Here is a 115,343-nt window from a genome sequence, read left to right on the forward strand (position 1 = left end):
TAAACCTGTCTACCGTTAATATCAGTTATTGTAATAGCAACATTACCAAAGTTCTTATTGGTTTTGATAAACACATTACCATTTGTTGGATTTGGATAGATTAAGTAGTCATTTTGATTGAACTCATCCACACTTAAACTTGTACAGTTAGATAAACTTGGATCGGTATCAGGCAATAAAGTAAAATCTTCTACCTGATCAGAATCATTAAAAGTCCCTCCTTCTGAAGCTCCTGCTCCTAATCCTCTATTGGCGAAAACTTCCCATATCATACATTGGTCTTCTCCACCAGTTATGGCCATATCCGCTGCTAATATAGCATCACGTCCGCTTACAAATCCTGGATTACATGGCTGTAATTTTAAAGCATCGGTAACAATTTGCATTACCTTATTGTTACCACCCGTACCATTATAAACGTCTTCATCAAAACCATATTTTTCTACATAAGCCCAAGTTAAATCCCATAACATGGTGCACCAAACAAAACCATTACTGTGCTGCTGGCCTCCAGTCTGATTGGTATAACCAAATGTAAAGTTATTTACTGCAAAAGACGTACTATAGGGTGCTTCTCTAATACCAGCTCCAGTAGTTTCTTGACCTACAGCATAAGTAGCCATCCCTCTTGGGTCTTCAGGAGAATCTCCAGCTTTCATGGTCATCACTAATGGATACCAATCAGACCATCCCTCTCCCATTTGAGTGGCACTATTTAAACAGTTAGTCGTATTAGCACCACCTGTTAATCTATTAGAAATTCCATGAGTATACTCATGGGCTACAATTAAATTATCTAAAGAACCATCTCTTTGATATGGCCCAGCTGTTACTAAAGTAGCATTGATATTATCACCACTTTCCAATCTATTGATTATAGCAGTTCCATCAAAGGAATTAATCATAATGGAAGGAATGGTAACATTATCACCAACTGCACCTGCAGCCATTGTTATTGGAGCTCCGCCTACATTATTGACCATAATAACCGCTACTGCACCTTCATTTTCTGCCGCTAATATCTTAAACCCAAACTCACAATCCCCTCTTCTAATAACAGCTATTTTCCCAGACAATTGAGCGCCATTTGTAATAGGCTGACAAGCATCGTGAATATCAGGATTCGCATTGCTATCATTAACCAATGCTAAATTTGCTGTTAGAGGCGTCGTTGGAAGTGGCGCACCAAAATTAGCTGAAATTCCCTGATAATCTCCAGCCAATATGCCGTTGTTAATAGTCAAGGGTGTTCCCGGAGGTCCTACCGCAGTCCATAAAAACATCGTCATTCCAGGGTTTCCTCCATCGGGAGGGGTTCCAAATGTAGCATTATTAAGAGCTGCCCCATCTTGTCCATCAGCAAAAACAAAATCATTACCCGCACCGCCATTACCATAGTTGTTTTGCTGGAAGTTTCCACTGGCCTCATCAAAACCATATTGATACCATACATCATGCATAATGTTGTTCATATAAAACAAATTGGTTAATGAAGCATCTTGATATCCTAAAGGTGGTTGATTTAAATTAAGAGGGAAATCAAAATTCAAACTCGCAGTTCCGTCTACTGAATACCCAATATCATCATTACCATCTGTATCTTCCATAACCCAAACGTTATTACCTCTAGTTATGGTAAATTCAGCACCGGATACGCCATTAGTATCGTGCCATCCGAATGGTGATGCCGTTACATTAGCAGGTTCAACTTCTAAACTTCTTACGCCATCATTCGGAGCTCCTGCTGGTAATGCAAAAACATTGTATTGGGATCCATCAACTAGAAGTGAATTCCTTTTAAACAAGCTGAATTCTTGAGCGTTGTTTACTTTAGCATGGCCATGGGAAGTATGGTTTGAATCTCCAAAATTACAGGTTAATATCCAATCTTTTTGATCAAGAATATTTCCAGAAAGCGCATCAACTCTGATACTCCACCAATTTTTACCGTCTATGGTATGGATACTTAAATCCCAAGCCAACATCAAATCGCCTTCTATGGTTTGAAAGTATACAAGTTCAACAGGAATCTGTGTTTTAGAAACACCGCCTGCTGTAAATACATATTTATGACCATTTTCTTCCAATAATTCTAAACTAGCAACCGAGCCTAAATTCAGCGCAGAAGCCACACGTTGAATGGCCGTTTGAGCATCTATTTGAGCATTTGTTGTATTGATTCTTTGATCAACACCTGAAATAAAACTATTAGCATAATAAAAAACAGCATTGTCTTTCACAGCAACACTGGAAATAGCATTAAAAATATTGATGCCTTGATAACGCTGATTTACATAAACATGAGTAATTTTAGTCTTTTTAGAATAAAATTCTTTGCTAATTACCAAGTCGGAAATATCACTGCTCGATAAATTGTAAGTGTCCTTTTCTTGGTTCAAATACGTCTGTATTCTAGTACCATATTCCGAATCCATTAAGCTGTTTTGAGAAAATCCAATATTGGCTAACAAAACAATACCTAAAAATGAAAGGAACTTTAAGTAGTTGTGTTTCATTTTGTAAAAAAAATTTGGTTATTATTTTTTTGATAATTTCACAAATATACACAAGAGATGTTGATTTTTATATCATTAACTTAAAATAATTAGCCAATTGATAATTATATCTAGTATTTTAATAATTTTACGCAATAATGACCGATAATATTTTAGACTCTATTACTACTCCATCTGACTTAAAAAAGTTGACAAAAACCCAACTAAAAAGTCTTGCCAAAGAACTGCGTAAATTTATTATAGATATAGTGGCAGTCAAAGAAGGTCATTTAGGGGCTAGTTTAGGTGTTGTTGAGCTAACCATAGCACTTCATTATGTTTTTGATACGCCTAATGATTTACTCGTTTGGGATGTTGGTCATCAAGCTTATGGCCATAAAATTCTCACCGGTAGAAAAGAGCAATTTCACTCCAATAGACAACTTCAAGGTTTAAGTGGCTTCCCAAAAATAACGGAAAGCGTCTATGATGCTTTTGGTACAGGACATTCGTCGACCTCTATATCAGCTGTATTAGGAATGGCTATAGCATCGCAATTAAAAGGTGATCTCAAAAAAAACCATATTGCCGTTATTGGAGATGCTTCCATAGCCAGCGGAATGGCCTTCGAAGGACTTAATCATGCCGGAGTAACAGACTCCAACCTATTGGTGGTTCTAAATGATAATGCTATAGGTATCGACCCAAGTGTTGGCGCATTAAAACAATATTTAACCAATGTTAAAACTGGAAACCAAAAGCAGGATAATATTTTTGAAGCCTTAAATTTTAATTATTCCGGTCCAATCGATGGTCATGATATTTCTGACTTAATTCAAGAATTAGAACGTTTAAAATCCATTAAAGGTCCGAAATTTTTGCATGTTATTACAACCAAGGGTAAAGGATTAAAGCAAGCTGAAGACAATCAAGTTACCTATCACGCTCCAGGGAAATTTGATGCCAATACTGGTGATTTGATTCCAAAAACTCCCCAAATTCAGCCTCCTAAATATCAGGATGTTTTTGGTCATACATTGGTTGAACTGGCTAAAACAAATAACATGATAGTTGGCATAACCCCAGCCATGCCTACTGGAAGCTCCATGAAATTCATGATGGAAGCCTTTCCCGATAGAGCGTTTGATGTAGGCATAGCAGAGCAACATGCGGTAACGCTTGCCGCTGGAATGGCGACGCAAGGTTTAATTCCATTCTGTAATATCTATTCCACATTTTTACAACGTGCCTATGATCAATTGATTCATGATGTTGCCTTACAAAACCTACCTGTGATTTTTTGTTTGGATCGTGCAGGATTAGTAGGTGAAGATGGTCCAACCCATCATGGTGTTTTTGATCTAGCCTATTTGAGATGTATCCCTAATCTCATAATTTTCGCTCCGAGGAACGAAATAGAATTGAGAAACATCATGTACACTGCTCAATCAAAAGAAATTAGTGGTCCTATAGCCTTAAGATATCCGAGAGGGCAAGGGATTACTTTAAATTGGAAATTGCCTTTTGAAAATATTGACATAGGGACAGGCATACAATTACAAGTAGGGAAATCATTGGCTATATTGAGTATAGGAACTATTGGAAACCTCGTTACCGAAGCCATTGCTGATTTAAATATATCCCATTACGATATGCGGTTTGTTAAACCTTTGGACAAAACTCTATTGCATAGAATTTTTAATAACTACACTCAAATTGTGACTATAGAGGACGGCTGTATGATTGGTGGCTTTGGAAGTGCCATTTCAGAGTTTGCCTCACAAAACAATTATAAAAACGACATCAAAATTTTAGGAATACCTGATACATTCATTGAGCATGGCAGTATTCCAGAACTTCGAAATGAGATTGGGTTAAATCCCAACCACATAAGAAACGTTATAAAAAATTTGATGAAAAGTTAATCTTCAACGTAAGATTGAACCTCAAAACCTGAAGCCTTATCAGTCGTTATTTCATTCAATGCCAATAAACAGGCGAATGTTACAAAAAAAATCACGATGGCTCCTAATATGTTCTTTTTCATGATATTACATTTAGCAGGTTACTGTTGCTAAAATTAATTATAACGCCGTTAAAAATCAAATTAATTCGACATAATGCACATTTTAGAAAGAATATTCTTACTAAATGTTTAAGCCTTCTATCTTTTTGTAATTTAAGATTGCTTGGCTATCTGACAAGGAAGCTACATAACTACACACGTTCAATAAGCGTTTATAGAGGCTTTCTTCTTCGACATCAACTTTACCTGCAATAGATTTTAAGATAAGCTTATCGTAATTTGAAGCTGTTCCAGAAAATGCGTTGTTAATGGCACCCACATACGTTTGAAGCAATATATTAATCACCCGGTAACCCATTATTTCCTTATCCACAACTTCTTTTGATAGGTAAATATTATTAACACTGATTGCTATAATATCATTAATTTGAGCTTCGTATTTACTTTTATCCAATAAAGCCATTCCAAATGAATCTTTAAGAATCTTGGCTTCATTTTCCATAAAAACATCCACCGCTTCATTTATAAGGGTATTAATGGCTAACGCCCTTAAATAGCTGACTCTATCTTGAGTTGTTTTAAGTTGGTGGTATTTTTTAGTTTGAATAGAATCCCTTACCAAGTTTATTAAATATTCCAATGCAAATTCTTCTGGAATAAGTCCGAGGTTAATACCATCTTCAAAATCGATGATCGTATAGCAAATATCATCGGCTGCTTCTACCAAAAAGGCCAAAGGATGTCTCGAGTAACTTAAATCATTATTCTGACCTCTTTTAATAAGACCCAGTTCTTCAATTAAATCCTCAAAAGCCTTCTTTTCACTTTGAAAAAATCCATATTTCTTATCGGCAATATGTTTTGAAGGCTTTTTGGGCAATGACTCTTTTGGATATTTCATGAAGGCCCCAAGAGTTGCATAGCTCAATCGTAAACCACCTTCTCTTCCAACTCGGCTTTCAGTTAAAATTTTCAATCCATTGGCATTACCTTCAAAATCACATAAATCCTGATATTCCTTTTCGGTCAACTCGGATTTGTACATGAGACCATCACCTGTTTTAAAAAACTCACCAATAGCCTTCTCTCCAGAATGACCAAATGGTGGATTTCCGATGTCATGAGCCAAGGCTGCTGCAGCCACAATAGCTCCAAAATCGTTTGGCTGATATCCATGCACTGTTTGCAAATGAGGATATTTTTCAATTAAGCGTTGACCGGCTTTTCGTCCTAGTGTTCTTCCAACCACACTAACTTCCAAACTATGGGTTAATCTGGTATGCACAAAATCTGTTTGAGACAAGGGAATAACTTGAGTCTTATCCTGAAGGCTTCTGAATTCTGAAGAAAATATCACCCGATCATAATCGACTTCAAACCCCAAGCGGGTTTCATCCTGTTCTTTTCTTAAGCGTTTATTGGTATCTCCGTATCGTTTTAAAGAAAGTAATTGTTCCCAGTTCATCATCAAAATTTAAAGCTTACAAGATACGTGTTTTCAATGTTAAGAAATCTTTTCCAAATAAAAATTTTTCGACGCTCCCTTAACATTCAGATAACGGTTATATGATTTAGGTTTAACCCGAAGTTAACTTTGACTTTACATATATAGGGTTTCTTTGCGGCAAGAAAATTTATAAAAAACTAATGAGACAAATACTTCTTATTCTACTATTATTTTCAGCTGTATTTTCATACTCACAAAGTACAGGGTCAATTGTAGGTAAACTAACTGACAAAGAATATAACGACGAACCATTACCGTTCGCAAACATATTAATTAAAGGCACAACAAAAGGTGCAACTTCTGATATGGATGGCCTTTATAGTCTAGACAATATCGAACCAGGAACTTACACGGTTGTGTTTAGTTTTGTTGGCTACCAAACTCAAGAGGTTGAAGCTACAGTAGTTGCTGGAAAAGTAACTGAAATTAACTTACCAATGTCTGCCAGTGCAGCTTCATTGGATGAGGTTGTGATTACTACCACCACTAAACGTGAAAGTGAAGTGGCACTATTATTAGATCAGAAAAAAGCGGTTGAAATCAAACAAAGTATCGGTGCTGAAGAATTATCCAGAAAAGGGGTAAGTGACGCGGCTGGTGCTGTTGCCAAAATTTCCGGTGTTTCAAAGCAAGAGGGTTCGAGTAATGTTTATGTAAGAGGTTTAGGAGATCGCTATCTTAACACAACTATGAACGGTTTGTCTTTACCTTCCAATGATGTTAATAAAAAGAATATTGACTTAAACTTATTCTCTTCAGATATCATTGAGAACGTATCAATCAGTAAAGCATATTCTACAAACTTCTATGGCGATTTTTCTGCTGGTAATGTCAATATTACCTCTAAAAATTATAAAGGTAACGGCTTTTTTGAAGCTTTTATTGGAAGTGGCTTTAACACCAATACTATAGACAAAGATTTTGTTAAGAGTGAAGGCACAGGTTATTTTGGTGATTACGCCAGATATGACCACAATCCGTTTGCAGTTGTACTATCTCATGGTATCGACCCAGAATCAGTGGAGACTCCTATTAATGCATCATTTGGTGCTGCAGGTGGCAAGTCATTTGATTTCAAAAATGGTTCTCGCTTAAGTTTGTTCGCAACAGCTTCATTTGAAAATGGCTATGAATACAGAAAAGGAACGAACCAAGACTTTACATTAGTAGAGAAAAAAGCTTATATCGACAGTGCTGAAGAATATGAATATTCAACAACAACGACTGCTTTGGCAAATGCTAACTATCGAATTGACGACAACAACAGTTTAAAGTACAATTCACTTTACATCAACAGTTCTTCTGATGTTGTTGGTTATTTTGGTATTGACGGAAAAGGTAGAAACAGAGATGGTATAGCGAGTACTGATGAAGGTTTTTATCAAATGAATGTGCAATTTGATCAAACTCAAATGTTTGTGAACCAATTATTGGGAGAGCATACTTCAGGAAAGTTAAAAGTTGATTGGGGTTTTGGTTATAACAAAGTGTATTCTAAACAACCTGACAGAAAACGTGTGAGTTTGGAAAATTATCAATTTGCTCTTGATAATGATCCAACAACAAATCCAACTTTTTACAACAACGTTGATTATGACAACCAACGTTACTTCCAGAATATTGAAGATGACGAATATAATGGAATCGCTAATCTAGCTTATGAAGTTTCTGATAAACTAAAGTTTAACTTAGGTTATAATGGCAGAAGTAAAACTCGTAATTTTAATAATATCCGTTACGGCTATCGCATTGTTGATACAGACTATCAAGTAACCGATGTCAATAACTTCAACAGCATCTTCAATGTTGGAAATCTAAACATTAATGAGAATTCCAATGGTATTTATGAACTTACTGTTATCAATAACATACCTGGACAATCTAATACCAACAGACCTGGTTTACCTGAAAACACCTATAATGGTAAGCTTGATATTTATGCAGGCTATCTAAATGCCGAAATTAAGGCTGGTAACAAGTGGTTGTTTGTGCCTGGTGTTCGTTTGGAATCTGTTGATCAACAGATTGCCTATGATGTTATCAACCTTGGAAACAGTGGAAAGAATGAAATTAGTTATTATGGCAATTTCTTTTTGCCAAGCTTAAACATTAAATATGCTGTGAATGATGATATGAATATCAGACTTTCTGGTAGTCAAACCATTTCCATTCCTGAATTTAAAGAAGTTGCACCTTTTGTGTATGAAAATATTTCAACGCGTATTGGTGGTAACCCAGATTTATTGGAGAAAGGTGTTTCTAAAATCTTGAATTTTGATTTAAAATATGAATGGTTCTTTAGCAAAAGTGAAATATTCTCTCTTGGAGTATTCACCAAAGAGATCAATGATCCTGTAAACTTGGTTGTTGTTGGTGATGCTACTGGTACACAACGTTATGTTAGAACTGGTGACAAAGCAACCGTTTATGGTGTTGAGCTTGAGGTTAGAAAAGACCTGTTAAGAGACGAAAATGAAAACAGTGTCTTATCGGCTGGTTTAAATGCTACTTATATGCATACTGACCAGGACTTGTATAGTCAAATTGACGGAACATTTGACTTAAGTTTTGATAAGGATTCAGATGAGTTACAAGGTGCATCTCCACTTTTATTCAATGCTGACATCAGTTATTCTCCTACGTTTAACAATTACAAACCTGTTGCCAATGTCGTGTTCTCTTATTTCTCTGATAGAATTGACGCACTTGGTTCTGGCCAGCTAGGGAATATCGTAGAAAAAAGTGTTCCAACATTAGATTTTATCTGGAAAAATACCATCAAAGATAACTTTGAGATAAACTTAAGCTTCAAAAACCTTTTAAATCCAAGCATTAAATATGTCAGGGAAGCACGACTTGGAGATGTTATTGTAAACTCTGCCAACGGTAAAGGTGTATCAGACTACAAGCGTGGAATGGATTTAGGATTACAACTAAAGTATAAATTTTAACACAACTATATTAATAATTAAAAAGAATAATTAAACTCAAAAACAATGAAAAATAATTTAATTTTAGGATTAGCGGTAATATCAATGCTTTTCTCATGTACTTCAGATGATACTTCTGATATCATCATCAATGACAACAGCGTTACCAACAACAACAATGGTGGTGGCGGTACAACAGATCCAGAAACTATTTTCTTATCTGGAACGTACACTCAAGATTTAACATTAGACCCAAATAACACGTATGTTTTAAATGGTTCTTTAATTATGGCTGCTGGAACAACATTGGAAATTCCTGCATGTATGACTATTGAAGCTTTAGCTTCTGGTGCTGATGTTTATGTTGCAATCTCTCAAGGCGCTAAGATTATTGCTAACGGAACTGCTGATTGTCCAATTGTATTTACTTCTAATGCATCTAATCCTGCTGCTGGTGATTGGGGTGGATTAATTTTATTAGGAAGAGCTCCTATTAATTCGGTAACTGGTTCTGCAACCTCTACTTCTGAAATTGCTGGTTTACCATTCGGTGGAACTAATGAAGCAGATGATTCAGGTATTTTAAATTATGTACGTGTTGAATATTCTGGTGGAGCTGCTGATGGTCAATCAGAAAACAATGGTTTCTCTTTCTACGGTGTAGGTAACGGAACCGTTGTAAACTACATTCAAGCTTACGAAGGAAAAGATGACGGTATTGAGTTCTTTGGTGGAACTGTAAATGCTAGCTATGTGTCTGTTGTTAACGCTCAAGATGATTCTATTGACTGGACTGAAGGTTACACAGGTACCATTACCAATGCTTATGTAAAGCATGGTGCAAGTCATGATAAAGGTATTGAAGCTGATGGTTACAATACAGACTTTAGTAATGCTGCTGGTTATTTCTCTAAACCAACTGTTAACAACTTAACGATTATTGGAAATGGATCAGCTACTGGAAATGAAGCTATTCGTTTAAGAGCAGGTACTCAAGGTATCTTTAATAATGTTTTGATTGAAGGTTTTGAAGAAGGTTTCGATTTAGATGGTGATGCTGGAGATAACCCAACAGGTGCCGGTGTATTAAGTGGTGATTTAAATGTAACAGATGTTACTTTTGTAGATGTTATCTTAAAAATGAAAAATGATACAGGTGAAACATTTACTGAGGCTGATTTTATTTCAGGTGACGGAAATGGTACTGGAACAGATTACGCTACATGGGGCGCAAACTGGACAGTTGAGTAAACCATAAGCAACAATATAAATAAAAAAAGCATCCAAAATATGGATGCTTTTTTTATTTATTGTAATTCGTTTTTAGTCACGCTGCGCCAAAGATGCTTTACTAGTCCATTCGTTAACACTAGCAATTGCGTTGTTACTATAATCTACTTCTTTTAAGGTTTCATCTTTCCAATAAAACCACTTGCCGACTTTCTTCCCATTATCATAATTCGCCGAAACCGTTTTTTTACCTTCTGCATCGAAACTTAACCACTCACCTTGTAGCTTACCATCTAAAGTATATGAACCTGTTTGGCTTACAACTCCATTGTCATGATAATAAGTAACATCAATTAAATTAGTGTCTTTGTTAAGTTTTAACTCTCTCTCTTGTTGTGCAAAAGAGACCACAGTAACTAATAAGGCAAAAAACAAAACTGTTTTCTTCATAATTATGGGGTTTTAGATATTATGTATCAAATATAGTTATTTATTAATATTAAAACAACGTTTACGTAACATTAATTTAACATTAAATCTTTATATGATTGATTTTCAATTATTTAAATATTAAAGATTATAACTTACAGCCTTAATAAAAACTTAATATTAGCATTACAATAAGGACATAATAGTTTATGTTATTTGTTATGTCTTAAGACATAAATAGTAATTTCATATAATCTATTAGTTTTTGTCGACTATATTATCATGAATTCTAGTGGCTGCCTTTGGCCAAGGCAGCCTTTTTAAATGTTTTTTAATAACTTTTAGGTAACATTAAGTTAACATTAGAGTTGGTTATTTGCAGTGACAAAAACTAACTTTTAAAATGAAATTAAAAACTATAGCAATTGTGCTATTCATGTCCATGTATTTTATTGGACATTCTCAAGAAAACCAATCCTACAATTCTTCAAAATTTGGTAAAGGTCTATTTAATTTAGTTGGTAAGGATAGCTCTTGGACTATGAAAATTGGTACTAGATTTCAATTTTTAGCCAGTAATTTAATGCAGGATGGATCTAGTCCTGAAACGAATTTCTTAATCAGACGCGCGCGACTAAAATTTGATGGTTATGCCGTAACTCCCAAACTAAAATATAAAATTGAATTAGGGCTTTCAAATCGTGATATGTCTGGAGTCTCTCAATTTACGGGTAATACGCCAAGGTATGTTATGGACGCCGTTATTAAGTATAACTTCTATCAGAATTTTGTTTTATGGGTTGGACAAACTAAACTTCCTGGCAACAGAGAACGGGTCATTTCTTCGGCGAACATGCAACAAGTAGATCGCTCAATTTTGAATGCTCGGTTTAATATAGACCGGGACATTGGTTTTCAATTAAGACATCATTTTACCCTATTTGATAATTTTATTGTTAGAGAAATTTTCGCATTTTCTCAAGGAGAAGGTCGTAATGTTGTAACTGGTAATTTGGGAGGTCACCAATATACTGGAAGAGTAGAATTATTACCATTTGGCAAATTTGAAGGTAAGGGTGATTATTTTGGTTCGGACTTGAAAAGAGAACAAAGACCAAAGCTTTCAATTGGCGTAACATACGATCACAATAATGATGCGGTAAAAACACGCAGTAATTTAGGTTCCTATATGGAAACCGATATCGGTTTTCATGAAACAAACATCAATACACTTTTCATTGATACCATGTTTAAATACAAAGGTTTCAGTTTAATGACAGAATATGCCAACAGAGATGCCAAGGATCCCATTGCTAAAAACTCTGATGGTACAGAAACTGGTGATGTTGTTCAAGTTGGAGAAGGACTCAATATTCAGACTGGCTACCTCTTTAAAAACAATTGGGAAGTATCAGGTAGATATTCTACAGCAACTTTAGATGAAAATATAACTGGAAAAAGTCCCGAAAAACAATACACTTTTGGTATTTCAAAGTATATTGTAGGACATAGCTTAAAAGTTCAAACGGATTTCAGCTTAATTGATATAGAAAACCAAGGTGATCAATACCTCTGTCGTTTACAATTTGATATCCATTTTTAGCATTAAATGATAACAATTAGATAACATTTTTATCAAAAACACTATAGATATTTGCAAATTCTTTTTAAATAAAATATGGATAATATATACTTATTAATGATCGTTGCCCTAGCCGTTTTAGCCATTGCTGATTTAGTAGTTGGGGTAAGTAATGATGCTGTTAATTTCTTGAATTCAGCCATTGGTTCAAAAGCTATTTCATTTAGAACCATTATGATTGTCGCCAGTATTGGTGTTGCAGTTGGGGCCATATTTTCAAGTGGTATGATGGAAGTTGCACGAAAGGGTATTTTCAACCCTGGAGAATTTATGTTCAATGAAATCATGATTATTTTCATGGCGGTTATGATAACCGATATTTTACTGTTGGATTTTTTCAATACCGTAGGTATGCCAACCTCAACAACAGTTTCTATTGTATTTGAGTTGTTAGGTGCAGCTGTTTGTATGGCTTTTATAAAAATCGGACATGATAATGGTGATTTTAGTGATGTTATAAATTACATTAATACATCCAAAGCCTCCCAAATAATATTTGGAATACTCCTCTCCGTTATTGTCGCATTTACAATAGGGGCCATGATTCAATGGGTTTCCCGATTATTACTATCCTACAATTTTGAGAAGAAAGCGTCTTGGGTAGGTGCTGTTTTTGGCGGTGTCGCCTTAACTGCGCTTACTTATTTTATCTTTATGAAAGGTATCAAAGGGACTTCTTATGCCAGTCAATCCTTTGACATTTTGGATGGCCAAACCATGAAAGATTTTCTTGAAACTCAAGTAATTTCAATTGTATCCATAAGTATGGTGTTCTGGTCAATACTATCCTATATTTTCATAACAGTTATTAAGACCAACATCTACAAACTGATCATCATAGTAGGAACATTTGCATTGGCATTAGCATTTGCTGGAAATGATTTAGTAAACTTTATAGGTGTACCCATTGCAGCCTACAACGCTTTTGAACAATGGTCGGTATCAGGATTAGCTGCTACAGATTTTCCCATGGATGTACTAGCGGAAAAAGTTCCAACAAATAATTGGTTATTATTTATTGCCGGCATGGTCATGGTTTTGACTTTATGGTTTTCAACGAAGGCCAAAGGTGTTGTGAAAACTTCGCTTGATTTATCAAGTCAAAGTGAGACAAAAGAGCGCTTTCAACCTAATTTTTTATCTCGTGGGTTTGTTAGATTTGCCATGTTGATGTCTCAAATGTCATCTTATATTTTACCTGAATCTTGGCAAGCTAAAATTGACAAGCAATTTGAAACACCTGTTATCTCATTGAAAAAAGATAAAACCTATGAATTGCCTGCATTTGATATGGTTCGAGCTGCAGTCAACTTGATGGTTGCTGCTGTTTTAATATCTATCGCAACTTCCTATAAACTGCCATTATCTACAACCTATGTTACGTTTATGGTAGCCATGGGTACTTCTTTAGCCGATAGAGCCTGGGGAGCAGAAAGTGCTGTTTACAGAGTAGCCGGTGTATTAAACGTCATTGGTGGCTGGTTCTTTACGGCATTTATTGCCTTTGTTTCTGCTGCCATTATTGCTTTTCTATTAAATTGGAATGTGAATGTTATGGTTCCTGTTTTGTTGCTTTTAGCAACTGTATTATTAGTTAGAAACTACATTTCTCACAATAAAAAAGTTAAGGAAACTAAAGCTGAAGACCGTTTACAGAAAGCAGAAAGTAGTTCGGTTCAAGGCGTGATTCATGAAAGTGCCAAAAACATTGCCAATGTGGTTAAGCGTGGTAATAAAATTTATACAAATGCTATAAATGGTCTTTCAAAACAAGATTTGCCTTTACTTAAAAAGAACAAAAATCAGGTAAACAAGCTTGCTGCTGAAATTGATGATTTACGTGATAACATCTTCTACTTTATCAAGAATTTAGATGAATCCAGTGTTGGAGCCAGTAATTTTTACATCAATGTTTTGGGCTATCTTCAAGACATGGCACAATCTTTAGAATACATCTCTAAAGTCAGTCATAAACACATTAACAACAATCATAAAAAGTTAAAATTCAATCAAATTAAAGAACTGAAACAAGTTGATGAATCACTTGAACAATTCTTTGTGGATACGAAAAATGCATTTGATTCGCGTTCATTTGAACAAATTGGAGATATTCTTAAAAACCAAAAGGAAATTTTTGATCTTGTTAATGAGAAAATCCAAAGACAGGTTGAACGTACAAGAACGGAAGAATCCAGTCCTAAAAACACAACACTGTATTTCAGTTTACTGCTTGAGACAAAAGACCTCTTAAAGGCTACCATGAATCTTTTAGAAGAATATCATGATTCTCATGACAGTTCGGTAGAGCCTGCTAAAATTGAAGATTCTGAAGAATAGATATTTGATTACTAAATAAAAAAAGCACCTCAATTAGAGGTGCTTTTTTTATAATTAACACGTATTAAAATTAAGAACCACACATCAGGCAATCGTCTCCTTCCGATTCTTTTGCTTGGGCAATTAAGGCCTTCATTTCTTCTGCTGTCATAGGTTCTATTTCGGCAGCAGCTTGATTTTTTTGAGCGAACTTCGCCGCATTTTTGGCAGCTTGTTGTTTTTGTTGCGCAACAACCGTCTCTGAAACCTCAACCACTTCGGCTGCTGGTTCTTCTTTCTTCTTGTTGTCCAATGTAAACTTAATCGCATCAACAGCACTTTTTGTTCTTAAGTAGTACATACCTGTTTTCAAACCACTCTTCCAAGCATAAAAATGCATAGATGTTAGTTTTGCCATGGTTGCACCTTCCATAAACAAGTTTAAGGATTGCGACTGATCAATGAAATAGCCTCTGTGACGTGACATATCAATGATGTCTTTCATACTCAATTCCCAAACGGTTTTGTAAAGTTCCTTGATGTCTTGAGGAATGATATCAATATCTTGGATGGATCCGTTGGCTCTCATGATATCTTGTTTTAAACCTTCATCCCAAAGACCCAGTTCTACTAAATCTTCTAACAAATGCTTATTGACGACAATAAACTCTCCAGATAATACACGTCTAGTATAAATGTTAGATGTGTATGGTTCGAAACATTCATTGTTACCTAAAATTTGTGAGGTACTAGCCGTAGGCATAGGTGCCACCAACAAGGAGTTTCTAACACCATGTTTTTTTACATCTTTACGCAATTTGCCCCAGTCCCAACGGCCGCTTAATTCTTCATCTTTAATGTTCCATAAGTTGTGCTGGAACTCACCTTTACTAATTGGAGACCCTTTGTATGTTTTGTAAGGTCCATCAACTTTAGCCTCTTCCATACTGGCTGTAACAGCAGCAAAATAAAGGGTTTCAAAAATTTCCTGGTTTAATTTTTTAGCCTCATCACTGGTAAATGGCATACGCAATTTAATGAATGTATCAGCCAATCCTTGTACACCCAAACCAATTGGTCGGTGACGGAAATTAGAGTTTTCAGCTTCTTTAACCGGATAGTAATTTCTATCAATAACCTTGTTCAGGTTCTTGGTAACACGTTTTGTAATACGGAACAATTCCTTATGGTCAAATTCACCATTTTTGATGAACATTGGCAAAGCAATCGATGCCAAGTTACAAACCGCTACTTCATCAGGTGATGTATATTCTAAAATTTCAGTACATAAATTAGAAGAACGGATGGTTCCTAAATTCTGCTGATTGGATTTACGGTTAGCCGCATCTTTATACAACATGTAAGGCGTACCTGTTTCTATTTGGGATTCTAATATTTTCTCCCAAAGCTCACGCGCCTTAATGGTTTTACGTCCTTTACCTTCAGACTCATATTTTAGATATAATTCTTCGAACGCTTCACTGTGTGTTTCATCCAATCCTGGACATTCATTAGGGCACATTAAAGTCCAAGGACCATCTTCCTGTACACGCTTCATGAATAAATCAGAAATCCACATCGCGTAGAACAAATCACGTGCACGCATTTCTTCTTTACCGTGGTTTTTCTTCAAATCTAAAAAGTCAAAAATATCGGCATGCCAAGTCTCCAAATAGATTGCGAAACTCCCTTTACGCTTACCGCCTCCTTGATCAACATATCTGGCAGTATCATTGAAAACTTTCAACATGGGAACAATCCCGTTGGAAGTTCCGTTGGTTCCTGCAATATAACTACCAGTAGCACGAATATTATGAATAGCCAAACCGATTCCTCCTGCCGATTGCGATATTTTAGCTGTTTGCTTTAATGTATCGTAAATGCCATCAATGCTATCCTCCTTCATAGTTAATAGGAAACAAGAGGACATTTGTGGTTTTGGTGTACCCGAATTGAATAATGTTGGTGTGGCGTGTGTAAAATATTTTTTGGACATTAACTCATAGGTCTCAATAGCAGCTTCCAAATCATTCAAGTGAATACCAATGGAAACACGCATAAGCATGTGCTGTGGACGCTCGGCTATTTGTCCGTTGAGTTTTAATAGATAAGAACGCTCTAAAGTTTTAAAACCAAAATAATCATAACCAAAATCACGGTTATAAATGATAGTCGAGTCTAATTTTTCCTTGTTTTCTTCAATGACTTTGTAAACCTCATCAGATAACAATGGTGCGTTTTTACCTGTTCTAGGATTTACATAATTATACAAATCAGACATAACCTCACTAAAAGACTTCTTCGTGTTTTTATGCAAGTTCGAAACAGAGATACGAGCCGCTAAACGTGCATAATCTGGATGTGCCGTAGTCATGGTTGCCGCTATTTCAGCTGCCAAGTTATCCAACTCACTGGTGGTTACTCCATCATACAAGCCTTCAATAACTCGCATAGCCACTTTAACTGGGTCTACCAATTCATTTAATCCATAACACAGCTTTCTAACTCTAGCTGTGATTTTGTCGAACATCATGGGTTCTTTTCTGCCGTCTCTTTTTACTACATACATACTTTACACGTTTTTTAGGTTTTCTGATACACCTTCAGAAAATGAGTTAATTAGTTGGTTTTCAGCTTCAATACGCATATTGAAGCGAGCTAGTTTTACAAATAAGGTAATAGGGTTTCAGGTGTGAACACACCATTTGACTGCTATTAACTTATTTCGAGGGTTTTAATTATATTTAAAAATCAGCGTCAAAACTGAATTTATCCTTTTCTTCTTCCTTGTTAAGAACACCCGCTTTTTGGTATTCAGAAACACGCTTTTCAAAGAAATTAGTTTTTCCTTGCAACGAAATCATATCCATAAAGTCGAAAGGATTGGATGCATTATATTCTTTTTCACAACCCAGTTCTCCTAACAATCTATCCGTTACAAACTCCAAATATTGAGTCATCAATTTCGCGTTCATACCAATTAAACTTACTGGTAGGGATTCAGTAATAAATTCGCGTTCAATATTTAGTGCGTCCACAAGAATTTCTCTAATACGTTCTTTTGGAACTTTATTTACAAGGTGCTTGTTGTGCAGGTGCACAGCAAAATCACAGTGCACACCTTCATCTCTTGAAATTAATTCATTGGAGAATGTCAATCCTGGCATCAAGCCACGTTTTTTAAGCCAGAAAATAGAACAGAACGCACCTGAAAAGAAAATACCTTCAACAGCAGCAAATGCTATCAAACGTTCAGCAAAGCTTGGTGATTCAATCCATTTAAGCGCCCAATCGGCTTTTTTCTTAATAGCAGGGAAATTTTCAATAGCCTTGAACAGGATATCTTTTTCCTTTTCATCTTTTACATAAGTATCAATCAATAGTGAATAGGTTTCGCTATGAATGTTTTCCATCATAATTTGGAAACCATAGAAAAATTTCGCTTCGCTGTATTGCACCTCATTAACGAAGTTTTCAGCTAAATTTTCATTGACAATACCATCACTAGCTGCAAAGAATGCTAAAATGTGCTTGATAAAATAGCGTTCATCATCATTTAATTTTGATGACCAATCAGTTAAATCCTGATGCAGATCGATTTCTTCCGCTGTCCAAAAACTTGCCTCCGACTTTTTATACCATTCCCAAATATCGTGATGCTGAATTGGAAAAATTACAAATCTATCTTTATTTTCTTGTAAAATGGGTTCTGTTGTCTGAGACATGTTTTTGTTATTTTTTTATTAAAATTTAATGAATAATTTGGTGTGATTTGGGACTAACAAAGATTGAAAAATGTGTTTGAAAATGAAAGGCTAAGTTATAAACATTGTCAACAAGTTTTTAACAAGTCTTTAACGATAGGGATTTTTAAGAATTTTAAAAAAATAATTATATGTAATTGATTTTCAGTTGTTTAAATCAATATAATTTTATTGTTAAGGGTAAGATTTTACCTGTTAAAACAATGCTGAAACCCTATAAACAGTACCGTTATACACCAAAAAAAAGGAGGCTTGTAAAATAAAAAAAGAGTCACTTTATCAATGACTCTTTTCTTCACCTAACTAACTAATAAATTTGATAAAATTGAAAATAAAAAGCTAGACTTGTCTAGCTTTTTACAGATTAATAGCAAATACCCTTTAATAAATGTATAATCCTTTGCAATAATTTAATAGCGACACTAAATTCCTACAAATTTTTCGATTTCCAAGTTCCAATTGTATAGTTGGTATTAAATAATGTATAAATGGTTACTTCATGACAGCCAATATTATATCATTAATTAATAAAAATATTTGGCAACTTATTAATATTCTTATATTTGAAATTATGATTAGAGCAGTTATTGTTGATGATGAACAAAAAGCTATAGATAGCCTGACTTGGGAATTAAAACAGTTTAATTCCGAAATTAATATTATTAAAACTTTCAACAAACCAGAAGAGGCTATTCAGTTTCTTAATACCCGATCAACCGATTGTTTGTTTTTAGACATTAACATGCCCACCATGGATGGGTTTCAGTTTTTGGACAAGTTGATCAATAAGGATTTTGCCATAGTCATTACGACCGCCTATAATGAATATGCACTAAAGGCCTTAAAACATGAGGCCATAGATTATTTGTTAAAACCTATAGATTCTGACGATTTAAAAGAGACCATAAAAAAAATCAAGAAGCACCATTCCAATAATTTGCCTATTTCAAAAATTGAAGAAGTACTCTTGAACTTTAATCAGAATTTCAATCAGAAGAAAATTACCATAAGTACAGACGGGAAGCTCATTTTTTTAGAAACCGACAAAATCATATACATAGAGTCTGATGGAAACTACAGCACATTTGTCATGCAGGACAATCAAAAAATATTAGTTACCAAAAAGCTCAAGGAAGTCAATGCCATATTGCCGGAAAACTATTTTTTTAGGATTCATAATTCCTATATCATCAATTTAAACAAAATAAAAGAGTTTATTAAAAATGACGGTTACGTGGTCATGCAAACAAACGACAAGATTCCTGTAGCCAGACAACGCAAATCAGATTTTTTAGACAAAGTATAGCCCATGTACAACAAGAACTGTAAACTGTCAATCCAATTAACCATTCTCTTATGTTTTGTGTTAAGTTTTTTTCTTCAGGCTCAATCTCAAACCCTAGATCTTGATTTTAAAAAACAGGTAGATAGTATCCTTGAAAAAAAACCAAAAAGTTTTTCCTCTCTCGATTCTGTTTTTTTACCCATGAAAAGAGATACGCTGAAAATGTCCTATCTCGTTCATAAAAGTGCTAAATCGGGTTATAAAACAGGCGAATGCTATGCCTTAAATGCTTTAGGTACTTTTTTTAGAAACATCTCACATTATGACGATGCCATTACGATGCACACCAGAGCTTTGCGCCTGGCCCGAGAGCTGGAAGATGTTGAAATGGAGGTTTTAAGCTTGAACATGCTTGGCGTTGTTTACCGGCGTATGGATGCTATCCGATCTGCTTTGGACTACCATAAAGAAGCGCTGGATCTTGCTGAAACGCAGTCTCCACCATCTCTTGAAATTGAGCGGAGTATTGCTGTTTCACAAAATAGCATGGGAAATATTTATCTGGCATTAAAACAATATGATTTAGCCCTGGAGCAATTTCAAAAATCATTAAAAATTGAAACCCGATTAGACAATAGATTAGGACTCGCCATTAATAACCATAATATTGGTTACGCTAAAGAGAAAAAGGGCCTCATTGATGAAGCTCTTGAGCATTATCAACAATCGTTGGTTTACAACAACGAAATCAACTCCGATATTGGTCGCGTGATATGCTTTAATAGTATTGGAAAAATTTACATTGTACAAGAAGACTATGAAGCGGCCTTGCCCATAATCAATCAAGCACTTGAAAAAGCCTTGAAAGTAAACGATCAATACTATATTGCGTCATCTTATCTCAATTTAGGACTTATTCAATTAAGGAAAAACAACCTTGAAGCAGCTAAAACCAGCCTTGAAAAAGCATTGACCATTTCAGAGGAATATAACTTAAAAACTTCTAAAATTGAGGCTTACAATTATTTATCGGAACTATTTGAGAAAACTGGTGATTTAAAAACTGCCCTTGCTTACTACAAGGACCACATTAAGCTAGAAGAAACCGTATCTAATGAGCGCAATTTACAGTATGTAAACGATTTAATCATTAAATACGAAAGTGAGAAAAAGAACAACCAGATCAAAGAGTTGGCCAGTGAAAATGAAATTGTTAAACTGAAGCTTGCGCAAAACCGAAGAACCTTAATCTTAAGTTTGTTAGGAGGCGTTTTAATTGCTATCATCCTTTTTGTTTTATATAGACAACGTCAACTTCGCAATGAAAAACGGATCATTACTTTGGAACAGGAAATGTTGCGAAACCAAATGAATCCGCATTTTATTTTTAATTCATTAAACTCCATCAAGCTTTACATCATTAACAACGAAAAAGAAAATGCCGTTTACTATCTCAATAAATTCTCTAAACTGATCAGAAAAATACTGGTAGCGTCTACCGAAAAAGAAATATCACTCGAGGATGAACTGGAAACCATGGCGCTTTACATGAATATTGAGAATATTCGTTTTTCCAATGAAATAGAATATCAAGTTGATGTGGCTCCTGAAATCAATTCATCTATCATAAAAGTGCCTTCCTTAATCTTGCAGCCCTTTCTGGAAAACGCCATTTGGCACGGCTTATCTACCAAACCCAATAATAAAAAAATTCACCTTTCCATAGAACGAAAGGACCTCAATCATGTTTCCATATCCATTACAGACAATGGGATAGGTCGCGATGCCTCTCAAAAAATCAAAAACGACAAAAAGTTAAAAAGACAATCGGTTGGTATTGACATAACCAAAGCCAGATTGGAGAACTTTTCCAAAAGCTTTAATGATGATTACGGTCTTGAAATAATAGATTTGTATGAAGACGGAAAGCCTTCTGGAACAACTGTGGTTTTAAACATTCCAACAAAGTATAGCAACTTAAAAATTGCTTAGTGTCTTTTATAATTTTCGGCAAGTTTTTCTAACTCCAGATACCAGTCCTCGCCAAACTTTCGAATGAGAGCTTGCTTCACAAATTTATATACCGGAACCTGCAACTCTTTACCCAGCGTACAAGCATCGCTACATATATGCCACTTTTCATAATTTACCGCCGAAAACTCTGAATAGTCCTTAACGCGAATCGGATATAAATGGCAGGAAACAGGTTTCTTCCAATCAATCTCTCCTTGGTTATAAGCCTCTTCAATAGCACATAAAGCGGTTTTATTTTTATCAAAAATCACATAAGCACAATCGGCACCATCAATAAGCGGTGTTTCAAAATCGCCATTTTCAGTCGTAATATAAACACCTTGTTCCTCAATTGCTTGGATACTCTCCTTACGAAGCAGTGGTTTAACTTTTGGATATATTTCCTGCAACTTGTCGGTCTCACTTTTTTCCAATGGCGCACCAGCATCACCATCAATACAGCAAGCGCCTTTACAAGCCGACAGATTACAGACAAAGTCCTTTTCAATAATATCCTCTGAAACGATTGTTTTTCCTAGTTGAAACATGATGCAAAAATAGCCAAACTTTGCATTTAAAAACTATTGAAAATCATATATATTAGACTACTTTTGCCGAAAATTTAAAACCCATTGATTATGGCACTAGATATTAAAGAGATATTTACGGCATTTATGATTCTATTTGCTGTCATTGATATTATAGGCAACATCCCCATTGTCATAGATTTAAGAAAAAAGGCCGGTCACATACAAAGTGAAAAAGCATCCATTATTGCCGGCGTTATTCTAATTCTGTTTTTGTTTTTAGGTCAGACTATTTTAAAACTTATTGGTATTGGTGTAAACAGCTTTGCCGTAGCTGGTGCCTTTATCCTTTTCTTTATTGCTCTGGAAATGATTTTGGGCATTACACTTTACAAAGAAGATGAAAGTACTGCTATGACAGCTACTGTTTTTCCATTGGCATTTCCGTTGATTGCCGGACCAGGAAGTTTAACAACTTTGTTATCTTTACGGGCAGAGTTTCGCGTTGAAAATATTATTGTAGCTGTTATTTTAAATGTTATCATTATTTATATAGTGCTCAAAACATCAGCGAAAATAGAGCGATTGATTGGTCAAAATGGCATCAATATCATTCGAAAGATATTTGGAGTTATCTTGTTGGCCATTGCCGTAAAACTTTTTGCACATAACATAAAAGCCTTATTTGCCTAATTATGAAAATAATTTCAATAATCATTTCCGTTTTAGCCATTGTACTTATTATTTACAATGCATCCATGATTAATTTAAACGAGCCATTTCAAGGCAATAGTTTGACAGCTATAATTACCATATTGACTGCCTTATGTGCAATTTTATTGCTTCAAATCCTTTTAGTTTCCAAAAAAATTGAAGCTAAATCAAAAGGTAAGAAATAATGTTTGATGTTTTAATAATTGGTGGTGGTGCATCTGGTCTATCCTGTGCTTTAGTTTTGGGTTCTGCCAAGGACAAAGCCTTTGCTCAAGATAAAAAAATAGGCATTGTAACCCATCAAAAAGCATCTCATCTACAAACCGCATTATTTAATAATGTATTGGGTTTGTCGCCAGGTACAACAGGAGCATCTATATTAGAAAGCGGCACAGACCAATTACATGACTTATATCCACATGTAGTACAGATTAATGGTGAAAAAGTATTGGAAATTATGCCACAAGAACACCATTTTCAAATAACTACCAATAAAAATCAATACGAATCCAAAATTGTTGTTGTAGCCGCTGGATATACTAATATGTTACGAATAAAAGGCTTGGAATCCTATATAAAACCTCATCCAAGAGCTAAAGCTGACAAGAACAGAATATGGTTGGAAAACAAAGACCATCTCATTACTGACGGCTTGTATGTTACGGGAACTTTAGCAGGCTGGCGTAGTCAATTTGCCATGGCTTGTGGAAGTGGTGCACATGTTGCTACAGATATACTGACACTTTGGAACGATGGTGAACACACCAAAGTTCATGACAAAGTACTTAATTAGTTTCCTGATCTAATTTGATTACCTCTTCAATCATGATGTCGCTTTGATTTAAAACCTCATCAAAGGCACCATTACCAAATAACTGGGAAGCTAAAGTTGCTTTGATATATTGTTTCACCTCGTCGTTGTAGGCCACAAAAGTAATATTGGCTTTGGTTTTAAAATTGAGATAGTCCTGGAATGCCAAAACCAAATCGTCACTCACAACAAATGATGATATAAAGTCTTCTCTAGAAAAATCGTTATAAGCATCACGATCTTTTTCCAATTCCTCAAAAACAAAATTGCTAATAAAACCTCTGCGTTTTAGAAATGTTAGAGTTTCATTTTGCATGCTCATATCTAAAGGCACAAAAACATCTGGAATTATCCCGCCACCTCCATAAACGACTTTACCTTTGGGTGTTGTAAATTTTAGAGAATCAGCCACCTGAATTTTTTCAGGATCCAGGAATTCACCTCTATTCAATCTCTCAAAGTAATCATCATAATAATCCTTGTTACCATTTTCATAAGATCGTTGAATGGATCTCCCTGTAGGTGTATAATAACGAGACACTGTCAATCGCACCGCACTACCATCTCCCAACTCCATTTCACGCTGTACCAGACCTTTACCATATGACCGCCGACCAACAATGGTTCCTTGGTCATTATCTTGCAAAGCTCCAGCAACAATTTCACTAGCGGAAGCCGAGTTTTCATCAATCAAGACATATACTTTAGCATCTTCGAAATCACCTTTTTTGGTCGCATAGCTTTTTTCAATTTTGCCTCGTTTGTTTTTGGTAAAGAGAATCAATTTATCATCTTCCAGAAACTCATCAACAATCTGTTCGGCGACACTTAAAAATCCACCGGGATTCCCCCTTAAATCAAGGGCTAAATCACGAACGCCTTGCTTCTTTAACTTTTTGAGTTCTTGCGAAAACTCCTTGTATGTAGATTCAGCAAACCTGTTTATTTTAATATATCCTAGTGTTTCTGTCAACATGTAAGCAGCATCAACACTTCTTATGGGTATGTGGTCTCTTTTTACAGTAAACTTCAATACTTTAGACTCGCCTTTTCTAATAACACCCAATTCTACTTTGGAATCTATAGGACCCTTTAATTTATTGACAATATCCGTATTGCTTAAATCCTTCCCAAAAATGGAGTCGCCATCCGCCGTGATAATACGATCACCTCCTTTGATGCCAGCCTTATCACTGGGGCTTCCTTCAATAGCTCTAATGACCGTGATGGTATCCTTGTAGGTGTAGAAACTTATGCCAATACCCACAAAATCACCTTTCATATTTTCAGAAACACGTTGCATGTCTTCTTTAGGGATATAAACAGAATGCGGATCTAAATTTTCGAGAATGCCATTAACGGTGACATCTACTATACTATCGGTATTGACTTCATCAACATATTCATAATCGATATAGTCAATAAGCCTATTAAGTTTATCCTTTTTACTGTTTGAAGAAAATAATCTATCTGAAGTATCTGAAAAATTCAATTTTCCACCAATAAAAATACCAGCCGCTATACCGATACCTATTAATAGTGGTAAATATTTTCTTTGAATTTTCATTGTGACTCTAAATCTTCAATTAATTTTAATTCGATTCCTGCTTTTTTAAGAAATCGCAACCCGGAATCATCTTTATAAGCCTTGCTGTAAACTACTCGGATTATTCCTGCCTGATGGATCAGTTTACTACATTCCTTGCATGGAGACAATGTGATGTACAAGGTCGCACCAATACAGGATTGCGTTGACGCTGCTACTTTTAAAATGGCATTGGCTTCGGCATGTAAGACATACCACTTAGTATAGCCTTCGTCGTCCTCACAAAAATTTTCAAAACCTGTTGGCGTACCATTATAACCATCGGAAATAATCATTCTATCCTTTACAATTATCGCACCAACCTGTTTACGCTTACAATAGGAAAGCTTTCCCCATTCTGTTGCCATTCTCAAATATGCTCTATCATATTTAAGCTGTTTCTTTTCTTTCATATGCATGAATCCTTATAACGAATATAATGGGTTCGTATTTTAATTACAACCAGAAGATTGAAGATTTATGAAAACTTTAGGTTATGCCAAAAAATCACTGCCCAGAATCATAGGAATGACCAGTCCAACAACTATGGCCGAAACCACCATAATCCAGTCTCTTTTGGAAAACCTGAAAACGGTTTGCATGACATAGCCCAGAAACAAAACAACAAAGACAATAATAACTTGCGCTATTTCGATTCCCAAAGCAAACTCCAATAAGGTCACCAATTTATTGTCCGCTCTGCCAACTAAAATTTGGAATTCTCGGGCAAAACCTAAACCATGTACCAACCCAAAAAATAAGGTTGAAAAGAACAAAACACCCACTCGTTCCTTTTGGGCGCCTTTACCCGCTGTAAATACATTGAACAGTGCCACAATCATAATGGTTACTGGAATCAAGAATTCAACTAATTGTCCATTAACACGCACCACATTATAGGCGGCTAAAACTAAAGACAAGGTGTGTCCCAATGTAAATAATGATACTAAAAGTAATACGCGCTTCCAGTCTTTAAATATATATGGTACGGTTAATACTATGAGAAATAATACATGGTCATAGGCATTGATATCAAGAACATGATTAATGCCATACTCCACATGAAACCAAAAATTTTCAAGCATTGTTTATGTAGTTTTTAGGGTGAGCCCAAATATACAACTTAAAACCAATTGATTGAACAATTAACAATTAATGAATATATTAGTGAAACCATTTCCATTAAAACTAAAAAAATGAAACTCCTGAATGTTTTAGCCTTTACAATAATTCTTTTTTTAAGCTTCAACAGTTTTGGACAAGAGGAAATGTCTGAAGATTTTAAACACCATTTCATTTCGGTACTGTTGAGTCATTCCGTAGTTTTTGAGGGTGTTGAAAACGGTAATAGAAAGGCCATTTCTTTACCTTCTTGGGCTTTGAATTATAATTACACCTTTAATGACAAGTGGGCCGTTGGCCTACATAATGACATCATTATTGAAAATTTTAATATTGAAAAAACCAAAGACAACGAAATTATTGAACGAAGTACACCTATTGCTTCCCTTCTTGTTGGCACATACAAAATAACCGAAGGGCTGGGCATTGAACTTGGGGCAGGTATGGAATTTGAAAAGGATGAAAACTTTGTTCTTGCCAGAATTGGCGCTGAATATGGCATTGAAATACCCAAACTAAATTTGGAAGTCTTGTTGGGATTTGATTACGATATTATTTTTGATGCCTACAATAGTATAAATCTGGGATTCGGTATTGCCAAACGATTTTAAAAAAAGCAAAGGGAGCAATAGATATTGATCCCTTTGTACTCAAGGTGGGAGTACTTTTAATAAAAAAAACAAATAAGCCCATTCATTATAAAACCTATTATAGCATCAACTAAATCAACACTTTCACGCATATAACACAATTTCCTTTTTTGATTTAGTTTGCATAAATTTGTATAATATTTTGTTCAATCGTACAACAATCGTACAATTATTCTATTAATTGATAGCAACTGTAAACTATCTATATCGCTCTCAAAAGGATAAGGCATTTTTAAATTTAAGACTACTTTTTACTCATAATAATATTAATCATGTTATTGGTGGTAAAACCAAACTAGATGTATCCAAGCTGTATTGGGAAAAATATCACCCTCAAAAAAACCCAAAAGATATAGAAGTCAAGAATCAGCAGGTTAAAATTAATACAGAACTTAATAAAATTGAAAATCACATTCTTAAGGCCTTTCACCAAACTTCTCCAGAGAATGTGAATAAAGAATGGCTGACAAATCAACTCGATCTATATTACAATCCACCAAAAAAAGCAAAATCAATTCCTGATACGTTATTAGCCTATTTCGATTACTATCTTAACCAAAGGCATAATGAACTTGCAAAACAAACACTTAAAAACTACAAGGTTGTTCGCAAACTAATTGATAATTATGAGAATAGTAATAGCCGAAAAATTAGAATAGCAGATGTGGACCCGAGTTTTAAAGCTGATTTTCAAAAGTTCTGTTTAAAAAATGCGTATGCTCATAACACTATAGCAAGAGCGATATTAACAATAAAGACTGTTTGTAAACATGCAATGTTCAATGGTCTAGAAGTTAGCCCTCAATTGGATAGAATAAAAATAAAGGAGAAGAAGGCGAACAAAATCTATTTAACCCTAGATGAACTTAAGACCATTGAAGATTTAGATTCAGAAAGTCTAAACGAAAGCCTCCTTAATGCACGGGATTGGCTTATTATTAGTTGTTTCACTGGGCAACGTGTTTCAGATTTCATGAGATTTACTAAAGATTTAGTACGAACAGAAAAAGGTGAACATCTAATTGAGTTCACACAAAACAAGACTAGAAAAATAATGACTATTCCCTTGCACCCTAGCGTAATGAAAATTCTTAAAAAGCGAAGTGGGGCTTTCCCTCGTCCAATTTCAAGTCAAAAGTACAATTCATACATCAAAAAGGTTTGTAAAATTGCTGGTATAAACCAAATGGTAAAAGGTAGCAAAAGGGCAAGAATAGACATGGATGATGATAGTTATGTTTACCGTAAAAAGGCTGGAGAGTACGAAAAATGGGAGTTAGTAGGAAGTCATATAGGAAGATGGTCGTTCAGTTCAAATTTCTATGGAAAAATCCCAACTACGTATCTTACTTATATGACGGGCCATTCAACTGAAGAAATGTTCCTGAACTATCTTGGCAAAAGCAACAAGGACATTGCTTTGGAGTTAACTAAATACTTTTAACTGATTAGGATGTTTAAAACAGATATTTTAGAAGATTTCCTCTATCTATGGATTAAGGCAGAAATAATTCCATTCACCAATTCTGAAGATGCTTTGGTCAACAACTATAATGCTCTTGACAAACCCTTCAAAGAATACAGCCAATCAGTTATAGTTTGGTATAATCATATGAAAGCCGAAATATCCGAAAATTTACTCTCGCTCACATCAGAAAATCGTAAAATGTATCTCGATTATGTCAAAATCAGAATTGAAAATGAAACGCGAGCCTATGATAAAAGTAAATTGATAGATTTACTCAAATCCCTCAAAATAAAGACTAATTCATTAAGTTTTGAACAAAATAATAAACTTAATTATGTTCTTAACCAGAGTTTTAATGAAATTTCGTCTGAAGAGGATTTAGCTAATATGAAACATCTTCATAATGAATATTATAATTTCTTACTTAACAATGAGCGAAATAAGGTTATTGAGTATTTAAAAGAATTAAACGATAATGAACTAAAACCCATTAACGAAACCTACAAAAATGAAGCTTGGTTCAAATTTGGCGTTCAGCTTGCCGCTGGAAATTTAAGAAAACACTATGAAGTTAATACCAAAGGTGTTTTTGTTATGATCAAAGAATCTTCGGCCAGAAAAATTGCAGAAGAATTAGGTCTAGGAAAAAACAATAACCTTATATCAGGCACTTTTAATAATTATTCCAAAGAAAGTAAAAACTCAAATAGAAATATTTTTAATGATAGTTCTAAAATTTCAAAAATAATGGAACATTGTGATAAGAACAATATTGTGATTGTTAATGAATTTTTAGATCGGATACCTACTGAATAAAACACATTCAATAAGTGTTACTGGATCGTTACTAGTAACGCCCTGTTTAACAAGTATTTATTCTGAATTTTGGCTCGTAATTTAAAATTTATGAGTAATGAAAAATTCCATTATACTCCAAGACCTATCAATTGAAGAACTCCAAGAACTGATAGGCACCACGGTTAAGAAAAACGTGGCTGAACTCCAAAATGAGCTACAATCCAAAAAATTTAATGAAGAACTCCTAACACGCGAAGAAACCTGCCAGTTCCTTAAAATCGACAGTAGCACTTTATGGAGTTGGACCAATAAAGGTAAAGTTAAAGCCCATGGTATCGGTGCTCGTAGATATTATAAACGAACCGAACTATTGGAATGTTTAACTCTTTTAAAGAATAAGCCATGAAAGAGTTGAAAACAACGAAAAAATCGCAGGAAATTAGTGATAAGGTTGTCTATACTGCTTCAGAATTACTGGCTCTTGGCGACATTAAAATGAAATATTTACTTGAGCCACTGTTACCACAAACGGGTTGTGCAGTTTTAGTTGGGCAACCGGATACTGGAAAAAGTCAATTTGCACGCCAACTTTGTATTCATGTAGCCCATGGATTAGATAACTTTTTAGGCTTTAATCTAAATCCAGCTATTAATAAGGCTATTTATATAGCCACGGAAGATGACAGAGATTCAGTCAAATTCCTTCTTAATAAACAGCTCCAGGGAACAGGCATTGAGAGCAACGACCAGTTAAGGTTTGTTTTTGCAGATACTTTAGACCATAAGGAGGTTAGAAAGACACTTGAAAGCGAATTGGCTAAAGAGCCCGTCAGTTTGGTAGTAATAGATAGTTTCGGAGACATATTTGATGGGCACGATAGCAATAACAATATGGCAATGCGAAATACTATCAAGCAATATGATCAAATTGCCAAACGTTATGGTTGTCTCATCCTGTTTGTACACCATATCAATAAGAAAGGCTACAAGTCTTCACCTAGCCAACAACACATTCAAGGAGGTTCAGGCCTCACTCAAAAAGTGCGTGTTGCAATACAACTTTCTGATGGGGGTGGCGGTATCATATATTTAACCGTTGTAAAAGGAAACTATTGTCCAAGAGTATACAAATACAACTCCGTTGAGTTGGTGTTTTCTGAAGATAGTTTTCTATATACAAACACAGGACAATTTATCCCAACAACTGAAATCGGTAATACAAGTTCATCACCAAAAACAAATCAAAAACAAAATGAATATATAAAAATCATTAATGAATTTATGACAGAGGAATCTTACAGACATACAGATTTGGTGAATCAATTGTGTAAAAAAAGCAAAATCAGTGAATCAACTGCAAAAAGAGCAATAAAACAGTTGGAAGAGGAAAGCATTCTATTCAAAAACGAAGATGGTTTGTACATTTTAAAAAAAGAAAATAAAAAATAAAGTTGGTGTCAATGTTTCAAACCCCTAATAGTATGACACCATGACACCAAATAATCATAAATAATAATGAACTACGAAAAAGTATTAAAAATAGCAGAACATGTCAAATCACAGCTTGCACCATATTGCGATCGAATCGAAATAGCAGGCAGTATTAGACGTAAGAAACCTGATGTAGGAGATATAGAAATCGTGGCAATACCAAAACCCTATGATATCGGACTCTTTGAAAGCAGAATAGCAACGGTGGTTAAGAAATGGCCAAAGGTGAAAGGTGAACTGCCTTGCAAATATACGCAACGCTTATTGCCAGAGGGTATTAAGCTTGACTTGTTCTTCGCTGAACCTGATAACTGGGGCCTAATATATGCCATGAGAACTGGTAGTGCGAACTATTCTCATAAAATACTTGCTTCTCAATGGGTGTCCCAGGGATATAAAAGTGAAGGTGGATTTCTATATCACCAAGGTAAAAAGATTGCAATAAAAGAGGAGGAAGACTTATTTAAACTTTTAAAATTAAAATATGTTGAGCCTGAATTTCGTAATATATGAAGCTAAACAACCTTTTTTACTATTTCATAAATAAGAGGTGTATATGCACACCAAAATTTTTAGCCCTTTTAGTGAATTTTAAGTTTAAAGGCTATAGTAATATATAGCAATTAATCCTTATCTTAACGTAATTTAATATAGTATGAATCTCATCAGTTTATTTAATTTTATTCGCAAAAAGAAAAACACGAACAATAAGGCAAAACCACCTGAAATTAAAACAAAAAATAAGTGGCTATACCCTACAGATAGTTTTGGTAAGATGGAAAGAGGTGTAGTAAATGATTCTAATTGATTTATGTTTTTTGAAAATTATTTCATCTTATAAAGAATCATTTTCGAAAAGTATCACAAGATATTATTTTATCAAAAAAATTGTAACAGTAAAACCACATGTTTATAAAGCAAAACAAACATACATGGAGCAAAGAATAAAATTTTTAAGAGATGAAGATTTTATGGAACTCATAAAAGTTACTAAAAAATTAATAAGGAAAAATCCTATAAATAGGAAATTTTGCACGAGTGATTTCGGCGGAAGAGATTTATTTTTGAAAGATTATAGTAAAAGTCCAGAAGACTACAGTAAAGTAGATATTGATGAGATGTTTATCAAAAATGGAATAACTATGGAATATCTTGACAAAATGAAGAAAGGAATTGTTAGAGATCCCGGATATCATGTCAAAATTAAGTTTAAAACATTAATTGAAGTAACGGTAAGTTGGAGCGAAAAGGTTTATAAAAAGCATGTTTATGACCGAACTGACACCTATTATGAGCGCTTTTATTTTGATGATAGATTAAAACTTGTCAAAAGCAACTTTTTTAACAGGGATGAACATGAGATTTTGTCACAAATAAACCGTTTTAGAAGCCAATTATATGACACTCATAATAAAAAGTATAAAAATTTAATCCTTTCTGATTTAAATGGATTGATATATGACAGTCGAAATGATAGAATTGTAGTTTACCCTGAAAATTATAATTTTATTGGACGTATAAATGAGCCTATGTTGATATTGACTAATGAAATCTATCAAGAAGAAAAAAGAACATTTGCCTATCTTTATAATGGCGATGTATTTGTACTGGGCATTTATGTTTATGACAAACCTCTATTAGTAAGAACTAGGCTGAATTTATGGAAGGAAATTGTTTATCGTAATCACCCATTAAGTGATCATATATTTGGTCATGAGAATAAAATGAACAGTGATGAGTTTAATCATTGGTTCGAATATTCTTATAAAGATATTTTGGATAAGGAAGAAAAAACTCGGCATGTATCTAAAAATTGTCCAAAAGTGATCTCAAAAGACATGTCCGCACAAACAAAATATTTATCAAAACTTCAATCCGCAGGCATAATAACATTACCAGTTACAACTAATATTAGAGAATTTGTTGAACAAAATCCAAATATAACGGAGAGTAGTTTTTTAAAAAAATATTATAATTAACATTGAATCTTTAATCAGTCCAATATAAATCATTGAATCTTTCAAGAAAGGTTATAGTATTTTTGAAATCTTTCCGGTTAATATAAATTTCAAGTTCATTTGAGGCTTGAACATTAATATGCAAATGATTAGCATCTTCTGAATAGTCCAAATAGTCCAAAATAAAGCAGACATATTTTTTTGCACCTAGATACTTGTTTTTTTTAATCCATTTATTTAATGCCGAACGAGAATATTTGATTCTATCATATTCGACTATTTCCTGTTCAAAATATTTTTCATTTCTATGAAATTCAGAAATCTTTTCTAGAGCCAAATACGTTTTAAGAAAAACTTCTTCGTCAGATGGTTCTCCAAATGGTGGAAGTCGGATTTTTGAACCGTCATCTTTTATAAAAATATGTTGGCTATGAACATAATCATAGCACTTTAAATAAAGATTAGAATACTTTAAGAGCCACCATTCAACTTTGTTGATCGAATAAAGGTTTTTTTCAGCCAAATCTATCAGATCTTTCAACGGCTCTTTGATATTTTGCATACTTAAAATGAAATAAAAATTGACGCCATGGTAACTGAAATCATACCAATAATTTTAATAAGATTATGAGCGTCCAAATTACGCTTGGTTTTCTTTGACTTATTAGTTTTTAAACAAATCTTTTGGCTTTTCTATTTTATTACCCAAAAGTTCAAATAAATGTAACAACCCAGTCTGTAAACGTTCTGCCATATCGTTATGTCCATTTTTCATACTAATACTAATTTCTTTAATCCATTTTTCTTCGTTCGTATGGCGTATTCTAGAAAACTTTGATTTAATAAAGATGTCTAATGTATTATTAGTTCTATCCTTTGATGATAAATATATTAAATCAATTGCATCTGGTTTAAATGAGTAATAATCATAATAGTCATCTGATAAAAGTCGGCTCCAAGTTTTTTTAGTAAAAATCAAATATTTACGATTGTTAGTATCAGTTCTAACTTCGATTTGATAAGTTCCAAAAAATTCAGGATCACCATAACCTTCCAAATTTATATTTAACCAATTAACAGTTTCATCCATAGTTTGTGAAAATGAAAAAAAGGATACAAAGAATATTAAGAACACTAATATGTTTTTCATAATTTGTTATTTAAATTGATATATCTATCTGGTTTTTGCAAGTCTTAAAAACTTTGAATGACTTTATCTTATTTTCTATTACATCATATTGAACCTCATTAGAAAGAGCATATCTAATGCATGGCCGTTAATCTTTATGTTTTAGCAATAAAGTTATCATAAATATTCCGTTCTGTACCCCAGCCTCAATTCGATCATTTAAATCTAATTTATTGAATAATTATAATAAAATTTAATTATTGTTTTGTCATTATGAATATTAACACGTCTGTAATCAGTTAGGAGTTAAGTAAATAATTGTTGGGATATTTTCGGTAAATTCTCTTGGAACATAACCAGAAGCAGACACCCATAATTCACATAAAAAATATTCGGGTTTTGGGTCGCATACTATTCCGTTATCATTTGTATTTCTGAAAGAATTGACAGTGGTTCCCCCATGACATTGCACTGCTGTAGGGGACTGAAATGTACTTACTAATGCTCCCTCAATTGGTTCATCTGTATCTCTGTCAAGAACTGTCCAGCATTTAATTTGTTCATTATTGTTATTATCATCACTTGAACATGCAAAAATAAAAATGCATGAAATAAATATTAGAAATAGTTTTTTCATTGTTTGTCTTTTTTTGTGTGACTTGATTTTTAACAACACCTCGAAAGTATTTGTAATACATTAAGCAAAATTAATGCTGGATTGCGCTATTTGATTGCCTGTGATTGTAGATATATTAACAATCACTATTTTAATCTGTTACCATCTTCATCCCATTGTTTTTCAGATGTTAAAACACCATTCTTATAAATCCATTCAATCCCTAACTGACCATTTTTGTGCCATCCTTTATGCAATTTTAATCTACCATCCTGATAAACTATTTCAGACTCTAACTGTCCATTTTTGTACCACTTTTTATGGACATCTACTGGTTCATCGTTCTTAAAGCTTCTATCCCATTTTAACTGACCGCTCTCGTACCAGTCCTTCCATGTACCTTCCCGTTTACCAACTTTGTGAAAATATTTAGAGCCCAATTGACCATTCTCGAACCAATCTTTAGAAACACCATCTAGTTTACCATCATTATAGTTACATTCATTTTCTAACTGCCCATTTTTATTCCATTGTTTCTCAAGACCATCTCTTGTGCCATTTTTATAGTTGGATTCGATCTCTAGCACTCCATTAGAATGCCATTTTTTTAAAGGACCTTCCAATTTTCCATTTTTATAGTTGGATTCCCCAAGTAATTGCCCATTAGGATACCATATTTTAACAGTACCATCCCTTTTGCCATTTTTATAATTGGATTCAGAACTTAAATGCCCCACCTTCCCGTTTTTAACCGTTCCTGTTACCAAACTCATGTCGTGTTTTAAATATAGGATATCATCAACTAGAACTGTATCATCATGATCTATTATTATTTCTTCTTTTTCTTTACACCCTGAAAATGCAAGTAAGGTAAATAGTAATACTAGGTTTTTCATAATTTTATATTTGAAAACTTATCAAACTGATAATAGAAATAATCACATGCTTTCTGCAATCTCTTTGTAACGTAAAATCCTGAAATCCGTCCATGTTACATTCGCAAATTCCAACGAATATTCCGCCAAAACCAATACCGTCTTCGATATTTTTAATTAGAAACCAGAACTTAATTTTGCCGTTTTACCTATAATAACATTTGATTCCGCTTTGCCTTTAGCAATTCCGAAATATATTGTTCCAACAGAATAAAAGGCTTTTTCTCCATACCAAGTTACGCTTATGTTTCCACTATTGTCATCAGAATCAACATCATCATATTTTCCAAAAACTCGCATAAACGTTTCTCGGGTTTTGTCCGAGTAGTTCAAGGCGTCTTGGTAAAAACTATTGCCTGCAAATACTTTGGTAATCATAATCATAACCAAAGAATTGTTTTTGTCAAAATATAGGATTAAAGCATCGTATTCGTAATCAAAAACTCTATATAAATCTCTATCGTAAGGTTTATATCTATAAGCTTTCAATCCGTTATCCAAATTTTGAAAGAGTTCCAAATTATCGAATGAACTTTTTTGAGAATCAAGTTTTATGGACTTAAAGCCATATTTTTCATCAATCAAGCTTTTTTGAGCGTAAACGGAATTTGAAATTATCAATATCAAAGTCAAGTAAATAATTTTCTTCATATCGTTGGTTTAAATTATAGCGAACAGTTGGATATACAAATTAACTATATATACCATATGTATAACAAATATAAGCAATTAGCTTAACTGTAATTTAATTAGTGTAATTCTTAATTAATAGTCGTCAGCAAATTTTTGAATACGTGTGATTTTTAATTAAATATCAATTTTATGAAGATTTTAGTTACCAAAAATTAATTTTTTGATTTTTTTTTAATCCTAAATATATAACAAACACATACTACTACTACCAACTCCCACCCCTCCCTTTTTAAAGCAGGTGGGGGGTTATTCCCCCTTTAATATAACTGCGATAACTAAAATCATGATATTATGGTAACTGTAGTAAAAGTTAAACAAGCCGAAAATTCACAAGGAGAGCAATTTTACGGCTTAATTGTACAATCTGGTGCCTTTCCAGTAAAAAGTAAACAAACGGGAAGAGTTTACATCACAGCAAAGACAGCCTTTGTTGCTACAACATTTGATGCGGAAACAGCAGCATCACTCATTGGTTCAGAATTTGAAGGTTCAATTAGAAGGGTAGAAACCGACCCTTATGAATATACCATTGAGGAAACGGGTGAAATTATTGAAATGAGACATCGTTGGGAATATTTTGATCCAGCTTTGGATATGGAAGAACAATTTGTTGAAGAAACCTCGGTGATTTAATAAAATTTGACCGCCGAGAATAAAAGGGCCTATTTCATTAGTAGGCTCTTTTTCTATTCCTAAAAACAACAAAATTAATATAAATAACAAAAACAAAACACCATGCAATTACAACAAACACAAAGGCAAAACGTAAAATTACGTTTGGGCATTTCAGGAGCGAGTGGTTTTGGAAAAACCTATTCAGCTCTACAATTGGCGTATGGAATGACCAATGATTGGTCTAAAATCGCTGTAATAGATACGGAAAACAGTAGTGCTAGTTTATATTCAGATCTAGGCAATTTCAATGTATTAAACCTTTTACCTCCATATAGTCCAGAGCGTTACATAGAAGCTATTCAAACTTGTGAAAAAGCAGGTATGGAAATTATCATTATAGACTCCATTACCCATGAATGGCAAGGTGAAGGAGGCTGTCTTCAAATCCACGAACAATTAGGTGGGCGTTTCCAAGATTGGTCAAAAGTAAAGCCAAGACACCAAAAGTTCATTGATGCCATTCTACAATCCAAATGCCATATCATTACTACTACTAGACGTAAAACGGATTATTCTTTAGATGTAGGTTCAAACGGTAAATCAAAGGTGATTAAACATGGTACCAAAGAAATCACCTCTGAAGGTTTTGAATATGAACTTACTGTCAACTTTGAAATTATCAACGAAAACCATTTATGTAAAGTCAGTAAGGACCGCACAAATCTATTCCAGGGAAAACCTGAATTTATAATAAACGTGGATACGGGTAAACAATTAATTGCTTGGTGCAATCAAGGTATTTCACTGGAAGAAATTAAACAAGAAATCAAATCAACTACAACATTGGAAGGCTTGAGACATTTGTACCAAAAACATAGTGCGTTACAAAATCATATCAAACCATTCATCATTGATAGAAAAACTGAAATCGAGAGCACAACTCAAATTATAGACAACGATCAAATTATTAATTCAAATACATCACAAAACAATGGAATTGACAACAGCAACACAACAGGTAATCAATAACCACGAAGTTGAATCTTCAACGATATCAAGTAACAATCGCTTTATTGAGGCAAACACCCAACAGGTAACACTTTCACATTTAAAACAGGATTGTATTATTCCCGTGTTTGCAAAAGACAATGAGAACACCATTCCTCATTTTGAATTCATTGACGCCGTAAGGAGTACTGCCCAGGATCTATTTCCAGAAGCAACTGTTATGATGCCAAATATTAGAACTTCTCATATTATTAAAGGCCGAATTCCTTCAGCTATTGGTAAACCTGCCAAAGAACTATTGGAGCATGAAAAAACCATTTACTATGAGCGCCTGGCCTTTATGGTCGAAATACCTCATTTACATACATATGTCAACAATCAAAAACTTAATCTGACGGTTGGCGGTGTACGTTCCTATTCTGATCAAAACCTATTCTCAAAAAAAAGTATTGAAAAGTTTAAAATATTCATTGGATATAAAAATATGGTTTGTTGCAATTTATGCATAGCCACAGATGGCCTAAAAGACGATTTGAGGGTTAGTAGCATTGATGAACTCAAATCAAAGACCAAAGAATTGATTATAAATTTTAATCAAGAAGATCAGGTTGAAAACATGAAGCAAATGCTAGATTTTACCATAAATCAAGAACAGTTCGCTCATTTGGTTGGAAAAATGAAGCTATACCAACACCTAAACAAATCGGACAAACTGGAGTTGTTCGATTTGAAGATTACAGATTCACAAATCAATAGCCTAATCAAAAACTACGTTTATGATGAAAACTTCCGCTCTGACCAGAACGGTTATATCACCCTATGGAATTTGTACAACCTAATTACTGATAGTGCAAAAAGTAATTATATAGACAATTTTTTAAGCAGGAACTGCAATGCTTATGAATTCGCGAACCATTTATGCGGCGCAATTGAAAACAAAGAGAATAATTATTTTTTGAATCAATTCAATGTAGTCCTGTAAGGTTGATAATATAATTTATTAAAAACATGAGCAATAAAGAACTAATTGAGCTTTTGAAATATTGCTCACCTCATATCATTTACGTGGTTAATGGTCATAATAGAATCATAAAACTTCATACACCATTTAATCTTTTGGTTCTTCGGGATGTTGGCGATTTAAACCAAGGTCAAGTCGTTTCCTGTGAAGAGTTAAAAATTACCAATGAGGGCAGGATAGTATTCCTAATAGGTGAAAAATATTATCACACCTACTATTTTGACATTTTAACTTAAAAAATGATAACAGAGCATTATGCTGTATTTTTTAATTCTATATATTATAGAATGTTTTTTGAGACGGTTTTGGCTCTTTAAACCTAAAACCACTGAAAAAATCCACTCGAGAGATTACTTACATATCAAAACCTAGCTGTTTAATTTATTATCTTATAATTAAAAAATTTGTTAACATCATACGTTTAAGGCTTCTACAGTTAGGTTTTATATGTTTGTGGCTAACAAGCAAAAATCTGCTTGAGCATGTAGCGAGCATTGAATTATATCCATTGTTACCTCCTAACTTTAATGAATTACTATTTTTTCTACAAAGTACATTTCAAGTTCACCTTTACCTTTTGTTTGGATTTTTCCTCGAGATTCAAATTTAAACTGCGGATCTCCCTTTAGTAAATTATAAGTATCCTGTGAAATATTTACACGACCTATTTCACCACTGCTTTCCATACGAGATGCAGTATTGACTGTATCCCCCCAAATATCATATTGAAACTTTTTTACACCAACAATGCCAGCCACAACTGGACCTGTATGAATTCCTAAACGCATTTTGAAGGATATTTCATTTTTGTTATTCTTTTCCTCTATTCTTTTAGAAATAAAAGACTGCATTTTTAGTGCAGCTAAAACCGTATTCTTTACCGAATTGTTAGATGGAACTGGTAATCCGCCTGCTGCCATATACGAATCGCCAATTGTTTTTATCTTTTCAATCCCATATTTTTCACAGATGTAATCAAAAGCCTTGAAACAGTGATTAATTTCTTCAATAAGAGCTTTAGCAGATAATTTTTCTGATGTTTGAGTAAAACCTTTGAAATCGGTAAAAAGGATAGAGACCATGTCAAAATCCCTAGCATCTGCACTACCTTTTTCTTTGAGCTCTTCTGCTATTTCGGATGGCAAAATATTAAGTAACAAATTTTCAGAGCGGTTTTTTTCTTTTTCAATAATTGATTTTGACTTTCTTACATACCGCCACCTACTGAAAAATCCGCCAGATAGTATTAAGAAAAAAATACCAATACCAATGGCAATATTTTTGTTCTTGTTTTTTCTGTTAACTTCAGTTTTGTGTGCCATTTCTACTTTTAAATCTTTTTCTACTTGAATTAAACTATCAGCTAAAACTTTTTTGTTAAACTCCATTTTCTGTAATTCTTTGACAGTTTCTTTTTTTTGCAAACTATCGTTAAGCAACAACATTTGTTCATGATATTTTAGAGCATTGTTACCGTCATTGATTGCTTTATATGCTTTATAGAGACATTCACAACTCATATACTTTTGTTCCAAACTATTTATCTTGTTAGCCTCAACTTGGACAAAATTACAGAATTGAATAGCCTTTAAATAGCTCCCCTTTTTTAAATAAACCTCGCCTAAATTATTCATAATCAAAGCACAATGGTAATTGTCTTCCATTTCTTCACAATTTCTTTTTGCCTGAAGAAGATAATTTAAAGCCTCATTATAATTCCCTAGCATTTTATAAATTCCTCCAATACTATTCTGCATAAGTGTAATTCCTCTTTGATCATTATTCTTTATACTTAATTCCAAAGCTTCTAAATAGTATTTCATGGCCATACCACTTTTTCCTAGTCTGTCATATGATAAACCTATATTGCCAATAATAGTTGATTCCAGCCAACTATTCTCTATTTCGTGTGCAATTTCATTGGCTTCGATAAAGTATTTTAATGCATTAGTTTGATCACCTAAATCAGAGTACACCAATCCAATATTGTTAAAAATGTAGCCTTGGTTGTCCTTGATTTCAAGCTCTTTACAGATTTCTAGGCTATTTATATAGTATTCTAAAGCATTAACATTATCTCCTTGCTCCCTCAATATATTACCAATGTTGGAAAGAGTAGTTGAAATACCCTTTTTATCACTAAGCTCTTTTTTTATCTCTAAACTTCTTTCGTAAAAATTAATAGCTTCAGTAGTACTTCCCTTTATATGATAAATCCCAGCTATATTGTTCAATAATTTTGATATTTCATGTAAGTCTTTGAGTTCTTCACGAATTAATAATGATTTTTTATAATGTTCCATGGCTTTGTCATACTTTCCTTGTATATAATTTATAATACCCATTGTATGCAAACTTATGGCAAGTCCTTTATTGTTTTGCCTATCGTTTGAAAACTCATAAAGGCGAGTAGCCAACACCATTGCACTATCAGGTTTAGAAAACAAATATCCATTTCTTATATAATTGTTATAAGATTCTATACGTCTAGAATCTGTTTGAGAACTATCTTCCCAAACACTATAAAGAGAATCTAGTTTATTTTGGGAAATTGAAGCTGTTGAGGAAAGCAAAAAAAGATAATAAACCCATTTGTATTTCATGTCATGCTAGTCTTAAAGAATGATGATGGAAAGATTAAAAATAAAAAATCCTAATCACTTTATTATCAGGAATTAATATTTTTTAAAAGCTGAACCAACAGGACAAAAGTCGAGCAGCTTTGATAAGGATTTGAATAGAATTTTAGAAATTATAGAAAAAAAAGGGCCAGATTTTCTTTTTCTCGCCTTAATAGCCTGACCAATAAGTGAAAAGAGATTGATTATTTTTTTTTGGATACATAAAACATTTTTTCAAATTTTGATTTTGAAGACAAGTACACAACGATTTTAAGTGAGAGCCAATATTGAGGAAAGTTTGTAGTGTTTTCCGATGACAGGCCTAATTTTTCAAAAGGAATAAATATTAACTTTGGGAAACTGGACTAGTTCTTTTCATAAGACACGTTGTTGGCAGATGTATTTAATTCTAAAGAAAATATATTCATTCCCTTCAGTTTTCAATTATTTCTGTAACAACTTTATCCATATTATTAAAGCTCATGTAGAGTCGTCTGTATACATCTATCAACATTTTATAAAATTCATTTACTGCGTCATGGCTGGGATTTATTCCGAATTCTTCCTTCAGAACTTTTCTTAAATCATATCGTCCACCAAGATAAATATATTCCCTATCCTTTAAAGTCCAATACCCAGGCGTGTTAATTCTACTCATCCATGCCTCTAAAATTAACCCACGTTCAGAGAAGAATAAATTATACCCTAAATAGATTTTCGCATTCAAAAAAGTGTACTCTTTTTTTTCACCTCCTTGTAATTTATATAATGCAATTCCTTTACTTCCATTATGCTTCTTAACTTTGCGATTCCAATCTCTTCTTTCTTCATAGTAGGAATAACCAAGATGAGATACAGAGTCTCTAATACGTTGCATTATTTTCTCTAATTCCTTATTTTGAAATGATCCAGGTATTTTTTTTGCATAGCGTATATCTTTATTTGATGTTCTGTAATAACCTTGAGGTAAGGTTATGGAATCAAAAAAAATGTCTTTATTATAAGTATCCTCTATTTCAGATATAACCTCACTATTTCCATTTTCAAATTGTATCTTATGAACTTCATTCTTTTCAAGCACATAAATAGGACCGTTAATATTATTATACTTTTTATATTTTATTTCTTCAAGTCCAATCTCAATTACTTTTACTTTTATTTCCTCACCTGATGTTAAGATAATATTGTCTTGTGCCATTACAGTCAATGGTAGAATAAAGGAAACGAATAATATATATATATATATTTTCATAATATTAATAACAATATGGTTTTTGAATATGTTTACCAACGGTTCTTTGTATGTCTCGTAACATGAAATTTGGTATATTTTTCAGTTGTAAAACTAAGATAGCAAATTGCAATGAATTCCATTTAAGGAACTCGGCGCAATGAGCTATACACTTATTAAGCTTGTTATCTAATCACAATAAGAACAAGGAGGATAAGGCCCACTTCCTGTCCAAGTAGCCTCCATAAGAACATTGTAATTTTGACAGGCTTGAGCAAGTAAATCAGCGTTACCAACGCACCAATGTATATATGCTGATTGACAAATAAAATTTGCTTGATCATCTGCAAATAAACCATCAGGCATTATGTAATTATCTAAACTACAATCATCACCGCCACCGCCAGAGCCACCACTAGTTCTGCCTTTTATAACTTGAACACTACATGCTTCATCTGCGGCAACACAACTACTGTAACAACGTCCAAGTACAGGGCAATAATATGGGTATTCTACAGGACAACAGCTAGAACTAGAAACTGCAACATTTCCGGGGTCTGCACATTCCTCGCTTCCTCCATATAGTGAATAATCACAATTACAACTGTTCTCGCAATCGGCAAGGGACTCATAGCCCCCTCCTTCATCAGTAACACATGAGCCTTCCCCGTTACATGAATATCTCGTTAATGATATAGAATCTGATGCATCCTCTGTTTCACAAGTCAACAAAATTGAACTCAATAAAATTAAAACAAAAAGTAACGCATTATGATTGATTTTATTAGTACATGGTAAGATACGATATTTTTCAATAACACTTATAATTTAGCAATTAAATCACTGTAAAAAAGATTTATAAAATTATAAAAATTGTTTCGATAATTATCATTTATACAGCCGTATTAGTATCTATATTAAAGAATCAAATTAAAAACTATATTTTAATATGAAGCCATTTTAAACATTGACATCTCTAAAGTGCCAATGAGTTTTAAATTCATTATTTTTAATTAATAGATAAACTAGTATGATTGTAAAAACTAAAAGAGTTTCTAGGTTTAATGCTGTAAATGAAGATTTTGGCAGATTGAAAAAAATGAATCAAGTTGTTAATGAAATAGTTTTTTACACTAAACGTACATTAGAACTTGGTTATGAATATGATAAATTTAATAATGGCATCTGTACTTATTCTAACTCAGAAATATGGATCGACTAAGAGGGAATTGCTGAAGACCTTTATGAAGTTTATTAAACCAAGGAAGAGGTTACCAATAGAAACTGGTTAGAAGATAAACATGGTCATGTCTTGAAAGAAATAATGTTTGTAGATGGTATTGCTGAAGAGATAATAGAATATGATGAAGAATATTATTAACGATAAAATTTTATTTAATTGTGGGGATTATGTGGGGATATATAGAAATAAAAAAATCGCAAAAAACTAAATTACAGTATTATAACGGTTTAATATTGCGGAGAAAGAAGGACAAAAGTCGCACTACTTTGATATAGATTTTTAATCAAAAAAAAGTGTAAGTCACTGAAAAAACTTCCTAATCGTACATTAATCGTACAATTTTAAAAACAAAAAATCCGTAATACTTTAATTATAAAATGATTACGGATTTCATTTGTACTCAAGGTGGGAATCGAACCCACACTTCCGAAGAAACTGGATTTTGAATCCAGCGCGTCTACCAATTCCGCCACTTGAGCGATTGAGATTGCAAAATTATAAAATAAAATAGTATTAGCAATTAAAAATACTAGCTTTTATGCTTTTGCAGTTGAAATAAATTCCTAAATTTGCACCTCGTTTAGCAAAACCGATTTAAATAGCTATCAAACAATAGATTATCAATGACCGTTGTAGATACACAAGCCAAAATTTTCACTTGTACACAAAGCAAGGTATTAGCTCAAAAAATAGCTGATGCCTTCGGTATTAGTATGGGTAATGTGATCACCTCAACTTATAGTGATGGTGAATTTCAACCATCCTACGAAGAATCTATTCGTGGCGCGCGTGTCTTTATTATAGGCTCAACGCATCCAGGTCCTGAAAATTTAATGGAAATGCTATTGATGATTGATGCCGCAAAACGAGCTTCAGCCAGACATATTACGGCGGTTATGCCATATTTTGGTTGGGCAAGACAAGACAGAAAAGACAAACCCAGAGTGCCAATTGCAGCTAAATTAGTTGCTAAAATGCTGGAAACCGCTGGAGCAACAAGGATAATCACCATGGATTTACATGCTGATCAAATTCAAGGGTTCTTTGAAAAACCCGTTGATCACCTTTTTGCGTCAACCATCTTTTTACCTTATTTAAAAAGCTTAAATCTCGATAATTTAACGGTTGCTTCACCTGATATGGGTGGTTCAAAAAGAGCCTATGCTTATTCAAAAGCCTTGGAAAGCGATGTTGTGATTTGTTATAAGCAACGTGCTAAAGCCAATGTTATTTCACACATGGAATTAATCGGTGACGTAACAGGTAAAAATGTGGTGTTGGTAGATGATATGGTTGATACGGCTGGTACATTGACCAAAGCTGCGGATTTAATGATGGAACGTGGTGCTTTGAGTGTTCGTGCCATTTGTACACATCCTATTTTATCAGGTAGCGCCTATGAGCGTTTGGAAAACTCAAAACTAGAGGAATTAATCGTTACCGATTCTATTCCTTTGAAACAAGAAAGCAGCAAAATACGTGTATTGAGCTGTGCAGAACTATTTGCTGAAGTCATGCAAAACGTGCATTACAACAAGTCAATTAGTTCTAAATTTATCATGTAATTTTTAATAATTAATTTAAATAAAAATGAAGTCAATTACAATCAACGGATCTCAAAGAGAAAGCGTGGGCAAAAAATCAACGAAAGCCTTACGTAATGCTGGACAGGTACCTTGCGTGTTATACGGAGGTGACAAACCAGTGCATTTCTCTGCTGATGAAATCGCATTTTCTAAACTGGTATATACGCCTAACGCGCATACAGTTGTGATTACTATGGATAATGGTGAAAGCTATAACGCTATCATGCAAGACATCCAATTCCACCCAGTAACTGATAGAATTCTACACATCGATTTCTACCAATTACACGAAGGAAAACCAATCACTATGGAAGTTCCTGTACACTTTGTAGGAAACTCTAAAGGTGTTAAAGCTGGTGGTGTTTTACGCAAAAACTCTCGTAGATTACGTGTTAAAGCTTTACCTAAAAACTTACCAGATTTCATTGAAGTAGATATTACTCCTATGAAAATTGGTAACAAGTTATACGTTACTGCTTTAGAAAACGACCTTTACAAAATTATGCATACTGATAACACAGTTGTTTGTCAAATCAAACGCGCAAGAGCTGCTATGGCCCTTGCTGCAATGGAAGATGATGAAGACGAAACTGAAGAAGGTGCAGAAGGAACTGAAGCAACTGCTGAAGGTGCAGAAGCGCCAGCGGCTGAAGCTTCTGAAGCTCAAGAATAGATTTCATTCACATGAAATGACTAAAAAGCATTCTGATTATTCAGAGTGCTTTTTTTATTTTTACAAAAATTACAACAATGTGTCATTTCATTTGGAAGCTATTTGGAAAAGATAAAAACATCTCTCATACAGAAGATTCAGATCCCATGAAAAAGTTTTTGATAGTTGGATTAGGAAATATTGGTGAAAAGTATGCCAATACGAGGCATAATATTGGTTTCAAGATTTTAGATTTTCTGGCTGAAAAAGAAGACTTAAAATTCGAAACCCAAAAATTGGGTGATATTAGCTCATACAAATTTAAAGGCCGAACGTTTGTCCTATTGAAGCCTAGCACCTATATGAATTTAAGCGGTAAAGCTGTTTTGTACTGGTTAACAAAGGAGAAAATTCCAATGAAAAACTTATTGGTCATTACAGATGATTTAAATCTACCGTTTGGCAGTATAAGGCTTAAGACCAAAGGTAGTGATGGTGGCCACAATGGTTTAAAGGATATTCAGGATAAATTACAAACCACCCAATATAATAGATTTCGATTTGGAATAAGCGATACCTTTAGTAAAGGTAGTCAAGTAGATTATGTATTAGGTGAATGGAATGAAGAGGAAAACAAAAATTTACCTGAAAGACTTGAAAAATCTCTTGAACTCATTAAGTCGTTTGGAACAGCTGGTGTAAACAATACCATGAATACTTTTAACGGAAAATAAAAAAGGGCGTTTAAAAACGCCCTTTTTTATTTATTCATCATTGAATTATTCAATAATTATCTTTCTGATGGTTTGTTTATCACCATCATTTACCTTTACCAAATACACACCCGATTGCGCATTATTTAAATTTATAACTTCATTGAAATCTCCTGAATTACCAAATTGCTTGGCATATACTGAACGACCTCTAATATCAAAAACGGATATAGTAATATCATTATTTGAAAATGAATTTAGTTTAATGGTAAACGATCCGTTATTTGGATTAGGGTAAAGCACAAATTCGTCAAAACTATTCTCTTCAATTGATAATGGTGGTGCTGTACAAATTTCCAATGTCCATTCACTTAATTGGCCACCATCTTGATTGAAGGAATCAACAATATGCAAGGTCCAATCACCAGCAGCATCTTCTCCATTAAATGCTGATAATGCATCTGTAGGAATAAACATAGCTCCAGTTGTAGGCGGACAAGGTATAGCTCCTGGCGCAGCATCATCATCAAATCCAAAGTTAAAGTTATCTAAATTTGTACAGATTCCTCCAACTAATTCCACCTGGGTTCCAGCAGGACTAATTAATGTAAACGTTAAATCGCTTACCCAAGTGTGTAATCCTGTTATGTTAATAATATTTACATCCGTAATTTCTCCGCCTTCGGACATATTAATTACAGAAGTATACTCTAACCCAGCTCCATTAGGAGAAATTGCAACAGGTGTATCATTAGTCAGTGTCGTACATGTTGGACAGCCATCTCCAGAAACAACCGAAATATAATCGGTGATGGTAATGGTATCTGTTCCAAATTCATTGGTTACCTGCAAAGTTACATCATACGTACCATCAGCACTGTAGGTTACAACAGGGTTTTGGGCATCAGACATAGCTGGTGATCCGCCTTCAAAAGTCCATGTCCAGGACGTTGCTGCCGGAGCTGTTTCATCCATAAACATAACCGTATTTTCCGTGTCTAAACAAATTATAGTTGCATCTGAACTAAATGCTGCGATTGGAGGTCCAGGTAAAGCTGGTAACGTGTAACCACAATCAGTTAGTGAACTATGTATTATTACCAATTGTTCATTGGTATAACCCAAATTAATTGCCGCTTGATAAACCGCATTGGCCGCATCGTTTTGTCCAGTTGTTCCTGCTGTCATCCCCAATCCTTCCCAGAAAATTTTATCCATTTCCTGTTGTCCTATCTGATCCCAGATTCCCATTAAACATGTTGCCCATATTTGACCATCCGTATGAATTTGTCCTACTAAACCTCCTGGATAAGATGCACCATAATCTGTGGTACGTCCAGGCCAACATGGATTGTGACCATCCCAATTAAATACATAATTCCAAGCAGGGTCTGCCGAAGTCCAGTAACCATTTGCTATACTGATTCCTCTATTGTAAGATTGCGCTACATAATCTCCAGTTCCCTCTCCAAGACCTTCTGCACCACTATTTCCACCGCTAGTTACCCAATCGTGCAGACCATGCCCCAATTCATGATGAATAACATCGGAATCTTCAGCGTCATCTACACAACCTTCTCCAAAAGACAAACGACCAGCTGCAGGCTGATAGTATGAGTTATCAGCGCCGCCCGCCCCATGAGGGTCGTAACGTACACCGCCATTGTACTGATAAGGCATAATATCACAACCTAGTACATTGTTGATATAATTCATCATGTAATCAATATGATAATAGGTATTTACAGGCTCAAAACCCTGGTCTTGTCTATTAAAAAGGAAATCAGGAGAGTTTTGGGTAAATAATCCGGTTGCAGGCGCATCAAAATCAATAATCTCGGCTCTGGGCCCTACTAATGAATAGGTACTCCCGCTTTGTGTAATATCATTTAACGTTACCGTAAAACGGGCTGCATCCAATGATGCATTGGTTGCATCGTTTCCATCTACATACTGCCCGCCATAAGCAACTGTATTGGAAGTTAACGGATCTGGATTAAATACCATTCCGGTTCCATTAACACGTCTTCTATAATTGCTTTCTCGAACATGCTCACAATTTTCACCACAATTTTCATCATGATTACCCGTATGTTCATTATAATAATGATTTTGATCTACAACTTTGAAAATTTCACCGGTCATCGCGTCAACATAAACGTGCCATTCTCCTAAAGGTTCTGTTGCAGAAATGACGACTTCATGAGCCAATTTTTGAATTTTTGAATTTTTATAAATCATTAAATGACTGTCTCTAAAGCTAATACTGCTTTGTACATTCAAATAATCATTAGCAAGTGCAAAAGCACGGCTTTCCGAAACATGCGGCTGTAAACTGGATAGATTAACACCACTTTGGAAACTATTCATAACATAGACTACCTTATTCTCTGGAGACAAGGTTATCGTTACCTCATTTTCATTCACCGGAAAACCTCCAAAATATTGTCGAAACCTGACTACAGAACCCGCTTGAGTTGTTCTGGTAGCATGGTGTCGTAAATTGGAAAGATCACTTGTTGGAATACCCAATTTTTTGGATTCCTGCTGTAAATAATTCATTGCCATTGACTCGGGTGAACCTTGTGGCACTTCAAAATTTAATCCGTAAAGAGCTACCGGTAGACCCGTATTTAAATCATAGCGGCCAGAGCTTTTAATTTCAGTTTCTATTGTCTCATCATCCTCAAGACTTTTTTCAATTGATCTTTGAGGCATAGGCTTTTGAGCATACATTACTTGATGACAAAAAAGTAAAAAAGAAACGATAAAAAGATAATTCTTACATTTCTTAAGCAAAATTGTAGTTGTTTGCATTTTCGAGTATGGTGTTTAGTTAATTTTTGAAAGTTGAAATTAGTAAAATCGCTAGGATAAACATCCTTTTAAAGCTTTTTTTTATTAATAAAATATCTTTTTTAACAAAAAGCCCATCAAATAACTAAAATTATGCACTTAATGCTTAAGATTCATTGACTTTTTTTTGTAATTTTATGGCTAAATTTATCCTGAAATTAATAACAAACTTAATTATGAAAAAAATTACTTTGACTAAAGTACTATTTATACTTTTTTGTATACCTAGTTTTTTAGTTGCTCAACAAAAAGTTTCTCAAGAGTCTACAAAGTGTTTAACGGACTCTTACAATGCTGAATTACTTGAAGAATACCCAAATATGATGGGTAGTGAAATATTCAAACAGCAATTAGATGCTAAAATTCAAGAACTTGGCAACTCGCCTCAAAGAAGAGTGGTTGTTACTATTCCTTTAGTTGTCCATGTACTACACAATGGTGAACCAATTGGAACTGGTGCTAATATTTCTGACGCTCAAGTCCTTTCTCAAGTTACAGTAATGAATGAGGACTTCAGACGTATGATGGGAACACCTGGATATAACACGCATCCTGATGGTGCTGATGTAGAAGTTGAATTTGTTATGGCTCAACGCACGCCAGATGGTTGCCCGACAGACGGTATTAATCGTGTTAATATCTGTCAAGATGGTACCAACCAAGCCGATGTGCAGTTTTGGAAATCGCAAACCATTTGGAATCGTAATTTATATATGAATATGTGGTCATCTAAATATGTCGGTGATTTAGCAGGCATTTTAGGATATGCTCAATTCCCTGGAGGTAGTGCTGCTACTGATGGTGTGAGTGCTGGACATACCTATTTTGGTAGTGCTGATTATGATGACGGTACTTTTCAATTAAGTCCTCCTTATGACAGAGGTCGTACTATGACTCACGAAGTTGGTCACTATTTAGGATTATATCATACATTCCAAAATGGATGTAGTGCACCAGGTGATGAAGTTGCCGATACACCACCTGTGGCCAGTCCTAATTTTGGCTGCCCAGTAGGAACTGATTCCTGTACTGGTGGCGGTGTTGATATGATTGAAAACTATATGGATTACACTGATGATACCTGTATGAACATTTTTACAAATGGCCAAAAGGCCCGTGTTCAAGGTGTTTTAGCTGGTTTAAGATCAGGATTAGCCACTTCAGATGGGGCAACGCCGCTACCATCAGTTAGTAATGATAGTTCCGTTGAAATTGAAAGTACTAGCATATCTTGTGGGACTGAAGTTAACCCAATAGTCAAAATAACCAATTGGGGAACAAGTACTTTAACAAGTGCTACAATTACTTATGATGTAGACGGTGGTACCTCTCAAAACTATAGTTGGTCTGGCTCATTAGCAACTGGCGAATCTGATTCTTTTGATTTAGGTGCTATAACTTCAACAGCCGGAAACCATGATTTAAACGTTTCTGTGTCTAGTACTGGAGATGCTCGAGCTTGTAATAATACCGATACAGTTTGTTTTACATTATTAGATACCGCAGGTCCTTGTGCTTCTGTTGGTGATGATACAGACGGTTACTTTACAAGTGTTAAAGGTGTTGAGTTCAATACTATAAGCAATTTAGATAACAACCCACAAGATGGTTCAGGAAATGATTTAGATGTTGGATATAGTGATTTCACTAACCTTTCTACAGACGTAAATAGAGAAAGTTCTTATGATTTAACTGTTTATGTGAATACTGATGGTAATTTTTCTACGGGTACTATGGCATGGGTTGATTGGAACCAAAACTGCTCATTTGATGATCCTGGAGAAGAATACAGTTTAGGTGTTGCGACAAATGTTGCTAATGGACAACCAAATGATTCTCCTGTCTCAATTACTATTCCTGTTGACGCAGCTTTAGGAAATACTGTTTTAAGAGTTGCAACGCAATGGAATGCTTTCCCTGCTCCTTGTGCAAATGGTCATGATGCGGAGGTTGAAGATTATACAATCAACGTATTAGCTAGTTTAAGCGTCGAAGAGTTTGGTTTAAATAGTATTGTTTTATACCCTAACCCAACTAGTACGGTATTAAACATTTCTATTCAAGATAATAACTTACCTGATTCTTATAGCATCTATAATATGTTAGGACAAACTATTGCTACTAAACAAATTTCATCAAATGCAGACTTAAGCATTAATTCTTCTCAATTAAGCAAAGGCATGTATTTTGTTAAAATTATTAAAGAAGGTTCTTCAGTGACATTACCTTTTATAAAGAAGTAAGAACAGAATAATTGATAATAATAAAAAGAGGATTGGTACTTTAATCAATCCTCTTTTTTAATTTTGTAGAAACAAATTTTAGATTTTGAAAATTATCCAATCGCTTACAAAGGGCGAATCAAAACATAAATCCGTTGTGACTATTGGCACGTTTGATGGTGTGCATATTGGTCATCAAAAAATTGTAAAAAGGCTTATAAACACTGCTAAAAGTCATGATTTAAAATCTGTTATTCTTACTTTTTTTCCACATCCAAGAATGGTCATTCAAAAAGACGCCAACATTAAATTGTTGAATACCTTGAAAGAACGAGAAACCATTTTGGAAAACTTGGGGTTGGATATACTCTTTATTAAAAAATTTACTGTTGATTTTTCAAGATTAACAGCGGAAGATTTTGTCAAAGATATCCTTGTTGAGCAACTTCAGGCACAAAAAATAATCATTGGTTACGATCATCATTTTGGCAGAAACCGATCTGCAAACATTGACGACCTAACAGCTTTTGGTGAATACTATAATTTTGATGTTGAAGAAATTTCGGCACAAGATATTAATGATGTTTCTGTGAGTTCAACTAAAATTAGAAATGCCCTACAAGAAGGAGATATCAAAACGGCCAATCTCTATTTGGGTTATAATTATATGCTTACAGGAACTGTAGTCAAAGGAAGAGGGCTTGGTAAAGAACTGGGATTCCCAACAGCTAATTTACATATTGATGAGGACTACAAGCTCATTCCAAAACAAGGTGTTTACGTTGTAAGTTGCCTCTTTGAAGAAAAGCGATTATATGGTATGATGAATATTGGTACAAATCCAACCATTGACAATACCAATGACCAGTCTATTGAAGTGCATTTTTTTGATTTCAACAAATCCATCTACAACGCTACCATTCAAATTGACATCTTACATAGGTTGCGGGATGAAAAAAAGTTTGATTCTTTGGAGACCTTAAAAAATCAACTAAAACTTGACCAACAAACAGCGCAAGCATTTTTAGAATCCTATGAATATTAACCATTTTCTTTTTAAGCAAGTTGACAATAGTCCTTTGATTGTTTTTAGGATTATTTTTGGCCTCTTGTGCTTTTTAGAATCTGTTGGAGCTATTTTTACTGGTTGGGTTAAAAAGACACTTATTGACCCGGAATTCACGTTTACTTTTATTGGTTTCGAATGGTTACAGCCATTGCCAGGATATGGCATGTACATTTACTATATCATAATGGGTGTTTTTGGTCTCTTTATCATGTTTGGATATCGTTACCGATTTAGCACCATCCTATTTACTCTAATGTGGTTGACCACCTACCTGATGCAAAAATCATCATATAACAACCACTATTACCTTTTAATCCTTTTGAGTGGAATTATGGCTATTTTACCAGCAGATAAATTTGCCTCAATTGATGTAAAAAACAACCCAGATAAAAAGAGAATTTCGATGCCCAATTGGTGCAAAGTAGTTATCATTCTTCAAATGTTTATTGTTTATACTTACGGTTCCATTGCCAAATTATATCCTGATTGGTTGGATTTGACTGTTATGGAGATCCTGATGAAAGGCAAGCAACATTATTATATTATTGGAGATTTGCTCCAACAAAATTGGGTACATTATTTTTTGGCCTATGGTGGTATTTTGTATGATGGTTTGGTTATTCCATTGTTGCTCTACAAACCAACCCGAAAATTAGCTTTTATAGCATCTATTTTCTTCCATTTGTTTAATTCCATCGTTTTTCAAGTTGGTATATTTCCTTATCTCTCGTTAGCATTTACCCTATTCTTTTTTGACTCCAAGACTATCAATAAACTGTTTTTAAGGAAAAAACCCTATTACGATGGCCATGAAATCCTTATTCCTAACAATAGAAACAATATAATCAGAATATTTTCTATTTATTTTTTGATTCAAATTTTATTACCATTAAGACACCATGTTATTCAAGACAATGTACTATGGACCGAAGAAGGGCATAGAATGTCTTGGCGCATGATGCTACGTACAAAATATGGTTATGCCAATTATCATGTTTATGATAAGAACTCAAAAGAGATGACCATTGTAAATTTAGATGACTATCTAACTAAAAAACAAAAACATCACGCAGGCACTAAACCTGATTTTATTTGGCAATTTTCTCAACGATTAAAAAAAGAATATGCCAAAAAAGGTCAAGACATTTCAGTGTTTGTTGACAGCAAAATAAGTGTCAACGGTCGTCCATTGGCACCACTAGTAGATGAGAAAATAGATTTGGCTGCTGAAAAATGGTCCCCATTTAAACATAGTCAATGGATTTTACTTTCAAAACTCGATTAAATAAATTGGCAATTCCTTAAATTTGTCCCTTAAATTTTAGTGCATGTTACAAGTACCTTTTATTAGAGATAACAAAGAATTCGTTATAGAACGATTGGCAAAAAGAAATATCGATGCAAGTCAAATGATTGATAATGTGATTGAATTGGATGAAGACAGAAGACAGATTCAAACGCAACTTGATAATACCTTGGCCGAATCGAATACAATTTCAAAAGAAATTGGCATGCTCTTTAAGAAAGGTGAAGTTGATAAAGCCAATGCTTTAAAAGCCAAAACCACCGATTTAAAGGAGTCGTCTAAAGATTTGTCTGAACAATTAGCAGCAAAAACAGATGCCCTAAACGAGTTGTTATACAAAATACCCAATATTCCACATGAATCTGTTCCCAATGGAAATTCAGAGGAAGATAATGAAGAAGTTTTTAGAGAAGGTACTATTCCTGAACTTCATGATAATGCTTTACCACATTGGGAATTGGCTAAAAAATATGATATCATTGATTTTGAATTAGGTAACAAAATCACTGGGGCTGGATTTCCTGTTTTCAAAGGAAAAGGAGCCCGATTGCAACGTGCTTTAATACAGTACTTTTTAGATAAAAATACAGAAGCTGGATACACCGAATATCAATTACCACATTTAGTCAATGAGGCTTCAGGTTTTGGCACTGGCCAATTACCCGACAAAGAAGGGCAAATGTACCATGTAACTGAAGATAATTTATATTTAATTCCAACAGCCGAAGTACCGGGAACTAATATTTTTAGAGATGTTATTCTCAATGAAAATGAGTTGCCAATTGGTATTACTGGATATACACCTTGTTTTAGACGTGAAGCGGGAAGCTATGGAGCCCATGTTCGAGGCCTTAATAGATTACATCAATTTGATAAGGTGGAGATTTTAAGAGTCGAAAATCCGAGTCGTTCTTATGAAGCTTTAGATGAAATGGTCAATCATGTTAAAACCATTCTTAATGAACTTAATTTACCATACCGTATTTTACGTTTATGTGCTGGAGATTTAGGTTTTACTTCGGCATTAACTTATGATTTCGAAGTGTTTTCAACCGCTCAAGATCGTTGGTTGGAAATCTCTTCGGTTTCTAATTTTGAAACCTTTCAAGCCAATAGATTGAAGTTGCGTTTTAAAAATTCTGAAGGCAAAAAAGAATTGGCACATACCCTTAATGGCAGTTCTTTGGCTTTACCAAGAGTCCTTGCTGGTATTTTAGAAAACTATCAAACAGAGAAAGGCATTCAAATTCCTGAAGTTTTAATTCCTTATACAGGATTTTCTACGATTGAATAATTGTAGTCTTTTTCTTTCTTTTTTATGTGATTTTCGGTTTATTAATCGTTGAAATGCAAAAAAATCGTGTTGTTTGACGATTTTTTCTTGATTTTCTTTGTTTATTAGAAAATAATTTAGATGTTAGTAGTCCCAAAACTAAAAACCTACTTAATTATGAAAAATCTAAAACGAATTTTTCTTCTATTGGCGCTAGCCTTTATAGCGAGTAAAGTTTTATTTTCAGATTTTGATTTTTCTGAAAAGACAACCATAAATCCTATAGCTTCGATAGCTTCCAAATAATAATAATAACATAAAGATTGCCCCAATCAAGTAATTGAATCATGTTAAAAATTAACAATGATTAATAGCACATTTTATCTGGTTGGTAAATGCCTGAATAATATTCAGGCATTTTTTTTTTATAAAAACATTCACAACAACTAGCTGTCACTTTTGTTATATTTACATAAAGTAAGCGTATGAAAGCCCTATTCCTATTCTTTTTTTTAATATCAACCAGTCTGTATTCCCAGGAAGACCTGCTGGCAAAGGAGTATTTCAATAACGGTGAGTTTGAAAAAGCGTTAGCCTCATATCAAGCCTTATATAAAAAGACACCCAACAACAACAATTACTTTGTTGCTTTGATTAAATCGCACCAACAATTGGAGCAATTGGATGAGGCAGAGGCGTTATTAAAAAACCAGATCTCCAGAATTACCTATCCTGCCTTATACGTTGAGCTTGGCTATAACTATGAATTAAAAAATGACATGGAGCAAGCCAATATTAATTATGATAAAGCTATTGCTTTTGTTGACGATAACCCCAATTATGCTTTCTCAATTGGCAAATATTTTGAAGACCGATCGCTATTAGAACGTGCAGTTGCCACCTATCAAAAAGCTATGTCGCTCAAAGCCGACCTAAACTTCAATTCACAATTGGCCAAAATTTATGGTGAACAGGGCAATGTGGAGAAAATGTTTGAAAGCTACCTGAATTTCATTGAGTTTAATGATACATACATCAATTCGATAAAGCGCGCCTTTAATGAATTTATATCTGAAGACAGCGAGAATGAAAGCAACCAAATCCTCAAGAAAATATTGCTTAAAAAAATCCAGCAAAATCCAGATTTAATGTGGAATGAGCTGTTAAGCTGGTTATTTATTCAGCAAAAAGATTACAAAAAAGCGTTTGCTCAAGAAAAAGCTATTTTCAATAGAAAGCCTGAAAGTCTTAATAGAGTTGAAGAATTAGCCTTTATAGCTGTAAATGACGAGCAATATGAAATAGCCCAAGAAATCTTCGTATATATCACAGAAACCGCTCAAGACCCCGAAACGCAAATTGCCGCACATGATAATTTGCTTCAAATTGAAGCCAAAACAAATACTGATTACAATAGTCTTGAAAAAAAATACCTTGCACTATTTGATACCTATGGCAGATCATTGGGCACATTAAATTTACAAATTTCATATGCTCATTTTTTAGCATTTTATGTGCATGAACCTCAAAAAGCCAGTACATTCTTAAAATCGTCTTTAGATTTACCTCTATCTGCGTTGGAAGAAGGAAAGGTAAAGTTGGAATTAGCCGATATACTTGTATTTGAAGAAAAATTCAACGAAGCACTGATTTACTATTCCCAAATTCAACGCAATTTAAAAAACAGTACCTTATCACAAGAAGCCAGATATAAAGTAGCCAGAACCAGTTATTTTAAAGGTGATTTTAAATGGGCCGAATCGCAATTAAAAATTTTAAAGTCATCAACGTCTCAACTAATTGCCAACGATGCGTTGGACCTCATGCTACTCATAACCGATAATAAGTTTGAAGATTCAACCCAAACTGCATTAAAACTTTATGCTAAAGCCGATTTGTTAGCCTTTCAAAACAAAACAGACGAAGCTATTCAGGTTTTAGATCAAGTATTAATTGAGCACAAAGGCACTACCATAGAAGATCAGGCTTTGTATAAACAAGGTAAATTGCTGGAATCAAAAAATGAATTCACTAAAGCTGAAAGCAATTATCTAAACATCATCACAAATTATAAAGACGATTTATTGGCTGATGATGCTTATTTTGCTTTAGCTGAACTCTATGAAAAGCAACTGCAACAACCTGAAAAAGCTAAAGAATATTACGAGCAAATAATCTTCAACTATGAGGACAGTATTTATTATGTAGAGGCTCGTAAAAAGTATAGAATGTTACGTGGTGATGCCATCAATTAAATTATCATGATTATTGCCAAAACAAAACGGCTCATTATTTCAGAATTTAAAGTTGAGGATGCTCCTTTTTTTCATCAACTTCTCAACACACCTAAATGGATTACATATATAGGTGATAGAAACGTTAACACAATTGAGGATGCCAAAAAATATCTACTTGACAAAATAATTCCAGCTTATACCAAACAGGGTTTTGGCTTTTATAAACTTGCCCTCAAAGACAATGGTGTTGCAATTGGCACTGCTGGTTTAGTTACAAGACCGCGTTTAGATTTTCCAGATATAGGTTTTGCTTTACTCCCTGAATTTGAATCAAAAGGATTTGGTTATGAGTCATCAATTGCTATTTTAGAATTGGCCAAATCAGAATTTAATTTAAAAAAAGTATTAGGTATTACTTTAGAGCATAATAAAAACTCGATCAAACTTTTGGAAAAACTTGGCCTTGAATTTGAAAAAAGGATAAAACCTTTTGAAGATGATGAGGAACTCCTGTTATTTGCAAAAGATTTAAGCTAATTTGTCATTCCTGCGAAGGCAGGAATCTATTATTTACAATATTATGATAATATATAACGTAACAGTAAACATTGACGAAAGTGTTCATGATGAATGGCTACACTGGATGAAGTCAGAACACATTCCTCAGGTATTGGCTACTGGAAAATTTAAGGAAGCCAAATTGACCCGTGTTTTGGTTGAAGAAGAAAAAGGTGGTGTTACCTACTCTACTCAATATAGAGCTTTCTCCAGAGAGTCTTTAGATGATTATTACGAATATGATGCTGAAGCTTTACGTAATGATGGTTTGAAGCGATTTGCAGATAAAATGTTGGCTTTCAGAACTGAATTGGAAATCATTGATGAATTTACGGTAAACTTTGAATAATGTCAGTAAAAGCAAAAAAACATCTCGGACAGCATTTTTTAAAAGATGAAAATATTGCTCAAAAGATTGCCAATGCATTATCTTTTAAAGGCTATAACCATGTATTGGAAATAGGTCCCGGAATGGGTGTTTTAACCAAATATTTGCTTGAAAAGGACGTTACAACACATGTTATAGAAATAGATACCGAATCTGTTGAATATCTTAAAGCGAACTATTTAAACCTTGCCAGTCGAATTATTGAACAAGACTTCTTAAAATATGATTTAACACAAGTTTTTAATGACGAACCCTTTGCCATAACAGGTAATTTCCCCTATAATATTTCATCACAAATTGTTTTTAAATTATTGGAAATGCGTGGTCAAATTCCAGAGTTTTCAGGTATGTTCCAAAAAGAAGTTGCCCAAAGAATTTGCTCCAAAGAGGGTAGCAAAGTATATGGTATCCTCTCGGTTTTAACCCAAGCCTTTTACGATGCCACTTATTTGTTTACTGTTCCTCCATCCGTTTTCAATCCACCTCCAAAAGTTGATTCTGGCGTATTACTGTTAAAACGAAAAGAAAATTTCGCGCTCCCATGTGATGAAACCTTATTTTTCAAGGTTGTAAAAACTAGTTTTCAACAACGTCGTAAAACGCTTCGTAACAGTTTAAAAATATTCAATATGTCAGATAATTTAAAAGCAAATGTTATATTTGACAAAAGACCAGAACAATTAAGCGTTTCAGAGTTTATTGAGCTGACTTCGCTTATTGAAAACGATTGAATTCCTTGGTAGAAGAAAACGAAAACATACAATTTCAATTGACTGACGAACTCATTGAAAAGGTTGAAATTCTCATCGAAGAACAAGATGATAAGGAACTAAAATCCCTTTTTAAGGAGTATCACTATGCCGATATAGCTGAAATTCTTGATGAACTCAATCAGGATGAAGCGGTCTATGTGATCAAGCTTTTAGATTCTGAAACCACTTCGGATGTTTTAATGGAGTTGGATGAGGATATCAGGGAAAAGGTCTTAAGAAATCTATCAGCCAAAGAAATTGCTGAAGAAATTGAGGAGCTCGATACCGATGATGCTGCCGACATGATTTCCGAACTTCCTGAAGAACGTCAAGAGGAAGTCATCTCGAATATTGAAGATGCCGAACACAAAGCAGAGATTAAAGAGCTGTTGGCCTATGATGAAGATACAGCTGGTGGTCTTATGGCAAAAGAGCTGGTAAAAGTTTATGAAACCTGGACCGTTGCTGGTTGTATGCGAAGAATAAGAGGTCAGGCAAAAGACGTCACACGTGTTCATTCCATATATGTGGTTGACAAAGAAGACAAACTTATAGGCAGACTCTCACTTAAAGATTTGATTACAGCTAAAAGTGATCAAAAAATAGCAGAAATATCAAACTCTAACGTTGATTGGGTTCATGTAAAAGATGACGTTGAAGATGTTGCCAAAATTATGCAGAAATATGATTTGGAAGCTATTCCTGTGGTTGATGACAACCAAACGCTTTTAGGTCGTATTACCATTGATGACATTGTCGATGTTATTAGAGAAGAGGCAGATAAAGACTACCAGTTAGCGGCTGGTATTTCACAAGATGTTGAAGCCGATGATAGTATTCTTGAATTAACCAAAGCACGATTGCCTTGGCTTGTTTTAGGTCTTTTTGGCGGATTGGGCAGTGTATTCATTATGAAAGGATTTGAACATATTATGTCCACTGTACCATCACTGTTTTTCTACACCCCTCTTATTGCGGCCATGGCCGGAAATGTTGGTGTACAATCCAGTGCCATTATTGTTCAAGGTTTGGCTAATGATAATGTCAAAGGGAGTTTGCTGAATCGTTTGTTAAAGGAAATTGGTTTGAGTCTCATTAATGGACTGGCTTTAGCCCTTTTGGTTATACTATTTGGGTGTATTATTGGTCAAGATACTGTAGAAAGTATTGCTATTGCTGTTTCTATGATGTCAGTAATTGTTGTAGCAGCTTTAATAGGAACCTTTGTACCTATTATTCTGGATAAGCATGGAATTGATCCAGCCATAGCGACAGGTCCGTTTATTACAACAAGTAATGACATTTTAGGTATTTACTTGTTCTTTGTTTTGGCTGGTCTGATAATTGGATTCTAACCATGAAAATTCTTCATCTTGATACCAATCACCCGCTTTTAATTGAACAACTTAATAATTTAGGTTTTCAAAATGATGAAGATTACACATCCACAAAACCTGAAATAGAATCAATAATTCACAACTACGATGGCATTGTCATTCGCAGTCGATTCACCATTGACAAACCCTTTTTGGATGCAGCTAAAAACCTTAAATTCATAGGTCGTGTTGGTGCAGGTTTAGAAAACATCGATTGTGATTACGCAAAAAGCAAAGGTGTTTATTTAATTTCGGCACCTGAAGGCAACCGCAATGCCGTAGGAGAACACACACTCGGTATGCTACTGTCATTATTCAACAAACTCAACAAGGCCGATCAAGAAGTACGGCAAGGCAAATGGCTTCGTGAGGAAAATCGTGGTGTGGAGTTGGATGGAAAAACTGTTGGAATCATTGGATATGGTAATATGGGAAAAGCCTTTGCCAAAAAACTGCGAGGTTTCGATGTAACCGTTTTATGTTACGATATTCAAGACAACTTGAGTGATGAAAACGCCCAACAAGTAACACTTCAGGAACTTCAAAAGCAGGCGGATATAGTTAGCTTGCATACACCACAAACAGCTTTAACCACTAATATGGTCAATACGGAATTTATTAATGGATTTTCAAAACCATTTTGGTTTATCAATACCGCACGAGGAAAAAGCGTTGTAACCAGTGATTTAGTTTCGGCCTTAAAATCCAGAAAAATTCTAGGTGCTGGATTAGATGTTTTGGAATACGAAAAGTCTTCTTTTGAAAGTGTCATGTCGAGCGCAGTCGAGACGTCGCAACCTCTCAAATATTTAATTCAGGCAGAAAATGTCATATTAACTCCGCATGTGGCAGGATGGACAGTTGAAAGCCATGAAAAATTAGCCCAGACCATTGTTGATAAGATTAAAGCTAAATTTTCCTAACTTACGGAACAAATGGAAGCCTATGGTGGGTCTGGTTTTATGGCCTTCATTATGTTTGTAACGGTTATTATGATTGGAATTGTAATATCTTTAATTTCCGGATTAATCCTTCAACGTAAAAAATAACATTATAAATATGACATTAGGAGCTTTTTCAATGAGTTTAAGCGTCAAAGACATTCACGCTTCAAAAACGTTTTATGAACACCTAGGATTTTCTGTTTTTGCAGGAGATATCGAAAAGAATTATCTTATTATGAAAAACGGCAATGCATTGGTCGGATTATTTCAAGGCATGTTTGAGCAAAATATTTTAACTTTTAATCCCGGTTGGGATGAAAACGCCAGTAAGTTAGATTCTTTTGATGATGTTAGAGACATTCAAAAGCACCTTAAGGAAAGTATGATAAAATTGGAGAGAGAAGCTGATGAAAACACCACTGGACCAGCAAGTATTGTTATGTTTGACCCAGATGGAAATACTATATTAATAGATCAACACGTATAATTATGCAATACAAAGCATCTTCACCTGAAGATTATATCAGTCAAGTCCCAGAAGAACGTCGGGATATCTTAAATAAGTTACGCAAAACTATAAAGGCCAATTTGCCAAAAGGTTTTGAAGAAGGTATTCAATATGGTATGATAGGCTATTATGTACCACATAGTAAGTACCCTGATGGTTATCATTGTACACCTGAAGAGCCATTACCATTTATGAGTTTTGCATCACAAAAAAACTCCATTAATCTATACCATAGTGGCATTTATGCTGTGCCAGAAATTCATGATTGGTTTGTAAACGAATATCCAAAACACAGCAATTATAAGCTTGACATGGGAAAAAGTTGTGTGCGTTTTAAACGCTTTAATGATATTCCATTAGATTTAATTGCAGAACTCTGTACTAAATTAACTCCAGAACAATGGATTGATATTTATGAAACCAATATTAAAAAGAATTAATAACTAAATTAAGTTTTCCGCTTTCTCGGAAAAATGATTATGAAAAAACGTGTTACAGGAATTGGTGGTCTATTTTTTAAAACCAAAGATCCAAAAGCTACTAAAGATTGGTACAAAAAACATTTAGGCTTCAATACCGATGATTACGGCTGCACATTTTGGTGGAAAGATAAAGCAGGAAACGATTGCTCCACACAATGGAGTCCGTTTTCTGAAGACACCAAATACTATGAGCCTTCAAAAAAAGATTTCATGTTTAACTATCGTGTAGAGAATCTAAAGGAATTATTAGAAACCTTAAAACAGGAAGGTGTGACGGTTGTTGGCGATATGGAAGAATATAGTTATGGGAAATTTGGATGGATTTTAGACAATGACGGGAACAAAATTGAGCTATGGGAACCTGTTGATGCAGCTTTTGAATAAATTTCAATGGCGTTTTTTGTATATTTAATTGTCAATTATAAATCCTAATAACATGTCCGACGAAAAAAACTTTAGTGACGACCTAAACGATATGTTAGGTGATGCCAAAGAAGGCGCAAAAAAAGCCGCTGATAAGGCCGAAGCGTTTGCTAACGAAGCCAAGGAAAAGGCTCGGGAGTTTGCCCATGAAGCCAAACAATCTGCCAAAGAATTTTCCGATGGCGCTCAAGAGACTTTCAATGAGGTTTCAGGTGATAACAAGAAGATTCTCGCGGGAATCATTGCCATTTTGTTTGGTTGGATAGGTATTCATAAGTTTTTATTAGGATATAGTAAAGAAGGGGTTATTCTCTTGGTTTTGGGACTTCTTGGTTTTTTTACTTGTGGTATTACTTCCGGAATTTCAGGTTTAATCGGGTTGGTAGAGGGTATCATCTACTTGACAAAATCTGATGAAGAGTTTTTCAACACCTACCAAGTTGGGAACAAGCCTTGGTTTTAATTTATGAATTAGTCTGGTGAATAGTCCAAGGGTAGCGTATCTCCTATTCTTTGTTGACCAAACTCTCCAGTAAAAACCAATGCGTCAACTGGAGAATGATTACCGTTTCTGTCCAAAGAAAAAAACTGTTTTTTTGAGGAAACAGTTGATTGCCTGGCGACATTTTTATTAAATACCACGGTGAGTGGTTTGAAAATCCGAACCTGAAAAACATTAGGATCATCAGTAGCATAAACACTAATAAAATTTTTTGCCGGAACAACTTTATTCTCATACAGCAGTGAAAACTTATTTTCTTCCAACGTGTTGTATAAAAGCGAACGCATAAAATGTATGACAGATCCTAAATAAGCTTTTTCTCTTTCTTTAATAACATGCCTTTTATCAGTTATAGATCTAAAAAAAGAAGTTCCTTGATAAAACACAGAGGACGCAGTGGTAATCTTCAACGACCCTTCGGAAGTGACATATTGAATTTCAAAATCCTGTAAATCATAATTAATTATGTATCCCAATTCTTTATTTCGTATTTGCAAAGGTCTTTTTACAGATGCTACCAGCATTTGCTTATCCTCTAAATAACGCAAAACAATATCATCTTCATTTAAAATTTTACAAGACAAACTATTTTTAGTGAACCCCAAAAATTGCATTCTAAACTGTTCTAATTTTCGTTTTCTTGACCAGGAATCTTTGGATGTCAGGGTTACTTCATTCAAGGCACTCACATCTTCCACAAGTTTAATATTTAATGCGATATCAGGGGAATAATTTTGAATAACTTGCTTCTCATAACCCAAAAAAGAAACAACCAAAGGTGTATTTAAAGACTCACTAAATGGAATTTCAAATCGCCCTTCCATGTCTGATATGACACCTATGGTGGTATTGTCAAAATAGACAGAAGCTCCTTCAATTAATTCGTTGGTTTTAGAATCAGTGATTAAGCCTTTAATACTTTGTGAAGCTATTTTGTTTAATGATATAAAAAAACAAAAAAAGGCTAATAATTTAATCTTCATTTGATTCGGAAAGCTTACGTTCTAATTCAGCCTGAAATTCCTCCATCACAGGTTTTACAGTGCTTTCAGGCAAATCTGCTATTTTAATGTACATGAGACCATCCACTGAATTATTAAATAGTGGATCCACATTAAAAGCAACCAACTTGGCATTTTGCTTAATGTATTTTTTTAACAAAACGGGAAGCCTTAATGCACCTGGTTCTACTTCATCAATGATTTTGTCAAACTTGTTTAGATCGGCTTCGGCTTCATCAAACACAAAATCCTTATCGGCATCTTTTAACTGCACCTTGAATTCCTTTTTAGGATGTACATATTGAGCCACATAAGGATCATAGTAATGTGACTTCATAAACTCAATCATTAATGATTTTGAAAAATTGGTAAACTGGTTACTGATACTCACGCCTCCAATTAAATATTTGTGTTCTGGATAACGCAAGGTTGTATGGACAATACCTTTCCAAAGAAGGAATAATGGCATTGGTTTTTGTTGGTAATCCTTGATGATAAATGCACGTCCCATTTCTATGGACTGACTCATCATTTTATATAATTCGGGTTCAAACCTAAATAAGTCCTGCAAATAAAATCCATCGATTCCATATCTTGAGAATATTTCTGAACCCAGACCCATTCTATAAGCTCCAGCAATGAGATTTTGGTCTCCATCCCATAAAAACATGTGATGATAATAGGTGTCAAAGGCATCTAAATCTATGGCTTCATTGGTTCCCTCTCCTACTTCTCTAAATGTAATTTCACGCAAGCGTCCAATTTCATGGATAATGTTTGGGATTTCTTTTGCTGGTGCCAGAAACACCTCATAATTTTTACTTTGTAGTAAACGAAAATCACCTTCACGCAAGGCTTCTACCTCTTTAACCATTAAAGCCTGGTCAACCTGCCCAACAATCCGTTTTGGAGGCTTTGGTAATTTTAAGGTCGATGAAATATTACTCAACAAATTCCCTTTTTCATCAAATGAGTTAGATAGCATATATGTTTTCTTTCTTAAAAATTCAGAAAACGATTCCAATGACTCATGTTCTTTTTGATCGGCTACAGAAATTGGCTTTCCTATTCTAACCTTGATGGTTCTTCGTTTTTGAGTCAGCAACTCTGAAGGTAATTTAGCGGTTCGGAATGTATCACTGATTTTAGATAGTTTGTAAAACAATTGACTGTTCTTTCCATGAAAATAAATTGGCACAATCGGTACTTCGGCCTTGTGAGCCAATTTCATGGCTGCTTCTTCCCATGGTCTATCAACCAGCAGTTTTCCATCTTTATAGGTTGATACCTCACCCGCTGGGAAAATTCCCAATGGATGTCCTTCACGTAAATGCAAAATGGCATTCTTAAAACCTGCAATACTAGATTTAGCATCTTTACGATCCTCAAAGGGATTCACAGGCATTATGTAGGGCTTTAAGGGTTCTATTCTATGCAGGAGAAAGTTGGCTATAATCTTAAAATCCTTTCGTTGTTCCAACATCAATTTTAGGAGCAAAATGCCATCAATACCTCCCAAAGGATGATTGGAAACCGTAATATAAGCACCATCTTTAGGCAAACGTTTTAAATCCTCTTCGGGAATTTCAAATTTTATTTGAAACTCTTCCAAAATGGCATCTAAAAATTCAAGATCAGACAAATGTTTAGTTCGATTATAAATGGAATTGAGAGTTGAAATCTTTAAGACTTTCATCAAAATCCACCCAAAAAAAGTCCCCATAAACCCATACTTATCCATTTGAATGGCAGCAGCAACTTCCTTGGCGGTAACTAATCCTTTTTTAGGTTGATTTGTCATGAATACAAATGTAGTTATTTTGTTTATTTAGTTACCATTTGCATGGTCTCTTGTGTTAATTGCTTCAATAACACTTCTTTGTCTTTTTCTAATTGTAGAATGGCAGCTTCATTATAATGTCTTATAGTATACAAAGACACGTTTTCGCAGCAATTTACTTTAAATTTTGCTTTTAAATGTTGAAGAAGCTTCTCTAAATTATTGTACCCATTATCAAAACAAACTGAAAAACTAATGGCCGAGTTTTGAATAACATCAACCTTCATTTTGTACATGTGTAACAAATTGAATATATCGCTAATATTTTCCTCAACGATATAAGAAAAATCCAATGACGATAATGAAACCAACACCTGATTCTTTTTTAGGATGAAACAGGGTATTTCTGGCTCAATCCCTTTACCTTTTGCAACAACGGTTCCATTATTTTGCGGGTTCAAAAACGATTTTACAAATAAAGGAATTTCCTTTCTTTGCAGTGGTTGTAACGTTTTTGGATGAATCACTGAAGCCCCGTAAAAGGCCAACTCTATCGCTTCACGATAAGATATTTTGTGTAATAATTGTGCGTTTTCAAAGTATCGAGGGTCTGCATTGAGAACACCTGGCACATCTTTCCAGATTGTCACGCTATCGGCATTCAGGCAATAAGCAAAAATAGCTGCGGTGTAATCACTACCTTCTCTTCCTAAAGTAGTTGTAAAGTTATTGGGATCACTCCCCAAAAACCCTTGGGTAATATTCAAACTACCCTTTTTAAAATTTTCGGCAATAAGGCTTTGTGTCTTTTCCCAATCTACATTAGCTCTTCGGTAATAATTATCAGTCTTGATGAACTCCCGAACATCCAACCAATTGTTCTTTAGACCCATTTCATTTAAAAACTCGCTTACAATGGTTGTGGAAACCAGTTCACCAAACCCTATAGTTTGATCATAAACATAGTTGTAATCTGGCGATTTATTGCGGTCAAAAAATGAAGCCAGTTCATCAAATAAACCAGATACTTTTTTGAAAACAGGATGATTTTCATTTTCAAACAAGTCCAATAAAATGGCATTATGATATTTTTTTACATCCTGAATAGAGCTCTGTAACGCCGATTTATTATTGAAATAATTATCAATAATAGTTTCAATGGCATTGGTTGTTTTGCCCATGGCAGAAACTACAATCAGCGTTTTTGAATGTCCTGTTTCATTCAATACATTCAATAAATTTTTTACCCCTTCAGCATCTTTAACCGATGCTCCACCAAATTTAAATACTCGCATATTACAGGTTTGATAAATATGTTTTTATTGCAGATTCGTTTAAGTGTACCACATCCCAATCACGTTTCACATCTGCTCCTTTTTCTTCATAAAATTTAATAGCGGGTTCGTTCCAATCCAATACTTCCCAACAGATGCGTTTCACACCTAGTTGATAACCGTATTTTACAACTTCATCCAAAAGCAATGTTCCTAAACCATTACCTCGCATTTTTTCACTGACTATCAAGTCTTCCAAATGCAGTACATTACCTTTCCAGGTGGAGTATCTGGTATAAACTAAAGCCATTGCTTCAATGCGCTCTTCAACTTCAGCAACAAAGCATTGAAAAAGGGGTTCTTCTCCAAACCCATCTTCTTCTAATTCTTTTAATGAAATTTCGACTTCATGAGGCTCTTTTTCAAAAACAGCAAGTTCGGTAATTAATTCCAAAACCCTGGCCATATCTTCTTTATTTGCCTTTCTTACCTTAAATTTCATTTGAAGATTTTACTTCAAAGATAGCTTTTTATCTGATATTTAAATTTTCGAAAACGTTGTAGTTTATTAAAAAATCCGATATTTGCACAAACATCAACATCCTCCATATTTATGTCTCAAAAAAATCAAACTTTAGGTGAATTTATTATTGAAAATCAGGCATCATTCAAATACACCTCAGGGGAGCTTTCCAGATTAATAAACTCCATTCGTCTAGCAGCTAAAGTTGTTAATCATGAAGTAAACAAAGCTGGTCTGGTGGACATTATTGGTGCTGCTGGTGAGACAAATATTCAAGGTGAAGACCAACAAAAGTTAGATGTTTATGCCAATGATAAGTTCATTCAAACCCTCACAAACCGAAATATAGTTTGTGGTATTGCCAGTGAGGAAGAGGATGATTTTATTTCTATAAACAGCCAGGATGAAAACAACAATAATAAGTATGTTGTTTTAATTGACCCATTGGATGGTTCATCTAATATAGATGTAAATGTATCTGTTGGAACTATTTTTTCAGTTTTTAGACGGGTCACCCCAGTGGGAACTCCGGTTACCATTGAAGACTTTTTACAAAAAGGCAATCAACAGGTTGCAGCTGGTTATGTAGTTTACGGAACCTCGACCATGTTAGTCTATACAACGGGTGCAGGTGTAAATGGTTTTACCTTAAATCCTGCCATTGGTACTTTTTATTTATCGCACCCTAATATGCAGTTTCCTGAAAATGGAAAAATTTATTCGGTAAATGAAGGTAATTACATCCATTTTCCTCAAGGCATTAAAAACTATATTAAATATTGCCAAATGGAAGAGGGCGACAGGCCATATACTTCTCGATATATTGGTTCTTTAGTGTCTGACTTTCATAGAAATATGATAAAAGGTGGTATTTATTTGTATCCGAAAAGCTCAAAGAATTCTAATGGTAAACTTCGTTTATTGTATGAGTGCAACCCTATGGCCTTTTTGGCGGAACAAGCCAATGGTAAAGCCAGTGACGGTTTCAACAGGATTTTGGATATTCAACCTGAAGAGCTTCACCAACGAGTGCCTTTCATTTGTGGTAGTAAAAATATGGTGGAAAAAGCCGAAGAATTTATGAGAATGACCCCATAAAAAAAATGCGAATCGTTGGATTCGCATTTTCAAACTTATGAATAGAACATTATTTGTTCATATTTCTTATCTCTTCAATAAAGGTATCTAAATCAACACCATTACTGACTAATATTAGTGCCTTATCGACAATATACTTGACGTTATCAGGAGAAAACCCTAATCCAATACCTATTTTACGTAACACCATACTTTCATGTTCACCGTGAATGTGATCGACATGTACCATACGAGCCAAATCATACAAACGCTCCAAACGTCTATCATACGATGTTGGCGGATTAATAGGATGTGATTGGTAATCCTTTAAAATTTCCTTGTATGTAGTTTCACTGATATCTAAATTTCGTGCTAAACGGTCCAAAAACGCCTTCTCCTCTTCAGTAATTATTCCATCATCCATTGCTACCCTAACAATCGCAGCAAAATGATCTTCATTACGTTTTTTAAAACCACTATCAAATAAATCTAAAATTGACATATATTCTTGTTTTGTAAAGTGGTGCAAACTTACATATTTTTCTTTTTTTCTAATAAGAAAAAACCCTTAAAATAAGTTCACTCTGTCAATTTTTTAAAATTATAATCCTTCAGAGTAAATATAATTTTAATAATAGTTTTAATCAATAAACTCGTGAACAAAATTTTATATTTGCACAAAATAATTTGACTTGAGTAAAACAAACCTCTCGCAAGTATATAATCAGGCTTTGCAGATGCAAAATCTGCAACATGCTATTGCCAAAAATAAAGGCCGTGCCCATATTAAAGGACTTGTAGGCTCTTCGGTTTCATTTGTTTTTACAGAACTTTTTAAACAAGCTGAAAAACCATTTTTACTCATATTCAACGACAAGGAAGAAGCTGCCTTTTATCTTAATGATATTGAATTATTATTAAACGATAAAGATGTCCTCTTTTATCCTGGAAGTTACAGACGTCCATATCAAATTGAGGAAACAGATAATGCCAATGTACTGTTACGAGCCGAAGTGCTTAATCGTATAAATTCAAGAAAAAAACCGGCTATTATTGTAACCTATCCAGATGCCCTTTTTGAGAAGGTTGTCACTAGACGTGAACTTGAAAAAAACACCTTAAAAATTTCTATCAACGATCAATTATCTATTGATTTTGTGAATGAGGTCCTATTTGAATACAAGTTCAAACGTGTTGATTTTGTAACAGAGCCAGGAGAATTTTCAGTTCGTGGTGGTATAGTTGATGTATTCTCGTTTTCTCACGATGAGCCCTATCGTATTGAGTTTTTTGGCGATGAAGTTGATAGTATTCGAACCTTTGATGTAGAGTCTCAACTGTCTACGAATCAAATCAAGAAAATTAGTATCATTCCAAATGTTGCAAACAAATTTTTAGAAGAAAGTCGTCAAAGCTTCTTAAAGTATATCGCTCAAAAAACAGTTGTCTTTACTAAAAATGCCGAATTACTATTTTCAAGAATAGATGATTTTTATGAAAAAGCAGAGGAAACTTTTAAAAGTCTCTCATCTGAAATAAAACATGCAGAGCCTTCAGAATTATTCTGTAATTCCATGTTGTTAAAACAACAACTAATGGACTTTAATTTGGTTGAATTTGGTAATTCAAAGTTACTGACCAACACGGCAGATAATCAACAAATAATCTTCAATACAACACCACAGCCTGCCTTTAATAAGCAATTCAGCCTACTAATTGAAGACCTTAATGCTAATCATGATAAAGGATTCACAAATTATATAGCTTGTGTTAGTGAGCAGCAGGCCAAACGTTTTCACGATATTTTTGATGACGTCGAGGAAGATGTTCATTATAAAACGATTGTTTTATCACTTTTTCAGGGATTTGTAGATCATGATAATAAGATAACCTGCTATACGGACCATCAAATATTTGAACGTTATCACAAATTTCATTTAAAAAATGGCTATGCCAAAAAGCAGGCTATCACTTTGCGTGAATTGACCAATTTGGAAATTGGTGATTATGTAACCCATATCGATCATGGAATCGGTAAGTTTGGCGGACTCCAAAAAATTGATGTTGAAGGTAAAAAACAGGAAGCTATTAAATTGGTTTATGGTGAACGCGATGTTTTGTATTTAAGCATTCATTCTCTGCATAAAATCACCAAGTTTAATGGTAAGGACGGCAAGCCTCCAAAAGTTTATAAGTTAGGCAGCAAAGCTTGGAAAAATCTTAAACAAAAAACCAAATCAAGAGTTAAAGAAATTGCCTTTAACCTGATAAAAGTTTACGCCAAAAGAAAGTTAAAAAAAGGCTATCAATATAATCCAGATAGCTATATGCAACATGAATTGGAAGCCTCTTTTTTGTATGAAGACACTCCCGACCAAACAACATCGACAGCTGATATTAAAGCCGATATGGAAAGTGAACGCCCCATGGATCGCTTGGTTTGTGGTGATGTTGGTTTTGGCAAAACAGAGGTTGCCATCCGTGCTGCTTTTAAAGCTGTTGATAATGGTAAACAAGTGGCTGTTTTGGTGCCAACAACCATTCTAGCCTACCAACATTCCAGAACATTCAAGGAGCGACTAAAAGATTTCCCAGTAACTGTTGACTACCTCAACCGTTTTAGAACAGCCAAAGAAAAAAGAGAAATTCTTGAAAATCTGGAAAAAGGAACCATTGATATTATCATTGGAACCCATCAGTTAGTGAATAAAAATGTGAAATTTAAGAATCTGGGATTATTGATTGTTGATGAAGAACAAAAATTTGGGGTTGCTGTAAAGGAAAAACTCAAAACCATCAAAGAAAATGTCGATGTGCTCACGTTAACCGCTACACCAATACCAAGGACTTTACAGTTTAGCTTGATGGCTGCTCGTGACCTTTCTGTTATTACCACACCACCACCTAATCGCTATCCTATAGAAAGTCATGTCATCCGTTTTAGTGAAGAAACCATTCGAGATGCCATTACCTATGAGATTCAACGTGGCGGACAGGTTTTCTTTATTCACAACCGTATAGAAAACATTAAGGAAGTTGCTGGGATGATCCAACGCTTGGTGCCTGATGCTAAAATAGGTATTGGACATGGTCAAATGGAAGGCAGAAAATTAGAGCATTTAATGTTAGCATTTATTAATGGGGAGTTTGATGTTTTAGTCAGTACAACCATTGTAGAAAGTGGTTTGGATGTACCAAATGCCAACACCATTTTTATTAATAATGCCAATAATTTTGGCTTGAGTGATTTGCATCAAATGCGTGGTCGTGTAGGACGAAGTAATAAAAAGGCGTTTTGTTATTTTATTACACCTGAATACTCTGCTATGACCAACGATGCCAGAAAACGTATCACAGCTTTAGAACAATTTACTGAACTGGGAAGTGGTTTTAATATTGCCATGAAAGATTTGGAAATTCGTGGCGCTGGTGATTTATTAGGGGGAGAACAAAGTGGGTTCATTAATGATATTGGCTTTGATACCTATCAAAAAATATTAAATGAAGCTATTGAAGAACTTAAGGAAAATGAATTCAAGGATTTATATAAAGATGATGGTAAACCAAAAACTTATGTAAAAGACATAACCATTGACACGGACTTTGAATTGTTATTCCCTGATGATTATGTCAATAACATTACTGAACGCCTGAATCTTTATACGCAACTCAATAATGTTAAAACCGAAGAAGAACTAAGCACTTTTGAAAGTGAACTCATTGACCGATTTGGCGAATTACCGATACAAGTTGTTGATTTATTGAACAGTGTTAGAATAAAATGGCTAGCCACTAAAATGGGATTGGAAAAAGTGGTTATGAAAAAAAATAAACTTATTGGCTATTTTATTCATGATCAAAAAAGTGCTTTTTATCAAAGTCCCCAGTTTACCAAGGTTCTTCAATTTGTACAAACGCATTCCAATACTTGTAAAATGAAGGAAAAACAAACCAGAAATGGGCTTCGTTTATTATTGACTTTTGAAAATATAACATCAGTTAAGAAAGCTTTAACGGCTTTAAAACCCATTATGGATTAGTTTTTGTTACATTCGTTTAACATCTAAAAGTAACATCTGGCATTATGAAAAAATGGCTTTTAATAATTTCAATTCTTCCCCAATTCCTTTTAGCACAACACAGCATTAGAGGCACTTTTTCTCCTGCTGAAGAGTTTACATATGCTTTTCTTTATAAAAACACACCCTCTGGTGCTGACTATATTGATCGTGCTAAAATAAAATCAGGCGGGTCGTTTTCAATAGAAATGGACAAAAATGCTGAAACAGGGATTTATAAGATAGTATATGCCACACCTCCTGAAAGTAATAATTTTAATTTTTTCTATGACGGTAAAGAGGATGTTGTTTTGAATTATGATTTAGAAACCGGTTTATCATTTATTAGCTCCAATGACAACATACTCTGGAACAGCTATTTGTCAGATATCAGTAATATTAATAGTCAAATTAGTGCATATTATTCTTCTGAAAACACTAATCAAAAAACCATTGAATCAATTTTTGAAAATTTAAGTGAAGTACAGACAGCTTATGAAAAAGCAGCCGAAAATTCACAAGTCCAGGCATTTATAAAAAGCAATAGAACATATATTCCAGAGTCCTATGAAGATATAAATACCTACTCCAAAAACTTGAAAGCACACTATTTTGATAATATAGAATTTGATAATCCCCTATTACAATGTTCTGAATTCCTATCAGAGCGAGTTATGGCATACATATACGCCATACCACCAGATACCGAAGCTTATAATCAAGCTATTGATAATCTTGTCCATGCCATTGGAGACAACAAGATGACCAAAATGAACTTACTAGAAGTTGTATGGACCAGTATGTTAAGTATTAGTCAGGATTCCGTAGCCAAATACATTAGTGACAATTACTTGTTGGAATTAGCCGAACTGAACAATAACGAGCTTCTGGTAGAAATTTTACAGGAATATAAAAATACTGCCATTGGTAATAAAGCAGTCGATTTTAAATTCACTTATTTAAGTGACGATTCTCCAGTTGAAACCAGTCTGTATGAATTAAATAAATCTGACAGATACTTGCTTATTTTTTGGAGTAGTACCTGTAGCCATTGCTTGGAAGAATTACCCAAGGTAAAAACATTGATGGATCAATATCCTGAAATCACTGTCGTTGCTTATGGCTTGGAAAATAGTGTTAGAAACTGGAAAAAAACCATATTAAGCTTTCCAAACTTTCTTAACACCTATGATTTAAGTCAATGGGAAAGCCAGGTTGTTAAAGATTATGCTGTTCATGCAACACCAAGCTTTTTCATTTTGGATAGCACCAAAACAATCATTGCCAAACCTAGCGATGTTGAAGAATTACAAGCATTTTTAGAAAATTAAAAATGATAAAAGGCATCTTTTAAGTGCTCAATTTGATATTTGTTACCTTCTTTAACGATAGCAATAATATCAAACCGGACTTCGACCTCCAAATCATTTACGATAATATATTCGTCTACAGCTTTAACGAGATTTTTTATTTGTTTGGGCTTTACAAAATCTTGAGGATCTCCAAAATCTATAGTCGATCTTGCCTTAACTTCAATTATGGCTAAAGTATCCTGAAGTTGCGCTATAATATCAACCTCTGCTTTATCAAAACGGTAATTTCGCTCAATAATGTCATATCCATTATTAATAAGGAAGTCAACGGCCATTTGTTCGCCTTTTTTTCCTAATTCATTATGCTGCGCCACAATTTATTATTAGAATTCATGTCATAAATATAATCCTAAATAAACTAAAAAAGGCACATTCTAGAATGTGCCTTTTTTATAAACTATGTAGATTACTCTATGTCGGTTGATTATCACCGTCTCCACCGCCATCATCGTCATCGTCATCGTCGTCTGAAGATGTACAAGTCGATAAATCAAATTCAGAATACATTGCCCAACTGTTACCTGAAAACTCGTTTCCTTCAGCCCAAGCCGTTTCTCCACCAGTAGGCCCTTGAACTTCAGCATGTGCTGCAAAACAGTAATTGTCTCCTACTTCGGTAATTGGAATAATGTAAACAACTTCATGATCGGTTGCAGAATAAGGTTCTGTAAACTCAAAATGTCCAATTTGTGGATTGCCTGAACCATTTGTTGGAACCCAATCTTCGTCACACACGCCAATACTTAAATGGGTGGTTCCTATGGTCCAATCGCCATTAGTGGTATAAGTTACCACCAAATTATCACCCACTACATCAATAGTTACTGAACCCGCAGAATGATGCTGGCCTGCTATTAATTGTGTATATACACAGTGTTCACCATTGTCAGAATCTGGCGAATCGTTTGTTGTAATGGTAGTTCTTGATTTTGGTTTTGCCTTTTTTAATTGGTCATCTTCCAATTGTTCATTGGTGCAGCCAACAAAAACTAAAAAGCATATAACCACAAGTGTAGTTAATTTTTTCATGATTTGTAGATTTAGGGTTAGGTCTTGGAAAGGTAATAAGCTTTAAGGAGAACAACACAAAAAATTCGCTGAACTACATAAAAAAACAAAAAAAAGAAGTATTTTCTTACGCTATTCGATGAACAACATCAATTGAAGAGCTCTTTTAGTCAAAAACTACCGTTGACTTCTCACTTGTAACTTTTAACTGTACCTTTCTACCTAAAATCAGAGCCCGATTATCCTTTTCATGCCCTGCAGGTATATTAAAGGCAATGGGAAAATTATATTCAGACAACGCATCCAAAATCAATTGTTCTACAGAACTTCCCCAAAGGGTTGTGTTTTTACGAAGTTTGCTCATATCGCCTACCAAAACACCTTTGCAGTTATCAAAATAACCTGCGCGTTTTAAGCTTTGCAACATGCGATCAATATGGTATTTATACTCACCTATCTCTTCAATAAATAAGATTTTCCCAGAGGTATCTATACTGGTATTTGAGCCCAACATGGTATGTAGCATGGTTAAATTGCCGCCAACCAATGGACCAGTAGCTTCACCTACTCGATTATAATTTGATCCTTCTAAAGTATACATCAATGCTTCTCCAAAAATGGCTTTTCTAAAGGTTTCAATTGATTCTGATATCTCACTCAAATCATTGGTTAAACTCGTACACATTAACGCATGAATGGTTTCAAAACCTTTATTATGAAATTGATTATGCAAGGCCGTAATGTCACTATAACCTATCAACCACTTTGGATGTTCCTTGAACTTGGTAAAGTTTAATTTATCTAAAATGCGGACAGTTCCATAACCACCTCTCGCACACCAAATGGCACTTATGCTCGGATCATCCATAGCTTTCTGGAAGTCTTCACAACGTTCAGCATCCGTTCCAGCAAAATGGTTGTCTTGGCTAAAAACATGTTCTCCTACCAATGTATGCAAACCCCAGCTTTTAAGCAAATCAACAGCTTGTTGTACTTCCTGTTGTCTGTTTTTTAAAATGCCTGATGGCGCAACGATGGCAACTGTATCTCCTGCTTTTAAATAGGGTGGTCGTATCAAAGTTTCTTGTTTTAAGTTGTTAGAATCATCAACTCGTATTTGTTCTTTCTCTCCCAAAAAAAGAAGACAACATAAGCTAACTATTAAGGTGATTTTTGACATATTGTAAATGTACATTTTTTTTCAGAAACGCATGTAAATTGCGTACTTTTGTGGCTTCAGAAAAAGATACAAGATGTCAAAACGATATACGATAACTGCAGCATTACCTTACACAAATGGCCCCATTCATATTGGGCATTTAGCCGGTGTATATGTGCCTGCCGATATTTATGCACGCTATTTACGATTAACAGGTCATGATGTTGCCTTTATTTGCGGTAGTGATGAACATGGTGTACCAATCACCATTAAAGCAAAAAAAGAAGGTGTAACCCCTCAAGATATTGTTGATAAATACCATGCCATCATAAAAAAGTCATTTGAAGATTTTGGTGTGTCGTTTGATAACTACTCGCGTACATCAGCTCAAATTCATCACGATACAGCCCAGGAGTTTTTTAAAACCTTGTATGATAAAGGTGAGTTTATTGAAGAAGTCACTGAACAGTTGTATGATGAAGAAGCCAACCAGTTTTTGGCCGATCGCTTTGTAACAGGAACCTGTCCTAAATGCGGTAATGAAGAAGCTTATGGCGACCAATGTGAAAAATGCGGAACGAGTCTGAATGCAACCGATTTGATTAACCCAAAATCAGCCATTACTGGAAACACGCCGACACTTAAAGAGACCAAGCACTGGTTTTTACCATTGGACAAGCATGAGGATTTCCTAAAAGAATGGATTTTAAAGGGTCATAAAAAAGATTGGAAACCCAATGTTTACGGACAAGTAAAATCTTGGATTGATGATGGTTTAAGACCTCGTGCAGTAACACGCGATTTGGATTGGGGAATTCCTGTTCCTGTAGAAGGTGGTGAAGGCAAAGTACTTTATGTCTGGTTTGATGCACCCATTGGTTATATTTCGGCAACCAAAGAATGGGCTGAACGCGAAGGTAAAGACTGGGAACCCTACTGGAAAGACAAAGACACTAAGTTGGTTCACTTCATTGGAAAAGATAACATCGTATTTCACTGTATTATTTTCCCAAGCATGCTAAAAGCTGAAGGATCCTATATTTTACCTGATAATGTGCCAGCCAATGAATTTTTAAATTTAGAGGGTAATAAGTTATCGACTTCAAAAAACTGGGCAGTTTGGTTACCAGAATATTTAGAGGATTTTCCTGATAAACAAGATGTATTGCGCTATGCGTTAACAGCCAATGCGCCTGAAACCAAGGACAACGATTTTACCTGGAAAGATTTTCAGGCAAGAAACAATAATGAATTGGTGGCCATATTCGGAAACTTCATCAATCGTGTTGTGGTTTTAACCAACAAATACTACGATGGTGTTGTGCCACAACCATCAGACTATACAAGTGTAGACGAAGAAACTTTAGCTGCTGTCAAAGCCTATCCAGACGTTATTGCCAGTTCTATAGAGCGTTACCGTTTCCGGGAAGCCAGTCAGGAATTGATGAATTTAGCGCGATTAGGAAATAAATATCTCGCTGACGAAGAACCTTGGAAGGTGATTAAAGAAGATGAAGTCCGAACCAAAACCATTATGTTTGTGGCATTACAAATCGCATCAGCCTTGGCAACATTAAGTGAGCCTCTTTTGCCTTTTACTTCAGAAAAATTAAAACTCATTCTTTGTCATTCCGCACTTGATGCGGAATCCACATGGAATACTATTGCATCAAAAGACATTTTACTTCCTGCTAACCATAAAATTGGTAAAGCAGAATTGCTCTTCAGTAAAATTGAAGATTCTGAAATTCAAAAACAATTGGACAAACTAGAAGCCAGCAAAAAGGCCAATGAAGCTGCCAATAAAGCGGCTGAACCACAAAAAGACGAAATTACCTTTGATGATTTTACCAAACTGGACTTGCGTGTAGGCACCATTATTGAAGCGGAAAAAATGCCAAAAGCCAAAAAACTTTTAGTCTTAAAAGTTGATACAGGCATTGATGTGCGAACCATAGTTTCTGGTATTGCAGAAAGTTTTACAGCTGAAGAAGTTATAGGTAAAAAGGTAACTGTTTTAGTGAATTTAGCACCACGAGCATTACGTGGTGTAGAAAGTCAAGGTATGATTTTAATGACTGAAAACGCTGAAGGTAAATTGGTGTTTGTAAATCCTGATGCAAACCAAGAAGTAACCAATGGGCTGCAAATTTCTTAAACAACTCATTTACAACTAAACAATTGGTTTTACAGACTCTATTCTTTTTATTCAAAGTAGCATTAATAGTTTCTTAACATCTAAAATTGCGGATTAATTCGTAAATTAACTACCTATTACTTATTAACCATTAACCGTAATTTTATGAAAAAAATAGTTCTATTATTTTTAGGCATTAGTCTTATAGCTTGCGGTGCTTCAAAAACCGTTAGGGACTCCAAAAAAGTTATAAAGGGCAATTGGGCATTGACATCTATAGACTATAGCGAATCTGGCGAATTTAAAGTCAATCTCCTAAACGACGTCTCAAAAGAATGTTTTGAAGGCAGCAACTGGGAATTTGTTCCCAACAACAATACCGGAACCTATAGGATTACAAAGGCAGACTGTTCAGTAGGGTCTCGATATTTTGTTTTTACCATCTTGGAAGTTGATTCTAATTCAGGTCTATATGACTTTTTATTAAAGCCCACAGACCAAAAGCATAAGTCGGATACCAATCAAGGATTTCGCCTAAAACTTACCAATATAACGGAAACAGCCATGCAATGGCAGCAAACGGTTACTGTTGATGATAGCCCATTTACCATAACAATGAATTTTACAAAACTATAAAACCATGAAAACAACCATAAAAAACATAAAAATACTGGCTCTTACTTGTTTGTTAACCATAGGGTTTACCAACTGTAAATCTGTTCAAAATGCCAATAACAAACAAAAAGGTGCTGCCATTGGTGCCGCTGGCGGTGCCATATTGGGCGCCATAATTGGAAACAATATTGGCAAAGGCAACTCTGAACTTGGAGCTTTAATAGGCGCTACTGTTGGTGGTGCAACCGGTGTTTTAATTGGCAACAAAATGGATAAACAAGCCCAGCAAATTGAGCAGGAGATTCCTGGTGCCCAAGTGGAGCGTGTAGATCATGGAATTGTTATTACTTTTGACGAAAATAGTGGTGTCTATTTCGATACAGAAAAATACAATATCAATGCAGCTTCTCAACAGACGCTTGATAAACTAACCGATATTTTTAAAGAATATCCTGATACTAATTTACTAATAGTCGGTCATACAGACAGTACTGGTAATGATGATTATAACATGACCTTATCCAAAAACAGAGCTTTTGCTGTGACCAATTACTTTACGCAAACCAAAGGATTAAGTAACTCTCGCTTTACAACCCATTGGTTTGGAGAAGAGCAACCCATTGCTGATAATAGTACATCAGAAGGGCGTGCTAAAAACAGACGTGTTAATATTGCCATTGTTCCAAATGAGGATATGATTGAAGAAGCGCAAAAAGAAGCCGGTAATTAGTACTGAATTATGAAAACACTAGCTTTAAAATTTTGCCTAGCAGTAATGGTTTTGCTTACAAGTTGTAATTCCAAAGAAAAAAATGATACTGAAAGTACCGATACACAAAGCAAGGCCTTGGAAACAGAATCGAGTATTGAATCTATTGACTTTACCGATACTAAATGGATGCTAGTAGCTTTAAACGGCAAAGAAATTTCTAGTGATAACGCCTTTATTTCATTTGCCACCGAAGACAACCGTGTTTTTGGAAACACCAGTTGCAATAATTTTACAGGAACTTATGAAATAAAAGAAGGCAATAGACTTTCAATGTCCGAAATTGCAACAACCATGATGGCCTGTCCAAACATGACCATTGAAGATCAATTTATGGAAATCCTGAAGCAAGTTGATAATTATTCACTTAATGGTAAAAAAATGACACTCAACAAGGCTCGAATGGCTCCCTTGGCTGTTTTTGCAGTTGCTGAATAATCCTTTTTTGAAAATAAGATAAACCTCGTAGACCTATAAGCTACGAGGTTTTTTTATTATTTTTCGACATTCAAAAATATTCCATGATCCACTATATTTTATCCCAGACGCAGTTACCCGAAACATCCATAAAAAATACGCTTCAACTACTCAATGATGCTTGCACGATTCCGTTTATTTCACGTTACCGAAAAGAAGCCACAGGCAATCTAGACGAAGTTCAAATTGGCGAAATAGTTAAATTCAAAGAGCAATTTGAAACTTTAGAAAAACGCAAGACTACTATTTTAAAAGCTTTGGAGGAGCAAGGTGTTCTAACTCCAGAACTTCAACAAAAAATTGAATCTGCACCTGACCAAACAATACTGGAAGATCTTTATCTGCCTTATAAGAAAAGTCGTAAAACAAAAGCCGATACAGCAAGAGAACAAGGTTTAGAACCCTTGGCAAAAATTATCATGAGCCAAAATGCTAATGATTTAGAATCACTAGCTCATCGTTATGTAAAAGGCGATATAAAATCGGTTGATGATGCTTTGGAAGGTGCCAGACATATTATTGCCGAATGGATTAATGAACGTACCGATGTAAGAAACAATATTCGTTATCAATTAGAACGTTTTGCTACCATTACAACTAAAGTTGTTAAAAAGATAGAACTAGAAGACGACGCTCAAAAATTTCGCGATTATTTTGATTGGAGTGAGTCCTTAAGCCGAATACCCTCACATCGCTTGCTGGCCATTTTACGCGCCGAAAACGAAGGTTTTATTCGTTTGAAAATAGAAATTGATGATGAGCGTGCTTTAGACAAAATAGTGCAACGCCTGATTAAATCAGATAATGCGTGTTCCAACCAAATTGAGATGGCTATAAAAGATGCTTACAAGCGCTTGTTGTTACCGTCATTGAGTAATGAAGCTTTGCAAAATGCTAAAGAAAAAGCCGATGAAAACGCTATTACTGTTTTTGCTAAAAACCTGAAACAATTGTTGTTGGGTTCGCCATTAGGAGAAAAGCGGGTTTTGGCCATCGACCCTGGTTTTAGAACAGGTTGTAAATTAGTTTGTTTAGATGCACAAGGACAATTAAAACATAATGAAACTATTTATCCACACCCACCAAAAAACGATAGCACTGGCGCTATAAAAAAAATAAGCACATTGGCAGAAGCTTATAAAATTGAAGCTATTGCCATTGGTAACGGAACCGCATCGCGCGAAACAGAAGCACTCATTAGACGTATTCGTTTTAAAAATGATATTCAGGTTTTTGTGGTAAGTGAGGCTGGCGCTAGTATTTATTCGGCTTCAAAAATTGCCCGAGATGAGTTTCCTAATTACGATGTTACCGTAAGAGGCGCTGTTTCTATTGGACGACGTTTGCAGGATCCATTGGCTGAATTGGTAAAAATTGATGCGAAGTCCATTGGTGTTGGACAGTATCAACATGATGTTGATCAGACCAAGTTAAAAACCCAACTCGATACTGTTGTAGAAAGTTGTGTGAATGCTGTTGGTGTCAATCTCAATACGGCCAGTAAAAGCTTGTTGAGTTATGTATCTGGAATTGGCCCTAAATTAGCAGAAAACATTGTGAATTATCGAGATGAGCATGGAGCGTTTTCTTCCAGAACCGACTTAAAAAGTGTTCCACGTTTAGGTGATAAAGCTTTTGAACAAGGTTCAGCATTCTTAAGAATTAAAGATGCTCAAAACCCGTTAGATGATTCTGCTGTGCATCCTGAAAGTTATCATATTGTGAAATCCATCGCAAAAAACGAAGGAAAACGTGTGTCAGAACTTATTGGGAATTCAAGCATTTTAAAAAGCATTGATTTAAAAGTTTATTGTACGGATAGCATTGGATTACCTACACTTCAAGATATTGTGAAAGAACTGGAAAAACCAGGTTTGGATATCAGAGAACAAGCCAAGGTGTTTACGTTTAATCAGAACATCAAAACCATTAACGATGTTCAGGAAGGACAATTACTCCCTGGCATTGTAAACAATATTACCAATTTCGGTGCTTTTGTTGATATTGGTATTAAAGAGAGTGGTCTAATTCATATATCTAATCTTTCTGATGGTTTTGTAAGCGATGTTAATGCACATATTAGTTTGCATGAACAGGTGATTGTAAAAGTATTGGAGGTTGATATTCCAAGAAAACGCATTCAATTGAAACTACACAAATAGGGGTCTAATTTAAATTTATTCTATCCCCTGAATTCCTTAACTTTACGTAAAAAGGAAGATATTATGTTATCAAAAAAAATAGAAAAAGCCCTAAACGATCAAATTAGAGTTGAAGCCGAATCGTCTCAAATCTATTTGGCTATGGCTTGCTGGGCTGAAGTGAAAGGTTTGGAGGGTGTGGCTGGTTTTATGTACTCACAATCTGATGAAGAACGAGCGCACATGCTTAAACTAGTTAGATATGTAAACGAACGTGGTGGACATGCACATGTTTCAGCATTAAAAGCGCCAAACGTCACCTTTAAATCATTTAAAGAAATGTTTGAAAAGTTGTTTGAGCATGAAGTCATGGTATCAGAAAGCATTAATGAATTGGTTCATATTACCTTACAGGAAAAAGATTATTCCACACATAACTTCTTACAATGGTATGTTAGTGAACAAATTGAGGAAGAAGCCATGGCTCGTACTATTCTTGACAAAATAAATATGATTGGTAATGACAAAGGTGGTTTGTATTTATTTGATAGAGATATTCAGCAATTGACTGTTAGTACGGCAGCTTCAGACAACCCAGAATAATTTTAACAATTAAGTTTATTTAGAATTAATAAAAATAATTATTTTTGCCGTGTATTCCACAAGTTAGCATCCATTGGGCAAAAAGAAAAAAGAAAAGAAACAGCAAAAAAAGGCTTTAAAAACCTTACACAAAGCAGGTATTATCAATGCCAACAAGGTAAAAAGCAAATGCTGTGAAAAGTATAAAAAAGGCGAACAGAAGCGTTGTGGTAAATGTCCTTGCTTCGATTTACTTAAGAAAGTTGCATAAAAAATGCGTTAGAAATTTCTAACGCATTTTTTCTACACCACCTATTTTCCAGAGAAAATCTCTTTCAATTGTGGGAATTGTAGGATTCGAACCTACTCAACATATGATGTAACAGAGTTTAACTCAACCATAACTATTTTGATAAATAGGTTTCGTTGAATGAACAAGTTCATTTCAGACTGCTTCAGCTCTCCCACGCTGACGAATTCCCTTGATAATCGGCAAACAATTACGTTTGCCGATTATTAAAACCTCCTTTTTTTATAATAAACTATTCAACCTATTCTGAAACCAGTTTGTTTTGGTTTCTTCCTCTACCTTCTTTTGCAAGTTTTCAAGTTTTCGTTCCTTATTTTTTTGGAACTTATGCTTTTTACTTACTCTAGATAATATGTCGTCAGCATAGCTAATGAAATCATTATTCATGGCTAATTGCTTCGCTTCTTTTATAGTATTCTCTGCCAAATCAAATTGTTCCTGTACTTCATACAACAGACCTTGATTCAACATAATACCAGCTTTATCAATACCTTTGACAGTTACAGCAAATTCAATTAAGTTTTGGGCCTCTTCATAGTCTCCATAGTTAATCAACAACCGGATATATTCAGGATATATGAACTGAGCTTCCAAACTGACAGACAAAGCTTTTTGGTAATAGCTTTTTGCCAACTCATAGTTTCCTAGCTGTTCTATTTGTATCGTAGCCATGAGACTTAAAGCTTTAACATTTTCAGGATCATAAGACAAAGCGTAATTTAATGCCTCAATAGCCTTTTCAAGTTCCCAAGGGTAAGCTTCTATTGCGCGAAACAAATAGACGTTATGTAAATTATTTTCCATAATTTCTTTCTAAAATTTTATTAGTTTAATGCTTCGCATAACATATGCGAATGCAAAACTGTTTAGATTTAGTTTTCTTGATTTTTCGTGAAATAAAAAATCCGAAACAGTTTGATTTGCTTCGGATTGATTTCTGGAAAGAATATTACAGAAACGTCCGAAGCCCATTTTGCGATTTAAACTCGCAACTCTCATTTTGATACATGGCATGTATTAGCATGGCTTCTTGTTTTTAAAAATTGTTAGCAGATGGATTGTTCAATTCTGCGGTGCAAATATGAAATGGATTTTTCTATTATGCAAATAAAATTCTAGTTCAACTATTTGATTTTCAGTAATTTAAGTCATAGTTATTCCTGTCCGAATTACTTCAGACACTCTAGATTTCATGCAATAGACTGTCTCTCAATCGCTTAATCTTCAATGACTTTTATTTTAGTTTTTTAAAATTTTGTTCAAAAAAATTGTTTTTTTTCATAAAAAAAGCGCCCAATTTCTTGGACGCTTACTGTTATTATATATTTAGTTGATTTAATTCACACTTAAATTCGGTTAAAAATAGCAATAAACGTCCTTTTTGGAAATAGATTTTTCATCTCAATTCCACGATAATCGCACTGACTTGACAGTGACCAAGGTGCTTTATGTACTATTGTTTTTCTCATTTGTGGTACAAATATGCCATTTTATGAGTTAATAATCCAAACGATTGACCTAAAATTTATGCTGAATTCCTGCTGGCATTAATATTTCCAAAAAGCGAACGGGTGACTAATTTTTCAAAAACCTCGATTTCTTCTTTGGCTTCCGGCTTTGCTTTTTGCAGTTCCTGAATTTTCTTGAGTGCATATTGCTGAATAGTCAATAACGGTAGCACAATAGACTCACGAACATCAATTGACGCCTTTCCGGCTGGTTCTTCTTCCATAAGAACCTTATAGCCCGTCAGTTTAAGTATGAGGCGTTTTGAGGTTTCATATTCTGCATATATAATTTTCCAAAACTCCCCAAATTCTGGATCATCAGCCATATACTTGGTCAAATCAAAAAATGATTTGGATAAGGACATCATACTATTTTCAATTAAGGTTTTGAAAAAACTGGAACTCTGATACAGTTGTTTTACTTTATCAAATGTTCCTGAATCTTCATAGTATTTCAGTGCTGTACCAACACCGAAAAACCCAGGAACGTTCTGTTTTAACTGGCTCCAACTTCCTACAAAGGGTATGGCTCTTAAATCAGAAAACACCAGTTCAGACGATTTTCCTCGTTTTGATGGACGACTCCCAATATTGGTTTTAGCATAATATTTCAAAGTACTCATACGCTCTAAATAGGGCAAGAACATGCTATGGCTTTTGAAATCTGAATAGGCCTTGTAGCTTCTCTCAGCCAAATCATTAATTATTTTTCTATTTTCAGGTGACATGGCCAAATTACTTTCGTTCAGGCGATTGTAAATACCGGAACTTATTAATTGCTCCAAATTGTATTGTGAAGAATCCAACGTGCCAAAATTGGAACTAATAGTTTGCCCCTGAATGGTTAGCTGCACCTCCTTATCTTCAATCGTAGGTCCTAGTGATGCATAAAACTGATGTGTCTTACCGCCACCACGAGCTGGTGGTCCTCCACGACCATCAAAGAAAATAACCGTTACATCATATTTTCTGGATACTTCGGTAAGGCGTTCTTTAGCTCGATAGATACCCCAATTAGCCATAAGGTAACCACCATCTTTGGTACCGTCCGAAAATCCTAACATGATAGTTTGTTTTTTACCACGCTTCTTTAAATGAGCAGCATAATTTGTATTTGTATACAATTCTTCCATTACTTGAGGCGCATTCTCCAAATCTTCAATGGTTTCAAATAAAGGCGCAATATCCACGGTTAAATCATCATGAAAGGCCACTAATTTAAGCATGGCAAACAATTGCATGACATTTAAAGTCGTTTGATTATTACTAATAATATAGCGGTTAGCAGCACGCTCACCATTGGTGTCTTGAATGGTTTTAATAACTTTAATGGTCTGTAACGTTTTTAAAACGTCTTCATCTTCAAAAAGGTTTAGGTCTATTTCGCCTTGAATTTTGGATAGCACTGCAACTTGTTCATTTTGGGTAAGGTCATGGTAATTTTTTGGGAAAATATTACTACCATGAGCAATTAAGCTATCAACCATACTATTAAATACGGCATCATGGGCACGACTATCCTGACGGATATCCAAGGCTGCAAAATGAAACCCGAACAAATGCACTTTGTTGATGAGACTGGAGACATCAGAAACGAACAATGACTGATGTTTATCTATTAATTCAACTTTTATTTCCTGAAGTTCTTCTTTAAATTCGGATAGCGTCAGGACATTCTCCATGTTGGAACCAAAACTTATGGCATATAGTTTCTGCTCTAATAAGGTAATACGATCTTCGATACCTTCAAAAGTCAAACGTCTTTTAAGTTTTCTGACATCGCGATAGTAATTTTTTAAAATGGTTTGTTTTAATCGTGTAGCTACTTTTAAGGTGATCTCTGGTGTTACATAGGGATTACCATCACGATCGCCTCCTGGCCAAAAACCAATATTAATAATATCATTTTCAATGACCTCATCATCAAAAATATTTTGTTGTATGTAATCAAAAATGCTTCCGAAGGACTTGTAAAATACATTTTCCAAATACCATATTAAACTGACCGCCTCGTCATAAGGCGTTGGTTTTTTATGCTTAAAGAAAGGCGTTTTACCCAATTGAGCCAAGAGGTCATTTATTTTTAGCAAGTCATTGGTTTTTATCGCATTATCCAAATCGGTAATAATCCCCAAAACAGCACCAGGATAAAATTGGGTTGGATGCGCTGTCAATACAATGCGCACCTTAAAAGCCTTGAGATAATTACGTAATTGTTCCATTTTACCTTCTGAAGCAGCCGTTTCCTTTAAACTGCGTAAGGTTCCAATACCATCCATGTTATTGACTATCGGAAAGGCAGCATCTTCAATGGCATCAAACAAAACTACTTGACGTTCGATATATTGGATAAATCGAAACAATAAATTAATTTGACTTTCTGCCGAACGTCTGGCCTGATATTTTTTAAAAAATGTTTCAACTATGGTCGTAGGATTATCTCCCTGTTTAAATCCCAATTCACATGTTTCATGAAAAAGGGGTAATAAAGCTCCTGTTTTCGTAACCGAATCAAACGGAAGCGTCATAAAAATACTATTGTATATCTGAAATTTAGAGAGTACATTTTGCTTAAAACGTACTAATTTTGGTGACGTTGGCATGACCTTGTTTTTCATAAAAATACTAAAGGATTTTCAAAAATGTTAGGCTTCTCAAAAGATTTACGAATATTTCAACCATAAACTGCTTTAACTAAAAAAAGAGCCTTGATAAGGCTCTTTTTTTTGGAATGCTCTAGAGGTTTTACTTTCCTAACATCAGCAATTCGCTGCAAATTATTTCGGTCATGTAGCGTTTGTTACCATCTTTATCTTCCCAAGAACGGTTTGTTAATTTTCCTTCAACGGCTATTTCCTGACCTTTGGTAATATAGTTTTCAACCACTTTGACCAACCCTCCTTTCACAACGATATTATGCCAGTAAGCGCGTTCAATTTTTTGACCATTTTTGTCTTTGTAGCTATCATCTGTAGCTATTGAGAATTTGGCCATTTTGTTACCATCTTCAAAATTTACGATTTCTGGGTCTTGTCCCAATCTACCAATCAACTGTACTTTGTTTCTAAGCGTGTTCATAATTTAAATTTTTAATGCCTGCCAGACGCAGGCTAGTTAAACAGTTAATACTATCGAGTTCTTATGTTTCGACATGGCAAAGATGCGACGGCTTGCAAATGTTAGTCGGTAATTACATATTTAAATTCGTTTGTAAATGTTTGTTGTCGTTTGTAAATGAATAATTTATTATATATTTAGGCATCTATATTATAGCTATGGTGAGACTTTTAAGCTATTTATATCCTATTACAAGAAAAGTGAAATCTGATACTAATGGTATGTTGGAAATTACTTGGTACAACGGCAAAAAGCTTTTAAATTCAAAAAATGCCAATTATTCTTATGGTTCCTTACAGGAAATTTTAAAATTTGGTTTGGAACAAATTGACATGACACGGATTAAATCGGTCTTGCTTTTGGGGATTGGTGGTGGTAGTGTCATTCAAACACTTCGTGATTATTTCAACTATCAAAATATTATTACCGCTGTAGATATTGATTCAGAAATCATTAAAATAGCTTTAGAAGAATTTAACCTGCAATCGAACAACAATTTGGAAATTGTTTGTGAGGATGCTTTGGAATTTGTACAAAAAAATTCCAATCAATTTGATTTAATAATTATTGATTTATTTATTGATACAAAAGTTCCAGACCCATTTTATGAACCTTCCTTTTGGGAAGAACTTTTAAAAAGAAAAACCACATCTGGCACATTACTATTTAATGCCTCACTCGAAAAATCCATGACTAAAAAGTTACAACAGGTCATTAGCTTTTTAAAATCACGCGTTTATAAAGTACATGTTTTTGATGCGGTCAATAACACGAATACTGTTGTAATAGCTAAATCTATTTAGCTTGTCAAATAGAATAATTAATATATTTAGGTGAAGTAAATTATGTTACTACAAGTTTTTAAAATATGAGAATAGCATTGATTTTAATTTTAGTTTTTATCAATTTTAGCTGTTCAATCCGTTCAATAAAATACGATAGAATTAATATTTTAAGTAAATACTATAAAAATTACACAATATTATTAGATGATGAAAAAATAGATTTACAATCATTTTATCTTGATAAATCAAATATTAAAAGTATAATTGTTTATAAAGATTTGAAAGAATTAGTAATAACCCAAAAAGCAAATGTGAAATTCCTTCAATTAAAAAACCTTGAGATTGATAGTTTATTTATTGAAGTCAAAAGTTTTAATAGAAAAAAAATAGATTTAGTTGTAATTGATGGTGTTCCAATAGCTGATTCTGTTTCAGATAAAATAAATATTGATCCAAATATCATAAAATCAATTAAAACTATCTCTCAAAAAACTCTTAACACAGAATTATACGGCAAAAATCACGAAGGAGATATATTATTAATCTCTACTGAATAAACGCAGATAAATCAAATGAAAAAACAACTTTTATCCCTTACCCTACTTTTTTGCCTAACCATTGGCTATTCACAAATCACTGAAAAAATTACCCTAAACGATTCTGTTATTGGCTATTTAAAACAGACGGTTCAAAATACCCAATTGCCAGGTATCAACTTTTCAATTATTGACAATAGAGGAAAAATTAAAAATTATTCAGAAGGGTTTTCGGATATTGAAGAACAGATTCCATTAACCACTAGCCATTCATTTTTTTCAGGCAGTATTGGTAAAACCTACGCAGCTACATTAGTTTTTAAATTGGTGGAATCTGGGGATATTGACCTTAAAAAAACTTATTTGGATTATTTTCCGGACACCGACTGGCTCGATGATCTTCCCAACATAGACGACATAACAGTGGAGATGTTGTTACAGCATTCTTCTGGGTTGCCACGTTATGTCTTAAAACCTGAAATCTGGAACCAACTTCATGAAAACCCAGAAAAGGTCTGGTCTTATGAGGATAGATTATCCGTTATTTTTGATGATGAACCCGTTCACGAGGCTGGTAAGGGATGGGCCTATTCTGATACCAATTATATTCTACTAGGTATGCTTATTGAAAAAGTAACTGGTGAGAATTATTACGATTTGGTCAAAAATCAGATTTTAAAACCACAACATCTAACACACACCTACCCTTCTCTACAACGAAAAATAACCAATTTAGCTATAGGGTATTCGCGTATGCCTCCTACTTTTCAGGTTCCAAACAAAACGGTTGATAAAAAATTATATTTCATGAATCCACAGGTTGAATGGACTGGCGGTGGCATGGCGTCAACCACTGAAGATTTGGCCAAATGGGCCAAACTCTATTATGAAGGTGCTCTTTTAAGTAAAAATAGTTTAACAAATATCATAACCCCAAATCCTAATGGAAAGTTGGTTGAAGGCACAAGTTCGTATGGTATGGGAAGTTTTATTTACCAAACAGATCATGGTGAAGCCTATGGGCATACTGGGTTTATGCCTGGGTTTAATTCTATTTTCATCTATTATCCAAAATATGGTATTGCAGCTGCTATGCAGATAAACTGCGACTATGCCGTTGGTGTCATCAATCTAAATGACTTTATGGATGATTTAATTGCTATTTCCATAATGAAATAAATATTAGTGATATGCAAAAACAGTGTCCAGAATGTGGTGAAAAAATAGTTGGTAGAATTGATAAAAAATTCTGTAGTGATGCCTGTCGTAATTCCTATAACAACCGAATAAACAAGGATAGCAAAAACCTTATCAGAAATACTAATAACCGGCTTCGAAAAAACTACCGCATTCTGGAGGAATTAAATCCTGATAAAAAAACAAAAACGTCTCGAGCAAAATTGATAGAAAAAGGCTTTGACTTTAACTACTTCACCAGTATCTACACAACCAAAGTTGGCACTGTGTATTACTTTGTTTACGACCAAGGATATCTTCCTTTAGAAAATGATTACTACGCTTTGGTTAAGCGCGAAGATTAGTTATTTCCAGTTTTGACCCTTTAATTCAATGGCTGCCTTGAGGATATCTTTTTGACTTATCTGTCCGACCAACTTGCCATTCTCAACTATTGGGAAACGTCTAATTTTAGAGTCTAAAAACTTTTTGGCGGCATCAAATACATTCATATTACCATCTATGGTTTCTACATGTTTTATCATGCGTTTTTCAACTGTGTCCTGTTCCATAGGCATGTTATAATAACGACTATCACTTATCTGTTTCAAGCAGTCACCTTCAGATATAATACCAACTAATTCGTTGTTGTCATTAACAACTGGACCTCCAGAGATTCTGTTATTAATTAGCGATTCAATAACCTGTTCCACAGATTGTTCTGGTTTAAATGTAATTAAATCGCGAGTCATATAATCACTCACCTTAAATGGTGCATCCAGCGTAGAATTTTGTTGCTGCTTTCTAGCGCCTTGAAAACTTTTTATACCCATGACTTTAGCTTTTTTATTTTACTAAATATACTCATTTTATAGCTGTAATCCTAAAGCCATCAAACAAGTTTAAAGTACTTTTAAAATTGCGTACATTTATATACAAACTAACTAAACAATCAATATGTTTAAAAAATTCATTGCGTTTTGCTTAATTGCCCTAGCTGTCTATTGGAGTTTTCGGGTTTTACTTCCAAGCCAAATCTCAAATTTAGACACCCCTGATTCTGAATTTTCAACTGACCGAGCGTTAGTTCATTTAAAAGAGATTTCCAAAGCGCCCCATTATTTGGGAAATGAAGAACATACACGTGTTCGCAATTATATTATGACCCAATTGGAAAATTTGGGCCTGGAAACTGAAGTTCAAGAAGGATACTCCATGAGCCAATGGGGTAATTTATCAAAACCTAAAAATATTATAGCTAGAATTAAAGGAACGTGATTCTGGAAAAGCCTTGTTGCTGCTTACCCATTATGATAGTAATCCACACTCATCATTGGGTGCCAGTGATGCAGGTTCTGGTGTAGTTACCATTATTGAGGGAATCCGTGCTTTTTTGCATTCTGGCAAAGAGCCACAAAATGATATTATCATTCTCATTTCCGACGGTGAAGAATTGGGGCTTAATGGTGCGGATATTTTTGTCAATCAACACCAATGGGCCAAGGATGTAGGGTTGGTTCTCAATTTTGAAGCCAGAGGCAGTGGCGGACCAAGTTATATGCTAATTGAAACCAATCAAGGAAATGCTAACCTCATGAAAGATTTTGTAGCAGCTAATCCTGAATATCCTGTAGCCAATTCATTAGCCTATAGTATTTATAAAATGCTTCCTAATGACACAGATTTAACCCGGTTTCGCGAAGATGGTGACATTGATGGTTTCAATTTTGCTTTTATTGATGACCATTTTGATTATCATACAGCCATGGATACCTACGAACGGCTTGATAGGAATACCCTACAACACCAAGGGTCGTATTTAATGCCTTTATTAAATTACTTTTCTGATGCCGATTTAGACAACCTAAAAAGCAATGACGATTACATTTATTTTAATGTTCCATTATTTAAAACGGTTATATATCCATTTTCATGGATTTTTCCAATGCTGACTCTAGCCATCATATTTTTTATTTTCCTCATTATTTACGGATTTAAAAAAGAGCGGCTTTTAGGTACTCAAATTGGTAAGGGTTTTATAGCTTTTTTAGGCTCTTTGATTCTATCAGTACTAATTGGATTTTTTCTATGGAAACTTCTATTGATTCTATATCCACAATACTCGGAAATGTTGCATGGCTTTACCTATAATGGTCATAGTTATATCGCTGCATTTATTTGCTTATCGCTCGCTATTTCTTTTTATATCTATCATAAGTTTTATCAACAGGAACATGTTGCCAGTTTATTAATAGCACCACTTTCTATTTGGTTGCTGATTTGCGTTGGTGTAGCCTTCAAGCTGAAAGGGGCTAGTTTTTTTATTATCCCGCTGCTATTTGGCTTATTAAGCCTGCTGGTATTAATTCGTCAAAAGCAACCCAATTTAATTTTAATGGCGCTTTTTTCGTTTCCCGTCATCATGATCATGTCACCACTCGCAAAAATGTTTCCTGTAGGCCTCGGACTTAAAATTTTGTTTGTTTCCTGTATGGTAGTTGTGCTTATTTTTGGTTTGCTGGTTCCCGTTTTTGGTTTTTTTAAGCATAAAAACAGACTGTCCGTCTTATTCATGATTGGATCAATATGGTTTCTAGTTTCTGCACATATCAATTCTAAATTCACTGAAGATTCACCAAAACCTAATAGCCTACTGTACGTTTTGGACTCGGATTCCAATACTGCCGTTTGGGCCACTTATGATAATGTATTGGATGATTGGACCAAAAGCAAACTTACCGATCAGCCTGAACCTGCTTTAGAGCTGCAAAAAAATACTATTGGCAGCAAATACAAATCGGGTTTCACGTTTACTAAAACTGCTCCTGTTGTTCAAATTTCTAAACCAAAAATTGAAATAACTCACGATACCATTGTTGCTGGTTTTAGAAGAATTGCTGTTTGTTTTACATCCAACAGAGGTGCCGAACGCATTGAAGTATTTTCAGATTCAACATCTATTTTTAAACAAGCGACCATCAATGGTGTTTCGGCAAAAACAAACGATTCGACTAACACCGTATTTAATAAGCGATTTAATAACAGACTCTTTAGTTATTATGTAACTGACAAGGAGCCGTTGGATATGATTTTTACTGTTCCTATCAATCAAACGACCCACTTACAGTTTTATGAAGCTACCTATAATCTCGTTGAAAACTCGTTGCTTGGTGTCAAAAGCCGAAACAAAGACATGATTCCTAAACCATTTGTACTCAATGATGCCATAGTTATTAAAACCTCTTTGGATATAAAATAATTAGCATTGTTTTAAGAGTTTGATGGGCTATTTTTTATAGTTTTGACCGATTATTAAAACTATAGTTATGAAACGATTGATTCTAATATTTGTTTGTGTTTTTTCTATGCAACTTCAAGCGCAATCCAATCAAGAACTCATAAATCATTATGAGGCTTATTACAAACAAATGAAAAACCAAGGTGATGTACAAGGTGTTATTAATGCCTTGACCCATTTAAACATTTTAACGCCCAATCAAGCCAGACAAGATACACTGGCCATGATTTACATGAGCGAAGGAAAATATGTTCAAGCTTTAAATACCATAGGAATAGATCATAAAGTTGACGATTCGGATATTGCTGTTGAAGTTAAGGCTGTGTCATTAAAATCCTTGAATGAGTTTGAGCGTTCAGCCATTCATTTCGAAGAGTTATATAAAAGAAGCCCAGAAGTTTCTGTTGCCTATGAATTGGCTGAAATATATTTGCAAACCCAAAAGCTACCAGAAGCCTTAAAATATACTGAAATTGGATTGAGCAAATCTCAAGACAATATGGGAAAAACCTTCTACGAAACGCAACAACCTTATCAGGTACCCATTAAAGCTGCATTCATGTACTTGAAGGCTTTGATTAAGTTTAATGAGAATAAAGCGGCAAACATAAACATGGCAGTTGACATATTGGACGAAGCTTTAAAGCTTGCTCCAAACTTTAATTTGGCTCAAATTAGTAAAAATGCTTTGTTGCAACAAAAACAACAACCTCCAAAACAAAACTAAACAATAAAAAAAGGGCAGTAAAACTGCTCTTTTTATTTATCTGGTTTATCTGTTTACCATATTCTCACTCTACTTTCTGGAGCAATGTACATACTGTCCCCTTCTTTAATATCAAACGCTTCGTAGAAAGCATCCACATTTAATAATGGTTGTACAGCGCGATTCATTCCAGGCGAATGAGGATCTGTTTTAATTCTGGTTTTTAAAGCATCATCACGCATCTTAATTCTCCAAACTGTTGCCCAACTCATAAAGAATCGTTGCTCAGGTGTAAAGCCATCTATGTTTTCTGGTCTGCCCTCCTTTTCAAAAGTCATTTGCAATGCATCGTAAGCAGCTAAAACTCCTCCTAAATCACCAATGTTCTCTCCAAGGGTAAACTTCCCGTTAATGTGTACTTCAGGTAATACCTCAATCGCACTGTACTGATCTGCCAAAGCAGAACCCAATGCTTCAAATTGTTCCAGATCCTCATCAGTCCACCAATTATTCAGATTCCCATCTTTGTCATATCGAGCACCTGAATCATCAAAACTATGAGAAATTTCGTGACCAATTACAGCTCCAATTCCTCCATAATTCACAGCATCGTCAGCCTTAAAGTTGTAAAAAGGTGGTTGTAATATGGCAGCAGGGAATACAATTTCATTGTAAGCAGGATTAAAATAAGCATTGACAACCTGTGGTGCCATATACCATTCTGACTTGTCAACTGGCTTGCCCAATTTATCAAGATCCTTTTTGAAATTCCATTTATTGGCGTTTAAGGCATTTTGCAAATACGATCCTCCTTCTTCTACACTAGTAATTTCCAAATCCGAATAATCTTTCCACTTATCTGGATAGGCAATCTTGATTTTTGTGGCGCGTAATTTTTCAATAGCCTTTTGTTTTGTTTCTTCACTCATCCAATCTAGCTTATTGATTCTGTGTTCAAAAGCTAAAATGACATTTTTAATCATGTTTTCGGCTTTTGTCTTGGCTTCAGGTGGAAACATTTTATCAACGTATAGCTTTCCTAAAGCTTCGCCAATAGTTCCATTGAGAGAACCTAATGCACGCTCGTCTCTTGGGCGTTGCTTTTTGGCTCCATTTAATTCTTTTCCATAGAATTCCCAATTAGCCTTCTCAATATCGGTACTCAAGGATCCAGCAGCATTTCTGAAAGCTTTCCATCTTAAATAAGCTTTCCAATCATCAACATTCCCATCAGCTAATACTTCCTGTAAACGGTTGTAATAACCCAAATCGCCAATAATTACCGTATCAATTTCTTTAACACCAATGCCTTCAAAAAAGCGATTCCAATTAACAGCAGGAACCATTTCCTGAACTTGGTCTATCGATCTGGGATTGTAACGCTTTCTGGCATCTCTTCGATCTACCTTATCCATTTTAGCTTCAGCCAAACGTGTTTCGAAGGCTAAAATTTGCTTGGCTTCTTCATTAGCTTGCGCTTCATCATCACCTAAAAATTGTAACATTCTTGTGATATGCTCTACATACTTTTCCCGTTTTTCCTTAGAATCTTCATCATCTTTTACATAATAATCTCTATCCGGTAAACCAGTACTTCCACCGCCTAAAAATCCAACATTTCTATTGCTGTCTTTAGGGTCAGAGCTAACTCCAAAACCATATAATCCACCGCCTCCAATAGGCTCAACTTCTATCATATAGTTTTGTAAATCATCCAAATTCTCAATCGCGTTAATTTTAGCTAAATAAGGCTCTATTGGTTTTATCCCTTGTTCATTTCTACCCACAGTGTCCATAATTGTTTGGTAAAAATTGACAGCTTTTTCTTGATCGGATCCTGGTAAAATTTGGATTTTCTTTATGTCTTTGTTATCGGACATGGCCGCTTCCAAGATACTCAAGGCATCCGCATCCGTTTTCTTTCTCAATTCAGAAAAACTTCCCCAGTTTGATCGATCATCTGGAATTTCGTTTGTGTCCAACCAGTTTCCATTAACATAGCGAAAAAAATCATCATTGGGCTTTACAGAAGTATCCATATATTCCAAATTAATTCCAGGAATAACTTCTTCTTCAACCAGAGCGGTCTCTTCTTTTGGTTCATTTTTACAAGCTATTACACTCAAGAATGTAACGGCACTTAAAAATGTGATTCTTTTAAAGTTAGTATTCATAAGTTTGTGTTTGTATTAATTGGTACAATTTACCACTATTTGAATCTTCCAATTGTGGCATTGACAATTATTAACAAAACATTAATAAAAACCCGTTTCAGACACTTTCTAAAACGGGTTTCAACCTATTCAAAATAAATGATTAATGGGTTAAAATAAGCTTTTTCGTAATGGTTGCTTCTCTTGTTTTTATCTCCAAGAAATATACTCCAGACGCATAAGAACTTAAGTCTAATTGGTATGGTTCACCGCTCGAATTGATATTGCGATTACTTAAAACTTGCTTTCCGGAAATATCATAAACATTAAAATCAAACGAAGTTGTATTGACAGTTTTTATATTAAAAATACTGTTTGAAGGGTTTGGATATATTGAAAAAGATTCTCCGTTGAACTCTTCAGTACTCAAGGTTCCTCTAACAACAAAATCGTCAACAATGGCACCTTCTTCTACAACAGCTTGGTCTGAATGGAAAACAATTCTAAATTGCATGTTTGCTTCTGAAGCAAAAGCAGATAAATCATAGATGTACTCTTCCATAAATGAACCGCTGGTTCCCGTCCATTGGGCTCCGGGACAATTATAACAAGTATTATTTTCTCCAGCAACCGTATCACTGTTGTACCAGTTAGGATCATTGGCTGTACCCAAAACCTGCCAATTTTCACCAGAATCTGTTGAATACTCCACATAAACAATATCCCAATCCTCCTCAAGCTCAAAAGCCATAAAAAATGATAGTTCTGGACTCTGTAAGTTCGTTAAGTCATAACATGGTGACACCAAAAAACTCTTTATTTCATTGTCATGATCTCCATCTAAATTTGTTCCATACACTTGTGTTCCAGATTCAGTAAAACTTAAAAAACGTCCAGTTGGAACTCCTCTTTCCCAATATTGTGTTGTAGAACCTTCATCAACCACTAGCATATCGTCATCGTCATTTTCAAATGTATTGATTTCGTTGGCGACACCAATATCGTTAGCGTAGATATTAAAAATTTGCGAATCGTTATTAACAACATAAGCATCATCAACTATTGTTGTATTGACACTAAAGCTATGAATACCGCCATCTAAATTAAACATGGGAATATCAATAGATACTGTTTCTCCTGTATTTAAATTACCTGTCCAATCAAAACTAGAACTTACACCATCTACATAATAAGTTACTGAAACAGTATTTATAGGATTCAATCCATTATTTTCTACTAGTACTTGAGCCTCAATATCAGATGCACATTCTATGGCATTACTCACCCCAGTTACTTCAACTAATTTGATATCATTATTAGCCAAAAGTGTTGTGATATTCGACTGCCAAATACCTCTTCCGTAGGTTGAAGCCGTAATAATATTGTCGAATACGTTGATTTCTAAATCTGTTACAGTAACATTTGGTAAATTATTATTGAACAATTCCCAAGTCAATGTCGTATCATCATATCTGTAAACACCTAAACTTGTAGCCAGGTATAATGGGTTTGTATCATTTAACCCTTGATGTTTAATACAGTTTTTAGTAACACCAGGTAAGCCTGTTGAAATATTGATAAAGTTCAAACCACCATCATTTGATTGATATACACTACTAGACGTAGTAACATAAACAATGGAATTATCGGTATTATTAACTTCAATTGATGTGATGTTGGAAGGAAATGACTCAACAAGAGTAAAATTAACGCCGTTATCCGTACTTTTTCGCAAATTGGCATTAGTGGCTACATAAATATTGTTAGAGTCAATCTCATCTATTTCCAATCTATCAATATTGGTTCCAAAACTTGACGATACCGCCGTCCAATTGGAACCTGTGAGTTTATAGAGACTTGAGTAACCTGCAAATAACTCACTATTTTTACTCATAGCTAGAGGAGTAACCCAATTTCCTTGTTCGCCACCAGGTCCACCGATTTGAGAATTTAAACTAGCCCCTGCTGTTGAAGAAACATTTAAATTACCTCCAAACTGAATAAATCCATAAAACAAATCAGAGTTATTAGGGTCTACAGCTGTGTCCATACCGTCGGCTCCATAATAATTTTGCCATTGATCTCCACTAAAGGCATGACCTCCATTATCCTGGAGCCCTCCAACCATTTTAGAAGATGTTTGTTTAGATACGGCAACTTTGTAAAATTGACTTATTTGCATACCAGCAGTTAAATCGGTAAAATTCTGACCGCCATTAGATGATTTGTAAAAACCACCATCCGTGCCTGCATACAACTCCCCATTATAAAAGCGTAAAAAGTGAATATCGGCATGGGTGTAAGAATCTGAAAAAGGTGCATTCCAATAATTCAACTTTTCAAAAGTCAGTCCACCATTGCTTGTTTTCCAAATATTTAAAACACCAACATATACCTCATTTTCATTTAGATCAGAAACACTCATAGCCATATCATACCATGATTGTGGGCTCTCAAATATATCCCCAACTGAATCCTGATTGGCCATTAAGGTAAAATCACCTCCTTCATTTGTAGATTTATACAACCCTAGAAAATCACTTGAATTATCTGCGGCCAGCAAATAAACCACATTCGCATTGGCCGGTGTTACATCAATAACATATCTTGAAACCCCTGAAGGTAACCCATGCCCTATTACGGGTGTAAAACTATCTCCTCCATTAACAGATTTATAAAAAATGTTAGTCGAAACAGCATAGATTATATTTGGATTACTCGGATGAATTTTTATGTCTCTGATGTTTTGACCTCCAGTACCATTTGGACTACCTCCCGCATTGGTATTTCTCCAATCAACTCCTCCATCTGTAGTTTTATAAACACCATCATTTGTCGCAACCCAAAGGATATTTGAATTTGTTGGATGCATATAAATATCATTCATAGATCCTGGTGTGTTCCCGGGATTTAAATCGGTAGTTGTCCAAGTATCACCACCGTCAATGGATTTCATAACACCAACACTAAATGAGTCATTGGCATCATCATCACCAGTTGCGATATATATAATATCCGAATTACTATGATCTATCGCAATTCCCGAAACACCAATCTGTGGTAAGCCATCAGTTGTTGTGGTCCAAGTAGTCCCCGCATCTGTAGATTTCCAAAGCCCTCCTGCTGGTGCTCCCACATAATAGGTGTTTGGATTGTTAGGATCTACAGCAACGGCATTTACCCTTCCTTGGCCAGATGACCAAGATCCGGTATTGGTATGTGTAAATGGTCCAACAGGCACCCAGTTGCTTTCATCAACTCGCCTACTGTTCATTTGAGACCTTTGTACAGTTTCCCAAGTGGCCCATAGTTCAGCAGAAGTTGGCAAAGTACCATCTTCCTTGACAAAATTTTCCCAATAGTTTTTCCAACGCATAAAGGGCTTGAAGCCACTTCCTTTTACATTAGGATCCCTTGTTTCCCAGTATGCTTCAAAAGCATCAACAATTTCTTGGAATGTTACGGGATTTGAATCTCTTCTTTGTTCTATATTCAAATCCTTCATCCAAGGAGCAGCTTGGTTAAATTGTGCTTGAGCAAAAGAAATTGAAAACAGACATAATACGAGTAAACTCTTTTTCATTTTAGTAAAGTTTTTTAGGAAATGAGTCAAAATGAAAAGATTGCTATTAATCTAATTGCCTAGAAATGACTTATTTCACAGTAAATTTTGGTAGCCAAAAATAACATAAAAAGCCAATATTTTCTGTTAATAACAAAATTTATTTTGGCCTTTGGATATTTTGGGATTCTTTTTCTATTTTCTTGTTCATTTGAAGATTCAGATTAGAAAACGCAACCAAAAGTTCCTTAACCCCATCCAATGTTGCCTTTCTATCCATTTTTGAAAGATTAACCAGAGCCTCTAGTTTAAAAATCTTGGTTTCTAGAGCAATGATTCTTGACATGACTTGGGGAGAATTTATTTTTTCTGGAACCGAAGTTTTAAGTTCATTAACCAAGGTCTCTACAATCTCCTTATTTTCTTTGAAAAAGGATAAATTAGCATTTTTTACATCTTGAATGATATGCTCAAGTTCTTCATACTTATTCCAGTTCTCAATAATTTTAGAAACTTTAGCATCTGGCAAAAACTCGACATATTTAAATTTTTCGATATCCTGCTTTTCCACTAATTCTACCTGTTGCTCAAGATCAACAATATTGGCTTGTTCTTTGGCATCCTTACAAGCAAACAGACAAACCGTCATTAAAATAATGGCCAATTTCATAGTCTTCTAAATTAGAGCCACAAATATATTGTATTATTTGTGTTTTGTTTTCAAATTAAGTAATAACAGCTTACAATATGAGTTATTTTAAGTTAAATTTGTGAACTCATTATTATTTCTTTTTAAATTTGACAATCAATAACACTATCTTTTTTAAATGAATCCAAAAATCTTGATTATTGGTGCATGTGGCCAAATAGGTTCAGAATTAACACAAAAACTCCGGGAAATTCATGGCAATGATAATGTCATTGCGAGCGATATAAATTATGGTAATCTCGATGTCGTAAATTCTGGGATTTTTGAAATTTTGGACGCACAAGATTATTCCAGTATGAAGATTTGTATTGAAAAATACAACATTAATACGGTTTACTTAATGGCTGCTATGCTTAGTGCTACTGGCGAAAAATATCCGATGAAAGCTTGGGATTTGAATATGGATTCATTGTTTAATGTATTGAATCTTGCCAAAAATAAATTCATCCAAAAAGTGTTTTGGCCTTCCAGTATTGCCGTTTTTGGACCAACAACCCCTAAAGAAAACACCCCACAATATACGGTTATGGAACCTACAACGGTTTATGGAATTACGAAACAAGTGGGTGAGCGATGGTGTGAATATTATTATAACAAGTATGATGTTGATGTACGCAGTGTTCGATATCCCGGAATTATAAGTTGGAAAACATTACCTGGTGGTGGTACCACTGATTACGCAGTTGATATTTATCATAAGGCTTTGGCGGACAATCATTATGAGTGTTTCTTATCTGAAAACACGGAACTTCCCATGATGTATATGGATGATGCCATTGATGCAACCATAAAAATTATGGATGCTTCAGCAGAAAACTTAACTATACGTTCTTCTTATAATTTAGCTGCCATTAGTTTTACACCTAAAGATATTGTAAAATCTATTCAATCGCACCTTAAAGACTTTACCGTTTCCTATCAACCGGATTTTAGACAGGAAATTGCCGATTCTTGGCCAAAAAGCATTGATGATAACCTTGCCCGAAAAGACTGGGATTGGAAACACAATTTTGATTTAGAGGCTATCACCAAGAATATGATAAACAATCTAAAAAAAACAATTAACCAAGAAGCCTAGATGAATTCTTTAGCTTTTAAAAAATACGCAATAAAACGTATGGTTTTATAATTAAAGTTATTATATTTTGGCCATAAAATCAATAAACTATTATCATGAAAAACTTATTACTTATTACTGTTCTTTTGGTTTCAACTGCCATTCAAGCGCAAAAATCAAAAGTCCTAGAGGGGGATTGGAAAAACCTTAAAGGAATTTCTGCTTACAATTTAGAATTTGAATATGAGAATCTTGAAATTCCAAAGTATGAATCTGAAGAAGAGTTCCTAAAAGATAAAATGGCCAAGCGTGATGAAAAAGAGCCTGGTGCAGGAGAACGCTTTAAAAAAGCTTGGTTTGCTGATAGAGAAGAACATTACGAACCTAAATTTGCTGAATCATTTAATAAAAGATGGGACGACAAAGAAGTTGTTGTTGGTAGAGACATGGCAAGTGCAGACTATACTATGAAGATTCAAACGACATTTTTATATCCTGGTTACAATGTTGGTGTCATGAGACAAAACTCTAAAGTTGATGCTATAATTTCTGTTTACAAAAATGATGCTCCAGATACTATATTATTTTCAGTCAAATATACCAGAGCTGAAGGCAATGCTGCTTTTGGAAATGATTATGATTCAGGGGTAAGAGTTGGTGAAGCTTATGCAAAAATGGCTAAAACATTAGCTAAAGACCTGAAGAAAAGAGCTAAATAGTTTTATAAAATGTAATTTAAAATCAAAGCGAGTCCTTAAACCGACTCGCTTTGTTCTTTTCCCATGTTAATTATATGTGCCATGGTTTTTACCAAACGATCGTGCTTTTTAACAAACGGGTTGGTTTGATCCCAAACATAACCTGCTAATACAGCGCATATTTGTCTTTTAACTTCTGGATTTTCGGGTCTGTGAAAAAATAAGGTTTGTAAGTTTCCTGTATACCATTCTTTCACATAAGTGGCAAACACATCCACACCAGCCTTTATGTAACCTTCATAATCTTCTTTCCAGTCAACTGATTCTCCTTGTAATTCTTTTGCTATCAATTTCGATGCCTGCAAAGCAGATTCTGTTGCAAAGGTTACTCCAGATGAAAATACAGGATCTAAAAATTCAGCACTATTGCCTGTAAGCACAAAGCCTTTCCCATAGAATTTTTTTACGGCTTTTGAATAATTTCTAATACTTTTTGGCTCAAACAACTGTGGAGCGTCTTTAAAACGTTCATAGTAATAATCTGAATGCTTTAACATGTCTATTAATCGTTCAGAAGTGGTTCCTTCGAACGAATCTATAAATTCATTTTTGCCAACAAATCCTAGACTGGTATTGCCATTTGAGAATGGGATGACCCAAAACCAGGTATCCTTATCTAAAACATCAAAGGTAATTAAGGTACCTTCTGTACCTTCTGGTCTGTTAACATCTTTAACATGACCAAAAATTGAGGAGTGTTCTGGTATGGAAGATGGCTTATCTAAATCCAATAATCTGGGCAAAACACGTCCATAACCACTAGAATCTACAATATATTTGGCATGCACATGATAGCTTGCTCCTGTTTCGTCTTTCACTTCAGTAACCGATGAACCATTTTCAGAAAATTGAACATCAACCACTTCATGCTCAAAGGCAATATCAACACCCCATTTCAATAACTCATTGACCAACGCCGAATCAAAATCGGCTCTAGGCACCTGCCAAGTCCAGTCCCAGCCATCAGTATGCTTTTTACTGAAATCAAAGTTACAGACAATATCACCTCTTAAAAAACGAGCTCCAGATTTTACTTCAAAATTTTCAGCTTTTAAACAATCCAAAAGTCCGACTTCTTCAAAATGATCCATACATCTTGGCAATAAACTTTCACCAATCACAAACCTCGGAAACTTACTCTTTTCAACGACCTTGACATCGAGTCCCTTTTTATGTAAATAAGCCGCTGCAACCGAGCCTGATGGACCAGCTCCAATGATTAAAACATCTATGTTTATATCCTGCATAGGTATAGTAGTATAAATTGATTAATTATTATAAATTTGCACTCCAACTAAACTGATTCATTTTCAGTTGTTCAAATATAATACTAAAAGCATACATGTTAAAATTTAACGGCAAATTAGGGATCGATGATTTTTACAAAGTCATTTTTGAAAATCAGCCCATTCAAATTGAAAATGACGTAAAAGAACGCGTTGAAAATAGTTTTAACTTTCTTAAAGAATTTTCCGAAAACAAAGTCATTTATGGAGTAAACACTGGGTTTGGTCCAATGGCTCAATACAAAATAAAAGATTCTGAACGGATTCAATTACAATATAATCTAATTAGAAGCCACGCTTCAGGAACTGGTCAGCCTATTCCACCTATATATATAAAAGCTGCTATGTTAGCTAGATTAAACACGTTGTCCTTAGGCCATTCAGGTGTTCATATTTCTGTAATTGAATTAATGACTGAATTAATCAACAGGGACATCACGCCGCTTATCTATGAACATGGAGGTGTAGGCGCTAGTGGTGATTTGGTACAATTGGCGCATTTGGCATTGGTACTTATTGGTGAAGGCGAAGTATTCTACAAAGGAGAGCGATTGGCTACCAAAACAGTTTTTGAACTAGAAAACCTGAAGCCTATTTCAGTGGAATTACGTGAGGGTCTGGCTCTTATGAACGGCACATCAGTGATGACAGGAATAGGAATTGTAAATACCATTAAGACCCGAAAACTGTTAAATTGGATGACTTCCTGCTCGGCAGCCATCAATGAAATTGTCAAGGCTTACGATGATCATTTGTCTTTTGAATTAAACCAGTCTAAAAAACATATTGGTCAGCGAAAAATTGCTGAATCCATGCGCGAGCATCTTAAGGATAGTGGTCTAACAAGAAAACGTGAACACCATTTGTACAGCAAAAACGAAGATGTTTCGGTTTTTAAAGAAAAGGTACAGGAATATTATTCACTGCGTTGTGTTCCTCAAATTTTAGGTCCTGTTTTAGACACCCTTAATTCTGTTGAAACTATTTTAATAGAAGAAGTTAACTCAGCTAACGATAACCCGATTGTTGATGTGGACAAAAAACATGTATATCACGGTGGAAATTTCCATGGTGATTATGTATCGCTTGAAATGGATAAATTAAAAACAGTGGTCACTAAATTAAGTATGCTTTCTGAACGTCAATTGAACTATTTACTGAATGCGCGTTTGAATGACATGCTTCCTCCGTTTGTCAACCTTGGAAAGTTAGGTTTAAACTTCGGTATGCAGGGAGTTCAGTTTACTGCGACTTCTACAACAGCTGAAAACCAAACGCTTTCTAACCCCATGTATGTTCATAGTATCCCAAACAACAATGACAATCAAGACATTGTTAGTATGGGTACCAATGCTGCATTAATAACTAAAAAGGTTATTGAAAACGCTTATGAGGTTCTCACGATTGAATTAATAACTATCATCCAGGCCATTGAGTATTTAAAAGTTCAAGGTCAAGTTTCATCAAAAACTAAAGTTTTGTATGATGAAATCCGAAATTTAGTCCCTATATTTACTAATGACGTTATTATGTATCCTTATGTTAACAAGGTCAAAGAATATATAATGAATCATTAAATATAAATGCTGTTAATCATGAGAAAAAATTGTCTGTTACTTATATTACTATTATCTGTTATTTCAAGTTTTGGTCAAGAACTGGCACTAGCAAAACAAGACGGTAAATTTGGTTATATTACTAAAGCCGGCGAATGGCATATACAACCTAAATTTAAGGTTGCCAAAAACTTTTCTGGTGATTATGCTGAAGCAATGAACGACAAAAAGCAATGGGGTTATATAAACCGTAAAGGTGAATGGGTCATTGAGCCTTCTTTTGATAAAACAAAAGAATTCAATTCAGGTATTGCCGTTGTTCTTAAAGACAAAAATTGGATATACATTAATACTAAAGGTGAACAAATACTCTCGAATATTTCATCAGATAAAATTTACGACTTTAATGATGGGTTTGCTTTGGTACGCGAAGGAGATTATGTAGGATTTATTAATACTGATGGCAAGACAGTCATCCAACCAAAATTCCAAAAAGCTTTTAATTTTGAAAACGGTTATGCCAAGGTTCAAGAAAATGACAAGTGGGGTTTAATTGACACTTCTGGCAACTACTATGTAAAAACTGAATATGATGGTGTCAGTAATGTGTATAATGGTCAAGTTGTAGCCAACAAAGGTGAGTCTTACGGCTTGATTATTAATGGGGAATTCAAGGAAATTTCTGGCGCTCAAAAAATTTGGGACTTCTCTGTTAGTGGTGAAAATACCTATGCTAAAATGAATGATAAAATAGGTTTTATCGACAATAAAGGTAATTGGATTGTACAACCAACCTATGATAAAGTTCGTGCGTTTCTTAATGGTTTGGCGCCTGTTTCTTCAGATGGTAATTGGGGATACATCAATACTTCTGGCGAAGTTGTCATACCATTAAAATATAGAGATGCCGAGATTTTCAGTGAAGATGGATTAGCTCCCGTAAAAGTTGATAAGCTTTGGGGTTTTGTTAACGCTAAAGGCGAAATGGTTATTCAGGACAAATACGATATTACTGCTGGAGGTTTTTCAATATTTCAAAAAAACAATCCTAAAGGTTTTTTTGATGGATTGGCTCGAGTTAAAGACAAGAAAACGTGGGTTTATATTAATACCAAAGGTGAGATTCTCAACAACATGACCTTTGAAAATTTAGAACTATTTCAATAAAAAATTAAAAACAAACGTATGAAGTGTGCCCTAGTAACTGGTGGGTCAAGAGGTATTGGCAAAGCTATATGCATTCAATTAGCAAAAGATTCAGACTATCATATTTTAATAAATTACAATAGTAATAAAGAAGCTGCTTTAGAAACCTTGAAAAGTGTCGAGGCCGAAGGCAATACAGGAGAAGTCATACAGTTCAATGTATCAGACTCGGAATCAGTTAACAATGCTTTGAATAATTGGCAGGAAAACAATAAAGAGGCTACAGTAGAAGTTATCGTAAACAACGCAGGAATCACCAAAGACGGCTTGTTTATGTGGATGCCTAAAGAAGATTGGGACAATGTGATTAACACATCTTTAAACGGTTTTTACAACGTCACCAATAACCTCATTCAAAAATTGCTTCGCAACCGTTACGGCCGAATCATTAATGTAGCTTCCGTTTCAGGAGTCAAGGGTACTGCGGGGCAAACCAATTATTCGGCTGCCAAGGGTGCTTTGGTAGCAGCAACCAAAGCATTAGCCCAAGAGGTGGCCAAACGAAAAATTACTGTAAATGCTATTGCACCTGGATTTATAAAATCTGATATGACTTCCGATTTAGATGAAGCCGAATTAAAAAACTTAATTCCAGTCAATCGGTTTGGCGAGCCTGAAGAAGTTGCCCATGCCGTATCGTTTTTGGCATCTAAAAAAGCGTCTTATATTACGGGAGAAGTTATTAATATTAATGGAGGGATTTACTCATAATTAATTTATAAATGAATCGTGTTGTTATTACCGGAATGGGAATTTACTCTTGTATAGGTAAAAACCTAGAAGAAGTAAAAAGCTCATTGTATGAAGGAAAATCTGGAATAAAAATTGACGAAGAACGTATACCATTTGGTTACCGATCGCCATTAACGGGTATGGTTGACAGACCTAACTTGAAGGGTGATTTATCAAGAAGACAACGTGTTAGCCTTGGCGAAGAAGGAGAGTATGCCTATGTGGCTACTATTGAAGCATTAAAAAATGCTAAAATTGATCAGGATTATATTGATGCTAATGAAGTTGGTATTTTATATGGGAATGATAGTACTGCACAATCCGTCATAGAGTCCATAGATACTATAAGAGAAAAAAAGGACACCACTTTAGTGGGTTCTGGTGCTATTTTTAAAGGGATGAATTCATCAGTAACCATGAATTTGTCGACTATTTTTAGGCTCACAGGCATAAATTTCACAATTAGTGCTGCCTGTGCCAGTGGTTCACATTCTATTGGAATGGCCTATCAACTAATTAAAAGTGGACTCCAAGATTGTGTGATTTGTGGTGGTGCTCAAGAAATCAATAAATTGGCTATGGGTAGTTTTGATGGTTTGGGAGTATTCTCTCTTAACACAGAAAATCCAGAACAAGCCTCAAGACCATTTGATTCATCTAGAGATGGTTTAGTGCCAAGTGGTGGCGCGGCTACGTTAATTTTGGAATCTTATGATTCAGCTGTAAAAAGAGGCGCACCAATTTTAGGTGAAATAATTGGATATGGATTTTCATCAAACGGCGATCATATATCTACACCCAATGTTGAAGGCCCTTCGAGAGCTATGTTAAAAGCTATTAAACAAGCCAACATCAATCCTTCGGATATAACTTATGTCAATGCGCATGCTACATCAACACCTGTTGGCGATGCCAACGAAGCTCGTGCCATTGTAAATGTTTTTGGCGAAAATGGCCCTTACGTTAGTTCAACGAAATCCATGACCGGTCATGAATGTTGGATGGCTGGTGCCAGTGAAGTTATCTATTCCATGCTTATGATGCATCATGACTTTATTGCACCAAACATTAATCTTAAACAACCAGATGAAGCAGCTTCAAAATTAAATTTAGTCAGTAAAACGCTAGATAAAAAATTTGATGTATTTTTGTCAAATTCTTTTGGATTTGGGGGAACCAATTCTGCATTAATAATTAAAAAATAATAGAGAGGTGATGGTAAAAGAAGTTATTATTGAAAAGATAAACGACTTTCTTATTGATGAATTTGAAGTTGAGCAAGATGATATTGCACCTGAAGCTAACTTAAAAGATACGCTTGAACTTGACAGTTTGGACTTTGTTGATCTCGTTGTAGCCGTAGAATCTAACTTTGGTGTAAAACTAGTGGGTGAAGATTTTGTAAATGTCAAGACACTTCAGGACTTCTACGATCTTATTGAGAATAAATTAAGCTAAAATTACGCACATTTATTTATGGCTGCTGAATGGCAAGGAAAATCTAGAGGTACCGTTCTAGGATACAAGATATTTGTATTTTTCATGAAGAACCTCGGACTTCGAGCAGCATATTTCATTCTTTATTTTGTAGCTGCCTATTTTTGCCTTTTTGCAATGGATAGCTCTAAAGCTATTTATTATTACTTCAGGCATCGATTAAAATATTCAAAATTCAGAAGCCTTATTAGCATCTACAAAAGCTACTATGTTTTTGGTCAGACCATCATAGACAAAGTTGCCATTTCCTCTGGTCTACGAGACAAATTTACGTATGAATTTGATGGTATAGATTTGATACGGGAAACCATCAGGCAAAAAAAAGGTGGTGTGCTTATTAGTGCACATGTCGGGAACTTTGAAATAGCTGAATTCTTTTTTGGGGAATTGGAAGAAAAAACCTCAATTAGTCTTCTTACCACTGATGTTGAACATACCGCAATCAAAGATTACATTGAGAGTGTTACCAGCGAGTCCAGCATTAATTTGATAATCATAAAAGAAGATTTATCACACATTTTTGAAATTAACGCGGCTTTGGCAAGAAACGAAATTGTTTGCATAACTGGTGATCGTTATGTTAAAGGCTCGAAGTATTTATCACAAAACCTTTTAGGAGAAGAAGCTCGTTTTCCTGCAGGTCCATTTCTATTGGCCTCACGATTAAATGTTCCTGTACTGTTTGTATATGTAATGAAGGAAACAACCAGCCATTACCACCTTTATGCTAGAAAAGCTAAAGCCAAAAAACGAGATGCCAAAAAATTACTTGAAGAATATACAGAAAGCGTATCTTGGATGTTGAAAAAATACCCGCTTCAGTGGTTTAATTATTTCGACTTTTGGAACTCTAAAAATAAATAAATGAAATCGGTTTTAGTTATACATTATTCGCAATCAGGACAGCTTACGGAAATCGTAAATAATATTACCAATCCTATTAAAAACAATAATACCGATATTACCCATGTAACCATCAAAATGAAAGAGCCCTTCCCATTTCCATGGAAAAAGAAAGAGTTCTATGGTGCCTTTCCGGACACATTCAAACAAATACCTCAAGAAGTTGAAAACATAACTGACCATGTTTTAAATAAAAATTACGATTTAATTATCTTGGGTTATAGCATTTGGTATTTGACACCTTCATTGCCAACAACATCATTTTTGCATACGGAACAAGCCAAAAAACTTTTTAACAATAAGCCTGTTATTACAGTAATTGGATGTAGAAATATGTGGATTATGGCGCAGGAAAAAATGAAGAAAAAACTCAAGTCTTTAAATGCGCAGTTGGTAGGAAACATTGTTTTGGCTGATAGGCATATTAATCACATTAGCGTCATTACCATTGCACAATGGATGTTTTCAGGAAAGAAGGAACGTTTTTTAGGTGTTTTTCCGAAACCTGGTGTTTCTCAAAAAGACATTGATGAGTCGGTGAAATTTGGCCCAATTATTTCAAATCATTTACAAAAAAATGATTTTCAAAACCTTCAAAAAGACCTTTTAGCAGAAAATGCTGTGAAAATAAAGCCTTTTTTAATCACAGTTGACAAACGCGCCAATGTGATATTCTCAAAATGGGCTAACTTTATACATAGCAAAGGCGATAAAAACACACCAAAAAGGCAGTTTTGGGTTAAAATCTTTAATTATTACCTATTATTTGTCATTTGGTTTATTGCACCTATAGTTTTTATCTTATTTTTGTTGACTTATTTACCTTTGTATAGTAAAATTAAAAGAGATAAAGTATATTACGCATCTGTTGCATTAAAATAGAAGGCACTGAAAATGAACGAAGTTTACATAACCAAAATATCGAAGTTTTTACCTAATCGACCAATCAGTAATGATGAAATGGAAGATAAGCTTGGCACCATTAATGGCAAGACCTCCAAAGGTCGTCGTATAGTGTTACGCAACAACCAAATTAAAACGCGATATTATGCTATTGATGACAATGGAAACATCACTCATAACAATGCTCAACTGACAAAGGAAGCTGTAATTGGTTTATGCGATGACAATTTCAAAGCCGAAGATATTGAACTATTATCATGTGGAACTTCAAGTCCAGATCAAATATTACCTTCTCATGCAGCCATGGTTCATGGTTTTTTGAAAAATGGTAATATTGAAATAAATTCAGCTTCAGGCGCTTGTTGTTCAGGAATGAATGCTCTAAAGTTTGGTTATCTATCGGTAAAATCAGGACAAACTCAAAATGCCGTTGCAACAGGATCGGAACGCACCTCTACTTGGATGAAATCTGATACGTTTGAAGAGGAGTTGAAATATTTAGAAACTCTTGAAGAAAATCCTATACTTGCTTTCAATAAAGATTTTTTAAGATGGATGCTTTCAGATGGTGCGGGAGCTTTTCTATTAGAAAATAAACCTAAAGGCGAACATCCTCTCAAGATTGAATGGATGGAAGGCTATTCTTATGCTTATGAAATAGATGCATGTATGTATGCAGGTGCTGATAAATTGGAGGATGGATTCTTAAAACCTTGGAGTGAATACCCTTCTGACCAATGGAGTAAAAAATCACTTTTTGCCATGAAACAAGATGTCAAACTGCTTGGTGAACACATATTGGTAAAGGGTGTTGACAGCCTAAAAAAGGCTTTAACAAAACACAACTTAAAGCCTACAGATATTGACTATTATTTACCACATATTTCTTCCAACTTTTTTAAGGACAAACTTTACAAGGAAATGACCGAGCAAGGAGTTGAAATTCCTTGGGACAATTGGTTTATGAATTTAAGTAAAGTTGGTAATGTAGGTGCTGGATCCATTTACATCATGCTTGAAGAATTGGCTCATTCAGGTAAGTTAAAAAAAGGAGATAAAATATTGTTATCTGTTCCTGAAAGTGCTCGGTTTGCCTACTCCATAGCACTTGTAACTGTGTGTTAAAATGAAAGCCAACGATTTTCCAGTTCTTGACATTTCAAATTTAATCCCCCAAAAAATTCCTTTTGTTATGGTAGATTCCCTTTTGGATTTTACCAATGAAAAAGTGGTTTCGGCATTTAAAATAATTCCCAGTAATCTTTTTGTTGAAAACAATCATCTCGGTGAACCAGGGCTAGTAGAAAATATGGCGCAAACTGTTGCATTACATACAGGGTATGACTATTTTTTAAAAGGCGAACAAGCTCCGACAGGTTATATTGGATCGATAAAATCTGTAACGATTCATAAACTTCCACGTGTCGACGAGGTTATTCGAACTGAAGCAACGATATTACATGAATTCATGGGAGTCACGATGGTTACTGTGTCTGTTTTCAATGCTGAAGGTCAAGAAATTGCTTCGGGTGAAATGAAGACTGTAATTGCTGGCTAATGAATTACCAAGATATAGATATCACCAAATTTTTACCACATCGAGAGCCATTTTTAATGGTTGACAATGTACTATCTATTGATGATGAACACGTCGCAACATCATTTACGATAAAAGATGATTGTATTTTTAATGATGATGGGTTTTTTAATGAAGCCGGAATGACTGAAAATGCCGCACAAACCTGTTCCTCTATAGTAGGTAAAGGTTATTTTCAAGATGATGATGTCCTGGGAGAGCGCATTAAATTAATTGGTTTTATTAGTGCCATAAAGACGCTTCAAATAAGCAGATGCCCTGAAGTAGGAACTACCATCGAAACTTACGCCAAAATTAATTCCAAATTAGCAACAGACCAATATGTTATGTGTTCCATAACGTGTTCAATATCTCAAAACCAAGAAGAATTATTATCTTGTGAAATGAATTTATTTATTCGTGAAATACATTAATTTTTATGAAGAAAAATGAAGTCCCACAAGATAAGAGCAACCTGGAATCTGCGAATTTCAAAGAACTTTGTTATGCTGTTGATGAAAATGGTGAATATACTACTGTAAATAGTACTGGTTGGGATCCAAAAACCATTGCTTTGGACAATGCTATTGAAGAAATTAATGCTCGTGTTGCTGATGCAAAAAATCGTGTTCATAACAATCAGACCAGTCCCATAGAATACTTCATGGAACTCCATAAAATGGATATCAATATTTTAGCTAGCTATGTCGGTATTTGGAAATGGCATGTAAAAAGACATTTTAAGCCTTCTGTGTTTAAAAAACTGTCTGAAAAAACACTCCAAAAATACGCTGATGTATTTGAGGTTAGCGTGGAACAACTTAAAAAATTAGAGCATGGAAATTAAATTTACACATCATCAGTCAGCTCATTGCGAAAATGGTGTGGTTTCAAATTTAATGAAACACAATGGGTTTAACATTAGTGAACCCATGGTTTTCGGTATAGGTTCAGGTTTGTTGTTTTGCTATATCCCGCTGTTAATGGTCAACCATGCTCCAGCTATCACCTATCGTGCCATGCCTGGTTTTATCTTTAAGCGTTTTGCTAAGCGTGTTGGAATTAAAATTAAGCGTGAAAAATTTAAAGACCCTAAAAAAGCCAAAGCCCGTCTAGATGAAAATTTAAACAATAATAACCCTGTTGGACTTCAAGTAGGTGTATACAATTTGGTATACTTCCCAGATGAATATCGTTTCCATTTTAATGCTCATAATTTAGTGGTTTATGGTAAAGAAGATGACACATATTTAATCAGTGATCCCGTAATGGAAGGGGTTACAACTCTAACCGACAAACAATTGGAAAAAGTGCGCTTTGCTAAAGGGGCTTTTGCTCCCAAGGGACACATATATTACCCAACCAATTTCCCAAAAGAGTTGGAATTGGAATCGGCTATAAAAAAAGGGATCAAACAAACTTGTAGAGAAATGCTGGCTCCAATGCCCATCGTTGGTGTAAAAGGTATTCGCACCATTGCCAAACTCATTCGTAAATGGCCCAAAAAGAAAGGGGTAAAAGTAGCCAATCATTATTTAGGTCAAATTGTGAGAATGCAGGAGGAAATTGGAACCGGTGGCGGTGGATTTCGATATATTTTTGCGGCGTTTTTACAAGAGTCCAGTAAAATTTTAAACAACGATAAACTAGCAGAACTTTCGAAAGAAATGACTCAAATTGGTGATTTATGGCGTGATTTTGCGGTTGATGCTTCGAGAATTTATAAAAATAGAGCAGCAAAAACCGATGGATACAATGATGTAGCAGACCAATTGGATATTATTGCTGATAAAGAAGAGATTTTCTTTAAAAAATTGAAGAAAGCCATATAAGATGATTCAAATTGAACAGATTTCTAAAAAATACAAAGGCTCTGATAACTTCTCGGTCAGTAATTTAAATTTGTTCATTCAAGAGAAGGAAATTTTTGGTCTTTTAGGTCCAAATGGCGCAGGTAAAACCACGCTCATTTCTATTCTTTGTTCTCTAATTAAACCTACTTCTGGTAGCTTTTCTATAAATGGCCTAACTTATCAAAAACATAAAAATCAACTTAAACAGCTTATAGGTATTGTTCCCCAAGAATATGCGCTTTATCCAACTTTAACAGCCTTTGAAAATTTGAAATACTTTGGAAGTATGTATGGACTTAAAGGCAAAAGCCTGGATAATAAAATTAATGCAGCCTTGGAACACTTGGGTCTATTGCCCTTTGCCAACAAACCCATAGATACCTTTTCTGGTGGTATGAAACGGCGTGTCAATTTAATAGCGAGTATTTTGCATGACCCTAAAGTTTTATTTTTAGATGAGCC

General features: G+C 34.6%; 106 protein-coding genes and 1 tRNA gene (2 of these 107 only partly in view). 71 read left to right on the forward strand and 36 right to left on the reverse strand.

Annotated features, from left to right (window positions below):
- Positions 1-2,516, reverse strand: partial view of a T9SS-dependent M36 family metallopeptidase gene (locus ACKXGU_RS07110; RefSeq protein WP_463467352.1) — the 5' portion only. The gene continues 124 nt to the left of window position 1, outside the view; only the first 2,516 of its 2,640 coding nucleotides appear in the window; its start codon is at positions 2,514-2,516; its stop codon lies beyond the left edge, outside the window.
- Positions 2,517-2,653: 137 nt separating this feature from the next.
- On the opposite strand from ACKXGU_RS07110, the gene dxs reads away from it, so the two are divergent.
- The gene (dxs, locus tag ACKXGU_RS07115; RefSeq protein WP_463467353.1) at positions 2,654-4,420 is read left to right on the forward strand and encodes a 1-deoxy-D-xylulose-5-phosphate synthase; all 1,767 of its coding nucleotides are present in this window, start codon (positions 2,654-2,656) and stop codon (positions 4,418-4,420) included.
- On the opposite strand, the gene ACKXGU_RS07120 is transcribed toward dxs, so the two are convergent.
- Both ACKXGU_RS07120 and ACKXGU_RS07125 read right to left on the reverse strand, forming a co-directional pair.
- A complete protein-coding gene (locus tag ACKXGU_RS07120) occupies positions 4,417-4,542 on the reverse strand; it encodes a hypothetical protein (RefSeq protein ID WP_262496219.1) in 126 nt (41 codons plus the stop codon). The two genes, dxs and ACKXGU_RS07120, sit on opposite strands and share 4 nt — an antisense overlap.
- A 100-nt stretch (positions 4,543-4,642) precedes the next feature.
- Positions 4,643-5,986, reverse strand: a complete 1,344-nt coding sequence (locus ACKXGU_RS07125; protein WP_463467412.1) for a deoxyguanosinetriphosphate triphosphohydrolase — start codon at positions 5,984-5,986, stop codon at positions 4,643-4,645.
- Between the two features lie 182 nt (positions 5,987-6,168).
- Between ACKXGU_RS07125 and ACKXGU_RS07130 the strand changes: the two genes are divergently transcribed.
- Entirely contained in the window at positions 6,169-8,979 is a 2,811-nt protein-coding gene (locus ACKXGU_RS07130) for a TonB-dependent receptor (RefSeq protein ID WP_463467354.1), read from the forward strand.
- Positions 8,980-9,024: 45 nt separating this feature from the next.
- Positions 9,025-10,209, forward strand: coding sequence for a multidrug transporter (locus ACKXGU_RS07135; RefSeq protein ID WP_463467355.1), 1,185 nt, complete (start codon positions 9,025-9,027; stop codon positions 10,207-10,209).
- Positions 10,210-10,281: 72 nt separating this feature from the next.
- Here ACKXGU_RS07135 and ACKXGU_RS07140 read toward each other — a convergent pair whose 3' ends face one another.
- A complete protein-coding gene (locus ACKXGU_RS07140; RefSeq protein WP_103053125.1) occupies positions 10,282-10,638 on the reverse strand; it encodes a toxin-antitoxin system YwqK family antitoxin in 357 nt (118 codons plus the stop codon).
- Between the two features lie 382 nt (positions 10,639-11,020).
- Between ACKXGU_RS07140 and ACKXGU_RS07145 the strand changes: the two genes are divergently transcribed.
- Both ACKXGU_RS07145 and ACKXGU_RS07150 read left to right on the forward strand, forming a co-directional pair.
- Positions 11,021-12,220 carry a porin gene (locus tag ACKXGU_RS07145; RefSeq protein WP_463467356.1) on the forward strand — a complete coding sequence of 400 codons (1,200 nt, stop codon included), beginning with the start codon at positions 11,021-11,023 and terminating at the stop codon, positions 12,218-12,220.
- Between the two features lie 75 nt (positions 12,221-12,295).
- Positions 12,296-14,596 (forward strand): anion permease, encoded by a 2,301-nt coding sequence (locus tag ACKXGU_RS07150; RefSeq protein ID WP_463467357.1) that lies wholly within the window; start codon positions 12,296-12,298, stop codon positions 14,594-14,596.
- 70 nt (positions 14,597-14,666) lie between these two features.
- Here the strand turns inward: ACKXGU_RS07150 and ACKXGU_RS07155 are convergent, their stop codons facing one another.
- On the reverse strand, positions 14,667-17,144 hold the full coding sequence (locus ACKXGU_RS07155) for a ribonucleoside-diphosphate reductase subunit alpha (RefSeq protein WP_463467358.1): 2,478 nt from the start codon (positions 17,142-17,144) through the stop codon (positions 14,667-14,669).
- Between the two features lie 175 nt (positions 17,145-17,319).
- Positions 17,320-18,300 (reverse strand): ribonucleotide-diphosphate reductase subunit beta, encoded by a 981-nt coding sequence (locus ACKXGU_RS07160; protein ID WP_103053129.1) that lies wholly within the window; start codon positions 18,298-18,300, stop codon positions 17,320-17,322.
- 610 nt (positions 18,301-18,910) lie between these two features.
- On the opposite strand from ACKXGU_RS07160, the gene ACKXGU_RS07165 reads away from it, so the two are divergent.
- Together ACKXGU_RS07165 and ACKXGU_RS07170 are read left to right on the forward strand one after the other, a co-directional pair.
- The gene (locus ACKXGU_RS07165; protein WP_463467359.1) at positions 18,911-19,645 is read left to right on the forward strand and encodes a LytR/AlgR family response regulator transcription factor; all 735 of its coding nucleotides are present in this window, start codon (positions 18,911-18,913) and stop codon (positions 19,643-19,645) included.
- 180 nt (positions 19,646-19,825) lie between these two features.
- A complete protein-coding gene (locus tag ACKXGU_RS07170; RefSeq protein WP_463467360.1) occupies positions 19,826-21,616 on the forward strand; it encodes a tetratricopeptide repeat-containing sensor histidine kinase in 1,791 nt (596 codons plus the stop codon).
- Here the strand turns inward: ACKXGU_RS07170 and ACKXGU_RS07175 are convergent.
- Entirely contained in the window at positions 21,613-22,185 is a 573-nt protein-coding gene (locus ACKXGU_RS07175) for a DUF3109 family protein (protein WP_463467361.1), read from the reverse strand. The genes ACKXGU_RS07170 and ACKXGU_RS07175 overlap by 4 nt on opposite strands.
- A gap of 90 nt (positions 22,186-22,275) precedes the next feature.
- Here ACKXGU_RS07175 and ACKXGU_RS07180 point away from each other — a divergent pair, with 90 nt between their 5' ends.
- The 3 genes from ACKXGU_RS07180 to ACKXGU_RS07190 are packed head-to-tail and all read left to right on the forward strand — an operon-like array spanning position 22,276 to position 23,671.
- Positions 22,276-22,857 carry a MarC family protein gene (locus ACKXGU_RS07180; protein ID WP_463467362.1) on the forward strand — a complete coding sequence of 194 codons (582 nt, stop codon included), beginning with the start codon at positions 22,276-22,278 and terminating at the stop codon, positions 22,855-22,857.
- Positions 22,858-22,859: 2 nt separating this feature from the next.
- Positions 22,860-23,063, forward strand: coding sequence for a hypothetical protein (locus ACKXGU_RS07185; RefSeq protein ID WP_463467363.1), 204 nt, complete (start codon positions 22,860-22,862; stop codon positions 23,061-23,063).
- Positions 23,063-23,671: an FAD-dependent oxidoreductase gene (locus ACKXGU_RS07190; protein ID WP_463467364.1), complete on the forward strand. Its 609-nt coding sequence runs from the start codon at positions 23,063-23,065 to the stop codon at positions 23,669-23,671. Before ACKXGU_RS07185 ends, ACKXGU_RS07190 begins: the two co-directional genes overlap by 1 nt.
- Here ACKXGU_RS07190 and ACKXGU_RS07195 read toward each other — a convergent pair.
- The 3 genes from ACKXGU_RS07195 to ACKXGU_RS07205 all read right to left on the reverse strand — a co-directional run bounded on the left by ACKXGU_RS07195 (position 23,664) and on the right by ACKXGU_RS07205 (position 26,359).
- Complete coding sequence (locus tag ACKXGU_RS07195) at positions 23,664-25,256, reverse strand: S41 family peptidase (protein WP_463467365.1); 1,593 nt, start codon at positions 25,254-25,256, stop codon at positions 23,664-23,666. The two genes, ACKXGU_RS07190 and ACKXGU_RS07195, sit on opposite strands and share 8 nt — an antisense overlap.
- Positions 25,253-25,687, reverse strand: coding sequence for a deoxycytidylate deaminase (locus ACKXGU_RS07200; protein ID WP_463467366.1), 435 nt, complete (start codon positions 25,685-25,687; stop codon positions 25,253-25,255). Before ACKXGU_RS07200 ends, ACKXGU_RS07195 begins: the two co-directional genes overlap by 4 nt.
- 81 nt (positions 25,688-25,768) lie before the next feature.
- Positions 25,769-26,359 (reverse strand): HupE/UreJ family protein, encoded by a 591-nt coding sequence (locus ACKXGU_RS07205; protein ID WP_463467367.1) that lies wholly within the window; start codon positions 26,357-26,359, stop codon positions 25,769-25,771.
- Between the two features lie 111 nt (positions 26,360-26,470).
- On the opposite strand from ACKXGU_RS07205, the gene ACKXGU_RS07210 reads away from it, so the two are divergent.
- From ACKXGU_RS07210 to ACKXGU_RS07240, 7 genes are all read left to right on the forward strand, one after another.
- Positions 26,471-27,007 carry a hypothetical protein gene (locus ACKXGU_RS07210; RefSeq protein WP_463467368.1) on the forward strand — a complete coding sequence of 179 codons (537 nt, stop codon included), beginning with the start codon at positions 26,471-26,473 and terminating at the stop codon, positions 27,005-27,007.
- 220 nt (positions 27,008-27,227) lie between these two features.
- Positions 27,228-28,490: a phage integrase SAM-like domain-containing protein gene (locus ACKXGU_RS07215; protein WP_463467369.1), complete on the forward strand. Its 1,263-nt coding sequence runs from the start codon at positions 27,228-27,230 to the stop codon at positions 28,488-28,490.
- A gap of 9 nt (positions 28,491-28,499) precedes the next feature.
- Entirely contained in the window at positions 28,500-29,330 is an 831-nt protein-coding gene (locus ACKXGU_RS07220; protein WP_463467370.1) for a hypothetical protein, read from the forward strand.
- Positions 29,331-29,427: 97 nt separating this feature from the next.
- Positions 29,428-29,718: a helix-turn-helix domain-containing protein gene (locus ACKXGU_RS07225; RefSeq protein ID WP_463467371.1), complete on the forward strand. Its 291-nt coding sequence runs from the start codon at positions 29,428-29,430 to the stop codon at positions 29,716-29,718.
- A complete protein-coding gene (locus ACKXGU_RS07230; protein ID WP_463467372.1) occupies positions 29,715-30,761 on the forward strand; it encodes an AAA family ATPase in 1,047 nt (348 codons plus the stop codon). Before ACKXGU_RS07225 ends, ACKXGU_RS07230 begins: the two co-directional genes overlap by 4 nt.
- 423 nt (positions 30,762-31,184) lie before the next feature.
- Complete coding sequence (locus ACKXGU_RS07235) at positions 31,185-31,316, forward strand: hypothetical protein (protein WP_463467413.1); 132 nt, start codon at positions 31,185-31,187, stop codon at positions 31,314-31,316.
- A gap of 419 nt (positions 31,317-31,735) precedes the next feature.
- Positions 31,736-32,782 (forward strand): hypothetical protein, encoded by a 1,047-nt coding sequence (locus ACKXGU_RS07240; protein WP_463467373.1) that lies wholly within the window; start codon positions 31,736-31,738, stop codon positions 32,780-32,782.
- A 10-nt stretch (positions 32,783-32,792) separates the two neighbouring features.
- Here the strand turns inward: ACKXGU_RS07240 and ACKXGU_RS07245 are convergent, their stop codons facing one another.
- The 5 genes from ACKXGU_RS07245 to ACKXGU_RS07265 form a co-directional block, all read right to left on the reverse strand.
- Positions 32,793-33,323 (reverse strand): hypothetical protein, encoded by a 531-nt coding sequence (locus ACKXGU_RS07245; protein WP_463467374.1) that lies wholly within the window; start codon positions 33,321-33,323, stop codon positions 32,793-32,795.
- A gap of 102 nt (positions 33,324-33,425) precedes the next feature.
- On the reverse strand, positions 33,426-33,911 hold the full coding sequence (locus tag ACKXGU_RS07250) for a hypothetical protein (protein ID WP_463467375.1): 486 nt from the start codon (positions 33,909-33,911) through the stop codon (positions 33,426-33,428).
- A gap of 274 nt (positions 33,912-34,185) precedes the next feature.
- Entirely contained in the window at positions 34,186-34,527 is a 342-nt protein-coding gene (locus ACKXGU_RS07255; RefSeq protein WP_463467376.1) for a hypothetical protein, read from the reverse strand.
- 125 nt (positions 34,528-34,652) lie between these two features.
- Positions 34,653-35,402: a toxin-antitoxin system YwqK family antitoxin gene (locus ACKXGU_RS07260; protein ID WP_463467377.1), complete on the reverse strand. Its 750-nt coding sequence runs from the start codon at positions 35,400-35,402 to the stop codon at positions 34,653-34,655.
- A 156-nt stretch (positions 35,403-35,558) separates the two neighbouring features.
- Entirely contained in the window at positions 35,559-36,092 is a 534-nt protein-coding gene (locus ACKXGU_RS07265; protein WP_463467378.1) for a hypothetical protein, read from the reverse strand.
- A 333-nt stretch (positions 36,093-36,425) separates the two neighbouring features.
- On the opposite strand from ACKXGU_RS07265, the gene ACKXGU_RS07270 reads away from it, so the two are divergent.
- The 4 genes from ACKXGU_RS07270 to ACKXGU_RS07285 all read left to right on the forward strand — a co-directional run bounded on the left by ACKXGU_RS07270 (position 36,426) and on the right by ACKXGU_RS07285 (position 39,014).
- A complete protein-coding gene (locus tag ACKXGU_RS07270) occupies positions 36,426-36,767 on the forward strand; it encodes a hypothetical protein (protein ID WP_463467379.1) in 342 nt (113 codons plus the stop codon).
- Between the two features lie 102 nt (positions 36,768-36,869).
- Complete coding sequence (locus ACKXGU_RS07275) at positions 36,870-37,778, forward strand: AAA family ATPase (protein ID WP_463467380.1); 909 nt, start codon at positions 36,870-36,872, stop codon at positions 37,776-37,778.
- Complete coding sequence (locus ACKXGU_RS07280) at positions 37,741-38,739, forward strand: DUF3871 family protein (protein ID WP_463467381.1); 999 nt, start codon at positions 37,741-37,743, stop codon at positions 38,737-38,739. The genes ACKXGU_RS07275 and ACKXGU_RS07280 overlap by 38 nt, the downstream gene beginning before the upstream one ends.
- 26 nt (positions 38,740-38,765) lie before the next feature.
- Positions 38,766-39,014 (forward strand): hypothetical protein, encoded by a 249-nt coding sequence (locus ACKXGU_RS07285; RefSeq protein ID WP_463467382.1) that lies wholly within the window; start codon positions 38,766-38,768, stop codon positions 39,012-39,014.
- 288 nt (positions 39,015-39,302) lie between these two features.
- Here the strand turns inward: ACKXGU_RS07285 and ACKXGU_RS07290 are convergent, their stop codons facing one another.
- The 4 genes from ACKXGU_RS07290 to ACKXGU_RS07305 all read right to left on the reverse strand — a co-directional run bounded on the left by ACKXGU_RS07290 (position 39,303) and on the right by ACKXGU_RS07305 (position 44,352).
- A complete protein-coding gene (locus ACKXGU_RS07290; RefSeq protein ID WP_463467383.1) occupies positions 39,303-41,381 on the reverse strand; it encodes an adenylate/guanylate cyclase domain-containing protein in 2,079 nt (692 codons plus the stop codon).
- 451 nt (positions 41,382-41,832) lie between these two features.
- Entirely contained in the window at positions 41,833-42,597 is a 765-nt protein-coding gene (locus ACKXGU_RS07295; protein ID WP_463467384.1) for a hypothetical protein, read from the reverse strand.
- A gap of 222 nt (positions 42,598-42,819) precedes the next feature.
- Positions 42,820-43,374: a hypothetical protein gene (locus ACKXGU_RS07300; RefSeq protein ID WP_463467385.1), complete on the reverse strand. Its 555-nt coding sequence runs from the start codon at positions 43,372-43,374 to the stop codon at positions 42,820-42,822.
- 896 nt (positions 43,375-44,270) lie between these two features.
- Positions 44,271-44,352 (reverse strand) — tRNA-Leu (locus ACKXGU_RS07305).
- Positions 44,353-44,496: 144 nt separating this feature from the next.
- On the opposite strand from ACKXGU_RS07305, the gene ACKXGU_RS07310 reads away from it, so the two are divergent.
- The 3 genes from ACKXGU_RS07310 (at position 44,497) to pth (ending at position 46,845) form a co-directional block, all read left to right on the forward strand.
- Positions 44,497-45,438, forward strand: a complete 942-nt coding sequence (locus tag ACKXGU_RS07310) for a ribose-phosphate pyrophosphokinase (RefSeq protein WP_463467386.1) — start codon at positions 44,497-44,499, stop codon at positions 45,436-45,438.
- 25 nt (positions 45,439-45,463) lie between these two features.
- Positions 45,464-46,132, forward strand: coding sequence for a 50S ribosomal protein L25/general stress protein Ctc (locus ACKXGU_RS07315; protein ID WP_463467387.1), 669 nt, complete (start codon positions 45,464-45,466; stop codon positions 46,130-46,132).
- A 77-nt stretch (positions 46,133-46,209) separates the two neighbouring features.
- The gene (gene pth, locus ACKXGU_RS07320; protein WP_463467388.1) at positions 46,210-46,845 is read left to right on the forward strand and encodes an aminoacyl-tRNA hydrolase; all 636 of its coding nucleotides are present in this window, start codon (positions 46,210-46,212) and stop codon (positions 46,843-46,845) included.
- Between the two features lie 45 nt (positions 46,846-46,890).
- Here the strand turns inward: pth and ACKXGU_RS07325 are convergent, their stop codons facing one another.
- Positions 46,891-49,542, reverse strand: a complete 2,652-nt coding sequence (locus ACKXGU_RS07325; protein ID WP_463467389.1) for a T9SS type A sorting domain-containing protein — start codon at positions 49,540-49,542, stop codon at positions 46,891-46,893.
- Between the two features lie 314 nt (positions 49,543-49,856).
- Here ACKXGU_RS07325 and ACKXGU_RS07330 point away from each other — a divergent pair, with 314 nt between their 5' ends.
- The 15 genes from ACKXGU_RS07330 (at position 49,857) to ACKXGU_RS07400 (ending at position 63,681) form a co-directional block, all read left to right on the forward strand.
- Positions 49,857-51,923, forward strand: a complete 2,067-nt coding sequence (locus tag ACKXGU_RS07330; RefSeq protein WP_463467390.1) for a M43 family zinc metalloprotease — start codon at positions 49,857-49,859, stop codon at positions 51,921-51,923.
- A gap of 85 nt (positions 51,924-52,008) precedes the next feature.
- Positions 52,009-52,947: a bifunctional riboflavin kinase/FAD synthetase gene (locus tag ACKXGU_RS07335; protein WP_463467391.1), complete on the forward strand. Its 939-nt coding sequence runs from the start codon at positions 52,009-52,011 to the stop codon at positions 52,945-52,947.
- Positions 52,937-54,256 (forward strand): HTTM domain-containing protein, encoded by a 1,320-nt coding sequence (locus ACKXGU_RS07340; protein ID WP_463467392.1) that lies wholly within the window; start codon positions 52,937-52,939, stop codon positions 54,254-54,256. The genes ACKXGU_RS07335 and ACKXGU_RS07340 overlap by 11 nt, the downstream gene beginning before the upstream one ends.
- Positions 54,257-54,299: 43 nt before the next feature.
- Positions 54,300-55,571, forward strand: coding sequence for a serine--tRNA ligase (gene serS / locus ACKXGU_RS07345; RefSeq protein ID WP_463464699.1), 1,272 nt, complete (start codon positions 54,300-54,302; stop codon positions 55,569-55,571).
- A gap of 156 nt (positions 55,572-55,727) precedes the next feature.
- On the forward strand, positions 55,728-55,856 hold the full coding sequence (locus ACKXGU_RS07350) for a hypothetical protein (protein ID WP_463464700.1): 129 nt from the start codon (positions 55,728-55,730) through the stop codon (positions 55,854-55,856).
- 179 nt (positions 55,857-56,035) lie between these two features.
- On the forward strand, positions 56,036-57,805 hold the full coding sequence (locus tag ACKXGU_RS07355; protein ID WP_463464701.1) for a tetratricopeptide repeat protein: 1,770 nt from the start codon (positions 56,036-56,038) through the stop codon (positions 57,803-57,805).
- A 6-nt stretch (positions 57,806-57,811) separates the two neighbouring features.
- The gene (locus ACKXGU_RS07360; RefSeq protein WP_463464702.1) at positions 57,812-58,324 is read left to right on the forward strand and encodes a GNAT family N-acetyltransferase; all 513 of its coding nucleotides are present in this window, start codon (positions 57,812-57,814) and stop codon (positions 58,322-58,324) included.
- A gap of 43 nt (positions 58,325-58,367) precedes the next feature.
- Entirely contained in the window at positions 58,368-58,694 is a 327-nt protein-coding gene (locus ACKXGU_RS07365) for a DUF4286 family protein (RefSeq protein ID WP_463464703.1), read from the forward strand.
- The gene (rsmA, locus tag ACKXGU_RS07370) at positions 58,694-59,464 is read left to right on the forward strand and encodes a 16S rRNA (adenine(1518)-N(6)/adenine(1519)-N(6))-dimethyltransferase RsmA (RefSeq protein ID WP_463464704.1); all 771 of its coding nucleotides are present in this window, start codon (positions 58,694-58,696) and stop codon (positions 59,462-59,464) included. The genes ACKXGU_RS07365 and rsmA overlap by 1 nt, the downstream gene beginning before the upstream one ends.
- 26 nt (positions 59,465-59,490) lie before the next feature.
- Positions 59,491-60,840: a magnesium transporter gene (gene mgtE / locus ACKXGU_RS07375; protein WP_463467414.1), complete on the forward strand. Its 1,350-nt coding sequence runs from the start codon at positions 59,491-59,493 to the stop codon at positions 60,838-60,840.
- 2 nt (positions 60,841-60,842) lie between these two features.
- Positions 60,843-61,784, forward strand: coding sequence for a 2-hydroxyacid dehydrogenase (locus ACKXGU_RS07380; protein ID WP_463464705.1), 942 nt, complete (start codon positions 60,843-60,845; stop codon positions 61,782-61,784).
- 136 nt (positions 61,785-61,920) lie between these two features.
- Positions 61,921-62,292 carry a VOC family protein gene (locus ACKXGU_RS07385; RefSeq protein WP_463464706.1) on the forward strand — a complete coding sequence of 124 codons (372 nt, stop codon included), beginning with the start codon at positions 61,921-61,923 and terminating at the stop codon, positions 62,290-62,292.
- Positions 62,293-62,294: 2 nt separating this feature from the next.
- Entirely contained in the window at positions 62,295-62,753 is a 459-nt protein-coding gene (locus ACKXGU_RS07390; protein WP_463464707.1) for a DUF1801 domain-containing protein, read from the forward strand.
- Positions 62,754-62,792: 39 nt separating this feature from the next.
- Positions 62,793-63,179, forward strand: a complete 387-nt coding sequence (locus ACKXGU_RS07395; protein ID WP_463464708.1) for a VOC family protein — start codon at positions 62,793-62,795, stop codon at positions 63,177-63,179.
- A gap of 52 nt (positions 63,180-63,231) precedes the next feature.
- Entirely contained in the window at positions 63,232-63,681 is a 450-nt protein-coding gene (locus ACKXGU_RS07400; RefSeq protein ID WP_463464709.1) for a TM2 domain-containing protein, read from the forward strand.
- An 8-nt stretch (positions 63,682-63,689) separates the two neighbouring features.
- Here the strand turns inward: ACKXGU_RS07400 and ACKXGU_RS07405 are convergent, their stop codons facing one another.
- From ACKXGU_RS07405 to ACKXGU_RS07420, 4 genes are read right to left on the reverse strand one after another with little or no spacing between them, the layout of a single operon-like run.
- On the reverse strand, positions 63,690-64,703 hold the full coding sequence (locus ACKXGU_RS07405; protein ID WP_463464710.1) for a carboxypeptidase-like regulatory domain-containing protein: 1,014 nt from the start codon (positions 64,701-64,703) through the stop codon (positions 63,690-63,692).
- Complete coding sequence (locus tag ACKXGU_RS07410) at positions 64,693-66,522, reverse strand: GNAT family N-acyltransferase (protein ID WP_463464711.1); 1,830 nt, start codon at positions 66,520-66,522, stop codon at positions 64,693-64,695. Before ACKXGU_RS07410 ends, ACKXGU_RS07405 begins: the two co-directional genes overlap by 11 nt.
- Before the next feature lie 23 nt (positions 66,523-66,545).
- Positions 66,546-67,796: an aspartate kinase gene (locus ACKXGU_RS07415; protein WP_463464712.1), complete on the reverse strand. Its 1,251-nt coding sequence runs from the start codon at positions 67,794-67,796 to the stop codon at positions 66,546-66,548.
- A gap of 1 nt (position 67,797) precedes the next feature.
- The gene (locus ACKXGU_RS07420) at positions 67,798-68,277 is read right to left on the reverse strand and encodes an N-acetyltransferase family protein (RefSeq protein WP_463464713.1); all 480 of its coding nucleotides are present in this window, start codon (positions 68,275-68,277) and stop codon (positions 67,798-67,800) included.
- Between the two features lie 111 nt (positions 68,278-68,388).
- On the opposite strand from ACKXGU_RS07420, the gene fbp reads away from it, so the two are divergent.
- Positions 68,389-69,396: a class 1 fructose-bisphosphatase gene (gene fbp, locus ACKXGU_RS07425; protein ID WP_463464714.1), complete on the forward strand. Its 1,008-nt coding sequence runs from the start codon at positions 68,389-68,391 to the stop codon at positions 69,394-69,396.
- 49 nt (positions 69,397-69,445) lie between these two features.
- On the opposite strand, the gene ACKXGU_RS07430 is transcribed toward fbp, so the two are convergent.
- Positions 69,446-69,877: a TerB family tellurite resistance protein gene (locus ACKXGU_RS07430; protein WP_463464715.1), complete on the reverse strand. Its 432-nt coding sequence runs from the start codon at positions 69,875-69,877 to the stop codon at positions 69,446-69,448.
- Between the two features lie 190 nt (positions 69,878-70,067).
- Here ACKXGU_RS07430 and mfd point away from each other — a divergent pair, with 190 nt between their 5' ends.
- Entirely contained in the window at positions 70,068-73,415 is a 3,348-nt protein-coding gene (mfd, locus tag ACKXGU_RS07435) for a transcription-repair coupling factor (protein WP_463464716.1), read from the forward strand.
- Between the two features lie 44 nt (positions 73,416-73,459).
- Positions 73,460-74,764 (forward strand): TlpA family protein disulfide reductase, encoded by a 1,305-nt coding sequence (locus ACKXGU_RS07440; protein WP_463464717.1) that lies wholly within the window; start codon positions 73,460-73,462, stop codon positions 74,762-74,764.
- Here the strand turns inward: ACKXGU_RS07440 and ACKXGU_RS07445 are convergent.
- The 3 genes from ACKXGU_RS07445 to ACKXGU_RS07455 all read right to left on the reverse strand — a co-directional run bounded on the left by ACKXGU_RS07445 (position 74,761) and on the right by ACKXGU_RS07455 (position 76,994).
- Complete coding sequence (locus ACKXGU_RS07445) at positions 74,761-75,120, reverse strand: YraN family protein (RefSeq protein ID WP_463464718.1); 360 nt, start codon at positions 75,118-75,120, stop codon at positions 74,761-74,763. The genes ACKXGU_RS07440 and ACKXGU_RS07445 overlap by 4 nt on opposite strands.
- 97 nt (positions 75,121-75,217) lie before the next feature.
- Entirely contained in the window at positions 75,218-75,835 is a 618-nt protein-coding gene (locus ACKXGU_RS07450; RefSeq protein ID WP_463464719.1) for a hypothetical protein, read from the reverse strand.
- A gap of 145 nt (positions 75,836-75,980) precedes the next feature.
- Positions 75,981-76,994 carry a S66 peptidase family protein gene (locus ACKXGU_RS07455; protein WP_463464720.1) on the reverse strand — a complete coding sequence of 338 codons (1,014 nt, stop codon included), beginning with the start codon at positions 76,992-76,994 and terminating at the stop codon, positions 75,981-75,983.
- A 73-nt stretch (positions 76,995-77,067) separates the two neighbouring features.
- Between ACKXGU_RS07455 and metG the strand changes: the two genes are divergently transcribed.
- From metG to ACKXGU_RS07490, 7 genes are all read left to right on the forward strand, one after another.
- Positions 77,068-79,131 (forward strand): methionine--tRNA ligase, encoded by a 2,064-nt coding sequence (gene metG / locus ACKXGU_RS07460; protein WP_463464721.1) that lies wholly within the window; start codon positions 77,068-77,070, stop codon positions 79,129-79,131.
- Positions 79,132-79,275: 144 nt separating this feature from the next.
- Complete coding sequence (locus tag ACKXGU_RS07465; RefSeq protein ID WP_463464722.1) at positions 79,276-79,746, forward strand: lipocalin family protein; 471 nt, start codon at positions 79,276-79,278, stop codon at positions 79,744-79,746.
- Positions 79,747-79,750: 4 nt separating this feature from the next.
- Positions 79,751-80,455 (forward strand): OmpA family protein, encoded by a 705-nt coding sequence (locus ACKXGU_RS07470; RefSeq protein WP_463464723.1) that lies wholly within the window; start codon positions 79,751-79,753, stop codon positions 80,453-80,455.
- A gap of 45 nt (positions 80,456-80,500) precedes the next feature.
- Positions 80,501-80,932, forward strand: coding sequence for an META domain-containing protein (locus ACKXGU_RS07475; protein ID WP_463464724.1), 432 nt, complete (start codon positions 80,501-80,503; stop codon positions 80,930-80,932).
- Positions 80,933-81,015: 83 nt separating this feature from the next.
- The gene (locus ACKXGU_RS07480; protein ID WP_463464725.1) at positions 81,016-83,133 is read left to right on the forward strand and encodes a Tex family protein; all 2,118 of its coding nucleotides are present in this window, start codon (positions 81,016-81,018) and stop codon (positions 83,131-83,133) included.
- A 63-nt stretch (positions 83,134-83,196) separates the two neighbouring features.
- A complete protein-coding gene (locus ACKXGU_RS07485; RefSeq protein WP_463464726.1) occupies positions 83,197-83,715 on the forward strand; it encodes a ferritin in 519 nt (172 codons plus the stop codon).
- Positions 83,716-83,788: 73 nt separating this feature from the next.
- A complete protein-coding gene (locus ACKXGU_RS07490; RefSeq protein WP_463464727.1) occupies positions 83,789-83,965 on the forward strand; it encodes a hypothetical protein in 177 nt (58 codons plus the stop codon).
- Positions 83,966-84,226: 261 nt separating this feature from the next.
- Here the strand turns inward: ACKXGU_RS07490 and ACKXGU_RS07495 are convergent, their stop codons facing one another.
- The 3 genes from ACKXGU_RS07495 to ACKXGU_RS07505 form a co-directional block, all read right to left on the reverse strand.
- On the reverse strand, positions 84,227-84,808 hold the full coding sequence (locus ACKXGU_RS07495; protein ID WP_463464728.1) for a tetratricopeptide repeat protein: 582 nt from the start codon (positions 84,806-84,808) through the stop codon (positions 84,227-84,229).
- Between the two features lie 721 nt (positions 84,809-85,529).
- Positions 85,530-88,115, reverse strand: coding sequence for a phosphoenolpyruvate carboxylase (locus tag ACKXGU_RS07500; protein ID WP_463467415.1), 2,586 nt, complete (start codon positions 88,113-88,115; stop codon positions 85,530-85,532).
- A gap of 142 nt (positions 88,116-88,257) precedes the next feature.
- The gene (locus ACKXGU_RS07505) at positions 88,258-88,590 is read right to left on the reverse strand and encodes a single-stranded DNA-binding protein (protein WP_463464729.1); all 333 of its coding nucleotides are present in this window, start codon (positions 88,588-88,590) and stop codon (positions 88,258-88,260) included.
- Positions 88,591-88,787: 197 nt separating this feature from the next.
- Between ACKXGU_RS07505 and ACKXGU_RS07510 the strand changes: the two genes are divergently transcribed.
- The 4 genes from ACKXGU_RS07510 to ACKXGU_RS07525 all read left to right on the forward strand — a co-directional run bounded on the left by ACKXGU_RS07510 (position 88,788) and on the right by ACKXGU_RS07525 (position 91,491).
- Entirely contained in the window at positions 88,788-89,432 is a 645-nt protein-coding gene (locus ACKXGU_RS07510; protein ID WP_463464730.1) for a spermidine synthase, read from the forward strand.
- 65 nt (positions 89,433-89,497) lie between these two features.
- The gene (locus ACKXGU_RS07515) at positions 89,498-89,971 is read left to right on the forward strand and encodes a hypothetical protein (RefSeq protein ID WP_463464731.1); all 474 of its coding nucleotides are present in this window, start codon (positions 89,498-89,500) and stop codon (positions 89,969-89,971) included.
- Positions 89,972-89,986: 15 nt separating this feature from the next.
- A complete protein-coding gene (locus ACKXGU_RS07520; RefSeq protein WP_463464732.1) occupies positions 89,987-91,129 on the forward strand; it encodes a serine hydrolase domain-containing protein in 1,143 nt (380 codons plus the stop codon).
- 11 nt (positions 91,130-91,140) lie between these two features.
- Positions 91,141-91,491, forward strand: coding sequence for a hypothetical protein (locus tag ACKXGU_RS07525; RefSeq protein ID WP_463464733.1), 351 nt, complete (start codon positions 91,141-91,143; stop codon positions 91,489-91,491).
- Here ACKXGU_RS07525 and ACKXGU_RS07530 read toward each other — a convergent pair whose 3' ends face one another.
- Positions 91,492-91,959 carry a CBS domain-containing protein gene (locus ACKXGU_RS07530; RefSeq protein WP_463464734.1) on the reverse strand — a complete coding sequence of 156 codons (468 nt, stop codon included), beginning with the start codon at positions 91,957-91,959 and terminating at the stop codon, positions 91,492-91,494.
- 124 nt (positions 91,960-92,083) lie between these two features.
- Here ACKXGU_RS07530 and ACKXGU_RS07535 point away from each other — a divergent pair, with 124 nt between their 5' ends.
- From ACKXGU_RS07535 to ACKXGU_RS07545, 3 genes are all read left to right on the forward strand, one after another.
- Positions 92,084-92,404, forward strand: coding sequence for a hypothetical protein (locus ACKXGU_RS07535; protein ID WP_463464735.1), 321 nt, complete (start codon positions 92,084-92,086; stop codon positions 92,402-92,404).
- A 13-nt stretch (positions 92,405-92,417) separates the two neighbouring features.
- Positions 92,418-94,385, forward strand: a complete 1,968-nt coding sequence (locus tag ACKXGU_RS07540; protein ID WP_463464736.1) for a M28 family peptidase — start codon at positions 92,418-92,420, stop codon at positions 94,383-94,385.
- A 67-nt stretch (positions 94,386-94,452) separates the two neighbouring features.
- Complete coding sequence (locus ACKXGU_RS07545) at positions 94,453-95,151, forward strand: tetratricopeptide repeat protein (RefSeq protein ID WP_463464737.1); 699 nt, start codon at positions 94,453-94,455, stop codon at positions 95,149-95,151.
- 53 nt (positions 95,152-95,204) lie between these two features.
- Here ACKXGU_RS07545 and ACKXGU_RS07550 read toward each other — a convergent pair whose 3' ends face one another.
- The 3 genes from ACKXGU_RS07550 to ACKXGU_RS07560 form a co-directional block, all read right to left on the reverse strand.
- Entirely contained in the window at positions 95,205-97,304 is a 2,100-nt protein-coding gene (locus ACKXGU_RS07550) for a M13 family metallopeptidase (protein ID WP_463464738.1), read from the reverse strand.
- 142 nt (positions 97,305-97,446) lie between these two features.
- Positions 97,447-100,866 carry a T9SS type A sorting domain-containing protein gene (locus tag ACKXGU_RS07555; RefSeq protein ID WP_463464739.1) on the reverse strand — a complete coding sequence of 1,140 codons (3,420 nt, stop codon included), beginning with the start codon at positions 100,864-100,866 and terminating at the stop codon, positions 97,447-97,449.
- Positions 100,867-101,005: 139 nt separating this feature from the next.
- Positions 101,006-101,515, reverse strand: coding sequence for a hypothetical protein (locus ACKXGU_RS07560; RefSeq protein WP_463464740.1), 510 nt, complete (start codon positions 101,513-101,515; stop codon positions 101,006-101,008).
- Positions 101,516-101,672: 157 nt separating this feature from the next.
- Between ACKXGU_RS07560 and ACKXGU_RS07565 the strand changes: the two genes are divergently transcribed.
- Together ACKXGU_RS07565 and ACKXGU_RS07570 are read left to right on the forward strand one after the other, a co-directional pair.
- Positions 101,673-102,632: an NAD-dependent epimerase/dehydratase family protein gene (locus ACKXGU_RS07565; RefSeq protein ID WP_463464741.1), complete on the forward strand. Its 960-nt coding sequence runs from the start codon at positions 101,673-101,675 to the stop codon at positions 102,630-102,632.
- Between the two features lie 95 nt (positions 102,633-102,727).
- Positions 102,728-103,330: a hypothetical protein gene (locus ACKXGU_RS07570; protein ID WP_463464742.1), complete on the forward strand. Its 603-nt coding sequence runs from the start codon at positions 102,728-102,730 to the stop codon at positions 103,328-103,330.
- Positions 103,331-103,365: 35 nt separating this feature from the next.
- On the opposite strand, the gene ACKXGU_RS07575 is transcribed toward ACKXGU_RS07570, so the two are convergent.
- Positions 103,366-104,616, reverse strand: a complete 1,251-nt coding sequence (locus tag ACKXGU_RS07575; protein ID WP_463464743.1) for an NAD(P)/FAD-dependent oxidoreductase — start codon at positions 104,614-104,616, stop codon at positions 103,366-103,368.
- Positions 104,617-104,711: 95 nt separating this feature from the next.
- Between ACKXGU_RS07575 and flxA the strand changes: the two genes are divergently transcribed.
- The 13 genes in view from flxA to ACKXGU_RS07640 are tightly spaced (at most 18 nt apart) and all read left to right on the forward strand, a layout consistent with a single transcriptional unit that may run on beyond the window.
- Positions 104,712-106,232: a flexirubin biosynthesis tyrosine ammonia-lyase FlxA gene (flxA, locus tag ACKXGU_RS07580; protein WP_463464744.1), complete on the forward strand. Its 1,521-nt coding sequence runs from the start codon at positions 104,712-104,714 to the stop codon at positions 106,230-106,232.
- 18 nt (positions 106,233-106,250) lie between these two features.
- Positions 106,251-107,378, forward strand: a complete 1,128-nt coding sequence (locus tag ACKXGU_RS07585; RefSeq protein WP_463464745.1) for a WG repeat-containing protein — start codon at positions 106,251-106,253, stop codon at positions 107,376-107,378.
- A gap of 18 nt (positions 107,379-107,396) precedes the next feature.
- Positions 107,397-108,128, forward strand: coding sequence for a flexirubin biosynthesis SDR family reductase FlxB (gene flxB, locus ACKXGU_RS07590; RefSeq protein WP_463464746.1), 732 nt, complete (start codon positions 107,397-107,399; stop codon positions 108,126-108,128).
- Between the two features lie 11 nt (positions 108,129-108,139).
- The gene (locus ACKXGU_RS07595; RefSeq protein ID WP_463464747.1) at positions 108,140-109,354 is read left to right on the forward strand and encodes a beta-ketoacyl-[acyl-carrier-protein] synthase family protein; all 1,215 of its coding nucleotides are present in this window, start codon (positions 108,140-108,142) and stop codon (positions 109,352-109,354) included.
- 10 nt (positions 109,355-109,364) lie between these two features.
- Positions 109,365-109,607, forward strand: coding sequence for an acyl carrier protein (locus ACKXGU_RS07600; protein ID WP_103050490.1), 243 nt, complete (start codon positions 109,365-109,367; stop codon positions 109,605-109,607).
- A gap of 18 nt (positions 109,608-109,625) precedes the next feature.
- Entirely contained in the window at positions 109,626-110,510 is an 885-nt protein-coding gene (locus ACKXGU_RS07605; RefSeq protein WP_463464748.1) for an LpxL/LpxP family acyltransferase, read from the forward strand.
- Positions 110,511-111,431 carry a flavodoxin family protein gene (locus ACKXGU_RS07610; RefSeq protein ID WP_463464749.1) on the forward strand — a complete coding sequence of 307 codons (921 nt, stop codon included), beginning with the start codon at positions 110,511-110,513 and terminating at the stop codon, positions 111,429-111,431. It begins immediately after the preceding gene.
- Between the two features lie 12 nt (positions 111,432-111,443).
- Complete coding sequence (gene darB / locus ACKXGU_RS07615; protein ID WP_463464750.1) at positions 111,444-112,577, forward strand: dialkylresorcinol biosynthesis protein DarB; 1,134 nt, start codon at positions 111,444-111,446, stop codon at positions 112,575-112,577.
- A 1-nt stretch (position 112,578) separates the two neighbouring features.
- The gene (locus tag ACKXGU_RS07620; protein ID WP_463464751.1) at positions 112,579-113,010 is read left to right on the forward strand and encodes a hypothetical protein; all 432 of its coding nucleotides are present in this window, start codon (positions 112,579-112,581) and stop codon (positions 113,008-113,010) included.
- Positions 113,010-113,462, forward strand: a complete 453-nt coding sequence (locus ACKXGU_RS07625; protein ID WP_463464752.1) for an ABC transporter permease — start codon at positions 113,010-113,012, stop codon at positions 113,460-113,462. The genes ACKXGU_RS07620 and ACKXGU_RS07625 overlap by 1 nt, the downstream gene beginning before the upstream one ends.
- A gap of 5 nt (positions 113,463-113,467) precedes the next feature.
- Positions 113,468-113,875, forward strand: coding sequence for a flexirubin biosynthesis protein DarG (gene DarG / locus ACKXGU_RS07630; RefSeq protein ID WP_463464753.1), 408 nt, complete (start codon positions 113,468-113,470; stop codon positions 113,873-113,875).
- Positions 113,865-114,860: a BtrH-related acyltransferase DarH gene (gene darH, locus ACKXGU_RS07635; RefSeq protein ID WP_463464754.1), complete on the forward strand. Its 996-nt coding sequence runs from the start codon at positions 113,865-113,867 to the stop codon at positions 114,858-114,860. Before DarG ends, darH begins: the two co-directional genes overlap by 11 nt.
- A 1-nt stretch (position 114,861) precedes the next feature.
- Positions 114,862-115,343, forward strand: partial view of an ABC transporter ATP-binding protein gene (locus ACKXGU_RS07640; protein WP_463464755.1) — the 5' portion only. Its footprint extends 262 nt past the window's final position; only the first 482 of its 744 coding nucleotides appear in the window; it begins with the start codon at positions 114,862-114,864; its stop codon lies off the right edge, out of view.

This window comes from Hanstruepera sp. CR43, assembly GCF_055227665.1.

What these genes read in the sequence shown, in the direction of transcription:
- ACKXGU_RS07340 (WP_463467392.1), top strand. Translation starts at nt 52,937, where the DNA reads ATGAATATTAACCATTTTCTTTTTAAGCAAGTTGACAATAGTCCTTTG.
- ACKXGU_RS07600 (WP_103050490.1), top strand. Translation starts at nt 109,365, where the DNA reads ATGGTAAAAGAAGTTATTATTGAAAAGATAAACGACTTTCTTATTGAT.
- ACKXGU_RS07275 (WP_463467380.1), top strand. Translation starts at nt 36,870, where the DNA reads ATGCAATTACAACAAACACAAAGGCAAAACGTAAAATTACGTTTGGGC.
- ACKXGU_RS07365 (WP_463464703.1), top strand. Translation starts at nt 58,368, where the DNA reads ATGATAATATATAACGTAACAGTAAACATTGACGAAAGTGTTCATGAT.
- ACKXGU_RS07130 (WP_463467354.1), top strand. Translation starts at nt 6,169, where the DNA reads ATGAGACAAATACTTCTTATTCTACTATTATTTTCAGCTGTATTTTCA.
- ACKXGU_RS07560 (WP_463464740.1), bottom strand. Translation starts at nt 101,515, where the DNA reads ATGAAATTGGCCATTATTTTAATGACGGTTTGTCTGTTTGCTTGTAAG.
- ACKXGU_RS07515 (WP_463464731.1), top strand. Translation starts at nt 89,498, where the DNA reads ATGAGAATAGCATTGATTTTAATTTTAGTTTTTATCAATTTTAGCTGT.
- ACKXGU_RS07270 (WP_463467379.1), top strand. Translation starts at nt 36,426, where the DNA reads ATGGTAACTGTAGTAAAAGTTAAACAAGCCGAAAATTCACAAGGAGAG.
- ACKXGU_RS07295 (WP_463467384.1), bottom strand. Translation starts at nt 42,597, where the DNA reads ATGGCACAAGACAATATTATCTTAACATCAGGTGAGGAAATAAAAGTA.
- fbp (WP_463464714.1), top strand. Translation starts at nt 68,389, where the DNA reads ATGTCTCAAAAAAATCAAACTTTAGGTGAATTTATTATTGAAAATCAG.
- ACKXGU_RS07180 (WP_463467362.1), top strand. Translation starts at nt 22,276, where the DNA reads ATGGCACTAGATATTAAAGAGATATTTACGGCATTTATGATTCTATTT.
- ACKXGU_RS07395 (WP_463464708.1), top strand. Translation starts at nt 62,793, where the DNA reads ATGAAAAAACGTGTTACAGGAATTGGTGGTCTATTTTTTAAAACCAAA.
- ACKXGU_RS07480 (WP_463464725.1), top strand. Translation starts at nt 81,016, where the DNA reads ATGATCCACTATATTTTATCCCAGACGCAGTTACCCGAAACATCCATA.
- darH (WP_463464754.1), top strand. Translation starts at nt 113,865, where the DNA reads ATGGAAATTAAATTTACACATCATCAGTCAGCTCATTGCGAAAATGGT.
- ACKXGU_RS07530 (WP_463464734.1), bottom strand. Translation starts at nt 91,959, where the DNA reads ATGGGTATAAAAAGTTTTCAAGGCGCTAGAAAGCAGCAACAAAATTCT.
- ACKXGU_RS07245 (WP_463467374.1), bottom strand. Translation starts at nt 33,323, where the DNA reads ATGCAAAATATCAAAGAGCCGTTGAAAGATCTGATAGATTTGGCTGAA.
- metG (WP_463464721.1), top strand. Translation starts at nt 77,068, where the DNA reads ATGTCAAAACGATATACGATAACTGCAGCATTACCTTACACAAATGGC.
- ACKXGU_RS07220 (WP_463467370.1), top strand. Translation starts at nt 28,500, where the DNA reads ATGTTTAAAACAGATATTTTAGAAGATTTCCTCTATCTATGGATTAAG.
- ACKXGU_RS07385 (WP_463464706.1), top strand. Translation starts at nt 61,921, where the DNA reads ATGACATTAGGAGCTTTTTCAATGAGTTTAAGCGTCAAAGACATTCAC.
- ACKXGU_RS07125 (WP_463467412.1), bottom strand. Translation starts at nt 5,986, where the DNA reads ATGAACTGGGAACAATTACTTTCTTTAAAACGATACGGAGATACCAAT.
- ACKXGU_RS07485 (WP_463464726.1), top strand. Translation starts at nt 83,197, where the DNA reads ATGTTATCAAAAAAAATAGAAAAAGCCCTAAACGATCAAATTAGAGTT.
- ACKXGU_RS07160 (WP_103053129.1), bottom strand. Translation starts at nt 18,300, where the DNA reads ATGTCTCAGACAACAGAACCCATTTTACAAGAAAATAAAGATAGATTT.
- ACKXGU_RS07475 (WP_463464724.1), top strand. Translation starts at nt 80,501, where the DNA reads ATGGTTTTGCTTACAAGTTGTAATTCCAAAGAAAAAAATGATACTGAA.
- ACKXGU_RS07135 (WP_463467355.1), top strand. Translation starts at nt 9,025, where the DNA reads ATGAAAAATAATTTAATTTTAGGATTAGCGGTAATATCAATGCTTTTC.
- DarG (WP_463464753.1), top strand. Translation starts at nt 113,468, where the DNA reads ATGAAGAAAAATGAAGTCCCACAAGATAAGAGCAACCTGGAATCTGCG.
- ACKXGU_RS07195 (WP_463467365.1), bottom strand. Translation starts at nt 25,256, where the DNA reads ATGAAAATTCAAAGAAAATATTTACCACTATTAATAGGTATCGGTATA.
- ACKXGU_RS07315 (WP_463467387.1), top strand. Translation starts at nt 45,464, where the DNA reads ATGAAGTCAATTACAATCAACGGATCTCAAAGAGAAAGCGTGGGCAAA.
- ACKXGU_RS07255 (WP_463467376.1), bottom strand. Translation starts at nt 34,527, where the DNA reads ATGAAAAAACTATTTCTAATATTTATTTCATGCATTTTTATTTTTGCA.
- ACKXGU_RS07410 (WP_463464711.1), bottom strand. Translation starts at nt 66,522, where the DNA reads ATGACAAATCAACCTAAAAAAGGATTAGTTACCGCCAAGGAAGTTGCT.
- ACKXGU_RS07330 (WP_463467390.1), top strand. Translation starts at nt 49,857, where the DNA reads ATGAAAAAAATTACTTTGACTAAAGTACTATTTATACTTTTTTGTATA.
- ACKXGU_RS07415 (WP_463464712.1), bottom strand. Translation starts at nt 67,796, where the DNA reads ATGCGAGTATTTAAATTTGGTGGAGCATCGGTTAAAGATGCTGAAGGG.
- ACKXGU_RS07165 (WP_463467359.1), top strand. Translation starts at nt 18,911, where the DNA reads ATGATTAGAGCAGTTATTGTTGATGATGAACAAAAAGCTATAGATAGC.
- ACKXGU_RS07495 (WP_463464728.1), bottom strand. Translation starts at nt 84,808, where the DNA reads ATGGAAAATAATTTACATAACGTCTATTTGTTTCGCGCAATAGAAGCT.
- ACKXGU_RS07455 (WP_463464720.1), bottom strand. Translation starts at nt 76,994, where the DNA reads ATGTCAAAAATCACCTTAATAGTTAGCTTATGTTGTCTTCTTTTTTTG.
- ACKXGU_RS07595 (WP_463464747.1), top strand. Translation starts at nt 108,140, where the DNA reads ATGAATCGTGTTGTTATTACCGGAATGGGAATTTACTCTTGTATAGGT.
- dxs (WP_463467353.1), top strand. Translation starts at nt 2,654, where the DNA reads ATGACCGATAATATTTTAGACTCTATTACTACTCCATCTGACTTAAAA.
- ACKXGU_RS07120 (WP_262496219.1), bottom strand. Translation starts at nt 4,542, where the DNA reads ATGAAAAAGAACATATTAGGAGCCATCGTGATTTTTTTTGTAACATTC.
- ACKXGU_RS07185 (WP_463467363.1), top strand. Translation starts at nt 22,860, where the DNA reads ATGAAAATAATTTCAATAATCATTTCCGTTTTAGCCATTGTACTTATT.
- ACKXGU_RS07440 (WP_463464717.1), top strand. Translation starts at nt 73,460, where the DNA reads ATGAAAAAATGGCTTTTAATAATTTCAATTCTTCCCCAATTCCTTTTA.
- ACKXGU_RS07575 (WP_463464743.1), bottom strand. Translation starts at nt 104,616, where the DNA reads ATGCAGGATATAAACATAGATGTTTTAATCATTGGAGCTGGTCCATCA.
- darB (WP_463464750.1), top strand. Translation starts at nt 111,444, where the DNA reads ATGAACGAAGTTTACATAACCAAAATATCGAAGTTTTTACCTAATCGA.
- ACKXGU_RS07605 (WP_463464748.1), top strand. Translation starts at nt 109,626, where the DNA reads ATGGCTGCTGAATGGCAAGGAAAATCTAGAGGTACCGTTCTAGGATAC.
- ACKXGU_RS07145 (WP_463467356.1), top strand. Translation starts at nt 11,021, where the DNA reads ATGAAATTAAAAACTATAGCAATTGTGCTATTCATGTCCATGTATTTT.
- ACKXGU_RS07170 (WP_463467360.1), top strand. Translation starts at nt 19,826, where the DNA reads ATGAAAAGAGATACGCTGAAAATGTCCTATCTCGTTCATAAAAGTGCT.
- ACKXGU_RS07200 (WP_463467366.1), bottom strand. Translation starts at nt 25,687, where the DNA reads ATGAAAGAAAAGAAACAGCTTAAATATGATAGAGCATATTTGAGAATG.
- ACKXGU_RS07250 (WP_463467375.1), bottom strand. Translation starts at nt 33,911, where the DNA reads ATGAAAAACATATTAGTGTTCTTAATATTCTTTGTATCCTTTTTTTCA.
- ACKXGU_RS07205 (WP_463467367.1), bottom strand. Translation starts at nt 26,359, where the DNA reads ATGCTTGAAAATTTTTGGTTTCATGTGGAGTATGGCATTAATCATGTT.
- ACKXGU_RS07610 (WP_463464749.1), top strand. Translation starts at nt 110,511, where the DNA reads ATGAAATCGGTTTTAGTTATACATTATTCGCAATCAGGACAGCTTACG.
- ACKXGU_RS07525 (WP_463464733.1), top strand. Translation starts at nt 91,141, where the DNA reads ATGCAAAAACAGTGTCCAGAATGTGGTGAAAAAATAGTTGGTAGAATT.
- ACKXGU_RS07265 (WP_463467378.1), bottom strand. Translation starts at nt 36,092, where the DNA reads ATGAAGAAAATTATTTACTTGACTTTGATATTGATAATTTCAAATTCC.
- ACKXGU_RS07625 (WP_463464752.1), top strand. Translation starts at nt 113,010, where the DNA reads ATGAATTACCAAGATATAGATATCACCAAATTTTTACCACATCGAGAG.
- pth (WP_463467388.1), top strand. Translation starts at nt 46,210, where the DNA reads ATGTGTCATTTCATTTGGAAGCTATTTGGAAAAGATAAAAACATCTCT.
- ACKXGU_RS07155 (WP_463467358.1), bottom strand. Translation starts at nt 17,144, where the DNA reads ATGTATGTAGTAAAAAGAGACGGCAGAAAAGAACCCATGATGTTCGAC.
- ACKXGU_RS07290 (WP_463467383.1), bottom strand. Translation starts at nt 41,381, where the DNA reads ATGAAATACAAATGGGTTTATTATCTTTTTTTGCTTTCCTCAACAGCT.
- ACKXGU_RS07325 (WP_463467389.1), bottom strand. Translation starts at nt 49,542, where the DNA reads ATGCCTCAAAGATCAATTGAAAAAAGTCTTGAGGATGATGAGACAATA.
- ACKXGU_RS07505 (WP_463464729.1), bottom strand. Translation starts at nt 88,590, where the DNA reads ATGAACACGCTTAGAAACAAAGTACAGTTGATTGGTAGATTGGGACAA.
- ACKXGU_RS07260 (WP_463467377.1), bottom strand. Translation starts at nt 35,402, where the DNA reads ATGAAAAACCTAGTATTACTATTTACCTTACTTGCATTTTCAGGGTGT.
- rsmA (WP_463464704.1), top strand. Translation starts at nt 58,694, where the DNA reads ATGTCAGTAAAAGCAAAAAAACATCTCGGACAGCATTTTTTAAAAGAT.
- ACKXGU_RS07380 (WP_463464705.1), top strand. Translation starts at nt 60,843, where the DNA reads ATGAAAATTCTTCATCTTGATACCAATCACCCGCTTTTAATTGAACAA.
- ACKXGU_RS07310 (WP_463467386.1), top strand. Translation starts at nt 44,497, where the DNA reads ATGACCGTTGTAGATACACAAGCCAAAATTTTCACTTGTACACAAAGC.
- flxA (WP_463464744.1), top strand. Translation starts at nt 104,712, where the DNA reads ATGTTAAAATTTAACGGCAAATTAGGGATCGATGATTTTTACAAAGTC.
- ACKXGU_RS07585 (WP_463464745.1), top strand. Translation starts at nt 106,251, where the DNA reads ATGAGAAAAAATTGTCTGTTACTTATATTACTATTATCTGTTATTTCA.
- ACKXGU_RS07280 (WP_463467381.1), top strand. Translation starts at nt 37,741, where the DNA reads ATGGAATTGACAACAGCAACACAACAGGTAATCAATAACCACGAAGTT.
- ACKXGU_RS07550 (WP_463464738.1), bottom strand. Translation starts at nt 97,304, where the DNA reads ATGAATACTAACTTTAAAAGAATCACATTTTTAAGTGCCGTTACATTC.
- ACKXGU_RS07500 (WP_463467415.1), bottom strand. Translation starts at nt 88,115, where the DNA reads ATGCCAACGTCACCAAAATTAGTACGTTTTAAGCAAAATGTACTCTCT.
- serS (WP_463464699.1), top strand. Translation starts at nt 54,300, where the DNA reads ATGTTACAAGTACCTTTTATTAGAGATAACAAAGAATTCGTTATAGAA.
- ACKXGU_RS07565 (WP_463464741.1), top strand. Translation starts at nt 101,673, where the DNA reads ATGAATCCAAAAATCTTGATTATTGGTGCATGTGGCCAAATAGGTTCA.
- ACKXGU_RS07355 (WP_463464701.1), top strand. Translation starts at nt 56,036, where the DNA reads ATGAAAGCCCTATTCCTATTCTTTTTTTTAATATCAACCAGTCTGTAT.
- ACKXGU_RS07510 (WP_463464730.1), top strand. Translation starts at nt 88,788, where the DNA reads ATGGTGAGACTTTTAAGCTATTTATATCCTATTACAAGAAAAGTGAAA.
- ACKXGU_RS07535 (WP_463464735.1), top strand. Translation starts at nt 92,084, where the DNA reads ATGTTTAAAAAATTCATTGCGTTTTGCTTAATTGCCCTAGCTGTCTAT.
- ACKXGU_RS07190 (WP_463467364.1), top strand. Translation starts at nt 23,063, where the DNA reads ATGTTTGATGTTTTAATAATTGGTGGTGGTGCATCTGGTCTATCCTGT.
- ACKXGU_RS07620 (WP_463464751.1), top strand. Translation starts at nt 112,579, where the DNA reads ATGAAAGCCAACGATTTTCCAGTTCTTGACATTTCAAATTTAATCCCC.
- ACKXGU_RS07390 (WP_463464707.1), top strand. Translation starts at nt 62,295, where the DNA reads ATGCAATACAAAGCATCTTCACCTGAAGATTATATCAGTCAAGTCCCA.
- ACKXGU_RS07520 (WP_463464732.1), top strand. Translation starts at nt 89,987, where the DNA reads ATGAAAAAACAACTTTTATCCCTTACCCTACTTTTTTGCCTAACCATT.
- ACKXGU_RS07420 (WP_463464713.1), bottom strand. Translation starts at nt 68,277, where the DNA reads ATGAAATTTAAGGTAAGAAAGGCAAATAAAGAAGATATGGCCAGGGTT.
- ACKXGU_RS07140 (WP_103053125.1), bottom strand. Translation starts at nt 10,638, where the DNA reads ATGAAGAAAACAGTTTTGTTTTTTGCCTTATTAGTTACTGTGGTCTCT.
- ACKXGU_RS07400 (WP_463464709.1), top strand. Translation starts at nt 63,232, where the DNA reads ATGTCCGACGAAAAAAACTTTAGTGACGACCTAAACGATATGTTAGGT.
- ACKXGU_RS07175 (WP_463467361.1), bottom strand. Translation starts at nt 22,185, where the DNA reads ATGTTTCAACTAGGAAAAACAATCGTTTCAGAGGATATTATTGAAAAG.
- ACKXGU_RS07225 (WP_463467371.1), top strand. Translation starts at nt 29,428, where the DNA reads ATGAAAAATTCCATTATACTCCAAGACCTATCAATTGAAGAACTCCAA.
- flxB (WP_463464746.1), top strand. Translation starts at nt 107,397, where the DNA reads ATGAAGTGTGCCCTAGTAACTGGTGGGTCAAGAGGTATTGGCAAAGCT.
- ACKXGU_RS07210 (WP_463467368.1), top strand. Translation starts at nt 26,471, where the DNA reads ATGAAACTCCTGAATGTTTTAGCCTTTACAATAATTCTTTTTTTAAGC.
- ACKXGU_RS07150 (WP_463467357.1), top strand. Translation starts at nt 12,296, where the DNA reads ATGGATAATATATACTTATTAATGATCGTTGCCCTAGCCGTTTTAGCC.
- ACKXGU_RS07450 (WP_463464719.1), bottom strand. Translation starts at nt 75,835, where the DNA reads ATGAAAAAATTAACTACACTTGTGGTTATATGCTTTTTAGTTTTTGTT.
- ACKXGU_RS07470 (WP_463464723.1), top strand. Translation starts at nt 79,751, where the DNA reads ATGAAAACAACCATAAAAAACATAAAAATACTGGCTCTTACTTGTTTG.
- ACKXGU_RS07405 (WP_463464710.1), bottom strand. Translation starts at nt 64,703, where the DNA reads ATGAAGATTAAATTATTAGCCTTTTTTTGTTTTTTTATATCATTAAAC.
- ACKXGU_RS07545 (WP_463464737.1), top strand. Translation starts at nt 94,453, where the DNA reads ATGAAACGATTGATTCTAATATTTGTTTGTGTTTTTTCTATGCAACTT.
- ACKXGU_RS07360 (WP_463464702.1), top strand. Translation starts at nt 57,812, where the DNA reads ATGATTATTGCCAAAACAAAACGGCTCATTATTTCAGAATTTAAAGTT.
- ACKXGU_RS07570 (WP_463464742.1), top strand. Translation starts at nt 102,728, where the DNA reads ATGAAAAACTTATTACTTATTACTGTTCTTTTGGTTTCAACTGCCATT.
- ACKXGU_RS07430 (WP_463464715.1), bottom strand. Translation starts at nt 69,877, where the DNA reads ATGTCAATTTTAGATTTATTTGATAGTGGTTTTAAAAAACGTAATGAA.
- ACKXGU_RS07230 (WP_463467372.1), top strand. Translation starts at nt 29,715, where the DNA reads ATGAAAGAGTTGAAAACAACGAAAAAATCGCAGGAAATTAGTGATAAG.
- ACKXGU_RS07350 (WP_463464700.1), top strand. Translation starts at nt 55,728, where the DNA reads ATGAAAAATCTAAAACGAATTTTTCTTCTATTGGCGCTAGCCTTTATA.
- ACKXGU_RS07285 (WP_463467382.1), top strand. Translation starts at nt 38,766, where the DNA reads ATGAGCAATAAAGAACTAATTGAGCTTTTGAAATATTGCTCACCTCAT.
- ACKXGU_RS07240 (WP_463467373.1), top strand. Translation starts at nt 31,736, where the DNA reads ATGGAGCAAAGAATAAAATTTTTAAGAGATGAAGATTTTATGGAACTC.
- ACKXGU_RS07555 (WP_463464739.1), bottom strand. Translation starts at nt 100,866, where the DNA reads ATGAAAAAGAGTTTACTCGTATTATGTCTGTTTTCAATTTCTTTTGCT.
- ACKXGU_RS07465 (WP_463464722.1), top strand. Translation starts at nt 79,276, where the DNA reads ATGAAAAAAATAGTTCTATTATTTTTAGGCATTAGTCTTATAGCTTGC.